The sequence below is a fragment of the Streptomyces sp. NPDC003943 genome, from assembly GCF_053605265.1.
On sequence record NZ_JBSGIW010000009.1, the window covers coordinates 1 to 112,232 of the forward strand.

Here is a 112,232-nt window from a genome sequence, read left to right on the forward strand (position 1 = left end):
GACCGCGCGGTCGACGTCCTTCGGCCGCGCCTGCGCGGCACGACCGACCACCGACCGGTCGTGCGGCGAGGCGATGTCCAGCAGCTCCGGGTCGCTCGGCTCCACCCAGGATCCCCCGATGAAAAGCCGGTCGTAGGTGATCACGCGCGCTTTCTCCCTTCTGGTGGCATCGGTCCCGTCCGTTCGGACGCTCCCTTCTAACTGCTACATCAATGTAGCACTTCTGATTGTTAACAAAACATAAGTGTCTTGAAAGTCAATTGATCATAGGCGCTGGCGGCGCAATGAGGCGTCAAGAGCCGACGCCGCACGTCAGCCGCCCAAGCCGTGAACCTGATGTCCGCCGTCCCCGATCGGCGATCCGGCAGATCTGCACGCATGAATGGAACCAGTGGTACGGTCCGTCACGGATCACTGATCCTGGGGGATGGATCGTCATGTCGTCACAGGGACTTGTGCACGAGGTCGTCATCGCCGATGGGGGCACGGCCGATCGCCTGCCGTTGCCGCAGCCCGGCCGGGAGCCGACCGTCCGACGCATGCCGGCTCGCGGTGCCCCGGGCACAGTGGACACAGGAAGGATGTCCCTGAGCACAACGTTGCGTCTTGCCAATCATCTGCGGCTCACATGTAGTGCTTAACTGTCACCACTCCACACGCCCGTGGCTATAGACGCCACAGGCGCCACACTTCCTGGCTAGACTCGGGACGGTGAGAGCCGACGCAGCGCGCAACCTGGAAGCAGTCCTGACCACCGGAGCACGCATGCTCGCCGCCGATCCCAGCGTGAGCATCGCCAGCATCGCCGCCGAAGCGGGCGTGGACCGGAGCACCGTCTACCGGCGCTTCGACTCCCGCGAGGACCTCCTCGCCGCCATCTACGAAGCGCGCCTCACTGCCATCGAACGGGCCATCGAGGACGCACGGCTCCGCGAGGCACCCGTCGCGGTCGCCCTGCACCGCTACGTCGAGAACATCATCTCCGTCAACCGCACCTGGCCCGTCGACCTCGCCCGCATGCTCGCCGACGAGACCGTCCACGCACGCCGCGACGCCGCCGTACGCGAAGTCGACGCCTTCCTCCAACGCGCCACCGACGAAGGACTGCTCCGGCCCGGTCTTCCCGCGGGATGGGCCGGCGCACTGCTGCCGCAGCTCATGAACCTGGTGTCCCGACAGAGCGCCGAGCTGAGCCCTGGCCAGGCGGCCGACGTCGTCGTCGACACGTTTCTGCACGGCATCGGAGCGTCCTGACGCAGCGGCGGCCCCGCAAGCACATACCTCCACACATCCGCAGGTGTCTCTGGGACGAACGCCGTAGGGTGCTGTACGCGTGAACTGCAGGGGCGTTCGGACAAGGCTGCTTCAACGGGGAAGGAAGTAGGGGACGATGGAGTCGATCGAAAGAGCGATGGTCGGCCGCGAACGCGAGCAGGCGGTACTGTCCGAGCTGGTGGCGGCCGCCGGAGGCCGGGCCCTCGTCCTGCGCGGCGACGCGGGTGTGGGCAAGAGCGCCCTGCTCGACCACGTCGCCGGCGTCGCCGAGGGCGAGAAGCACCGAGTGATCAGGGCGGCCGGCGTCGAGGCCGAGTCGGAGCTGCCGTTCGCGGGCCTGCACCAGTTCCTGTACCCGCTGCTCTCCTCCATCGACCGGCTCGATGACAGCCACCGAAGGGTCTTCGACGTCGTCTTCGGCCGGAGCGAGAGCTCGCCTCCCTCGGTCATGACGCTTGGCATCGCCGTCCTCGACCTCCTGTCCCTGGCTGCTTCGCAGCAGCCCCTGCTGCTGGTGCTCGACGACGGCCAGTGGTTCGACACCTCCAGCACCGAGGTGTGCGGATTCGTGGGGCGCCGGCTCACCGCCGGCTCGGTGAAGCTCATCGTCGGCCTGCGTGCCGGCGTGCCGTCGGGCTTCGACACCGCCGCCCTTCCGGAACTGGCGGTGACCACGCTGTCGGGGACGGCGTCGGAGCAACTCCTCGACATGCGCCACCCGGAGCTCGACCCCCGGATCCGCCGGCTGATTCTGGACGAGGCCCAGGGCAACCCACTGGCCCTGCTGGAACTGCCCCCGTACGTGCGCGGCAACCAGGCCGGACATACACACGAGGCACTGTTCGGATACACCGCCATCACACTGCCCCAACGTCTCCAGAAGGTGTACGGCGCCCGGATCCAAGCCCTCGGCGACAGCGTCCGAGCGGCGCTGCTGCACGGCGCTCTGGACGGCGTCGGTGCCGGCACGGCGACCGGCCCCACGGGAGGCGCGCGCTACCGCATGCTGGATGCCCACGAGGCGGTGGCCGCCGGTCTGCTGGACATCGACGCGCTGAGCGGCGACTTCGTGTTCCGGCATCCGCTGGTGCGTTCGACCGTCGTCCAGATGGCGACGCCCAACGAGCGGCGGGCCGCTCACGCGGCTCTCGCCCGGGTGCACCGTGACGACATCGAGCGGCGGGCCACGCATCTGGCGGCCTCGACGGTCGATCCGGACGAGGAGGTGGCGGCCGTCCTGGAGGCGGCGGCGGACTCCGCGACGCGGCGTGGCGGCGCGCTGGCCGCCATCACGTGGCTGACCCGCGCCGCGGAGCTGAGCGAGAACCACGAGGAACGGTCCAGGCGGCTGGGCAGCGCGGCGTACATCGCCGGGCACTCCGGCCAGCTGGACCAGGCGCAGCAGTTGCTCCGCGCGGGCACCGGGTCGGAGACGGACGCTTCCCCGGACTCCGTGGTGGCGTCGGGCTATGTCGCGTTCTTCGAGGGCGGGGACATCCGGTCCGCGCAGCGGCAGGTCTTCGCGGCGATCGAGAGCATGCGCGACAGCGGGCCGCGGGAACCGGACGAGGTGCTCACCCGCCTGGTCGACCTGCTGCTGGCCATCAACCAGTACGCGAGTGACGAGGTCTGGTGGGAACGGACTCACGAGCTGCTCGACTCGCTGGGCGATCTGGTGCACTCGTACTCACGCATCTACCAGGACGCCTGGGGCGACGTGGTGCGACGCGGCGCCGGTGTGCGGGAGCGGGTGGAACGCGCCTACGCCGGCCTCCACCTGGAACCGTGGGACATCACGCGGCTCGGTGCCGCCTCCTACCACGTGGACACCCTGAGCCGGTACCGGCCGATTCTGCAGCGCGCCGTGGATCGCGAGGCGGAGGCAGGGGCCCTGGCCGACGCCATGACCATGCTGCACCTGATCATGCTCGACCAGATCGCGGTGGGCGAGTGGGACGAGGCCGAGCGGACCGGCCGACGTTGCCTGGAGCTGACGACGACGCACGGGCACGGTCTGTTCGTCTACCACACTCATGCGTACGTGGGCTTGCTGGCCGCTCTGCGCGGCCGGGTCGACGAGGCCCGGGAGCTGCAGGCCCTGGTCGATGCCTGGGCCCGCCCCCGCGGCGTCGGATTCCTCACCCAGATCGCCGACGCCGTCGGCACCGCCGCCGCTCTCGCCGAAGGCGACTACGAAGCCGCCTACCTCCATGCCATCGGCCTCACGTCGCCCGGCTCCTTCGCCCCGTACGCCCACCAGGCCTCCCGTACCCTTCTCGATCTCGTCGAAGCCGCCCTCCACACCGGCCGCGCCGAACAAGCCCGCAAGCACGCCCTCGCCGCCCAGGAAGCGGGCCTCCCCGACATCTCCCCCCGCCTCGCCCTCGTCACCTACGGCGTCCTCGCCATGACCAGCACCGATCCCACCGAGGCCGACGCACTCTACGACCGCGCCGAAGCCCACCCCGCCGGTGCCGACTTCCCCTTCGAACTCGCCCGCATCCGGCTCGCCCGCGGCATCCGCCATCGCCACGCCCAGGGACGCAAGGCGGCACGACGGCCGCTGGCCCTGGCGGCGGAGACTTTCGAACGGCTCGGAGCGACCACCTGGGCCGAACGTGCCCGGGCCGAACTCCGCGCGACCGGCACCCCCGCACTCGCTTCCTCGGCACATCTCACCCCGCTGACCTGGCAGGAGCGCCGGATCGCGGACCTCGCCGCCAGCGGCCTGACCAACAAGGAAATCGGCGAACGCATGCACCTGTCGCCACGCACCGTCAGCTCACACCTCTACCGCGTCTTCCCCAAACTCGGCATCACCGCACGCGCGGCCCTGCGCGACGCCCTGACCAAGCTGCCCGACGGCCAGAACGTGTGACCGTGCGTTCAGCCCGTTGAGGTGTGGCCGCGGAGACCCCGTTCCTCAAGCCAGCCGAGCACGTAGTCGGCGACGAATCTCCATCCGCCGTCGATGACCAGGGAGTGGGACCGGTCCGCGAACTGCTTCAGGTCGGTCACGGCCGTCGAGTCGCCGTACGCCTTGTACACCGCGCGCGTGACGGCGTCGGGCACCAGCCGGTCCTCCTGCCCGGAGATCAGCAGGAGCGGGCCGCGGTTCGCGTTGCCGACGTCCGCCACGGCGCGCGGGCTGCGCTCCCCGCCCGCGAGGCCGAGGTCGGCCACCAGGCGGCGGGGCGCCTGTACGACGTAGCGCTTGAAGAGGCGGTGGGACTCCTCTGCCTCGACCGCGTTCGCGAAGTCGCGGTGGAACCGGGCCGGAGACAGGGACACCAGGTGTCCGGCGGCATCGGCCTGGTCAGGGGTCCACAACCGGGCCGAGGAGTCGGGCAGCAGGATGCCATTGACGGGGGCGGGTGCGATGGCGACGGCGGCCCGGCCGATACCGGCTCCGATGAGATGCTGCGCGATGAGGCCGCCCACCGAGTGGCCGACGATCACCGGCGCGGTTTCGAATGAACGTATGACTTCCGCGTAGTGGTCGATCAGCGTGTCCAGGCGGATGCCCGCGAGCGTCTCGGACGGCGTTCCCATCTCCGTGATGGTGGCGGCCTCACCTGGCCAGCCTGGTGTGATGGCGAGAAACCCCCGGCCGGCGAAGCGCTCCGCCCATGGCTCCCAGGAAAGCGCGTGCAGCCAGGTGCCATGGATGAAGACGACTGGAGTGCGGTTCACGGGTGGCTCCTCCGAGCATGACGATCAGCCGGCCCTGACACGCCGACGACAGGTCCAGGATCGTCCAGGCGCAGATCAGGGGCGACAGTCGAATGACTCAATCTTCGATCGCCCTCGGTGCCCGAAGCGCCCCGAACGCCCAGGTGCCCCCTGGGGAGACCGCCGCGGGCGAAGCGTGCGGATACGGATGACGGTCCGGCCGGCAGGCGTCCCTCGCTGCCTGATCACCGTCGAAACCGGCGATCCTCGGCGGTCAAATGACTTACGCACGGCGCTCCCGCGCGGACGAGAGTTGGCCCGGCCAGCTTTCGTCGCAGAGGGAGATCCCCACATCATGAGCGGTAACCGATCCGGTGTACAGGCCCGCCGAGCGATGCCGAAGGGCCGCCTTGAGCTGATCCTGCACGTCGAGCGCGTGTTGGGTGTCTCCTCCCGACAAGCCGTCAGGGCGGAGTTCCGGTTCACCCCGGAGGCTCCCCTGGCCGTGTGCGTGGAGTTCCTCGTCCAGGGCGGCCCGCAGGTGCTGTGGCGGATCGGCCGCGACCTCCTGCAACAGGGACTTCACTCGGCGAGCGGCTCCGGTGACATACGAATGTGGCCGTCGCGGTACGAGGACCGGGCCACCGCCTGGCTTCAGCTGACGTCCAGGGACACGGCGGCCCTGTTCGAAGTGCCCGCGGCGCCGCTGGCGGAGTGGCTGGCCTCCACCTACGAACTGGTTCCCGCCGGTGATGAGCTCGCCACGATCGACTGGGCCGCCACCACCGCCGACCTGCTCCGGAATCCCAGGGCGCACGCCGACTGATCACGAAGGCCGTACGGGCCCGGGCGGTGACTTGTGTTTCCCGCGCCGTGTCGCGGGGCGGCCAGGGGCCGACGCCCTGCGCGATCCCGTCGGCTCCATGGCACGGCCCAAGCCTCCTGTGCGTACGGACCTCAATTGTCCTGTCCGCGTCGCACCGTCATCTGACTGATGCGTCGGCTTTGAGCGCGCGCCAGAGTTCGGGGTGCCGGCCGGGCCGGGGGACACTCCCGGACCTGACACCTGTTCACCACACCGGCCATGACGATCTCGTACCGCAGGTCTGAGCAAGCGGATCCGGGCGCAGGCCGGACACCGAAAACGCACGACGGAGGACTTCACATGATCAACAGGCGCACATTCGGCAAGGCCGTCGGCCTGGGCACCGGCGCGGCGGCCGTCTCGCTGGCCGGCCTGCAGACCGACGCGCTCGCCGCGACCGCCTCGCACGGGCCCGGCGGCAAGCCGGTTCCCACAGTGCCGAGCAGCATCCCGGGCAGCCACACCGAATTCCGCACATACAAACACGTCAAGGCCGGCGTGCTCGACATCGGCTACGCCGAGGCCGGGCCCGCGCACGGCCCGGTCGTCCTCTGCCTGCACGGCTGGCCGTACGACATCCACAGCTACGTCGACGTCGCCCCGCTCCTCGCCGACCTGGGTTACCGCGTCATCGTTCCCTATCTGCGCGGCCATGGCACCACCCGGTTCCTGTCGCGCCGTACCCCTCGCACCGCCGAACAGTCCGCCATCGCGCTCGACATCATCGCCCTGATGGACGCCCTGAAGATCGACAAGGCCGTCCTGGCCGGCTTCGACTGGGGCTCGCGGACCGCGGACATCATCGCCGCGCTGTGGCCCGAGCGCGTCAAGGCCCTGGTCTCCACCGGCGGATACGTCATCACCGACCGCAGGGCGCAGCTGGAGCCGGCCGCGGCGGCCGTCGAGCACAACTGGTGGTACCAGTGGTACTTCGCCACCGACCGCGGCAAGAAGACGATGGAGAACGAGGAGCAGCGCATCGCGCTGTGTCGGTTCGTGTGGACCCTCGTCTCCCCCAACTGGAACTTCGACGACGCCACCTACGCGCGCACCGCCGAGGCCTTCAAGAACCCCGACTACGCCGCGATCGTCCTGTTCAACTACCGCTGGCGCATCGGCATGATCGACGGGGAGGCCCGCTACGACCGCTACGAGAAACAGCTCGCCGCCCAGCCGCCCATCCACGTCCCCACCATCACCCTCGACCCCGCCCTCGACCCCTTCACCCCGCCCGGTGACGGCTCGGTCTACCGGGACCACTTCACCGGTCCCTACGCGCACCGCACCGTCGCGAACATCGGTCACAACCTGCCGCAGGAGGCGCCGACCACCTTCGCCCAGGCCGTGGTCGACGCCGATCACCTCTGAGCAGGGAGCCGAACCGAGCGAGTCCAGTGGAACCGCCTGACCGCCGCCGTGGGCCCGCTCGGGGTGGCGGTCTCCGGGCCGAACAGCATCACCGGGCCGCCTCTGGCGATGCGCAGCGGCGTGCCGGCGCACCGAATCTTCGTCACCTCCTTGACAGGTGACGGAATCAGCTGACCGATTCATAACCGGTCAAAGAGGTGACGGTGAACACCGAGGTCATTCCGTCCCGTTGTCGAAACACTTTGAAGGGGATATGCCGTGGTGAGCATCAAGACTGGACGCAAGCGACTGATGACCGGTGTGGCGGCGTCGCTCACGGCAGGGCTCGCGCTCGGCGCGTTCGCCCTCGGCGGCGGCACCGCCAACGGTGCGGAAGGGACCGTCGGGGCCGCCGGTCACACCAAGCCGACGATCGTCCTGGAACACGGCGCCTTCGCCGACGGCTCCAGCTGGAACGGCGTCATCGAGGATCTGCGCGCGGACGGCTACCCCGTCGTCGCCGCCGCCAACCCGCTGCGCGGCCCCGCCTCCGACGCCGCCGCCCTGCGCACGGTCCTCGACCATGTGAAGGGCCCCAAGATCCTCGTCGGCCACTCCTACGGCGGGAACGTCATCAGCCAGGCCGCCGCCGACGACCCCGACGTCAAGGCCCTCGTCTACGTCGCCGCCTTCCTCCCGGCGCCCGGCGAGAGCGCCCTCGAACTCACCAACAAGTTCCCGGGCTCCACCCTCCCCGGCACCCTCGACCCGGTGACCTACCAGCAGGCCGACGGCTCCGCCGCCACCGACCTGTACATCCAGCAGGACAAGTTCCACCAGCAGTTCGCCGCCGACGTCCCCGCGGAGCAGGCCGCGCTCATGGCCGCGGCGCAGCGCCCGATCGCCCAGGCCGCCCTCGGGGAGAAGGCCACCACGGCCGCCTGGAAGACGAAGCCCACCTGGGACATCGTCACCACCCGCGACCTCAACATCCCGGCCGCCGTACAGCGCTTCATGGCCAAGCGCGCCCGCGCCCACACCACCGAGATCGCCGCCTCGCACTCGGTCGCCGTCTCCCACCCCCACCTCGTCGCCGACGTCATCGAACGGGCCGCCCGCGCGACGGTCCGCTGACACCGTTCGGGGGCGGTGGGACCACCCCGAGTCCCCCCGGACGCCGATGCGGGAGGAAGCGGCGTGGGCCGCTGAACAGTGCGGCCCACGGCCTCGCCCTGAACGCCGAGATGACGTGGTGGCGGCGCAAGCCCGCACGGCCCGTGGACGCCGACCCAGGTCTCGCTCGCATTCGTCAGGATCCGAGCGTCACGCCGACGGCCGGGTGGGCTTGGCGGCCACGGCGTCAAGGACCCAGTCCAGGCCGGTCGCGAAGGATTCCTCGGCGTCCACGTCCGTACCGTCGTACACGGCCTCGGACAGCGCCGGGAAGCGGCCCGTGGCCAGCGCCCCCGTCACATGCGGGCCCCTCATGCGGTGACGGTCCTGTCCGTGTCCGTGCCAGCCAACGGGATGCCGAGCAGGGCCTCCAGGGCACTGATCGTCCGGGCGGGGTCCACGGCGTGCACGGTGGCGAATCCCAGGTCCGCCGCGGCCGGCAGGTACTGCTCGGTGTCGTCGACGAACACGCACTCCTCGGCCCGCAGGCCGAGTTCCTCCAGTACGAGCCGGTACATCTCCGGCTCGGGCTTGCGCGTCCCGTGGGCCTCCGACAGCACCACGGCGTCGTACAGTCGCTCAAGCTCGTATCCGTCGTACAGGTTCCACGGGGCGAGGCCGACGGAGTTGGAGAGGATGCCGACCTTCGTCCCGGCTCGGCGCGCGGCCGCGGCCGCGGCGATGACCGTGGTCTCGGGGCGCAGATCGGCGAAGATGCGGCCCATCAGGTTGTCCGGCGGGATGCCGAGGAGCCGGCCGGCCGCCTCGTTCCAACGTGTCTGCGTGAGTGTGCCGCGCTCCAGCTCCTCGGTGAGCCGTATCCCCTCGGGATCCAGATAGAGGCCGGTGAGCAACGTCCCCCGGGCCAGTCCCTCGCGCTCCTCGAAGGCGAGCACGGCGGGCAGCAGAGGGGTCGTCAGCACACCGCCGAAGTCGAGGACGAGGCCCTTGCGGTGCTGAGTCATGCCCACACCTTAGAGGTGGGTGACACGGGCCCCTGCACCTGGCTCCGCCCTGACCACTGGGGCGGAACCACCCCCGTTTGCCGCCGGCACAGGTCCGAGGGCAGAAGCTTCCCATCTGAGGAACGCTCAGGCACCCCCTTCGGGTTCACGGTGGCCGGACTCGGAGGAAAAGATCGCCCGTCCCCGAGAAGCTCACATGTATGAGTCTGACTCCGGGACGACGGTGACCGTCAAACGACTGTTCCCCAGCGCCCGTCGCATCCCAGCATGAGGCCTGACGACCAACCCGAAAGGGCCCACACCATGACCTTCATCCACAGCCCACTGCCGGAGAAGGACCGCGAGACGGCCGGAACCGCCCCGCAGGCGACCCTCGTCGACCTGCTCGACCTGTCCCTGGTGGCCAGGCAGGCGCACTGGAACCAGCGTTAGCAACCGCCTTGACAGGTGACTTGCGTGCGTGCGAGTGACCTCCCTCAGGTCACTTGACCCGTAAGGACGTTCATCGGCGGCCGCAGCCGTCTGGACACCGCCGCCCACCCACAAGACCACGATCGACGGCTGGAGTACTACTGCGCTTGAATGCGTGACGTCGGCCAGTCGTCCAGGATCAGGCCGGCTGCGGTCATCCTGCCTGGGATCGAGCCGGTGCGGCCCGTAGGCGGGTGACCTGGGCACGGTTGAAGGGGGCGCGGAATGCCCGCGCTCCCCGCCTTCGGCGGTCGCCGGCTCTGACGTGCCGTTCCCAGTCGTCCTGCCAGAACTCCACCGCACGATCGGGCTGCCGAGCTGCCCTGGCCGGCGTGGGGACCGGTCAAGCCGCTGACCCGGTCGGATAGCACTCGCGCAGCAGGGAGCAGCTCGCCGGCCAGCCGCCGTCGACGATCAATCAGACCGGCTACCCGGATCGCCCACCCAACGCCCCCCGTTTCCCCTCGGGCCCCACTCGTAGAGGACGCTGCGCGTCGGCCGACCGCTGGACGCTCAGCAGATTGGCCGACAACACGCCCCGTACTTCACGTACGGAGTGCACCGGTGCCGTCAACTGCCCAGCCCGACGCGGGACTTTGACCGTCAACCGACCCTGAGATGGCCGCAGTGATCAAGGTCGAGTTCCTGGCGGAACGTGGGCCCAGTCTCATCTGGCACATCGGTCGTGAACTCCTGTACCGCGTCCTTACGTCCATGAGCGGAACCGGTGACGTACGGGTGTGGCCGACGCTGGAACAGGAGCGCCCCTCGTCGTGGCTGCTCCTGGAGTCCGAGGAGGTGGAGGCCATGTTCGAGGGCCCGTCGAGCCGCTGAAGGAGTGGCTCGACGCCACCTACCGGATCGTCGCGGCCGAGGTGGAGATGGACGGACTGAACTGGGACGGCTTCCTCATGAATCTGCTCGACGGGCCGGGGACCTCTTCCGGATGACGGATCGCCAGTCCTGTCCGGGCGGGCGGGACTTCTCCTCCTTGGTCGCCCGTCACGGCTCCTCCCGGCCAAGGCGCCGCCCGAAAGGCAGGTTCGGCAGGCGCGTACCGGCGCGAGCCGCTGGGGGCCACGGTCAGTGGGCAGCCGACCGGCGACCGCCGGACCGACCTTTGCGCCTCCTCCCCCGTCGGCGGCGGTCCGCAAGCCGGCCTCGGACGTGAGACCCGCGACCACCACGACCACCTGGCCTTCGCCGCGGTCCTGCGCGAGGACCTCGACGGCCGGACCGGGCTGCGCCCCGAACACGAGAAGCCGATCGACGAGGAAGCCCGTACGGCCCACTGCGCAAGGATCGAGCAGGCCACCAGATCGGCCGCACCAGTCAAGGCCCGGAGGTTGTCTCACGTGACGTGATGTTCGTGCGGCACTATGCCGGCCGGGGGCGCTGTACACGACAGCCTCAAGCCGCTCGCATAGCGCGGCCCGGAAATGGTTCGACCCGCGCCCCTGAGGGCGCGGGTCGACGTGCGTTTCCTGGGAAGGTCAGGCGGTCCGGGTGCGCAGCTGGCGGGACTTCCAGCCCAGCAGCAGGGCCTGAAGGGTGAACCACACGCCGCCGCCAGTGGCGTACACCGACAGCACGTCGAGCGAGGAGTTCCCGCCGGCCGCCTGGATGTTGTAGAAGATGCCGACCACGAAGGACAGCCCGCCCGAGATCAGGGTCGGCCACTGTCTGCCCAGCTCGGGGCCCCGGCGGCGTACTCCGACGATCACCTGGGCGGCACCGGAGACGACGGCCCAGGCGCCGAACACATGGAGCACCGGTGTCTCGCCGCCGGCGCCGGCGATCCCGACCGCGACGGCGGCGAGCGTGCTCAGCACGCCGTTGAACGCGGTGACCCGGCGCTCGGAGCAGTCGGGGGCCGCGCGGTAGTCGATCAGCGAGGACACCGCGTCGATCAGCGGGTAGACGACCAGCAGCATGATCGCCACGGCGTCGACGTCCTCATGGGCGCGGGCGAAGGCCAGGGCCCACGCCACGGCGAGGACGCCTCGGCCGAGGGACAGCCTCAGCAGGGTGGAGCGCTCGTCCGCCGCCGAACGCTCCGGTGGCGTCGTTATCCGTGTGCTCATGATGTGTTCGGCCCCTTCTCGGGTCGGCGGATGGTCGCGGGGGTCAGGCTGCCGTCGTCGGGCCCGGTCAGCGCCAGGACGGGGCGACGCACCGGAAGCTGGAGGCGGCGGCCAGGTCGCCGTAGCCCTTGTAGCTGGACACCTTGGGGTAGCGGCACAGGTTGCGTGCGACCCGCTCGCCGTCGGCGTTGATCAGCGTGGCGGGCAGCGTCTTGGGCGCCTTGCCGTCCTCGACCCAGGCGGTCAGGGCGGCGAGGCCGTCGGCCGAACCGTCCTGGCCGTTCAGGCCGCAGTGGCTGGTGTTCGGGGCGATGAAGAGACGGTAGAAGTCGTCGACCGCCTTGGTGCCGCCCAGCTTCCGCTCGACCTGCTTGCGGTACTTCACGGTGCCCTGGGCGGGGATGTACTCGTCGGCGTCACCGTGCCAGGTCAACAGCTTGCCGCCGGAGTCGCGGAAGGCGGACAGGTCGGGGTCGTCCGTGCCGATGATCTCGTCGTACTCGGCCCGGGACTGCTCGAACAGCTCGGTGAACTGGCTGTAGGTGATCGTCGAGACGTCGAAGGACGGGTCCTTCTTCACCCAGCCGGCGGCCCAGTAGGCAGGCACCGGGAAGGGCGCGCCCTTGAGGCTTCCGTCTGTGCCGGGGATGGTGGCCGCCAGGCCCTTGAGGTCGGCGCCGACCGGGACACCGGGCCACAGCTTCCTGCCGGACGTGGTGCGCGGGCCGTCCCAGATCTTGCGGACCACGGCCGCGTCGGCCGCGGTGATGACCAGCTCCTTGCCTTCGCACACCACCTTGGTGCCGATCAGCCGGCGCGGGTCGAAGTCGCAGCGGGAGGCGTCGTTGACCAGGCCGTCCTTGGCGCCGTCGAGCGTGTCGCACGCCTTGACGGCGGCCTTGGTGAAGGCGTCCAGCTCGCAACCGGTCGGGTAGGTCTTCTCGTTGTTCATGACCACCTGCGGCCACAGGGTGGCGATCTCGAACTCGTCCCAGTTGATCGCGGGCGCGTCGGCGAGGATGCCGTCGTAGTCGTCGGGGTGGCGCTGGGCCTCCATGTAGCCCTGGCGTCCGCCGGTGGAGCAGCCGGTGAAGTAGGCGTACGAGGCGCGCTTGCCGTACAGCGCGGCGACGACGTCCTTGCCGACGACGGCCGCCTCGTGCTGGGAGCGGGAGGCGAAGTTCTCCAGCAGCGCCTTGTTGACCTGGCCTTCCCCGTTCAGCGCCCAGCTGACGTCGAGGGCGTCGCCGACGCCGGCGTTCGTGGTGGTCACGGCGTAGCCGTTCTTGACCGCGTTGCCGAGCCCGACGCCGTTGTCACCCGCGAGGTAGGCGGCGCCGCCGATCGCCTGGAAGCGGCCGTTCCAGCCCTGCTCGGGCAGCCAGGTCGTCACCTTGGCGTGGTCGCCGTCGCCCGGGTGGGTGAGGGTGACGGTCACCTCGCAGAAGGCCGGGACGCCGGTGACCTCGCCCCTCAGGATGCCGGTGCCCTTGATGGTGCCGCCCGTCTGCGAGACCGCCGTCACGGACTCCACCTCGGTGCCGTCCGGGGCCTTCACCGGCACGGTGCTGCAGTCGAGCGGCGTGGACGTGGCAGAGGTCTGGGTCTGCGCGGACGCGGTCGGCAGGTACAGGGCCGCGGCGAGCGGCACACCGGCGGCGAGGACGGTCAGAAGTCGTCGTCTCATGGGTTCCATCCAGGAAGTAGGTGGTGTACGTGGTCGCAGGCGACACGTGTGCACTGGGGAGAGGAGCAGGACCGGCGGCTGGAGCGAAGGCTCACGGCATGCCGAAGACTGATCGGGATCTTATCACCGGTTAAACCGGTGACGAATGGGAAGGTGTCACTTTCGTCGCGTCGACGGCTGGTTACCACTCTGAGCGCTTGCCGGCCGCCGGAGAAGCGTCAGTTGACGGTCCGTGTCCATGGCCGTCGAAGGCCGCGCGCACCGACGCGTTACGTCATTCGACGGCCTGGACCCACCGGGGATGTCCGTGTCCAGGCATACGGTCAACGCAACTCCCGCAGCCACTCGGAGTGATGCTCCTCGGCCCAGGACCGGCTGACGTACCCCGTGCGCATCCCGAGCCTCGACTCCGGATCCTCAAGGGCCCTGCGCATGTGCCCGATGACGACGAACGTGATCGCCCAGGCCACCAGGTCGTGGACGAAGATCGCGCTGGTGCGGGAGATGAGGGGCAGCAGCCCCATGAACCACATCAGCAGTCCGGTGAACATCATCACCAGCACGGCACCGGCGATCCAGCCCGCGTAGAGCTTCTGCCCGGCGTTGAACTTGCCGGCCGGTCGCGCCTCCAGCGAGGTCCGTCGCCTGCGGACGGCCCCCAGCCACTGGCGGTCGTACACCGCGGACCGGTTCAGCCTGCGCAGGTCCGCGCGGAAGTCGGCCGAGAACAACCCCAGCAGGAAGGGCAGCGGCAGCGAGATGCCCGACCATTCATGCAGGACGACCATCAGGTGCCGCCGTCCGACGAGCTGGGCGAGCGGGCCGAAGTAGAGGCAGGCGGCCGCGACCAGGCAGACCAGCATCAGGTAGCCGGTGGCGCGGTGGACCCAGCGTTCAGCGGTACTGAAGCGGCGGACGCGGCCGGAGGTCTCAGGCTGCGTCACTGTGCCGGTCCGCTCCGTCGAGCCAGCCGTCGATCGGGTAACCGCGTTCCTCCCAGAAGCCGGGAACGACCTTGTCGGTGACCGAGATGCCCGACAGCCACTTGGCCGACTTGTAGAAGTACATGGGTGCCACGAAGAGCCGGACCGGGCCGCCGTGTTCGTACGTGATGGGCTTGTCCTGCATGTTCAGCGCCACCAGGACGTCGGAACGGCGGGCCTGTTCCAGCGTGAGGCTCTCGGTGTAGGCGCCGTCGAAGCAGGTGAAGCGGACCGCCGCGCCCTCGGAGCGCACCCCGGAGGCGTCGAGGATGTCCGCGAGCTTCACCCCCTCGAAGGGCGTGCCGTCCACGCGCCATCCGTCGGTGCACAGCACGTCGGCGACGACCCGGGTCCGGGGCATCGCGCGCAGGTCGGCGAGGGTGTACGTCTTCGGCTTCTCCACCAGGCCGTTGACCGTGAGCGCGTAGTTGGTCTCGTCCTTGTGCGGTACCGATCCGACGATGCTGTAGTACCGGAAGCCGCCCGGATTGGGCAGCAGTCCGGTCAGTCCGGTCGAGTCGGCCTGGGAGGCGGCACCGAGGAACTTCTCCCAGCCGCGCTGGAGAGGGGGCGCGAGGGCGAGCGACGCGGCGCCCGCGCCGAGCATGCCCAGCATCGCCCGCCGTCCGATCGGCGCTCCGCCCTCGGCCCCTGACTCCGGCTTTCGTGCCATGGTCATGTGCTCCTTCACGTAGTGACGTTCCGGGAGAGGTGTGTCGCCGCACGACGGATTCGACACATATGAAGCCTCCGGATTTCGGATCCGTCACCGGTTCAACAGGTGACGATCGTGGCATGCACCCTATCTGCTGTCAACGACACCCGACACCCACATGTGTTTGCGGCCGCGCAAACGGCAGGGCGAGCTGTTAGGCTTGCGCGTGACGTAGACCGTTCAACGAGGAGTCGCAGACGTGGTGGGTGAAGACGACATCTCCGGGTGAGATCCGGATCTGACGGCCACCGGCCGGCGCCGAGGTGCGCTGCCGCCGTGGTCCGTTTCGTCGTACCCCTTTCCCCCGTCTGCCCAGGGCAGAGGACCCAGCTCTGCCCTCAGTACCTCCGAGGTCTTCTCATGTCCGACGCCGCCATCGTGTGCTCGAACCTCTCCTTCGCCTGGCCCGACGACACTCCGGTCTTCCACGACCTGTCCTTCAGCGTCGCCCCCGGGCGTACGGGCCTGGTCGCCCCCAACGGTTCCGGCAAGTCCACCCTGCTCAAGCTGATCGCCGGCGAACTCAAGCCCTCCACCGGCTCGTTGCACGTCAGCGGCACGCTCGGCTACCTCCCGCAGAGCCTGCCCCTGGCCGGAAACCTCACGGTCGCCGAGGTGCTCGGCATCGCCGAGGTGATCCGCGCCCTGGACGCCGTCGAGTCCGGCGACGTCGCCGAGGAGCACTTCACCACCATCGGCGACGACTGGGACATCGAGGAGCGCACCCGCGCCCAGCTCGCCCGCCTGGGCCTGGCCGACCTCACTCTGGACCGCAGTCTGAGCACGCTCAGCGGCGGGCAGGTCGTGTCCCTCGGCCTCGCCGCCCAGCTGCTCAGGCGTCCCGACGTGCTGCTGCTCGACGAGCCGACCAACAACCTCGATCTGGAGGCCCGGCACAGGCTGTACGACGTGCTGTCGGACTTCAACGGCTGCCTGCTCCTCGTCAGTCACGACCGTGCGCTCCTCGACCGCGTGGAACGCATCGCCGAACTCGGCAGCGACGAACTGCGCCTGTACGGAGGCGACTTCACCGAGTACGAGGAGGCCGTGCGCGCCGAGCAGGAGGCCGCCGAGAAGAACGTGCGCAACGCCGAGCAGGAGCTCAAGCGGGAGAAGCGGGAGATGCAGCAGGCCCGCGAACGCGCCGACCGCCGGGCGAGCAACGCCGCCCGGAACCTCAAGAGCGCCGGTCTGCCCCGCATCTTCGCCGGCAACATGAAGCGCGGCGCGCAGGAGTCGGCCGGCCGGGCCGGTCAGATGCACGCCTCCCGGGTGAGTGAGGCCAAGGCGCGCCTGGACGAGGCCGGGCGCGCGCTGCGCGAGGAACAGCGCCTCACCCTGGAGCTGCCCGACACCCAGGTGCCCGCCGGCCGCAACCTGTTCCTCGGCGAGGGCATGCAGGTGCGTCTCGGCGACGCGGATGTCTTCGCTCCGGGCGGTGTCGACCTCACCGTCAGGGGCCCGGAGCGCATCGCGCTCACCGGTCCCAACGGCGCCGGGAAGACCACCCTGATGCGCCTGATGACCGGCGACCTCGCCCCGGACAGCGGGACGATCAAGCGCAGCGACGGCCGGATCGCCTATCTGTCTCAGCGCCTGGACCTGCTGGACCTGGACCTCACGGTGGCGGAGAACTTCGCCGCGTTCGCCCCCGAGCGGCCGGAGGCGGAGCGGATGAACCTGCTCGCCCGCTTCCTCTTCCGCGGCCCGCGGGCCCACCTGCCGGTCGGGGTGCTCTCCGGCGGCGAGCGGCTGCGCGCCACTCTGGCCTGCGTGCTGTGCGCCGAACCGGCACCGCACCTGCTGCTGCTCGACGAGCCGACCAACAACCTCGACCTGGTCAGCGCGGGCCAGCTGGAGAGCGCGCTCGACTCCTACCAGGGCGCCTTCCTGGTGGTCAGCCACGACGAGCGGTTCCTCGCCCGGATCGGGATCAACCGCTGGCTGCGGCTGGCGGACGGAGTGCTCAAGGAGACGGGAGCCCCCGTGGTGTGAACCGCCGACGTGTGACATGGCCCGCGCCCGAGGCCGAACGCCCGGCGGGCCGCCCACCGATCACACCGGACGGACACCCATGCCCCAGCCCGCTCTGCTCGCCCATGACCTCGTCCGCAACGCGGGCGGCCGTCGACTCCTCGACGGCTTCTCCCTGACCGCCTCCCCCGGCCATCGCATCGGCCTGATCGGGGAGAACGGCGTCGGCAAGTCCACCCTGCTGCGGGTGCTCGCCGGCGTCGACGCACCCGACGCGGGAAGTGTCACCCGCCCCGGGAGCCTCGGCTTCCTCCACCAGGAGATGCCCTTCGACGCCGGCTCGAGCGTCGCCGCGGTGCTTGACGAGGCGCTCCGCGAGGCCCGTGAGGACCTCGCGGAGCTCGATCGCCTCGGCGAGGAGCTCGCCCGCCTCCCGGAGGACGACCCCGGCCACCGGGAACTCCTCGACGCCTACGGCAGGCGGCTCGAACAGGCCCAGGACCGGGAGTCCTGGGACGCCGACCGCCGCGCCGCCCTGGTCCTCGACGGTCTGGGCCTCGGCACGGTGACGCACGACCGGCCGCTCGGGTCGCTCTCCGGCGGGCAGCGCGGCCGGCTGGCGCTGGCCGCGCTGCTGGTACGGCGGCCGGCGGCGCTGCTCCTCGACGAGCCGACCAACCATCTCGACGACACCGCGGCCGCCTTCCTGGAGGAGCAGGTCCGCGCCCTGCCCGGAGCCGTGGTGATCGCCAGCCACGACCGGGCGTTCCTCGACGCCGTCTGCACCGACCTGATCGACCTCGACCCGGCAATGGACGGCCCGGTCCGCTACGGCGGCGACTACAGCGCCTACCTGTCGTACAAGTACGCCGAGCGGGAGCGCTGGGAGCGGCGGTACGCCGAGGAGCAGGAGGAGCTGGACGAGCTTCGCCGGGCGGTGGGCGTGACAGCGCACCGGGTCGCCCCGGACCGCGGCCGTACCGACAACGAGAAGATGGGCTACGGCCACCGCGCGGGACGGGTGCAGAACCAGATCGCGCGTCGGGTGCGCAACGCCTCCCGGCGCCTGGAGGAACTGGAGCGCACCCGGGTCGCCGAGCCGCCGTGTCCGTTGCGGTTCGCCGCCGGAGAGCTGGCGGCGCGGGCGGAGGAGGGCCCGCAGCCGCTGGTGGCGCTGCGCGACGTACGCGTGCCGGGGCGGCTCACGCTGGCCGGCCTGGAGGTGACGGCGACCGAGCGGTTGCTGGTCACGGGCGGCAACGGGGCGGGCAAGTCGACGCTGCTCGCCGTGCTCGCCGGAGGACTCGCGGCCGAGGGCGAGGTGCGCAGGCAGCGTGGCCTGACGGTGGGGCTGCTCACCCAGGACACCGTGTTCGAGCGGCCCGGGCGCACGGTCCGCGACACGTACGAGCTGTCGCTGGGCTCGGCGCGTGCGGAGAAGGTGCCGCTCGTCTCGCTCGGCCTGATGCACGAGGCAGACCTGGACAAGCCGGTCGGACAGCTGTCCGTGGGGCAGCGCCGCCGCCTGGCACTGGCGCTGCTCGTGGCCCGCCCGCCTCAGCTGCTGCTGCTCGACGAGCCGACCAACCACCTCTCCCCCCGCCTGTGCGACGAACTGGAGGAGGCCCTCGGCTCCGGTCCTGGCGCGATCGTGATCGCCAGCCACGACCGCTGGCTACGGCGCCGCTGGCAGGGCCGCGAGATCAGGTTGGAGCCGGGGCACGACCGGCGACGGGAGGCGGCGTCGTCGGCCCGGTCCTGATACGTACGTCCGCGTGGGGGAGGGTTCGGTCCTGGTCGCGCACTGACCAGGACCGGCACCGGCCGGACCGGTGATCCACCCTTGCGTCCGTTCGGAGTCACCTGTCAAGATGGTGACGTGAATCTTGGCCATGCCTTCGTCTGCGGACACCCGGCTCTCGACTTCGCGGCCACGCTCCGAGCCCGGCGCTCGACCCGGTTCGAGATGTTCGTGGCCCCGGACCGGCTGAACGCCTGGTATCTGGAGTCCGGGCTCGTGGATACGATCACGCCCGGCGACGAGAACGACGTCCGGGAGGCGATCAAGGTACGCGAGGCCCTCTACCAGCTCATCACCGACCGTCGCCTCGGCGAGGAGTTCGACCGCGAAGCGCTCGCCCTGCTCAACGCCGCTGCGCGCAAGGCCCCTGTGACGCCGCAGCTCACCGTGGCGGGCCGGCATACCGACGCGACCCCCGGGCGGGCCCTGGCCACCGTCGCCCGGCAGGCCGTCGAGCTGCTCAGCGGCCCGGACGTCCCGCTGCTGAAGGAGTGCGGCAACCCCGAGTGCACGCGCGTCTACATCGACCGGTCCCGCGGAATGCGGCGCCAGTGGTGCGGCATGGAGTCCTGCGGCAACAAGTCGAAGGCTGCCGCGTACCGCGCCCGCAAGAAGGCCCCGGCGGCGCACTGACCTTTGGAGGAGGCCCCGGGGCGATGCCGCCGGAAGCCGGTGGGCCGCCTCTACGGTCCGGCGGACGCGCGCTCCTGGAACTCCAGGAGTTCCCGGACCGTCCCGGCCGCCGTCTCCGCCGCACCGCGCCGACACACGGTGATCGACACACCGGCGTTCTTTCCCGGCCCTCGACCGCGACGCGTACAAGCAGCGCAACACCCTTGAACGCTGCATCAACAAGATCAAGCGGTGGCGCGGATCTTCCTTACCAGGCCAGGGGTTCACCCTTCCGGAAGAAGCCGCCGATGGGACCGGAGCCGGGCAGGGTGGCAGCCCGGACGATGCCGGCGGCGCCTTGGTCGGCGGGGTCGCCACCCGGGCCGCACATGTCGGTGGCGGTCCCGGGCCGCGGCCGTGGGCGTAGCCCTCACGGACCACCACTGCCGGACAACGGCGCAACACGGTCGAGCGCACCGGGCCGCCGGCCCGCCCGTTGAGCCGGCCGAGCCGAGGGGTTCAGGCCGCCTCGGGCTGCACGACTGTGCGCAGCTTGCGCAAGGCGTTGTGCTGACGGCTCTTGACCGTGCCTGTCGGCACTCCGAGGATGCCCGCGGTCTCCTTGATGCTGCGGTCGCACAGGTATACGTGGACCAGCACGGCACGGTGTTCGGGAGACAGCCGGCGCAGGAGCGGCCGGACCGCCAGGGCGTCGTGCACCGCCTCGGCGCTGTCGGTGCTCGAGGCGGGTTCGCCGTAGGTGACTCCGACGACCTCTCTCCGGGCGTGGGGCTTGCGCACCCAGTCGATGACCAGGTGCCGGGTGACGGTGAACAGCCAGCCTCGGACGGATCCCTCCATTCCGGCCAGGCGGTCGATGTTCCGCCAGGCCCGGATGATGGTCTCCTGCACGATGTCCTCGGCGAGCCCGTGGTCACCCAACATCTTCTCGGCGTACGAGACGAGGCCGTCCCGGTGTTCCCGCATGATCGTGCCGAGCAGATCCGACCCGGACACAGCCGTCAGGGGCGTAGCCATAGTGTTCTGAACCATCCTGGTTCTCTGTCGTACGGAGACCGGAGGTCGGATGTACCCCCGGGCGTGTACTGCACACCTCGCGAAAGATACGTGTTAAACATACCAGCGGCGTCCACGACACACATGTGTCAATCTCGCGCGCATGCGGGCCATATGAGGTGACGCCACCGGAGTCCCGGTGGAAGGGCCTTCGAGGTCCGAGCGCGGCAAGAGGATCAGCACAACCATGGACGGCGACAGCCGGCCGCCCGCGGCATCCTGGTCACGGCGCGCTCGTGGGCCGCGGCCCACGCCGGACCGGTCAGTGGAACATGTTCGTCGGAAGGCTCCACGACACACGTGCCGGGCAGTCCGTGCGCGAGGAACGTCGTGGGGGGCCGGCCGTCGCCGTGAATCGACCGGAGAGGAGCCGCCACCCCATGTGTACACCGGGACATAGACGTTTATCGTGAAAGATGAGCAGGCCGGCCTACTGTCTGGCGCCCACACCTATCCGCACAGGGCACCTGGGCGTAGGTACCATGCGCAGCAACATTCATGTCGAGGGAGTGAAACCGTTGTGACCAACCAGTCGACCGCCACCCGGTTGGTGGACCAAGCCGCGTCGGACCTTGAGGACAACCGCCGTCTGCAGCAGGAGCTGACCGAGCGGCTCACGATGCTGAAGCGGGAGGAGGCGCTCCTGACGGACATCCTGAACCTCGCTCAGCGGTACGAGGGATTCGCGGACCCGTCCCGACTGCCCGAGCAGTCGCAGGACGAGCCGGTCGCCACGAAGGTGAAGCGAGCGTCCAGCGGCGCCGGCGCGCGACGCGCGGCACCGGCCAGGACCGCTCCGGCTGGTGACAGGCCCAGGTCCGGCACGAAGGGGAAGTCGCGGCAGCCTCTGCTCGGTGACCTCCTGCTGGAACTGCTCGGCAAGTACGACGAGCCGCGCCTGGCGAAGGAGCTGCGGGACGAACTCCTGACGAAGCACCCGGACCGCAACCCCACCCCTCAGGTGGTTCGGAACACCCTCGAGGCTCTGGTCGCCAAGGGGCGCATCCGGCGTCACAAGCAGCAGCGTTCCGTCCTGTACACCGTCAGCGGTTAGGACTCGGCCGGCTGACACGGCTCCGCCTTCCCGGAGTCAGCGTCACCCAGGGCGACGTACGCGAGAACCGGATCGCCCAGGACCGGACGCTCCGGCGGCAGGCCCAGGACGACGAGGGCGAAACTGTGCGCGCTGATCATGAGTCCCTCCTCGTCTCCAGCAGGCGCAATTCTCGACGCACACCACACCCGCGCCGACGACTACCAGACGCCCTGGCGGCTTCCGGGCGCTCGTCGCCTCCCGGCTGGTCCAGGGCCTCAGGGTCTCGACGCCGGGCAAAGGTGGCAGCGCCGCGCTGCTGCCGGTGCACACGGCCACGGCGTGCCGGGCCCGCAGCCGGACCGTTTCACCGTCCCGGGTCTGCACGGACACCTCGCGCTCCCCGGCAAGGCGTCCGTGACCACGCAGCAGGTCGGTGCCGGCCGACTTGACCCACTCGACCTGGTCGTCGTCCTCCAGCCGGCGGACATCCGATCGCGGTGCGCCAGTACGGCGTTCACGTCCAGCGGGTTCTTGACGGCGGGGTCGATGCCCGGGACGTGCACGGCGTCGGCACGGAGCAGGGCCGGCCGCAGCAGGGCCTTGCTGGGTTCACAGGCCCAGTAGGAGCACTCCCCGCCGACCAGTTCGCTCTCCACGAGGACGGTGCTCAGGCCCGCGGCGCTCGTGCGGTCCGCGACGTTCTCGCCGACCGGCCCTGCGCCGATCACTATGACGTCGTAGGTGAGGATGTGATCGGTCGTCATGTGTGCTCCGGTCGTGGAAGGGGTCGGCGGAACGGGTGTGTTGACGGGTTCGCGGTCGACGGGTGTGACGGTCCCGGCGTGGCTGGAGGAGTGGAGTCAGCCGCGCCGGACCGGGTCTCAGCGGCCGGGGGCCCGCGCGGTGACCTCCTGGAGGAACCACTCGTTGCCGTCGGGGTCGGCGAACGCGGCGAAGTGCCGTAGCCGGCCCGCTGGGGGTGCAGGCCCGGAACCCGGTGGGAGTCACCGGCGTGGTGGAAGGCGCCGGTGCCGTCGCGGAACGGTCCGGAGACCGTCACTGCCCGGGATTCCAGCTCCTCGGTGTACGGGGGTTCGGCCTCTGAGCGGTGACCGACTTCGTCACGGCGACGGACAGCGACTCGGCACCAACGGTGTGCCGGGCCGGCGTACCTCATGGCCCATGTGGCTCGCCGTCAGAGGAAGTCGGTGACGGACGGGCCGCATCCGGCAGAGACCACGCTCTGCGCCCAGCTCCACACCTGCGTGTCGGTGGGCCATGCGCGCTCCTTCGAGCCTGCCGCGCCCGGAAACGGCCACGCACCGGTGACCGCGGGGGTACGGCCGGGGACAGGACGCCGGCGACTGCCTTCGGATACGTACGTGCTGGAGGCCACGCCCTGTCCTCGCTCTCCGGTGGGTGGGGTGGGTGTGAGAGAGAAGGTGCGGGTCCCACGCGGGGGAACGCGGGACCCGCGGTCTGGGTGGGGAGGGTCGGGTCAGGCGGCGCTGGCGTTGATGGTCACGGGGACGTTGTCGCGCGTGGCCCTGGAGTACGGGCAGATCTGGTGGGCGGCGTTCGCGAGCGTCTCGGCGGTGGCCTGGTCCACGCCGCCGAGGACGGGGCTGAGGACCGCGGAGAGGGAGAACGTGTCGTCGTCGCGGTGGGTGAGGGTGATCTCGGCCGTGATGGAAGTGCTGGTCAGCCGGATCTTGCGCAGCGTCGCTGCGCGGCGCAGGGCGCCCAGGAAACAGGCGGCCCAGCCGGCGGCAAGGAGCTGCTCGGGGTTGGTCGCGGTGCCGGCGCCGCCCAGTTCCTTGGGGAGACCGAGGCTGGTCTCCAACAGACCGTCGGAGGAGCGGACGCGACCGCCGTTCCGGCCCTCTCCGTCGACGTCGACAACGGCGGTGTAGGTGACTGCCATGGCTGATGCTCCCCATCTGGGTCAAAGGTCTTGGGACACCTTCCGGCCACGCTTTCAGCGTCACCAGTTGAGAAGGTGACGCAATCATGGCAGTCGTGCGCGTCACCGGTCAAGTAGGTGATTGCCATTGTCTGTGCCAGCCGCCGGCACATGTCGCAAACACAGCAGACCTGCGGAAGACGTCCAGGCATCGCCCCCCCCTGAAGCCGCCTGAGCCGCCTAAGTCCCAACGAGGCGTGATGCGTTCGCCGGCCCGTGCGGGCCGACGAACGTCACACACAGACGTACCGTGCGCCACATGGCACCGCGCTATGGAAGGACGGTCTCCAAGACACAGCCGCTGACCGTGTCGGCGAACAGTTCCGGTTCCTCCACGTGCCCCATGTGACCGCTGTTCTCCAGGACCAGCAGCCGCGCGTCGGGGATCAGCTCGTCCAGTTCCAATCCCCAGCGCACCCCGCAGATGACGTCGTGCCGACCCACGATCACGAGGGCCGGGACTGCGAGTTCCTTGAGCGCGGCACGGTCGTCGATGACGTCAGGAGTGAGGTGTTCGTCCAGGCCCGAGATGTACGTGGCCCGGATCGCGTCACGGAACGGGGCGTACCGTTCCTCGTTGCCCCAGAAGTCGGCGAAGTACGACGGCAGCACGCCCTTGGCCACCGCTTCGGTCTGCTCGTCGCTGGAGATGTCCGACATCGCACCGAACGCGGTGAGCACATCGGACAGCTCCGGGTGGCCGGCGTGTTTCGCCGCGAAGGCCTCCACCATGCGGCCTGCTTCCGCGCCGTGTTCCGGGCCGGTAGAGCGCCCTCGTACATTGAGGTATAACCTGCCTCACGCGGCGATGCCGCATGTGGGGGCGACCACGACGACGCGGTCGGCCCCCACTCGATTCCGGGGTCTGCGGACTTCGACTGGCCTCCGCCCGGCACTCCCCCGGAGGCCCTGGATCCCACCGTTCCGAAGCGGACAAGGGGCGGGACCCGGCAATCACGGCGGACGAGTGAATCGCGTGGATACGACGTGCGGTTACGCCGAAACCACCCGGTAGCTCAGCGCCGCCCAGGGAAGGTCGGTCTGGGCCATAGAGCCGGAGCGCCACGCGGATCCGGTGCAGCGGTTCCCGGAGCACAGCTCCAAGGCGCGGAGCTGTTGGCGATCTGAACCGAGAGGGCCGGCTGGGGCAGTGTGTGGCACGCTCCGCCGTCGCCGATATTGGTAACTGCGGATATCACAACCTGCGGAGTGCTGTCGGGTGAGCTGGCTCATCGGCCCCTGATGATGTCTTCGTCAACCGGCTGTTCGTCGTCGATGTAGTCGTAGGGGTCGTCATCCAGTAGGAGGTCCTCGTTCAGGTCACCCAAGTGGATGAGGAGCTTGCTGCCCACTTCGAGGTCGCATGCTGCGCAGTGGAAGCCATAGGGGACGAGGTAGACGCTCTCCAGGCCGGTGTGGTCTGCGTAACGGTTTACCTCGCCAGCCACCCACCCCTGGGATCCGCAGGCCGGGCACTGCTTCGGAGCTTCCCGGCTCATGGTGAGCAGGGGCTGACTGGTGATCGCGCCCAGCACCACATCGCGCTCCTTGCGCGACATGTGCCCGAAGCGTTGTTCGAACATTGCGCGGGCCTTGACCAGCAGAGCTTCCGCCGCAACTCGTTCCTTTCGGACCTGTTCATCGACCAGCTTGTGATGCAGGACCAGGTAGGGGCCCCAGTATCCGTTCGGATCGATCTTCAGTTCTTCGAGAACCGGGTCGACCAAGCGCAAGCAGATCGTGAAGACCGCTTCGGCTTGCGTCGCGTCGTGTATCGCGCTGTGTGCGACCCCGTTTCGGGCGTCCGCCAGAGGCTCCAGAGCCTTCTTGTCGATCGAGATCTTCTTGGGGAGGAGCTTGAGCACCCGTTCATGGGCCTCAGCGAGACCGATGGTCTTCACCTTGGCCAGAGGGCCCGCGTGGGAGCCCAGCCCCGTGGCATGCAGCAGCGAGTCGAAGTGCCGGCCGTCGACGATCAGCGCCGGGTGAATCCCAGCGAGGTAGGCCTTGAGCAGGTGCTCCGTAGCGATCCCAGCATGGTGAACGGCGAAGTCGTAGCCCTCCGGCCCCTCGACGAAGGCCGCCAGTGCGGCACTCATCCACCGTTGCGATGATCTTTTCAGCTGCTCTGAGTCCATGGCCGAGACGATAGGGCCGCGGAACCACTGAGTGCCTCGGGATTAGCCAGCAGGCTGGGAACGGCTCTGGAGTTCTGCCGCGTATCGGGCCCAGTTGCCCCCGGACTGGGTCCAGGCGGTCGCGGTTCCGGGTCTGATGCCCAGGAGTTCCGTGAGGACCGCCGCCGGCAGCTGGGTGGAGAGTCCCATCAGAGCGGAGGCTCTGCCAGGGCGGGAGTAGATGCCCAGCCGGTTGAGCCGCTTTCTGAGATGGGGGTGGCTGAGGTGCTGACCTGGGAAGGCGCCAGGGAAGAGCCAGGGAGAGTCGGACAACGTTCCGGTGGTGGTGTGCCCGCGTCGCCGGGCGAGGAGCCGTCGGGCGATCGTGTCCAGGGGTTCGGGCAGCAGCAGCGGAGTGTCGCCCAGCCTCAGCGCGGACGCAGCTGTGGCAGCGGCCGTAGCTGTGCAGATACTCGATCGTTCCGCAGAGCCGGCAGGGGTTGAAGGAGATCGGGTTCCTCTGCCAGCAGGTTTCGCAGAGGTGGCCGTCGGCGGTCAGGGCCGCGGCGTACTTCTTCTGGCCGCAGCCCACGCAGGTCCGACGGGTGCGTGAGCAGGTGTCGCAGCGGGGCATCCCGGTCGAGGCTCGGTGGCGGCGCCATGGTCCCTTGCCGCAGAACGAGCAGGTCCGCAGGGTCGGCCTGAAGCAGGCCCGGCAGAGCGGCCCGTCCTTGGTCCGCTGACCGACGGGTCGGACTCGGTCGCAAAGGACACAGGTGATCACCTGGTCGGGTTCATGGCGCATGCAGACCGAGCACAGAGGAGTCCCGTCCAGGCGACGGGTCGCGACCGCCCGTTCGCGTCCGCAGTGTCCGCAGGCCGCCATAGCGGCCTTGCGGTAGCACTCCATGCAGCAGCGCAGGCCGTCGAGCACGTGGGTGAGCGGCCGGACCTCGCCGCAGCTGTGGCAGGCCGGGGCCGTGATCGAGACGCCGGCGTCGGTCAGCGCGGTGATCAGCCGTGCTGCCCGTGCGGATGCCTTGGCGCCTTCTCCTGTCAGCAGGCCCGGAGTGTCCTCGATCTCCCAGAGAAGCCGGAACATCAGGTAGAGGTTGCCGACCGGCGCGACGGATTCGACGGCCCCGCGGACGGCCGCGGGCTCGGCATCGGGGGCAACGGCGGTGACAGCCGAGCTGATCAGGGCGACCGGATCTCCGGCGGGCTGCCGCCAGCAGTCCCGGCAGATTGCGTCACCGGTTCGGGTGCGGCGATAGACCCGAGCGGGCCGCGAGCACTCGACGCAGCTCAACGATGCGGCCCGGGATGCGTGATTGCAGGGCTGGCAGACACGCAGCGGCCGGAACACGTTCCCCACACACCACGCTGCTCCGAGCCTCCACCCGACATGTGCGGCACATACATGTTCCAGACCCACACAGCATCACCGTCTTGACAGGTGACTGGGGCTGATGCACGCTGACAGTACTCGTCACAGGCGACCAGCAGGACACGATCCACGAGCAACGAAGTGGAGCAGGGTCATGAACAACGAGATCGTCACGGACGCCGCCGCGGCGGCACGGCACGCGCGCTTCGGCAAGCTCCCCGAGCGAATCCGCTTCGAGGAGATGACCACCGAGGCGGACGTCGACCCTGGCTCGGGCGGCGCCGCTTACAACCCCGAGAACTCATGGAAGTACTACTCGTGCCTGGCCCTCGACCTGGGCCTTTAGCGCTCTTCCTCCGCCCAGGGTCGACCTGCCGTCACCGCCGGGCTCTGGGCGAGCCTGAGGACGTGGCCGTGATGTCGAACCCTCGATCACTCCAGCGATGCCGAGCGCCGCCGGCCCCCAAGGTCGGTGAGGACGTCAGATCACATACGTGCCGTGCGAGTCATCCGGCTACCTGCCTCACGCCCCGCGTACGTCTCGGGCCGTCTCGGGCCTCAGGATTCACGGGGTGGTTCGCACCGGGAAGCTGAAGGAATGGCCCTGCTGCTTGAGCCAGGGCAGCACCTGTTCGAGGGCCGGCGTACTGGTGCCTGGTCGGGTCAGCGGTTGGTGAACTCGCGCAGGCGATCGGCGAGGCGCTGGTCGGGCGGACCGGCTGTGTCGCCGGCATCGGCCAGCCTGCCGACCTCCATCTCCAGCTGTCCTGTCGGCGGCGTGCTGCTGACGGAACCGTTTTTGCGGACGTAGGAGGCGACGGCACGCAGCAGGTCGAGGACGACGTCGTCGATGCCGGCGCCTTCGGCACCGGTGACGGTGACTTCGTGGCGCCAATGAGCGGCTTCGCGGTGCTCGCCGAGGGCGAGGTGGTGCAAGTGGAGGCAGTAGGCGGCAATCCGGTTTCCGGCGCCGGTGGACAGCTGCCACCAGAACTGGGCGCTCTCCGGATGGCCGGTGCGGAACAGCAGGCAGGCGAAGACGGCGGCGCCGTCCTCGTCGAACTCGCCTTGGGTGCCACGGGTGGGAGCGTCGGCGAGGCGGCCGATGTCGGCGGGGGCGCTGGGGGCGTTGATCGCCCACCGGCACACGGTCGACAGCTGTACGCACTACCCCACTTCGCCGCGTTGACGCCTGCGGCTGCCGGCGTACGGGGCCGACGGGCGACGGGCGACGAGCCAGCTGCGGGAATGCCGCTCCCGGCAGGGCGACACATACCAGCGATGCTGCTCCGCCGCTCCCCCCAGTGGCGGGTTGGAATTCCAACCCGCCGGTTATGGCTCTTGGGCAACGTTCCATGGCGGGCCGACGCATGAGAAGTCGACGAACGGGGATCACAGCTGGGTGAAGAGCAGGGGGTACGGCAACGTTTGGTACCGCGGGCGGTTGCCCCACTGGTTACGGGGGCTGCTCGTCCTCGCGGCGGGGTGGGGCGTCCTGGTCTGCGGTCAGCAGGTCGCTGAAGGCTACGGAGCGACCATGGAGTACCGCGCCGCACCGGTCTGCCAGGGCGGGGGCGGGGATGAGGGGGAACCGTGCGTGCGGCGCGAGGCGGGCACGGTGCTCGACCGGCGGACGGGCGAGAGCTGCACGTCCAACGGCACGAGCGGCGGCACGACGGGAGGTATCACCACCGGAGGCATCACGGCCGGAGGCGGGATGAACACCGCCGGTGGCGGCATCGGCGGTGTGACGGCTGGCGGGGTGACCACCTCAGGCGGCGGAGGTGGCGGTACGACCTGTACGACGTATTACGACCTGAAGGTCCAACGGCCAGGCCATTCGACCTGGTTGGGCGTGGCGCCGGAGACGTACGACGACGCCAGGAAGGGTGACCACGCCGAAGTCCGGCTGTGGCAGGGAGACGTCGTGGAGCTGAGGGTTCGCGGCCACATCGACTCCTACGCGCCCTCCTCGCAGCAGGCGGTTCTCCCGTGGCTCGCGCTCGGCTGCCTGATCCTGGCGGGCGGTGCATGGGCATTGCTGAGCGGGCGGCTCTCCGGCCTCTTCGCCTTCCCCAACTTCGGCTACCTGTTCGTGGCCGTTGGGGTCGGCTGGCTCGGCTCCATGGCACTGTTCGGCGGCCACCCCGTGGTCTGGGTGTTCGCCATCCTGTGGACGGGCTTCGCGGTCTTCTGGACCGTGGGTGCCTGGCGGGACGGGTAGCCGAGGCCGCTGGCCGGGCGCAGGCCGAGGCTCTGACAGCCACCGTGCAAGCCACCCTCGACGAGCAGAGGCGGGCTCGGACAGCGCGGATCGCGAGCGAGTGGGAGACGCGCCTACGCGTCCGGGTTCTTGCCCGTGGCGGAGGTGGTGATGCGGTCGACCTGCATCTTCACGAAGGACGGCAGCTCGTGGTCCTTGGGCAGGTTCCGGCCGAACATCACGGCCACCACGGAGCCGACGCGCAGCTCCGCGATCTGGTACGTCTCTCCCTGGTCCTCCTCCGCGAAGGCGTCGGTCTCATCGGCGGCCGTGTCGATGGTCAGCGGCTTCGGCTTGGTCTTCTCGTCCTTGTGGTTCTCGGCGACCGCCGCCTTCATGGCCGCCTTGGCGTTGTCGACGGAGTCATAGGCGAGGAGGGTGAACTGCACGTTCACGTCCTTGTCGCCGTTCGTGTTCTCGTCGGAGTGCCGGGTCGTCGCCTGAGCTGTCAGCCCGGCACAGCTCCACTGGGCTTGCGTCTCGCACTGCTCCCGGGCGGCGCTTCCGTCGAGGACGCGCGGCTCCTGGGCGAGCCACCCCTTCGGGGCGGCAAGCTTGCTGGGGATGGCCTGGGCCACCTGGGACGGGTTGAACGGCGCGTCGGCCAAGCCGCCGCCTCCCTCCTTTCCGCCACCCCCCTCGCCGCCGCTTCCGCCCGAGCAGCCGGCCAGCGCCAGCACCAGCGTGAGTCCCGTAATCGCACCGCGCGTCTTGTGAAGCATTGCTCGCCCCGTTCGTGATCTTCCGTCAGTCGTCCTTGAATATCACGGGGTTGTGGTCGATGAGCTTTCGCAGTCACCCCCGCTCCCGCCGTCAGACCAGTACAGGAGGCCCCTGGTCACAGAAGCCGTTGAAGCGGGTAGCCGGGACATTTCTACCGGCTCAGCGCTCCCGCACCCGCGTACTGGGCACTCGCGCCCAACTCCTCCTCGATGCGGATGAGCTGGTTGTACTTGGCAGTGCGGTCGGAGCGTGACAGCGATCCGGTCTTGATCTGGCCGCAGCCCGTCGCCACCGCCAGGTCGGCGATCGTCGTGTCCTCCGTCTCTCCCGAGCGGTGCGACATCACGACGGTGTAGCCCGCCCGGTGAGCAGCGTTGACCGTGCCCAGAGCCTCCGTCAGGGTGCCGATCTGATTGACCTTCACCAGAACCGAGTTGGCGACGCCGGAATCGATCCCCTCGCGCAGGAGGGCCTCGTTCGTGCAGAACACGTCGTCACCAGTGAGCTGGCAGCGGCCTCCGACCCGTGCGGTCAGGTCCCTCCACCCCGTCAGGTCGTCCTCGGCCATCGGGTCCTCGATCGACACGACGGGGTAGGAGTCGATCAACCTGACCAGATAGTCGGCGTGTTCGGCCGGCGTGCGCCGCACTCCTTCCCCGGTGTAGTCGTAGACGCCGTCGCGGAAGAACTCGGACGAGGCCGGATCCATGACCAGGCCGATGTCCGTGCCCGGCCGGTAGCCCGTCCGCTCGACGGCGGCCACCACGAAGTCAAGGGCCTCCTCGGCGGTGCGCAGGGCGGGCGCGAAGCCGCCTTCGTCACCCACTCCCGTCGAGTGGCCGGCGGCGAGGAGATCGCGGCGCAGGGTGTGGAAGACCTCGGACCCCATCCGCACGGCCTCGGCGAAGGTCTCCGCGCCGATCGGGGCGATCATGAACTCCTGGAAGTCCAGTGGGTTGTCGGCGTGCGCGCCGCCGTTGACGATGTTCATCATCGGTACGGGCAGCAGCCGGGCGCCGGCGCCACCGACGTAGCGGTAAAGGGGAAGGCGGTGGGCGGCGGCAGCGGCCTTCGCGGCGGCCAGGGAGACCCCGAGGATCGCGTTGGCGCCGAGCCTGGACTTGGTCGGGGTGCCGTCCGCGGCGACGAGGGCGTCGTCGAGGCCGGTCTGGTCCTCGGCTTCCCGCCCGACGACGACGGCCGCGAGCTCCGTATTGACGTGCCTTACCGCCTGGTCGACACCCTTTCCGTGCCATCGCGCCGGGTCGCCGTCGCGGAGTTCTACGGCTTCGCGGGCGCCGGTCGAGGCACCGGAGGGAACCGCGGCCCGGCCGAGGGATCCGTCCGCCAGCTCCACGTCCACCTCGACGGTGGGGTTGCCCCTGCTGTCGAGGACACGGCGGCCGGTGACAGAGGTGATGACGGTCATGGGAGTCCTCCCCGTTGTCGCATACGGGCCGGGTTCGACTGCGGCGACGGTGGCGCGGGACCCGACACGCAGACTCTACAGCAATGCTGCACAGTTCTGCTGTTCAGTTTCGCTGTTCAGCTGTGCTGTACAGCCTCGCTTCCCGGTTCTGCTCCGCAGGTGCTGCGTTAAAGTTCGGTATGCCCCTTCCGGAATCCGCCACCATCGCCGCTGAGCTGCGCACCGTGATGGGAAAGCTCACCCGGCGCATGAAGCTCGAGGATCAGATGCCGCTCGGTCAGGCGTCCGTGCTCGGCGCGCTGGACCGCAGCGGTGCGATGACGACGAGCGAACTGGCTGCCGACCAGCGGGTGCGCCCGCAGTCCATGGCCCGGGCCGTCGGACTGCTCATGGACCAGGGGCTGATCACGCGCCGCGCGCATCCGACAGACGGCCGCAAGAGCCTCGTCGAGCTCTCCCCTGCCGGACAGGCTCTGCTGGAGGAGGAACGCGGGCGCAGGGCGGATTGGCTTGCGCGGGCGATCGAGGCGGAACTGACCGGCGAGGAGCGGGAGTTGCTGGCACGCGGGATCGAGCTCGTGGAGCGGCTCGCGGCGCACTAGCGCGGCTGCTACGGGTCGCGATCATCATCCGGTCCGAGTGTGGATGACCGCCTTGCCACGGCGTTTGCACAGGGGGTGCGGTTACCGCGGGACGAGTAGGCCTTGTCCCGTGCGATCGCGGCGGGTCGGGTGCGCGGACGTCCGACCGGCCTGCGGACCCGTACTTCCTTCAACACGATGATGACTGCGGGCTGTCGGCAGCCTGTCCCGCGCCACAGGTCATCCGGCATCAGCCGCTCGACGAAATCCGTCAGGCACCTTTCAACAAAACCTCTAATTGCCTGCTGGCTCCTCACAGACTGCCACCGGTTTCACCTCCGGGTCACGCGCCATGCCCCCGAGGCCGTACTGGTCGGCCTCCGGCACAGTCAACTCGTCGGTGGCCTGCCATGGTTCGAGGTTCCCTGAATCGCGCTGCCAGCTGACGCCCTCGCGGTCGGCGAAGGTCAGGTACGGCACCTCGATGATGTCCGGCACCGGCTGCTTCTTCCAGCCATCATCGGGACGGAGTCGCGCGCTGTGGCTTGGGGGAAATCCCTGCGGGCCGCTGCCCCTGGGAATGCGGTACATCCAGTCGTCAGGGTCGAACACCGAATCCGAGCACGGGGGCAGGCTCGGCAGGCTCACGCTGTATTGCACGGCAAGTCTCGTATGGTTCCAGTCACCGGTCCTCGCCGTGAAGTAGAGCTCGATGTGCGAGACCGGATCAGGTGACCGGTTCATAAGGTGCAGCTGGATGCCGCCATCTTTCCCGTAGTCGACCCAAGTGGACACTCGCGAAGCCTGTGCACGGGACTTCTTGTCAGCGTCCTCGCGGGACTGCGTCAACTGATCGCGCGACACCATGGCGCCGTAGTACGTGGCGACTCCCGTAAACAGCAAGGACCCGATGCCGGCACCGACACCCACCACGGTCGCAAGTCGCGTCCAGTCGGTTCGGTGCCACCAGGACCGCCGCTCATGGGGCGCACCAGCCAGTCCCCGAACCCGTACGGAGTCCGGTGCGGGCCGCTGCCTCGCGAGACGCTGCCGCGCCTGCCGCTGATTGTTCGTGTCCCTCACGACTCTCCCTTCAACCGATCATAGGGACGCACGAAGAGCCGCGATCGCTCCCATCAGTCATCACGTCGTGTCGGCTCCGGAACGGAAGCCGACAGGAACTCGCCGATCTTGCCGTCATTTGCCTTCAGGAGCACCTGGGTCAGGTTGAACCGGGCGACGATCGTCAGCCGGGGATGCTGTCCCAGCGATGATGTAGCCGATACCTTCCAAGAGTTGGCCGGCCAGCAGGGCGGTGAACCAGCGCCGGGTACGCGGCCGCTCGGACGGAGCCGTGGCGGCGCCTTTGCGTCCGCGCCGCGCGGGACCAGGTTCCAGGCGGCCACGGCGGGTCGGCCGGCGCCGCGGCGCCGGTGGGGGCGGACTTCACCACCGCCTGCTTCGTGATCACGCACCTTCGCGGTCTCCCCGAGGACTCTTCCGCAGTGACGCCAGGCCGCAGGCACGGTGGATGGAAATGCCGGTTACGCTGCACCCATGTCCATCAGGCATAGAGCAAGGCGACGGTGACCCGGGTGACCATGCCCGGCTCCGCGAGCGCGTCCGGCATCGAGCTGAGGCACCTGCGGGCGTTCGCCGCAGTGGCCCGGTGCCGCTCGTTCACCCGGGCCGCCGGCGAGCTGTTGATCACGCAGCCCGCCCTGAGCCGTACCGTCGCCCAGCTGGAGGCCGGGCTCGGGGTGCGGCTGCTCGACCGCTCGTCGCGCGGCGTCGCTCTCACCGGCACAGGCGCCGAGTTCCTCGTCCACGCGGAGCGGACGCTGGCCGCCTTCGACACCGCCCTGGCGGCGGCCCGGCACGAGTCCACGCTGAGGCTCGGTTTCAGCTGGCTGCTGCCCGACCCCTGGGCCCAGCGGGCCATCGCCCGCTTCGAGGACGAGACGGGGGCACAGGTCGAGCTGGTGCGCTGCGACAACCCGCTCGACGACCTCGACCGCCAGGGGGTCGACGTGGCACTGTGGCGCGGCGACAGGCCGGTCGGGCCCGCCGTCCGTACGGTGCATCTGTACGACGAGCGGCGCGTCGCCGTCCGTGCCCGCGCGCATGCCGTGCACGGCCAAGCCGCGGGCGAGCCAGCCGGCGGCGCCGTGCGCTGGCAGGACGCCCACGAGTGGACCCTGGTCGTCAACACCGCCAGCGGTACGACCGGCCCCTGGTGCTGGCCGGACGGAGGCGGCCCCCGGCGCTACGTGAAGACCGCGAACTTCGACGAGTGGCTCGAATCGGTGGCCGCGGGGCGTGGCCTCGGCATCGTCCCCGACGTCGCCGAACGCCGCATCCACCACCGCGCCCTGCGCTTTCTCCCGCTGACCGGCGCACCCCCCAGTCCGGTCCGCCTCGCCTACCGGCCGGAAGCGGGAACCGGCTCCGCACTGCTGCGCCAATTCCTCGATGCGGCCCTCGAAGCAGCCCACACCGGCGCCCATGCAGGTGAGGCATAGGTGCAACCGGAGCGGCATTTCCGCTGCTCCCGCTATCTCCTTACGGTCGACGGCGAGGGCGGGAGTGGCTCGGAACACCCGGCACCCAGCGCCCTCCTTCCCTGCCACGCCCAAGGAGCCACAACCATGACTTTGTCCTCCCCCCTTCCCCGCCACGAGGGCTCGGCGCTGGTCGTCGGCGGCCCCACGACCGTCCTCGACCTCGGCGGGCTCCGCATCGTCTCCGACCCGACCTTCGACGCCCCCGGCCCGCACGGCCACCTCACCAAGACCGAGGGCCCGGCCCTCGCCGAGGACGGGCTCGCCGACACCGATCTGGTCCTGGTCAGCCACGACAACCACGCCGACAACTTCGACGACCGCGGCCGCGCCTTCGCACTGGCCGCCCCGCTGCTGCTCACCACCACCGGCGGGGCCGGCCGGCTCGGCACCCCGGCGAAGGGCCTGGCCGCGTGGGACACCCACACGCTCACCCGCCCGGACGGCGGCGAGTTGACCGTCACCGCCGTTCCGGCCGTCCACGGCCCGGAGGACGGTGAACGCGACGCCGAGGGCGAGGTCAACTGCCAGGTCGTCGGCTTCGTCCTCGCCGGAGACGGACTGCCCACCGTGTACATCAGCGGTGACAACGCCTCCCTGCGTACCGTCACCGAGATCGCCCGCCGCATCCCGCGCATCGACGCGACCGTCCTGCACGCCGGCGCTGCCCGAGTCCCGGGCAAGTTCCGCGAGCGCCCGCTCAGCCTCGACAGCGCCCGCGCCGCCGCGGCCGCGGCCATCCTGGGAGCCCCCGTCAACATCCCCGCCCACTACACCGGTTGGTCCCACTTCACCGAAGGGCGCGATGCCATCGAGCACGCCTTCGACGACGCCGGGCTCACCCCGGTCCTCCGCATCGCCGACCATGGCACCTGGCTCCCCCTCAAGCCCTGAAACCGATCACCCCCCCAAGGAGTCCGGTGAATGAGCGCGAAAGCAGCAGCGCACGACAGCAAGCGCCGGCGGGAACGAACCGAAAGGACAGGCTGATGTCCCGTACCACTTCCGACACCCAGATCCGGCGTCCCGTACCCCCGTTCACCGAGGCCGACGCGCTCGCGAAGGTGCAGGCCGCCGAGGATGCGTGGAACACCCGAGACCCCGACCGGGTCGCCCTCGCCTACACGGAGGACTCGGTGTGGCGCAATCGCGACACCTTCGTGACCGGCCGAGCGGAGATCCGGCGGTTCCTCGCCGAAAAGTGGCGCAGGGAGCTCGACTACGCGCTGCGCAAGGAGCTGTGGTCCTTCGGCGACGACCGGATCGCCGTCCGCTTCCAGTACGAGTGGCGCGACGCCGACGGCGGACACTGGCGCTCCTACGGCAACGAGCTGTGGGAGTTCGACGCCGCGGGCCTGATGCGCCGGCGTGAGGCGAGCATCAACGACGTACCGATTCGGGCAGAGGAACGACGCATCCTGGGACCGAGGCCCCTGGGACAGCGTGGGGGCGCACTGCCCCTGGCATGACATGCCACCGCACGCCGGACGGTGGATCAGGATGTCACCTCTACGGCCGGTTCGAGTTCGTCGTGGGCAGTCGGCCATCGGATCGACCTCCACCCGGCTGTGACCGTCCCGGGCCTCCGGTGGACGAGCCGCGGCCGACGCTCGCCGGGGAGGTCGCGGAGCAGTGGGGGTGGTACAGGGGTCTGGGCCGAAGCCGTCTGCCGTGGCTCGACCCAGACCCCTTTGGTCACGGCCGGGCGGTGAGGAGGCTCAGGCCGCCTCCGCCATGACCGTGTTCCCGGCGGGATGGGTGGCTCGCTACCTGTCGACGGCGTCGGTCACGTGCTGCCAGCCCTCCAGGTCTGCGATGCGTGCCTCCAGGGCGGGGCGCATGGCCGTCGCGCCGGCGGTGCCGAGGGCAAGGCGCAGCGGAGGGTTGGGGCTGTCGACCGCGGTCCGGATGCCTTCGGCGATCCGCGCGGCGGCGGAGAACGCGGACGCCGGGAGCTCTCCGATGCCCTTCTGGACCTCTCGGACGGTCTGGTCGTAGTCGGAGAGTCCGGCTGCGACGTCGAGGTTGGCGAGGAAGGGAGTCGCCGTCATACCGGGCTGGATGAGGGTGACTTTGATGCCGAGCGGTGCGACCTCGGCCGCGAGCGCGTCCGACAGTCCCTCGACGGCGTACTTGGTGGCGGCCAGCAGGCCCACGCCCGGATGGGCGGACTGCCCGTAGACGGACGAGCCCTGGAGTACGTGGCCGGACCGCTGGGCCCGGAGCACCGGCAGCGTGGCGCGGAGCACGTTGAGCACTCCGAAGACGTTGGTGTCGAACACGGCACGCACCTGGGCGTCGGATGCCTCTTCGACGGCTCCGAACAGTCCGTATCCCGCGTTGTTGGCCACGACGTCGATGCGGCCGAATCGTGCCAGCGTGCCGTCCACCGCGTCCCGGACGGCCTGCTCGTCACGTACGTCCGCCGGGATCAGGAGCAGGCGATCACCGTGCGCTTGCGCCAGTTCGTCCAGGGAGGAGGTGTCGCGGGCGAGGGCCGAGACGGTGTCGCCGTTCTCCAGCGCCTGGAGCGTCAGTTCGCGGCCGATGCCGGACGTCGCGCCGGTGATCAGCCAGGTGCGGAGGCGGGTCTGCTGGTTGGATGCCTGATTCATGTTGCGACCATAAGGCGTTAGATCGCAACAGTTCAAGCCTCATCGGTGCCGAGGTTGCCCGCTAGAATGGTTAGCGCCGATCGCACTGATGTAGGGTGGGCCTATGAGCAGTGCGGCGTCCGAATCCCCCAAGCCCAGCCCGCGCACCGTGACACCGACGGTGGAGACCGTTCTCGCGTTCGTGAACACGCGCGCTGACGGATCGGGTCGCCGAGAGCTGTTCGAGGACGGGCACTCGTTCGCGGCGTGGCTGGCGGAGCGCGACGAGTTCGACGGCGAAACCGTGGTGACCGACGCGGACGCGGCGGTCGCGCGCGAGCTGCGTGACGCCCTGGTGACCGTGCTGCTCGCACACTCGGGCGACGAGGGAAGCCTGGGCGAGCCGCTGCTGCGCGCCGAGCGGCACCTGCGACGTGTCGGGTCGCTCTACCCCCTGGCGACAGTGGTGACGGCCGGCGGCGCAGAGCTTGCCTCACCGCAGACGGGCGTGCCGGGCGTGTTCGGAACCGTACTGGCCGCGGTGACGACGCTCGCTCAGAGCAGCGACTGGGGACGCATCAAAGCCTGCCGCAATCCCCCGTGCCATTTCGGTTTCTTCGACCGCACCCGCAATGGAGCGGGGCTGTACTGCAGCACCGGCTGCGGCTCCCAGGTGTCCATGCGCAAACACCGCCAGCGGCAGCGCCATGACAGTGGCGCACCGTCCAAGGCGTGAGACCCGTGTGCGTCGATGTGGAAGCCCCGAACCCGCCCTCGCCGCCCGGATCTGCACGTGGTGATGTGCTGTGCGATGTGCACTGTTACCTGTGCGCGGTGCTGAGCTGCACTGTTGTATGGGGAGTCGAACCCCCGCGTTGCTCTTCACGCGCCAGGAGTGGGCTGGAAAACCGCCGGCCCTCGGTGTGTGCACGCCTCCGAGGCAGCTACCTACTCCACATCGTCCCCGCCTGCTGGACCACTCAGTCCAGCAGATCGACCTCCCAGTTCGTGCGCTGGATCCGCACATCGACCTCGCGGATCTCTCGGGCGATCGCATCCGCCTGACCGCGCAGTTCCGCGACCGGAAGTGCGGAAAGCATCATCAGCTCGGACCGGAGCTGCCGGCCGTATCCCCGCTCGCCCTTGCCCGCCGCCGCGTCCGCCGCCGCGGTGACCACAGAGTGCCGCAACCGCAGGACATCGCGGCGTGCGAGGGCATCGGTGAGCGTCCCCACGCAGCCCGAGGTGAGGGGCCCTCACGCCCTCGATCGGACCGGCGGCGAACTGCTCGACGTCGACCCGCCTTCGACGCAGGTCACGTCGACGAGCCCGACGTGGGTCGTCAGGCGGCGGCAGGCTGGAGGAGGTCCCAGCGATTGCCGTAGAGGTCCTCGAAGACGGCGACGGAGCCGTAGGGCTCGTGGCGCGGCTCTTCCAGGAAGCGGACTCCGGCGGCGGTCATGCGGTCGTGGTCGCGGGCGAAGTCGTCGGTGTACAGGAAGAAGCCGACCCGGCCGCCCGTCTGGGCGCCGACGGCCGCGGCCTGCGCCTCGCCCTTCGCGCGGGCGAGCAGCAGCCCGGTGCCGCCGCCGCGCGGGCGCACGACGACCCAGCGGGTGCCGTCGCCGCGATCGGTGTCCTCGACGAGCTCGAACCCGAGGGCGCGGGTGTAGAAGTCGACGGCCTCGTCGTAGCCGTGGACGACGAGCGTGACCAGGGCGAGGGCGGGGAGCTGCGGTGTGTCGGACATGGGACCAAGGTAATACGTATGACGGACCCGGTGCCAACGCAGCGCGGAGGTGGGCAGTGGAATGCGGCGCCGGCGAACGGCGAGCGGAGGACTTCTGTGGTCGGGTGACCAGGGGCGACCACGGCGGGGCGGTCATGGCCGATGCGGCGAGGAGAGCCGGCGGCGCAGCTCGCTGGGGGTGTGTCCGGTCCAGCGGGTGACGGCGCGGCGGGGGGTCCGGGAGTCGGCGTAGCCGTTTCGGGCTGCTATCGCGTCGGCCGTCTGGTCCGTGGCCTCGACCAGGCGGGTGATGTGCTCGCGGCGGGCCGTCTCCAGCTCGGCCCGCCAGGCCATGCCGTGTTGTCCCTCGGGACGGCGCTGGAGGGTGCGAGTGCCGGCCGTCATCCGTCTCGCCGTCGCGGGAAGGGCCAGTTCGTGGTCGTCCCTCTCGCTGCTCGTCGCCTTCCTGGCAGCGCGGTCCTCTGTTCCCGATCTTCCCTGGCCTCGCGATCTTCATTACCGTGCTTGCGTTCAACCTCTTCGGTGACGGCGTGCGGGACGCGCCCGGCCCGAAGGGTTCCCGCTGACCGTACGTCGCTCCCCCGCAAGGCCAGCCCCTGTCAATGCCGGCAGGAGGCACATCGTCCAACGGCGGACCGCCGCAAGAGGACCGCCACTACTTCGGAGGTTGCTCGACATGACTCTGGACAGCTCCCAGAGACGCAGAATCGCCGCGAGTGCGCTGCTCGCGGCGGCCACGATGGTCGTCACCACCGCCTGTGGCGGCGGCAACGCCGGCGACAAGGGCAAAGGCAGCGCGCCCGGCTTCAACGCCGCGGTGAACAAGGTCGCCAGCGCCTCCGACAAGAAGGGCGGCGAGCTGAAGTTCATCGGTGCGCAGGAGGCCGACAGCTGGGACCCGCAGCGCGGCTACTACACCTTCATGTGGAACTTCTCCCGTTTCTACGCCCGCCAGTTGGTCACCTTCAAGCCCGTGCCCGGAGCCGGGTCCACCGAGCCGGTTCCGGACCTCGCCACCGACACCGGCAAGGTCTCGGCCGACGGCCTGACGTACACCTTCACGCTGAAGGACGGGGTCACCTGGGAGGACGGCAAGCCGATCACCTCCAAGGACGTCAAGTACGGCATCGAGCGCATCTGGGCGCAGGACGTCATCTCCGGCGGCCCGGTCTATCTGCGGCGGGCCCTCGACCCCAAGGGCGACTACAAGGGTCCGTACAAGGACACCACCCCGGACAAGCTCGGCCTGAGCGCCATCCAGACGCCGGACGACAAGACCATCGTCTTCAAACTGCCGGTCGCCAACGGCGACTTCCTGCAGATGCTGGCCATGCCGACCGCGTCCCCGGCCCGCCAGGACAAGGACACCAAGGCCCAGTACGGTCTGCACCCGTTCTCCTCGGGCCCGTACAAGTGGGACTCGTACACCCCCAACAAGTCCCTGAAGCTGGTCCGCAACGACAAGTGGGACCCGAAGACCGACTCCGTCCGCAAGGCCCTGCCGGACAAGATCAGCATCACGTTCACCACGAACGCCGACGACATGGACAACCGCCTCGTCGAGGGCGAGTACGACCTCGACCTCAACGCGACCGGTGTCGGCGCCGCGGCCCGCCAGAAGGTGCTCCAGCAGCACAAGGAGAACGTCGACAACCCGCAGACCGGCTTCATCCGGTACGCCGTGTTCCCGCAGACGGTCATCCCGAACATCGAGTGCCGCAAGGCCATCATCTACGCGGCCGACTCCAAGTCCCTGCAGACCGCCCGTGGCGGCCCGCAGGCCGGTGGCGACATCGCCCCCAACATGCTCCCGCCGGCCATCAAGGGCTCCGACCCGACGGCCGACCCGTACGGCAAGCTCTCCGGCGCCCCTGACCTGGCCAAGGCCAAGGAAGCGCTGAAGAAGTGCGGCAAGCCGAACGGCTTCAAGACCACGATCGCGGTCCGCAACAACAAGAAGATCGAGATCGCCACCGCCGAGTCGCTGCAGAACTCGCTGAAGGCCGTCGGCATCGACGCCCAGATCGACGCGTTCGACGGCGCCCAGACCGCCGGCATCATCGGTTCGCCGAAGGTGGTCAAGGACAAGGGCTACGGCATCATCATCCAGGGCTGGGGCGCCGACTTCCCCAGCGGCCAGGGCTTCCTGCAGCCGCTCGTGGACGGCCGCTTCATCCTGCAGTCCGGCAACTACAACTTCTCCGAGCTGAACGACCCCGCCGTCAACGGCCTGTTCGACCAGGCGCTGAAGGAGACGGACCCGGCCAAGGCCGGCGAGTTCTACAAGCAGATCAACACGAAGGTGTCCGAGGCAGCGCTCTACCTGCCCTTCACCTATGAGAAGAACATCATCTGGCGCAGCTCGCGACTGACCAACGTCTACACGGCGGGCGCCTACAGCGGCCAGTACGACTACGCGTCGCTCGGCGTCGTGAGGTAACCGAACCCTTCCGGTACCGGGTGTCCGACTCGCCCCGATGGCGCAGCGCGCCGCTGGGTACGAGGGGCAGACGAGGGCCGTGCGGCGGCCCGTGGGGTTCCGAGAGGTCCCCACGGGCCGCCGTCGTCCGCACCCCGGCGACGCCGCCTCGGCGACGTGGACGCTGGACTGCACCCCGGCGGCGACCGACGCGGGCGTCGACATCAAGGGGCGCTGCGGCCGACCCCTGTGCGCCCAGGTCCGGCCACCACTCGTCGAGTGGTCCGCCGCGTCAGTGGCCTGAACGGACCGCCGACACAGCGTGCCCGGCGCCGTCTGACGCCCGGCGGGCGGCCGTGCCACTGGACGAGCGGCCCAGGCCGGCGGCCTGGGCCCTCGTCGTTGTCCCGTCGTTCCGAAGGCGGCGGGCTTTATCGCTGCGGTGTCACTGGGAGGCCCACCAGGTCGAGGGTGCCGCGGCGGTGTAGCCCAGCGACTCGTACAGCGGCCTGCCCAGCTTCGAAGAGGTGAGCGTCAGCGGCAGGTCCGCCAGGTGGGCGAGGGAGCCGAGCATGACGGCGCGTCCCACGCCGCGCGACCGGAAAGCAGGCGAAGTGCCGACCCAGTAGTGGCTGCCGACGCCGTCGTCCACGACGCTGACAGCGGCTCCGGCGGGCTCGCCGTCGCACGTGGCGACGAACACGTCCACGCCCGGCTGCTCGATCAGCGCCGCCGGGAACAGCTCGCCGGGGCGGTAGGGCTGGAATCCGGCCAGCTCGAAGCCCTCGATCACGATCCGCTCGGCCGCCCGGAGGTCCTCGGGGCGCCGTACCCGGAACACGTCCAGCGCCGGTTCGCCGACGGGCCCGGGCGGGCGCAGCATGACCGGCATCTGCCAGTTGCGCATGCCCAGGTGGCTCAGGTCGGTCGAGCTGAACGGGTCCTCGGCGTTCACCGGACCCGCGGCCCGGCGTACCAGCTCGTCGATCTCGGTCAGTTCGTCCGGGTCGAGGACCGGCTCCTGGATCAGGATCCGCAGGCCGGCGCGCACGTCGCCGTCGACCGCGACGAATCCGCGGCGCCGGATGACCTCATGCCCCCGGGATCGGCCGGTCGCGGTCCAGAAGGCGGCGGAGTTACGGGCCTGGCGCGTCGGTGCCTCGGACAGGGCCACGGACATGGGCTGCTCGGCCGACGTAGATCGTGTTGTCATTGCGCCTACGGTAGTGCGCAGTTGACCGATGGCGCGGGCCAATTGCCCGCGGACCGACTGGGCCGCCTGCGGGGCCGGACCGGCCGGCGAGCACCAGGTCAGCGACCTGGTCCAGCGCCGCTGATAGGTTCCCGGTACAACCAGGTGAGTGCCGCGCGCGGTTTCCATGTGTCCGACAGGTCCGTGCGGCGGCTTCCGGCGGAGAGTGATGAGGGCAGCACATGGGTGAACGGACGAAGCCCGAGGTCGACGCTCCGCAGGGTGACGCCCCTACCGAGCTGACCGTCCGGGACCTGATCGTCGGGGACGGGGCCGAGGTCAAGGCGGGCATGGTGGTCAGGGTCCACTATGTCGGGGTGACCTTCGGGTCCGGTAAGGAGTTCGATGCCTCCTGGGACCGGGGCGAGCCGTTCAAGTTCGCCCTGGGCAGTGGCAGGGTGATCAAGGGCATGGACCGCGGGATGAGGGGAATGAGGGTCGGCGGCCGACGCGAGATCATCGTTCCCCCGCGCCTCGGCTACGGCAAGCAGTCACCCTCACCGTTGATCCCGGCGGGCTCGACGCTGGTCTTCGTGGTGGACCTGCTCGACTCGTACTCCGGCACAGCCGGGTGGAGCAACCCCTAGTACCCCCGGCCGCTCCTCCCCAGGCCGTTCCTCCCCGGGCCGGTCCTCCGCAGAGGGCTGCCCGCACCTTCCTCGGAGCGCGCGGCCCGGTGCTCTACCGTTTCCCTCATGCGACCTCCGCTGCTGCACCGGCGCTGTCCCGAACTGGCCGCCTCGCTTCCCTTCCTCCGGCTCGGCGAGGCACCCACGCCGGTTCGGCCGCTGCCGGAGCTGGGCACCCGGGCCGAGCTGTGGATCAAGGACGAGGGCGGATACGGCGACGGCGGCTGGGGCGGCAACAAGGTCCGCAAGCTGGAGTGGCTGCTGCCGGAGGCCCGGCGGCGCGGCGCGAGGACCATCCTCACGGTCGGCGGCCTCGGTACCAACTGGGGCCTCGCAACCGCCCGTTACGCGCGGGAGCAGGGGATGGCGGTGGCCCTGGGGCTCATCGACCACCCGGTCGACGAGCACGTGCGGGCCCAGCTGGAGCGGCTGCGCGCCTCCGGCGCGACGCTGCACTTCCTGCGCACCAAGAACAGGCTGCTCCTGGCGGCGCCCTGGCTCTTCGCCCGACACGCCCACGGCCGCACTCTGCCGTACTACCTCCCAGCGGGCGGCTCCTCGCCGCTCGGCACGCTCGGTGCCGCCGAGATCGCCCTGGAGCTGGGCGCACAGGTCGAGGCCGGGGAGCTGCCGGAGCCGGCGTGGCTGGTCACCGCCGTCGGGTCCGGCGGTACGGCGGCCGGGCTGGCGCTCGGACTGCGGCTCGCAGGGCTGCGCACCCGCGTCCTCGGCGTCGTGGTCAACGACACCCTGCGGCTGGATTCCGGCGCTCTCCTCGGGCTGGCCCGCCGCTCAGCGGCTCTGCTCCGGGCCCGGGGCGCCGAACTGGCCGGCGACGCCGTGCCGGTCCCCGACACGATCCGCATCGAGACGGCCTGGCTGGGGAGCGGCTATGCGCACCCCACCTCCGTCGGCGATCAGGCTCTCGCCCGCGCCTCGGCACAAGCCGGCCTGGCCCTGGAGCGCACGTACACCGCCAAGGCGCTCGCGGCCCTGCTCGACCTGGACGCAACCGGGCGGCTGGACGGTGGCCCGGTCCTGTTCCTGCAGACTCATGGACCGAGATGACACGGCGTCGGCGCGAGGGCCGGTACCGCCGAGCCCGCGTACGCGGGCGGGGTCCCGGCTTCGCGCGGCTGCGGCCACCACGGCCCAGCCGCACGGCACGCCGGGCTCTCAGGTCTTCTCGTACTCGTCGTGGCGGCGCAGCCAGTGGGTCTCCTCGCCCTCCTCGTGTCGGCCCAGCGGGGTGCGGTCGAGGAGACCGTAGTAGGCCATGGCGGGCTCCAGGCCGCGGGCGGTGGAGACGTACGTCCGGTAGACCGTGCCCTCCGACAGTGCGTAGCAGCTCAGTCCGGGGCCCTCGGTGACGTAGCCGAGCACGTCCGTGCCGCACGCCTCGGCCATCTGACTCACGGTCGCAGGAATCTCGCCCTGGAGGAACGGTCTCAGCTCCTCCTCCGTGTGCTGGAAGCCGAGGTCGCGGTGGAAGTCACCGCCGCCCGCGCAGACCCAGTCGAAGCTCCAGCCCATCCGCTCCCGGTAGGCGAGGAGCTTGTCGACCGGCGCCCGCGAGGAGCAGATCAGCGTCACGTCGCGAGCCTTGAGGTGAACCGCGTTGGGATCGAGGGTGTCCGCTATCGACGAGCACACCGGGCATCCGGCCTCGTACGGCGGCCCGAACATGAAGTGGTAGACGAGGAGCTGTGAGCGCCCCGCGAAGAGGTCCGCGAGCGACCTGCTCCCGCCCTGGGTCTCGAATCGGTAGTCCTTCTCGACCCGCACCCAGGGAAGGTCCCTCCGCTGCCGCGCGAGCTCGTCGCCGCGCCGCGTGAGTTCCTTCTCCTTCACGAGCAGCTCCGCTCGGGCTGCCTCGAACTCCTCCTGCGTGCCGACCTTGTGCTCGTGCATCGCCGTTCCCTCCTGTACGGGACGCTCGCGTGCTGGGGAGGCGTTCCGTTCCGTGCCTTGGCCCGGCTCCGCCGTCACCCGCACGGCCGAGAGCTGCTCCTCCTTCAAGGCTAGATGCAGCCCGTGCTTCCGCCCACGTGGCAGCGGGAGGAGCATGAGGGGCGACGCTCTGCCGAACTCGGATGCCGAGGCCGAGCGGGGTCTTGCCGGCCAGGGCGGTTCTTGCCCATGCTGACGGCGGAGCCGAGGACCCGGACCAGCGGGACGCATCGGTCCGTAGCGTGACACATCAGACGCATTCCGTAGCGGCTCGTTCGGCGGTCACGACCGATCGCCGCGACGGCGCACGCTGCCGGAATCGTGCCCGCCGCCAGGGCTGCGGGAGCCCTGCGCGGCCGAACAGGGTCCCCGCTCACCTGGAAGCCGGCCTGGTGACGCCTGCTGTTCACCTTCCCGCCACTCGACATCCGGAACATCGGTGATCGTCTATACGACATCCAGGTACACCCAAGGAGGATCACGGTGCGTTTCCGGCGTTCGGGACGGTCCGGCCGATGGAGAGGAGCCACCGCGGTGGCGCTGGGCGGCGCGCTGCTCGCCGGCTGCGCGGGCGGCTCCGACGGCGCGGACAGACCGCAGTCGACGGAGGCCGCGCCACACGTCGAGTGCGCCTCGTCCGGGCAGGTGCGCGGGTCGGGTTCGTCGGCCCAGCAGAACGCGATGGAGCGCTGGATCCGGCAGTACCAGCTCGCCTGCAAAAACGTTCAGGTCGCCTACAACCCGCTCGGATCGGGGGCGGGCGTCGCCCAGTTCCAGCGCGGCGCGACCACTTTCGGCGGCACGGACCAGGCACTGAGCCCGGAGGACGTCGATTCCACCAAGGACGTGTGCCCCGGGGGACGGGCCATCGATCTGCCCATGGCCGGCGGCCCCGTCGCCATCGGCTACAACGTGCCCGGCGTCGACGATCTCGTCCTGGACGCGCCGACCCTCGCCAAGATCTTCGACGCGCGGATCACCAGGTGGAACGACCCCGCGATCCAGCGCCTCAACCCCGGTACGACACTGCCGGACATCAACGTGATCCCGCTGCACCGCGCGGACGACTCCGGTACCACGCAGAACCTCAACGCCTACCTCAGGGGCGCGGCCCGGAAGCACTGGCCGTACCCGGCCGAGAAGAAGTGGCAGGCCCAGGGCGGTGAGTCGGCCAGTGGTTCGGACGCGGTCTCGCGTGCGGTGACCCAGACCGAGGGCACGATCGGCTACTTCGAGCTGTCCTTCGCCGTGGAACGGAAGATCGCGACGGTGCGCATCGCCACGGGTGCCGCCGAACCGGTCCCACCGACCCCCCGGAGCGCCTCGCTGGGCATCGCCCAGGCCGAGATCACCGGCGAGGACAAGGACCTCACGCTGAAACTCGACTACCGGACCAAGGCCGAGGGCGCGTACCCGATCGTGCTCGTGACGTACGAGATCGTCTGCGACACGGGCAATCAGCCGGACGGGCTGCCCGCGCTCAAGTCCTTCCTCACGTACACCGCGAGCGAGGAGGGCCAGGCCGAGCTGGACGCCTACCACTACGCACCGCTGCCCGCGTCCGTGGCGAGCGAGGTCCGCAAGGTCGTCAGCACTCTGTCCTGACCCGGCTCGTCCGGCGCGCGCCGGAGGGCTTCCGGCAATCCGTTCGCGTGGTGTCCGTCCGGCCGCGTACGGTCCGCGCATGAGCAGGACCACGCCGGCCAGACCCGTGCCCGTGGAAGCCGTCTTCCCGGACCTGGCCGCCCATCGGGGCCGGACCACGCGGCTGCACCCCAGGCCGGGGCGGCCCGGCATGCGTGACAGCCATGTCGGTGGGCCGATGCTGTGGCCGGACGACGAACCCTGGCCGGTCTGCCGGGAGCCGCACCCGCGCGAGTCCGAGGGGTACGCGCCGGACGACGTCCGCAGCGCCCGGGCTGCGGGCGAGTGGCCGTCGAGCAGGCCCTGGCCCGGTGCCGGCGCGCCCGGGGAGGACGGGCCCGTGCCGTTCGCGGGGCTTGCCCAGTTCTTCCGGCGGGACATCCCGGGTCTGGCCGCCGGGCCCGGCGGTGCGGATCTGGTGCAGCTCTTCCGCTGCCCGTTCGCGCACGGTCCGTACCGGGAGCGCCGGTACCACCTGCGGTGGCGACGGGTGGCGGAGACGGAGCGCGCGGAGGGTTTCCTCGCCACCCCGCCCGAAGTGCCGCTGCTGCGACGGGAGTACGACCTTCCCGAGCCGTGTGTCCTGCATCCCGAAGAGGTGGTCACCTATCCCTGGGCGGAGGACGACACGCTGCCCGCCCCGTTGATCGCCCGCATCGACGCCTGGGACGACGCCCAGGTGGCGGAACACGGCCCCGGCGCCCACAGCTACCAGGGCGACCTGTCGATTCCGCCCGGCTGGCGGGTCGGCGGCTTCCCCAGCTGGGCGTCGACGGGCCCGATGGTCGTCGACTGCGAGTCCTGCGCGACACCGGCGCGGCTGCTGTTGACCGCCGCCGGCGAGGAGATGGACGGCGGCTCGCACAGCTGGGTGCCGCTGGAGGACCGCGAGCCGTCACTGCGGGGGTTGGCGTCGGTCCGGGGTGGTCGGTCCGTCGCCCGGCCCACTCGGCTCCGCTTCGGCCGGGACCGGGACCTGCACGTGTTCATCTGTCCGGCGGACCCCGGGCATCCGCCCCGATGGGTGCTCTCCTAGCACGCGCTTCGGGCGGCGTCGAGAAGTGCCTGGGGGCGCGGAACGTTCCGCACCGGGCGCTGCCGTGGGGTCGTACGGGTCAGGCGGCGTCGAGCAGCGAGTCGAACGCGGCGGGCAGGTGCTTCCAGGCCGCGCGCCCCGCCCGGTACTCGGCGTCCGTCAGGAGGCAGGAGTCGAGGAGTCGTTCGAGCCCGTCGCGGTCGAGGCCGGGTGAGGTGAAGACGAGGTGCTGGCAGCGGTCGCCGTGCTCGGGGTGCCAGTCGAGCGCGGCCGCCGCGCGGCGCGTCGGCGGGACCAACTCCCAGGCGGCGTCGGGCAGCGACGCCAGCCATGGACCGGCGTTCTCCACGCTCAGCGCGCCGCCCGCCGCGTCCCAGGCCAGCAGGGTGTCCGGGCGGTCGGCGAGCCAGAACCGCCCACGGCTGCGGACGGCCGCACAACAGAGGTTTTCGAGCGCCTGGTAGAGGCGCTCGGGGTGGAACGGCCGGTGGCGGCGCCAGACGTAGGTGGTGACGCCGGCCTCGTCGGCGTCCTGGGGAAGCCGCGCGCAGGCGGGGTGCTGGGCGGCTGCCGCGGCCTCGGCGTCGAAGCCGGCGAACGCGGCTTCGACGAGTGCGCCGGAACCGGCCGGCACGCGCCGGGCGGTGGGATGGAGCTGCGCGAGGAGGGCGTGGTCCTCGTCGTCGGCAGCGGCGTTGTCGACGACGGCGAGGACGGGGGCGTACTCCAGCTGGCGCGCCCAGGTGTCGCCGACGGTCCGCTGGTCGGTGGGTGCGGCGGCGAGGCCGGCCTCGGCGAGATCGTCGCCGTTGGCCAGGCAGGGCAGGACGAGCGCGGGGTCCACGGCCGTGATCACGTTCGTCAGGACCAGGCGGTCACCGCCGTGTCGGACGATGACCTCCGCCATGGCCTTCGGTTCGACCGACTCCCACAGCTCGACCACGGCGAGCCGGGTCAGACCGCCGTCGGCCAGCCGCTCCAGTTCCGGGACCAGATCTTCGCGCAGCGCGCAGCACGCGCAGTCGTCGACCAGGGGCGTCTCGCCGGAGGAGAGGGTGCCGGAAACGTCGCGGACGAGGCGCAGCACCGTACCGCCGGGTGCTCCGGCGAGGTCGTGGTGCAGCGCCACGCTCCCCGGGACGGTGCGCAGGAGCCGCTCGACGACCTCCTTGCGCGCCTCGGCGTGCATTCCGGCGACGATCACGACGGGGAGGCGGTGTTCCTGGTTCATCAACGGGCTCCGTAGGGGCGCTGGAACTTCTCGACTCGGCCGGCCGAGTCGCGGGTGGGGAAAGCGGTGCCGGAGGCGGAGTCACGGAAGACGCCGGGCTCGTGGGCGGGGTGGATTCCGGGCTTCATGGCAGGACCTTTCGGTGGGCGGGCTCGGTCGAGGTGGTCAGCGCTCTTCGCGGAAGTCGACGTGGCGGCCGGCCACGGGGTCGTACTTGCGGAGCACGAGGCGGTCGGGGTCGTTGCGCCGGTTCTTGCGCGTCACATAGGTGAAGCCGGTGCCCGCCGTGGAGCGGAGCCTGATGACGGGGCGGATCTCGTTGCGTGCCATGACGGGCAGTATATGGGAATGGTTTTCATTTCCAATACCGTATCGTGAGCACCTCACCCAGTCAGCCAGGAAGGGCGGCAACAGTCATGTCCGCGCACTGCCAACTCACCGGCGCCAAGCCCGGATTCGGCAACACGGTCTCCCACTCCCACCGGCGCGCCTCGCGCCGCTTCGACCCGAACGTCCAGCGCAAGCGCTACTGGCTTCCGAGCGAGGGGCGTCACGTACGCCTGACGCTGAGCGCCAGGGCTATCAGGACGGTGGACGCGATCGGCGTCGAGGCGGCCGTGGCGCGGATCCGCGCGCGGGGAGGGAAGGTCTGATGGCGAGGCGGAGCAAGATCGCGAAGAACGAGAAGCGCGAGGAGACCGTCGAGCGGTACGCCGCCCGGCGGGCCGAGCTCAAGGAGATCATCCGTCGCCCGTCCGCCACACCGGCCGAACGGGACGCCGCCCTCGCCGAGTTGCGGCGCCAGCCGCGCGACGCCAGTGCCACCCGCGTACGCAACCGCGACGGCGTGGACGGCCGCCCGCGCGGCTACCTGCGCAAGTTCGGCCTCTCTCGCGTGCGGGTGCGACAGCAGGCACACGCCGGGTTCCTGCCGGGCGTGACCAAGTCGTCCTGGTAGACCTCGCGCTTCCGACCCGGGACGCCCGCCGGCAGCGGACGTGAGCAGGCGGGTCACCGCTGTCGCGCGGTGACCCGCCTTCGTTGTCGCCGCGGTCAGCCGATGGTGAGCGCCGTGTCGTCGATCACGAACGAGGTCTGGAGGCTGGGGTCCTCGGTGCCGGTGAACTTGACCGTGACGGCCTGTCCCGCGAAGGAGGACAGGTCGAAGGTCTTCTGTACGTAGCCGGTGTTCTTGTTGAGGTTGGAGTACGAGGCCAGGGTGGTCGAGTTGGCCTGGACGCCGAGCTTGTCGTAGGCGGTGCCGGTGGTCGTCTCGGCGGTGTCGATGTGCAGGTAGAAGGTGAGGGTGGCGTGGCAGCCCGCCGGGATCGTCACCGTCTGGGACAGCGAGTCGGTGTGGCTGGAGCCGTAGCCGTCGAGCCACGCCTTCCAGGACCCGGAGTGCGCCGGCTCACTGGTGCTGTTGTCGACCACTCCGGCGGTGGCGGTCCAGGGGGCGGTGCCGCTTTCGAAGCCCTGGTTGCCGAGCAGCTGGACCGGGGCGCAGCTGCCGCCGGTCGGGGTGACGGTCCAGGTGAACGAGGTGCTGCCGCTCGCGTTGGTGGTGTCCTTGGCGCTGGCCGTCACGTTGTAGGTGCCCGCGGTGGTGGGCGTGCCGCTGATCAGGCCGGTGGAGCTGTTGATGGACAGGCCGGGCGGGAGGCCGGTGGCGCTGTAGGTGAGGGTCTGCCCGCCCGCGGAGTCGGTGGCCTGGATCTGCAGGCTGGTGGCGGTGTTGACGGTGGTGGAGCGGTTGCCGGGGTTGGTCACGGTGACGGTGTTCCCGCCGGTGGTGCCGCCGGTGAAGGCGGCGGTGCCCTGCGGGGTGCCGAGTCCGGTCGGGCCGTCGTAGCCGGACTTGGCGGTGCACAGGTAGCTGCTGCCGCAGGAGCCGTTGGCGCCGCTGGTCACGTCGTTGAGCGAGGCGGTGTGGGCGTAGGGGTACGACGACGGGTACGAGCCCGTGGCCGGGGTGCCCGCGAGCGCGTACACGGCGGCGACGATCGGCGCCGAGGCGCTGGTGCCGCCGTAGACGTTCCAGCCGCTGGCCTGGTAGCTGTCGTAGACCGCGAGGCCGGTGGCCGGGTCGGCGACGGCGGAGACGTCGGCGACGGTGCGCTTGGCGCAGCCGGTGTCGGTCTGCCAGGAGGGCTTGGTGGTGTACGCCGAGCAGCCCGAGCCGGCGCCGTTGCCGCCCGAGCTGGTGCCCCAGACGCTCTCGGACCAGCCGCGCGGCGTACCGCCGGCGCGGCTGAGGGAGGTCCCGCCGACCGCGGTGACGTACTGGGAGGCCGCCGGGTACTCGACGCCGTAGCCGCTGTCGCCGGAGCTGACGGTGATGGCCACGCCGGGGTGGTTGAAGTACGAGGCGTCGGAGGCGGGGTCGGTGGAGTCCTCGCCGCCGCCGTAGCTGTTGGAGACGAACTTGGCGCCCATGGTCACGGCGCGGTTCACCGCGGCGCCCAGGTCCTCCATGGTCGGCTGGTTCGCCTCGACGAGGAGGATGTGGCACTGCGGGCAGACGGCGCTGACCATGTCCACGTCGAGGGAGATCTCGCCGGCCCAGCCGGAGTCGGCGGTCGGGTAGTTCGTACCGCCGTTCTGGTCGACCTTGCTGAAGCAGCCGTTGGCCGTGGTGCAGGGCGGCAGGCCGTACTGGGAGCGGTAGGCGGCGAGGTCGGACTCGGCCTTCGGGTCGTCGTAGGCGTCGATGATGGCGACCGTGGCCCCGGCGCCCGCGGCGGCCGGCAGCGCGTACGCGCTCTGCAGGTCCGCGGGTCCGTAGCCGGAGGGGACGAGGCCCGGCGCGAGGCTGATGTGCTGCTGGACGTCGGTGCGGGCGAGGGCGTGGCAGGCCATGGAGCCGGGCCCGGCGGGCTCGGAGCACAGCCGCCGGGTGTGCGCGGCCGCCGGGGCGGTGGCGCCCGTGGCGGCGGCGGGTCCGGCCGCGGCGGCGGACGGGGTCGCGAAGGCGAGCATGCCGCCGGATATCAGGGCCGCCGCGGAAAGTAACGCGGTCGCGCCGCGACGGCCGAGCCGTGCGGCTCTCTGGGACAGGGCGTTGCGCAAGGAACTGCCCTCCATGGGGGGTCGGCTGCCGGGTCGCCGGAAATCCGGGCATGGCAGGCGCTTGGAATGACAGGTACATGACATGTCTTGCACAGCCTGTCCGTCACGGCCTGCCTGACCGGAGAAGCGACACGGGGTTGCTGATGGCACGCGTTCGGCGGTGCGAGAGCTGTCACCACGCGCAGTGGTGGCCAACGTCGAAGGTAAGGAGAATCGCGCCGAGGGGACACCCGGCGAACGGCAAAGGCTTGGCCCTGGTTCGGTGTTGCCCGCGTATACCGTGTCTTTCCATGGAGTTGGACGACAGTGCGGTCAACGATCTGGTATCCCTGGGGCTTTCCCGCTACGAGGCGCTGGTCTACCTCACCCTGGTCCGGCGGGAGTCCTACACCGCCGCCGAGGCGGCGCGCGCCGCGCAGGTTCCCCGCCAGCGCGTCTACGACGTACTCGACGCCCTCGTACGACGGCAGCTCGCCGTACCGCGTCCCGGCAGGGTCACCTCATTCTCGGCGGTGGCCCCCGATCTGGCCCTGTCCCGGCTCATGGCGCACCAACGGCAGTCCCTGGAACGCCTGGACCAGGTTTCGGCCGCGCTCACCCAGGCCCTGTCCCCCGTCTGGGCCGCCGGCCGGACGCACACCGACCCACTCGACTACATCGAGGTCCTCCGCGACCCGCGGGCGATAGCCGCACGGTTCGCGAGCATCCAGGAACAGGCCACGCGAGAGCTCCTCAGCCTCTGCAAGCCGCCCTTCGTCGCTCCCCCGGCCAACAACGAGGGCATCGAGGCCGTCCGCAGACTGCGCCGGGCCGGCGGCACCGCCCGAGCCGTCTACACCCACGACGCCCTCGGCGACGCCGAAGTGCTCGGGAACGTACGGCGGTTCGCATCGGCGGGCGAGGAGTCCCGCTTCGCCCCGCAGCTCCCCCTCAAGCTCGTCGTCGCCGACGCCTCACTGGTCCTGTGCGACATGCCCGATCCGGTGGCCGACACCGACGCCACCACCGCTCTCTACATCGAGCACCCCGCACTGGCGAGCTGCCTGCGCATCGCCTTCCTCGCCGTCTGGGAGCAGGCCGAGGAGATGCCCGGCACGCGGGGCGATTGACACTCCGGCGCGGTTCCGGGACGGCGCGGCCGCAGCGGCGGGATCAGGTGCCGGTGCGGAGCACGAGAGCGCTCGCCCCGCCCCCTGGGACGCCGGCACACTGGCGCCTCACGCCTCCCCCTCCCCTTCCTCCGCGGCGACCTGCTTGAGCGTGCGTCCGGTCCGTGCCGAGCGGGCCCGCCGTGGGTCGGGCGTGCCGCCGTGTGCGGTGTGGCCGCGCCTGACCAGCAGCCACGCCTCCCGCTCCCCGCCCGAGCCCGCACGGAACCGGGTGAGCGCCCAGTCGCCGCGCAGCTTGTGGCCGGCCAGCCGGAAGGAGGCGTGGCCGGAGTCGAGCGCCTGGGCGAACGGGACCTCGTGGCCGCGTCTGTCGGTGCTGCGGTTCTCGTAGCTGCCCTCGTCCCAGATGATCACCGTGCCGGCGCCGTACTCGCCGTGGGCGATCGTCCCCTCGAAGTCGCGGTACTCCAGGGGGTGGTCCTCGGTGGGCATCGCCAGGCGCTTGTCGTGCGGGTCGCCGGACGGGCCCTTGGGGATCGACCAGGACTTGAGCACGCCGTCGACCTCCAGGCGGAAGTCGAAGTGCATGGTACTGGCGTCATGGATCTGGACCACGAAGCCGGGCTCGGCGCCGGCCCCGGCGCCGTCCCCGCCGCTGGGCTCGCGGGTCTTGCGAAAGTCCCGTTTCCGCCGGTACTCGGTCAGGGTCTCCGGTCCGGACATCGTCGTTCCTCCTCTTCAGCACCCACGTCTACCCCGCGGTTCCGTCCCGACACGTTCGGTGCGGCCGCTCCGGTGTGACGGCGACGCCGCCGGGCAGCCGCTACGGCAGAGGCATACGACGCGTAGGACGCGTACGAGGCGTACCAGGCGTACGAGGCGTACGAGGCGTACGAGGCGTACGAAGGCGAGGTGCCCAGGCGATGACACGCGACACGATCACCTCCAGGCTGCTGTCCGAGTACGGCCGGACGTACGCGGAGGAGGCCGGCATCACGCTGCACGACAAGCCCGCGCCGCTGTACCAGCTCCTGGTGCTCACGGTGCTGTGCTCGATCCGGATCAGCGCCGAGACGGCGACCAAGGCCGCGCGGGAGCTGTTCCGGGCCGGCCTGCGAACTCCCAGGGCGATGGCCGGCTCCGACTGGCAGGACCGGGTGGACGCCCTGGGCAGGGCCCACTACGTGCGGTACGACGAGAGCACCGCCACGGCTCTCGGCGACGGGGCGCAGCTGGTGCTCGAACGCTGGCACGGCGACCTCCGCGAGATGCGGGAGGAGGCCGGCGGCGACCCGGGCACGCTGCGTGAGCTGCTCCAGGAGGTCCCCCGGATCGGCCCGGTCGGCGCGGACATCTTCTGCCGGGAGGTCCAGGCGGTCTGGCCGCGGCTGCGCCCGTACTTCGACGACCGGGCGTGCGCGGTGGCGGAGGACCTCGGCCTCCCGCACACCCCCCGCGGGCTCGGGCAGCGCGTGGCTCCGAAGGACCAGGCAAGGCTGGCCGCCGCACTGGTCCGGGTCGGCCTGTCGAAGGACGCGGCGAAGAAGCTGCAGGCCGCGTGAGGGAGCACGTCCGGCGCCGGCTGCCGTGGCCGGCGACGCCGCGCCGTGGAGCCCTCGGCCTACGTCGAGCGCGTTCCGCAGACCGAGCCTGTAGCGCCGCAGTGGCGCAGCCGGGCGTGGCGCCTGAGCCCCTCCGGCTCCGGAGGCCGGAAGAGCGGCTGCACCGTGCAGCGGGCGGCGGCACGTGCGGCTCTCGTTCGTACGCGGCGCGATCCCGCCCCTGCGGTGAGGCGGCGTCGAGCGTCCCCGCGCTCGCTGATTCCCGGCCTGTCACCGGTGCAGCACGCGCAGTCGCAGCCGGTGCGGCCGCAGGACCGTGGTCAGGCGGGCGGGGCGGTCGTCCGCCGGCCCGGGCACGGACACCGGGTGCCAGCGGACCAGCACGGTGGCGAGTGCGATCACCGCCTCGGCGCGGGCGTAGTCGGCGCCGAGGCACTGGCGCGGCCCGTTGGCGAAGCCGGCGAAGCCCCAGCGCGGCAGCGCGGCGGCCCGCTCGGGCAGCCAGCGGTCCGGGTCGAACCGGCCGGGGTCGGCGAAGATCCGCGGGTTGTGGTGGGCGACGTAGGGGCTGAGCAGCACCTGGCTGCCGCGCGGCAGGGTGCGTCCGCCCAGCTCGACCTCGCGGGTACACATGCGCAGGAGCACCCAGCCGGGCGGATGGAGCCGCAGCGCCTCGGTCAGCACGCGGGCGGTGCGGGGCAGCAGCGGCAGGTCGGCCCACCGGGCGGCGCGGCCGTCCGTCAGCACCGCGTCGAGCTCCGCCTGCACGGCGGACAGGACCTGCGGATGCCTCGTCAGCAGGCGCAGCGTCCAGCAGATCTGGGAGGCGGTGGTCTCCGAGCCGGCCAGCAGCAGGGTGACCACCTGGTCGTGCACCTCGGCGTCGGAGAGCGCCGTGCCGTCCTCGTCCCGGGCGGCGAGGAGACCGGCCAGCAGGTCCGCCCCGCCGGGGTCCCGGGCCCGGCGGTCGCGCACCAGCTCGGCGACCGTCCGGCGCAGGGTGCGCACCGCCGAACGGTAGCCGGGGCCCGCCGGCAGCAGCATCACGCGCCGCAGGGCGCCGGCGAACGCCGTCTCGAAGGCCTCCTGGAGGCGGTCGGCCAGCGCGTCGGGCGCGTCGGTGCCCAACAGGCTGCGCGCCACCACCCGCAGTGTGAACCGGTAGCAGGCCGGGAAGACCCCGACCACCTCGCCGTGCCGCCAGGAGCCGGCCAGCTGCTCCGCCTCGCGGGTCATCACGGCGGCGTACCCGGCCAGCCGGTCGGGCCGGAACTCGGGCTGCAGCATCCGCCGCTGGCGCCGGTGGTCGGCGTGCGCGCAGGTGGCGAGACCGTTGCCGAGGACGCGCCGGAACCGCTGGTAGATCGGGCCGCCCTTGTCGAAGGTCCGGTCGTCCGCGTAGACCTGCCGCAGCAGTTCCGGATGGCAGGGCACCACCAGCCGGTTCGGTCCCAGCCGGACCTCCACCAGGTCACCGAACCCGGACAGCCGCCCGAGGAACGCCGCCGGATCCCGCACCAGAGCGGGCAGGTGCCCGAGCAGCGGCACCGCCCCGGGCACGCCGGCCCGCACGTACATCGTGGTCGCGGCATCCCGCCCGGACGAGGACACGGCCTCAGCATAGGGGCGGCGGCGGACGACCCGGCCGATCGCCACGGAGGGGCCGGTACCCGGTGCGGGCGCCGGGCGGGAAGGGATCAGCCGGGGGGCCGGGACAGCGGGCTCGCGTCGATCTGCCGGAGCAGCGTGAGGGCGTCCTCGCACACGAGGACGGCGCCGGCGTCCTCCAGCTCACCGCGCGGGACGCCGCCCGTCAGCAGCCCGATGCAGGGCACGCCGGCCCGCCGCGCGGCCTCGACGTCCCACACCGTGTCCCCGATGAACACGGCGTCCGACGGCTTCGCGTCCACGGCTTCCAGAGCGGCCTCCACGAGGTCCGGGGCGGGCTTCGTGACCTCCGCGTCGCTGCCCGTGGTGGCGGTCTCGATGACGTCGTCGGCATCGAGCCGCTTGCGGGCGGCGGCCACCTCCTCCGCCGCCGCGGAGCTCGCGAGCACGATCCGCCAGCCGCGGGCCGCCGTCGCCCGGAGCAGTGCCGCCGCGCCCTCGAACGGGCGAAGGGTCTCCCACCACCCGGCGTACAGCGCGCCGTGCGCGTCGGCGATGGCCTCGTCCTCCTCGCGTCGACGATTCGGGCCGAGCACCTCGTCGATCAGGCGGTCGGCGCCCATGCCGACGGCACGGTGGATCCGGACCATCGGAACGTCGTGGCCATGCTGGCGCAGCGCCTGCCACCACGTGAGGACGTGCAGGTAGTTGGTGTCGACGAGGGTGCCGTCGAGGTCGAACAGGGCGACGCCCTCGGGTGCTCTCGCGTCGTGCGGGGTCATTGCGCCTCCCGTGGATCCGCATCGCGCACTCGTCGGGCCACTGCCCGGCATCGCCCGCGGCATGCGCCGCGTTCGCGCGGCGGACCCGTTCCGTTCCGCTCCGTGAGCGCGGCGCATGAACGCTCCCGGCCGGGGCAGCGGCCGATGGGAGGGCTCGCGTACGACGAGAGGAGCGGGTCATGCCCCGTGGATCGAGTGCCAAGCGAGAGCGGCAGTACGAACACATCAAGGAGAGCGCCCTGGACCGCGGCGAGAGCAAGAAGCGCGCGAAGGAGATCGCCGCCCGCACCGTGAACAAGGAACGCGCCCGGTCCGGCGAATCCGAGAAGGCGAGCAAGAGCTCGACCCAGGACACGTCGTCCTCGCGCCGCGGCGGGCAGCGGTCGCACAGCGGGTCGGAGGGACCGACCTACGACCAGCTGTACGCGGAGGCCAAGCGGCGCAACGTCCACGGCCGCTCGAACATGAACAAGGCCGAGCTCAAGCGCTCCCTGGGTGGCAGTTGAGGCTCAGGGGCGGATCGCGGTGATCACGCAGTAGTCGAGGAGGCCCTGTTCCCAGGCGTGCAGGAAGTTCCTCGGCCAGGTGCCCGGCTTCCACTGGGCGGACAGCCAGTGGTCCCAGCCGGGCCAGACCGAGGACCCGATGGACTCGCAGCGCACCCCGGTCATCCCCGACCGGCCCAGGGCGTCGGTCAGTTCGGCGGGCGGACGGGCGATGTCCAGCCCCTCCGCGAAGGTGTCGAGCAGTTCGGCCAGCCGGGGGGCGGCCGCGGGATCCGAGGCGAAGAAGCTCGTCACGGCGGCCCGGCCGCCGGGGCGCAGCACCCGGGCGGTCTCGGCGGCGAACAGGGCCAGGTCGTCGAAGTGCTGGGCGGCCTCCACGCTGTAGACGCAGTCGAACTCACCGTCGTCGAACGGCATCCGCTCGGCGGCCCCGCGGACCAGCCGCAGCCGCTCGGGCCCCGCCCCGTCCAGCAGGGCCGCGTTGGCCCGGCGGGCCCGGTCCAGCTGCTCCGGGTGGATGTCCATGCCGGTGACCTGGGCCGGGTCGTACTCCGCGAGGGCCAGGGCGCAACCGACGCCGAGGCCGCAGCCGACCTCCAGGAGCCGGCCGCCGTCGAGCGGTCTCGCGGTGTCGAGTACGCGCCGGTAGAGGTCCTGCTGACTGCGGACCCTGTCGTCCACGGTGGGCGTGCCGTCGAGGTCCTCGGGCCGCCAGTACCCGAAGTTGATGAAGCCCCCCGCGAAGACGGGGGCCGAGCTGAGGTCGGCGGGGCCGTACGTCTCCCGTACGGTGGCCCGCATGTCGCCGGGCGGGTCGGCTTGGGTCATGGATGCACCTCCGGCACCCAGTGTGGCCGTGTGGTGACGGCCTGTCGACGGCGCGCCTCGGCGCGCCGGACGGGCACCGGTACGAAATCGGGACGTTGTCGTCACGTCTCGGGGCTGGACCTCGTGGCCGAAAAGTAGCTAAGTATGAGCTGCCTCGCCGTCACGGACCGCCTCCGCGGCGGCGATATCCGTTCCGACTGCCCGTCATGTGACCACAGGGGGATTCACGCCATGAGCGATGGTAGAGGGGGGCCTGACGTGCCCCGTCCGGAGAACTACACGCCCCACGAGATCAGCCCGGACACCGGCGGCGGCTTCACCGACCCGACGCCGGCCCAGGACGGCATCATCGTCCAGGGAGGTCGCACGGCCCACGGCTCCGACGACTCGGCGCAAGCGATCGGCCCCAAGCAGGACGACCCTCGGGCGATCGGGCCGAAGCAGGACGACCCCCGCGCCATCGGACCCAAGCAAGACGACCCCCGCGCCATCGGACCCAAGCAAGACGACCCCCGGGCGATCGGGCCGAAGCAGGACGACCCCCGGGCGCTGGGGCACGGCATCATCGTGCAGGGCGGGCGCACCGAACACCCGGACAAGAAGGCGCGTCAGAAGCGCGCCAAGAAGAAGATGAAGACCATGATGCTGGTCATCGGTGGCGTCATGGTGGTCGCCGTGGGTGGGGCCGTCGCGGGCCGGCAGTTGGGGCAGGATCCGGCCACCACGCTGCCGCATGCGGCGACGCCTGCCGCTTCCGCCTCGGCCGGCGCGTCCGGCACCGCCGCCCCGTCGGCCTCCTCCGACAGCACCAGCCAGGCGCCCGCGGCCGGCGAAAGCGCTCCGGCGACGGAGACGGCCTCGCCCACGCCCGTCGCCTCCGACCCGCCCGCCCGCACCGGCACCGGCACCGGCACCGGCACCGGCAGCGGAAGCAGCGCCTCGCCGGTGCGTCCGACGCGGTCGGCGCAGCCGACGCAGTCGAGCACGGCCGCTCCGGTCGCCGCGCCGGAGCTGTCGCTGAGTCCGACCAGCGTCCAGGAGTACTGCGCGAACGGCGAGTGGCCGAACACCCTGGTGATCCGCAACAGCGGGGGCGGCACCCTGAACTGGACGGTCGGCCAGCTGCCGCCCGGCGTCACGGCCAGTGTGGGCGCCGGGGCCCTCGGCGCCGATGCCACCGAGGTGCTCAGGCTGGGCGGCCGGACCGAGCAGCAGCCCGCGGACGGCCGGTTCACGGTCTCCTTCTCCAGCAACGGCGGCAGCGGACAGGTCACCGTCGCCTGCGCCTGAGCCGTGACGAGCCGTGGCCCGCGGTCAGGCCACCGCCTCCGTTCGCGCCCGGCCCTGGGTCTCCTGGCGTACGACGACACGGCGCCGCCGAGTGGGCATGCCCGCGGTCGGGTTGGCGACGCCCCAGGCCGCGCTCTTGCAGATCAGTTCCTTGTAGAGGGCGGCCGTGCGGCCCGTCAGGGCGCGGTCGACGGCGCGGTCGTCGGCGGTGACGAACTGGATCAGGGCCTCCTTGCGGCCCAGCGAGACGCACTGCTGGAAGTAACGGATCGCGACGCGCGGGACCTTGGTGCCGGCGAGGCGGGCGGCGATGGCGTCGGCGGCCTGCCAGGCCATGGGGACGCCCGAGGCACAGGACATGCGCAGGGGCTTGCCGCCCGGGCCGGTCGCCATCGCCGCGTCGCCCACGGCGTACACGTCCGGGTGGGAGACGGAGCGCATGGTGGCGTCGACGACGATCCGGCCGCCGTCGAGGTCGAGGGTGGTCGCCTGTGCGATCGGGTGGACGGCGAAGCCGGTGGTCCAGACCGTGACCTCGGCGGGGACGGTGCGGCCGTCGGCCGTCGTCACGGCGTCGGGCGACACGGCGGTGACCTCGGTGTCCTCGTGGACCGTGATGCCGAGCCGGGCCACGGCCTTCCGCAGGTGGGCCCGGCCCTTGTCCGAGAGCCAGTCGCCGAGGACGCCGTGGGCGACCAGGGCGACGTCGAGGTCCGGGCGGGCCTCGGCGATCTCGGTGGCGGCCTCCACGCCGGTCAGCCCACCGCCGACCACGACGACGGGCCGGCCGGCGTCCAGGGCGGCCAGGCGGTCGCGGAGCCGGAGGGCGCCGGGGCGGCTGGAGAGCTCGTGGGCGTGTTCGGCGGTGCCGGGGACGCCGCCGTCGTGCCAGCCGCTGCCGAGGGCGTAGACCAGGGTGTCGTACGCGAGTTCCTCCCGCCCGTCGACGCCGGCGCCGGTCTCGACGCCGGCGACCGTGACGGTCTTGCGGTCCGCGTCGACGGCGGTGGCCTTCGCGAGCTTCAGCTCCACGCCCGTGCCCGCGAACATCTCGTCGAACGGCCGGGGCCTGAGGTCCTGGCCGGTCGCGAGCTGGTGCAGCCGGACACGCTCGACGAAGTCGGGCTCGGGGTTGACCAGGGTGATGGAGACGTCCTCGCGGTGCAGCCGCTTGGCGAGACGGCCGGCGGTGACGGCTCCGGCGTAGCCGGCGCCGAGGACGACGATGCGGTGCTGCATGTCCGTGCTCCTGTCAGGGGCGGGGTGCGCCGTGGTCCGGCGCGTTGTCGCCCCTTGAACAGGGCAGCCCCGCGTTTCCTGACAGGATCCGGATGTGACCTGAGTCACACGGCTTCAGAGGGTGTGGAGCGGGCCCTCCGCGTGGTCCGTGGCGGCCCACTGTGCGGTCGCACGGACGAGCTTGTCGGGGTTGAACTGGTTGCGGACCGCGACGATTCCCTCCGCCGCGACCTCCAGGCAGGTGATCGCGACGACCCGGCCGTCCACGACCGCCACGACGGCGGGGTCGCCGTTGGCGGTCGTGGCGTAGATGTCGGGCGCCCCGCCGACGTAGGCCCGCTTGGCCGGGGCGGGCTTGAACAGGCCGCGCAGGAACGTGGCGACCGCGATCGCACCCTCGAACGCCTTCGCGCGGGCCGGGACCTTCCCGCCGCCGTCGCCGACCGAGACGGCGTCCTGGGTGAGCAGGCGTACGAGGGGTTCGGTACGGCCGCTGGTCGCGGCGGCCAGGAACTCCTCGACGATGCGGCGGGCGGCGGCCTCGTCGATCTCGGTTCGCGCCCTGCCGTCCGCGACGTGCTTCCTGGCCCGGTGGAGGATCTGCTGGCTGGCGGCCTCGGTGACGTCGAGGATCTCGGCGATCTCCCGGTGCGAGTAGCCGAACGCCTCGCGCAGCACGTACACCGCGCGCTCGCCCGGCGACAGGCGCTCCAGCAGGACGAGGACGGCGTACGACACCGACTCGCGCTGCTCGGCGGTGTCGGCCGGGCCGAGCATGGGGTCTCCGGCGAGCAGCGGCTCGGGCAGCCACTGCCCCACGTAGGTCTCGCGCCGGGCGCGGGCCGAAGTCAGCTGGTTGAGGCAGAGGTTGGTGAGGACCTTCGTCAGCCACGCCTCGGGCACCTCGATGCGCTCGGCATCGGCCGCCTGCCAGCGCAGGAACGTCTCCTGTACGGCGTCCTCCGCATCGCTCACCGAGCCCAGCATCCGGTAGGCGATGGCCTCCAGCCGGGGCCTGGCGGCCTCGAACCGCTGCACGTCATTCCCGATCATGGCCATGACCGCATCCTAGGCGCCCCGGCTCCGGCGCCGGCGGACCTCGCCTGCCTGCGGGGTCACACGTCCCAGGTCACCGGCAGGCTCTTCACCCCATAGATGTCCGCGGTCTCCGGGCGCAGCACGACCTCTTCCGCCGGTACGGCCAGGCGCAGCGTGGGGAAGCGGTCGAGCAGTGCGGCGAACGCCACGCGCATCTCGATGCGGGCGAGCTGCTGCCCCAGGCACAGATGGACGCCGTGGCCGAAGGCCAGGTGGCCGGCGGGCTTGCGCCGGAGGTCGAGGACGTCGGGGTCGGCGAAGCGGTCGGGGTCGCGGTTGGCGGTGTTGTACGAGAGGACGACCGTCGTGCCGGCCGTGATGGTCCGGCCGCCGATTTCGACGTCCTCGAGGGCCGTCCGCATGAACGTCTTGGCGACGCTCAGATAGCGGAGCAGCTCCTCCACGGCCTGGTCCATGAGCGCGGGGTCGGCGCGCAGCGCGGCCAGTTGCTCCGGGTGCTGGAGCAGGGCGAAGGTGCCGAGCGACAGCATGTTCGCGGTGGTGTCGAAGCCGGCCGCCAGCAGGATCAGGCTGATCCCCTTCAGCTCCTCGTCGGTGAGGTCGCTGTCGGTGAGTTCGCTGAGGACGTCGTCGGTGGGGTTCGCGCGCTTGGCGGCGACCAGTTGCGCGAGGTACTCCTGGGTCGCGGTGTAGGCCGCGATCAGGTCCTCGTCGCTGGTCTCCCCGCCCATGAACGTGTCGATCTGCTCCTGGAAGGAGGCGCGGTCCTCGTACGGCACGCCCAGCAGCTCGCAGATGATGATGGTCGGGATGGGCTTGGCGAAGGCGGTCACCAGGTCCGCCGTCGGCCCGTTCGCCTCCATCGCGTCGAGGCAGTCGGTGGTGATCTGCTCGATGCGCTCGGTGAGCAGGCGCATCCGCCGTGCGGTGAACCTGCTCACGAGCGGCTTCCGGTAGCGGCTGTGCTGCGGGTCGTCCATGAGCAGGAACTCGCCGGGCGGCGCCGGGGGGACCTCGAAGTCGACGACGTTCAGGAGGTCCTTGCGCGAGCTGAAGCGCGGGTCGGCCAGGACCGACCTGACCAGGTCGTATCCGGTGATCAGCCAGCCGGGCTTGCCGCCGACGTGGGTGAAGGGGCTGACGGGGCCGCGCCGGTGGGCCTCGGTCAGCTCGGCCGGCGGGTCGAAGGGGCAGCCGGGCTGACGCGTCGTCGGGGTCGTGACGGTGTGCGGGGATTCACTCATGGCTCTTCCTCAGCTCTTCAACTCGCGACATGACGTGTTTACTTCACGTCGAACGCTACGTTGCGTTCAGCAACCCGTCAATCAACTCAAGGCTGTTCTCCCATGTAGATAGCGGTAAATTGATGCAATGACAGTGGAGCCAAACGCAACATCTCGTTGCAATGAATGAAGGCGAAGGCAATACCGCCCGCGCTGACTCAGCCCGACACCTCTCTCCCCCCGAAGACCGCGAGGGAGCCGGTCACCCGCCTCGCCGCCGCGTGGGCGGCGAGGCGGCAGCGGGTCGCCGGCCGGCCGGACGGATCGCGGGCGGTCAGGAGACGAGCGGGGCGTCCACCTCGGTCAGCTTCACCGTGCACAGGCCGCCGCGCTCCGTCGTCACGTCCGTCACCTCCAGCTGGGTGCCGGGGGCGAGGATGTACTCCTCCTCTCCGGTGAACGCGGAGAAGCTGCGGATGCCCACCGCGCGTGCCGGGGTCACCTCGAACAGGGTCCGCTTGCCGCGGCTGCCGAGGAAGGAGCGGGCGACGCCCAGCTCGGAGGTGCAGGAGGAGACGCCCCACCAGGTGACCGTCCGTCCGACGGGGTACTGCCGGCGCAGGTCGAGGCCGACGCCGCGCCACAGCGGCCGCTGCTGGGCGGGGAGTCCGGAGACGGCGTCGAACAGCAGCCGCAGATACGGCAGGTAGGGCACCACGCGGCTGCGGTCGGCGGAGCGCAGCACGGCGTTGATGTTGCGGTAGAAGCCGGACTCGCAGGTGTAGAGGAAGAGCGCGGCGATGGCGTCGGCCGACAGTGCGCCGCCCGGCTGCTCGTCCGCGCGCCGCTTGCCGAACTCGCGCGAGCGGTCGATGTGCCGGCCGAGTCCGGCGAGCACCTGGGCGACCGGGGCGACGGCTTCCTCGAAGGGCATGAGGGGGGTGTCGAACACGCCGGTGACCGGCGGCAGTTCGTGTCCCTCGTCCCGGACGCTGGTGAGCCGCTCCAGATACAGCTGGTGCAGCTCCATCGTCGAGGCGATGAAGGCGCCCATGCGCGCGGCGACGTCGGCGTCCGCGCCTGCGGCACCCGCGCCGGCGCCGGCACCGCCGCCGGCCGCGGGCTGGTTCCAGCCCCTGCTCGGGAGCCAGTCGATCTCGTCGGCGCCGAGCGACAGCAGCGCCTGGTTCACCGTGCCCAGGTGGTCGCCCTCGCAGAAGAGGTCGCCCTGCGCCGCCGGGTTGGCGTGGTCGATGTGCCGGACCTCCACGCCGGGGTACTTCTTCTCAAGACGTCGGACGATCGTCTTCAGGCCGCGGGCGTGCGCGCCCCACCAGGCGAAGACGACACCGCGGTCCGCCTCGTCCTCGGCGTCCTGCTTGGCCCGGAGGATCTCCTCGACGATCCGCTCGGCGACCGGGCGCCAGAACGCGGTGTGCTGGTCGGTCCCCATCGCACCGTCGGCGCTGGCGGTCAGGGAGGCGTTGAGGAGCAGCACGCCCTGGGTGAGCATCGCCTGGAACCACTCCGGCGGCTGGACCGTGTCCCGCTCCTTGAGCAGGGCGCGGACCTCGCCGACCGGGGTCTTCTTGGCTATGCCGTACTTCCACATCGCCGCCGCCTTGATCAGGCAGCGGATGCTGACCACCCGGCCGAACTGGCTGTCCTTCCAGTCGCTGAAGGTGTTGTCGAACATGGCGATGCCGGTGGCGCTCTCCGGCCGCGGATAGGGGTTCTGGCCGAAGGCGACGACCTTCCACTTGTGCGGCGGGTTGGGCTTGAGTGCCTGGAAGGTCAGCTCCCGCACGGGCACGACCTGGGGGCTGCGGCCGGGGCCGATGAACTCGGCGGCGTCCGGCCTGGCTTCGAGGACGGGCTTGAGGAGCGGCAGCCAGGGCTCACCGCCACCGGTGAACAGTTCGGCGAGGGCCAGCGGGTCGTGCGCGTCGGGCTGCTGCGGAGGCGTGGCGGTGGCGTCGCTCATCGAGGAGGGGCTCCCGGTCGTCGTAGCTGAGGGGTGAGGCGAGGGGTGGGGCGAGGCGCCGGTCGGCGCGGCCGCGGACTGGCCGGGATCAGCGGCGAAAGGAATGCCCTTTCGGCGGCATGATCCGGACCCGCTGCTCGGGCGGCGCCTGGTCGACGCCGGCGAGCTGGGTGGTGATGGTGGCGCGCAGCTCGTCGTCGTCCTCGAACCAGTGGTCGTGGAAGAGCGTGTAGCCGGTCCACATCAGGTTGGCGCAGACGCGGGCCGGCACCCGGCCGGTACGGGCGCCCATCCCGACGAGTGCCACCGAGCGGATGCTGCCCGGCGCCCGCCGGTTCTGCCGGTGCACGGCCTGGAAGGCCGCCGCGCAGGCCAGGGCCACGTTCAGCGTCTCGCTCACGTTCTGCGAGGAGGCCACCATCGTCGGCGTCGAGATGAGGAAGCGCGGGACGGTCGCTCCCGACGGCACGCACACCGCGCTGCCCACCGGCATGCTCCCGGCGAACCGGTCCCGGATCGCCCGCTGCACCCGCAGCTGGATGCCCGCCCCCAGATGCCGCTTGATGACGGCGTCCACCCCGCCGTCCATCCGCCCCGCCGCGTTCGTCGGCGAGACCCACGCGTCCACGTCCTCGTCGAGGATGGAACCGCGCCGGATCTCGATGCCCGGAGTGTCGGCGAACGCCGCCCGCCACGCCTCCACCACGCCCGCGCTGACGTCCGTCAGAACCACCCTCAGCGTGCTGTCCACACAGCCCTCGGCCATCACATTCCCCCTTGTCAGGAACCACTTCTCCAACACCTCCGACGCTATCGGGCAGCACTGACAACGGCCCGGTCCCAGCGCCCCGGACGGCGTCCGTTAAAGTGCGGTCTGCTCCGAGGGACGGAGCATGTGAATGGGGTGGACATGGCCGGCCATCGGTTGTCGAAGAAGCGTCGCTACATCGCCGCGGCGACCGGAGGTGCCGTCGCCGTCGTGGGCGCCGTGGCCCTGGCGCAGACCTCGATGGCGGCCACGACGTGGCCCGCGCAGAGGACGTTCACCGGCCGGGCCTTCGACACGTGCGCCGCGCCTTCCCTGGCGGCGATGAAGGCGTGGAAGAGCAACGGCTTCTACGGCGGCGCCGCGGTCTACGTCGGCGGGAAGAACCGGGGCTGCTCCCAGCCGAACCTCACCGCGTCCTGGGTGAAGTCGGTCAACGCGATGGGCTGGAAGCTCATCCCCCTCTACGTCGGCGCCCAGCCGCCCTGCCAGACCAGCGCCAACCCCGAGAAGCTCACGGCCTCGACGGCGGCGTCGCTCGGCGCGACGGACGCCAACGACGCGGTGGCGAAGGCGTCGGCGCTCGGCATGAAGCCCGGCAGCCCGATCTTCCTGGACATGGAGCCGTACGACATAACCAACAAGGCGTGCAACGACGCCGTGCTGACGTACGTGCGCTCCTTCACCAAGACGCTGCGCGCCAAGACGTACCGCGGCGGCTTCTACGGCTTCACCAGCTCCAGCGCGAAGGCCGTCGCCACCGCGACCGACCGCACCGACCTGCCGGGCAACCTCTGGTACGCGCTGTGGGACAAGCAGAACACCACCACGGCCGACTGGCCGTGGGGCGCCACCCAGTACACCGACCACAGCCGCGGCCACCAGTACCTGGTCAACAGCAAGGAGACGCGCGGCGGTTACACGATCACGGTCGACCAGGACGCGTGGGACGGGCCGGTCGCGATCGTCGGCTGAACCGCGTCGAGGGCCGCGCCGATCGCGCGCTCCTCGTAGCGGAAGTGGGATTCCATGATGGCCGCCAGTCCGTCGAGCTCGCGGCCGATCGCCCCCAGGTCCGGGGCGGGCGAGGCGGCCGCAGTGCCGGCCAGCTCCGTCACACGGGTCAGGATCGAGGAGATCAGGTCGTGGTCCTCGACGAGCTTGGCGATCGTCGGGGCGAGGTCGGGGCGCTCGCGCAGGAGCTGCGGGAAGATGCCGTCGTCCTCGCCGCGGTGGTGCGAGGTCAGTGCGGCGCAGAAGGCCAGGCAGTGGTCGAGGAGGGTGCGGTCGGCCGGACCGGGCCGGCCGAGCCGTGCCCTGGTCTCGCCGATCCGGCGGCGGAGGTCTTCGTGTGCCTGGTGGAGCTGCCTGCTGAGGGCGGCGACGCGGTCGTCACCGCGGGGAGAACGGGGAGTTTCGGGAGAACGGGGAGCCACGAGTGGGCGGTCCCTTCGGTTCCGCACCTCCATGCCTGACGCTGTCCGTCACCGGCACGCGATGCTGGGGCTCATCCGACCACGTGTGACGGCGCAAGGCAAGGGGAGGTCCCGCCCGCCCCCGGCCGGTGCGTCCCGGACGTGGGAGAGTGGGAGAAGGAAGAGCTTGGGCAGCTGACGGACGAATCCCCCTGGTGGGGAGGTCGCCATGGACCTGATCGAGGAACGTCCCTTCCGCTACCGCATCGATCCGCACGAGGGCATGCGGGTGCCCGGGGTGGTGTTCGCCTCCCGGGAGCTGCTCGCGGACGCCGAACGGTCGCTTGACCAGGTGGTGCGGGTGGCCACGCTGCCGGGGATCGTGACCGCCTCGTACGCGATGCCGGACATCCACTGGGGGTACGGCTTCCCGATCGGCGGGGTCGCCGCCACCGATGTGGCGGAGGGCGGGGTGGTGTCGCCGGGCGGAGTCGGCTTCGACATCTCGTGCGGGGTGCGGCTGCTCGCCGCCGACTGCGACGAGGCGGCGCTCCGGCCCGTACTTCCCGATGTGATGGACGGCCTGGACCGGGCGATCCCGCGCGGCGCCGGGCCCGGCGGGGTGTGGCGGCTGGACGGGGACCGGGAGCTGGAGCGGCTGCTGCGGGGCGGGTCGCGGTTCGCCGTGGAGCGGGGGCACGGGGAGGAGCGGGACCTGCTGCGCTGCGAGGACGGCGGGGCGGTCGCCGACGCGGATGTCACGCAGGTCGGGGAGCGGGCACGGCAGCGCGGACTCGGGCAGGTCGGGAGCCTCGGCTCCGCGAACCACTTCCTGGAGGTGCAGCGGGTCGAGACGGTGTACGACGAGCCGGCGGCGGCCGCCTTCGGGATCCGCGCGGGCCAGGTGTGCGTGATGATCCACTGCGGGTCGCGCGGGCTCGGGCACCAGATCTGCACGGATCACGTCAAGCTGATGGACCGGGCGATGGCGCGGTACGGGATCACGGTGCCGGACCGGCAGCTGGCCTGCACGCCGGTGGAGTCGCCGGAGGGGCGGGCGTACCTCGGCGCCATGGCGGCGGCCGCCAACTACGGCCGGGCGAACCGTCAGTTGCTGTCCGACGCGACGCGTGGCGTGTTCCGGCGGGCGGCCGGTGTGCGGCTCTCGCTGGTGTACGACGTGTCCCACAACCTGGCGAAGATCGAACCCCACACGGTGGACGGCGCCCGGCGGCAGCTGTGCGTGCACCGCAAGGGCGCAACCCGCGCCTTCCCGCCCGGGCATCCCGAACTGCCCGGGGACATCCGGGAGTTCGGGCAGCCCGTGCTGATCCCCGGAACGCTCGGCACGGCCTCGTACGTCCTGGCCGGAGTGGCGGACGGGGGCGCGTTCCACTCCACCTGCCACGGCGCCGGCCGCACCATGAGCCGGCATCAGGCCGCGCGCACGATCACCGGCGCCGAACTGCGGGCGCGGCTGCGCCGGGCCGGGATCGCCGCCCGTCCGAAGTCCTGGCGGGGCCTGACGGAGGAGACCCCGGAGGCGTACAAGGACGTGGACGCGGTGGTGGCGGCGAGCGAGGGCGCGGGGCTCTGCCGCAGGGTGGCGCGGATGGTGCCGCTCGGGGTGGTCAAGGGGTGACGCACCGCGCACCCGGCCAAGGCTCCGTCCGGCCGGGGCTCAACCGTCCAGGGCTCCGTCCGGCCAGGGCTCCGTCCGGCCAGGGCTCAACCGTCCAGGGCTCCGTCCGGCCAGGGCTCACGGCCGGCCGTCCCCGGTCCGGCGGGCGGGCGCCCCGATACGGGCGGACGGGCGCGAGCGGTCACACGTCCACGATCGCCGTGCAGGACCAGCCGTACGGATCCGGCCCGATGTGCAGACCCTGCCAGGAGATGCCCTTCGGTACGGCCCCGATGATCTCGACCTGGTCCAGCTCCGCGACCGCCGAGCGCACGTCAAGGCCGCCGTCGTCCTCCTCGGCGGTCTCGACCTCCACGTCCACCGGGATCCGGCCGGTCACCTCCAGCCGGAAGACGAACTCGTCGAGCAGTCCGACCAGCAGGTCCTCGTCGCTGCCCGGCGCGAGCCGCACCCGCTCCACGGCGGTGGGCCGCACGCCCGACACCTCGGCGAAGCACTCGATCATGCCGAGCACGGCCTCCGCGAGGCACGCCTCGCGGGTGGGGCCCCAGGCCCGCACCTGGGCGTCGGCGGTGTGCGGCACCGAACGGTGACCGCTGCCGCCGTGCCGTCGGGCCCGCAGTTCGTCGTCGAGGTCGCCGACCATGCTCCCAGTCTCCCACCGGCGGCCGGAGCCGGCACCGGGCCGGACCCCGGCCCCTGGCGCGTGCCCCCCGGTGACCCCGGAGCGGGGACGCCGGGCAACCGGCCGTACCTTGACCCCCATGATCCAGGTGAGTTTTCTGTGAGGGCGCTGCTGCCGCCGGGAGTGGTGGTCGTCGAGTCGCACGGGGACGTCCCCGGCGCGCGGCCTTTCCCGGGCGAGGAAGAGGCACTGGCGCGGGCGGTCGAGCAGCGGCGGCGGGAGTACGTGACCGTGCGGCACTGCGCCCGGCAGGCGCTCGCCGAGCTCGGGCTGCCGCCGGTGGCGATACTCAGCGGTGAGCACCGGGAGCCGCTGTGGCCTGCCGGGGTGCTCGGCAGCATCACGCACTGCGACGGCTACCGGGCCGCCGCGCTCGCGCGCGAGGGTGCGGTCGCCTCGGTGGGCATCGACGCGGAGCCCCACGCGCCGCTGCCGGAGGGCGTGTTCGGCGCGATAGCCCGGCCCGAGGAGCTCGGCGAGCGGGCGCGGTGGGCGGCCGAGCGGCCCGAAGTCTGCTGGGACCGGGTGCTGTTCAGCGCGAAGGAATCGGTCTACAAGGCGTGGTTCCCGCTCGCCCGGCGCTGGTTGGGATTCGAGGACGCCACCGTAAGGTTCGCGCCGGAGGACGGGACGTTCGCCGTCGAGCTGCACCGGACGGGGCCGGAGGTCGGCGGGGTGCCGCTCACGGCGATGAGGGGCCGGTGGGCCGTACGGAACGGGCTGATCCTCACCTCCGTGGTGGTCCCGGCGGCGGGCTGATCCGGCTCCGCGACGGCACACCCAACGGCGATTTCCAGCCAGTCGATCACAGCGTCCCGCCCGCACCCCAGGGCTCGCCAGGTCAACCCTTGTGGCCCGACTGCGGGTTGCATAGGATCCACGCGTTGATCACGGAACGGAAACGGGGGGTGCCGTGATTGCGGTGGACAGGCGTATCGCCGTCATAGGTCTGACCTGCAGGTTTCCCGACGCGGACGGCCCAGAGGCGTTCTGGCGGAATCTGCTCGAAGGCAAGGATTCGATCACTCGGGTCAGCGCTCCCGACGGCGTCGCCGCGCGCGGACTGCTCGACGATCCGGAGTGGTTCGACGCGGGATACTTCGGCATTTCGCCACGCGAGGCCCGGATCGTCAATCCGCAGGCCCGGCTGTTCCTGGAGTGCGCACTCGCCGCGCTCGAGGACGCCGGGCAGGATCCGCAGCGGTTGACCGGACCGGTCGGCGTGTACGGCGGCGGCGGCGAGAACGCGTACGCGCAGCTGCTCAGGGCGAACCGCGCCGAGCTGCCGTCGGTCTCCGACTGGGAGATACGGGTCGCCAACGGGCCCGACTTCCTGTGCAACCGGGTCGCCCACCGGCTCGGTCTGACCGGCCCGACGGTGGCCGTGCAGGCCGCCTGCGCCACGTCCCTGGTCGCCGTGCACCTCGCGGTCCAGGGGCTGTTGAACGGCGACTGCGACCTGGCCCTGGCCGGCGGCGTCACCGTGCGGCTGCCGTCCGGGGTGGGCGGGCCCGACGAGGTGGGGATCCAGGCGCCGGACGGCGTGCTGCGCGCCTTCGACGCCGCCGCGAGCGGCCTGGTCGGCGGCGACGGGGTCGGCGTCGTGGTCCTGAAGCGGCTCGCGGACGCGCTGGCCGACGGCGACCGCGTCGACGCGGTGATCCTCGGCTCGGCGGTCAACAACGACGGCGCCGACCGCATGGGCTTCACCGCCCCGGGGATCGCCGGACAGGCCGCGGTCGTCGAACGGGCCCAGCGGGTGGCGGGCGTGACGCCGGAGTCCTGCACCTATGTGGAGACCCACGGCACCGGCACCCGGCTCGGCGACCCCGTCGAGATCGCCGCGCTCACCAAGGCGTTCCGCCGGGAGCGGCCCGATGACACGGAGCGCCGCGGCTACTGCGGGATCGGCTCGGTGAAGACCAACATCGGGCACACGGACGCGGCCGCGGGCGTGGCCGGTCTGATCAAGACCGTCCTGGCGCTCAGGCACGGGGTCATCCCGCCCAGCCTGCACTTCAGCGAGCCCAATCCGGAGATCGACTTCGCCACGAGCCCGTTCCGGGTGGTCGCCCGAGCGGAGGAGTGGCGGCCGGAGGGCATGCCCCGCCGTGCCGGTGTGAGCTCCTTCAGCGTGGGCGGCACGAACGCCCACGTCGTCCTCGAACAGCCCCCGGCGGAAGCCGAGTCGGGTGGGACGCCGTGCACGGGCGGCCCGTACGTGCTGCCGCTGTCGGCGAAGACCCCGACGGCCCTGGAGGCCGTCACCGAACGGCTGGCGGAGCGGCTGCGCGCCGAGCCGGGCACGCCGCTCGCCGATGTGGCGTGGACGCTGCAGACCGGCCGGCGGGAGCTCCCGTACCGGCGGATCGCGATCGTGAGCGACACCGCGGACGCCGTGCGCGTGCTGGCCGGCGAGGAGCCTGAGCGGCTCGTCACCGCGCCCGGGGCGGTCTGGCCGACGGCCGGGCAGCCCGAGGAGCCGGCGGACGATCCGGCCGCCGTGGGCCGGCTCTGGCTGACCGGTGCCGCCGTGGACTGGGCGGCGCTGCACCGCGGCCGACGGCCGCGCAAGGTCGCCCTGCCCACGTACCCCTTCGAGCGCCGGCTGTTCACCGTGGGGCGGAACGAGCAGCCCGCCCCGCCCCCGGCACCCGTGCCGGCCGCCACCGCGCCGGTGGAAGCCCCGTCGGTCGACGCCCCGGCGGACGGGATGGCCACGTACGAGCTGATCGCGGGGCTCTTCGCCGAGATCCTCGACCTGCCCGAGGTCGAGCCCGACGAGAGCTTCTTCGACCTCGGTGGCGACTCGCTCATCGCGACCCGCCTCGTGGCGCGGGTCCGCGAGACGTACCCGGTGGAGCTCGCGCCCAAGGAGCTGATCACGGCGCCCACGGCCGAGGAGTTCGCCGCGCTGATCGAGTCGCGGCTCGACCGGGACCGCACGCCGTGACGCGGTGGACCGTCCGCCGGCACCGCCGGCCGGACGCCGGCACCGTCCTCTACTGCTTCCCGCACGCCGGCGGCCTGCCGGGCGAGTACGTCCGCTGGTCCGACGAGCTGCCCGGGACCGAGGTCCGGGGCGTGCACCTGCCCGGCCGGACCACGCGCCGGACGGAGCCGCCGTACACCCGGATGGACGCCCTGGTGGACGCCCTGGTGTCGGCCGTCGACTTCGAGGATCCCGACGGCGCCGGAGACGGCGGCCGGCCGTTCGTGTTCTTCGGCCACAGCCTGGGCGCCCTGGTCGCCTTCGAGGTCGCGCGTGAACTGCGGTCCCGGGGGCGGGCGTTGCCGCGACGGCTGATCGTCTCCTCCTGCCCCGCTCCCCCGCTGCCGCCGGTCGCGCGGCCGGTGCACGGACTGTCGGACGACGAGCTGCTCGACGCGATCGAGCGGGGCACGGGCGAGCCCATGGCCCATCTTCGGGAGGACGCCGGCCTGCGGGAGCACGCGCTCGCGAGCTTCCGGGCCGACTACGCCCTCCTGGAGGCGTACGCCCCGGGGCCGGCCGAGCCGCTGGACCTCCCGGTCACCGTCCTCGCCGGCAGCGAGGAACCGTGGTCGCCCTGGTACGAGGGCTGGACGGCACGCACGAGCGCCGCGACCGGGCTGCGGGTCGCGGCCGGGGGGCACTTCTACTTCCGCGGAGGAGAGGGGCGGGACGATCTCCTGCGCGCCCTCCGCGAGTCCCTGCAGATTTCGACACCGACGACGAGGGGAGACCGCGGATGGACCGCATAGGCGTGGTGGGCGCCGGAACCATGGGGCGCGGGGTGGCCGAGCTGTTCGCGGAGCACGGGCACGAAGTGGTGCTCGTGGACGTGACGGAGGCCGCCCTGGTGTCCGCGCGCGAGGAGATCGCGCGGAACGTACGGTTCGCCCCGCTGGTCCGTCCGGGGACTCCCGTACGGGATCCGCAGGAGGTGACCGGACGGATCGACTTCACCCTGGACCTCAAGCGGCTCGGGGAGGTGGACTTCCTGGTCGAGAACGTCACCGAGGACTGGGACGTCAAGCGCCCCCTCTACGCGGAGCTCGACGCCGTCTGCCGTCCCGGGGTGCCCTTCGGCGTCAACACCTCCGCGATTCCGATCACCCGGGTCGCCGGGCTGACCGGCCGGCCGGAGCACGTGATCGGGATGCACTTCATGAACCCGGCGCACCTCAAGCCCACCGTCGAGCTGATCCGCGGCCACCACACCTCGGAGGAGACGATCGCCCGTACCCGGGCGCTGCTCGACGGGGTCGGCAAGGGGCACGTGCTCGTGCAGGACTCCTCCGGCTTCGTGACGAACCGCGTCGCGATGCTCACCGTGAACGAGGCGGCCTTCCTCCTCCACGAGGGGGTCTCCACGGCGGCGGACGTCGACCGTCTGTTCAAGGAGTGCTTCGGGCACGCGATGGGTCCGCTGGAGACCGCGGACCTCATCGGTCTCGACACCGTCCTGCTGTCCCTGAAGGTGCTGTACGACAACTTCGGCGACCCCAAGTACCGGCCCTGCCCGCTGCTCACCCGACTGGTGGACGCGGGTCTCCTCGGGCGCAAGACCGGACAGGGCTTCCATTCCTACGAGTCGGGAGAGTGACCCCCATGGCTGACGTGACGACGACCGGCGTGACCGCCGAGGACGACAAGGTCCTGATCCGCGAGTTCCTGGCCGGGCACGTGCACGGCGTGGAGGTGGAGGACGACGAGGACCTGTTCGCCACCGGTCTGGTGAACTCGCTCTTCGCCGTGCAGCTGGTGATGTGGGTCGAGCGGACCTACGGTCTGGCGGTCGCGGGCGAGGACCTCGCCGTCGCCAACTTCCGCTCGGTCTCGGCCATCGCGGAGTTCGTGGAACGCAAGAAGGCCCTTGCCGGAGGCGGCGCGTGATCGTCGAACCGACGCCGGAGCAGCTGCGGCTGCGCCGGGAGATCATCGCGTTCGCCCGGGCGGAGCTCGGCCGTGACGCGGCCGAGGCGGACCGCGGTGCGCGCTTCCCGCGCGAGGACTGGCAGCGCTGCGCGGACTTCGGCGTGCTCGGCTGGCCGGTGCCCGAGGAGTACGGCGGCCGCGGCTTCGACCCGCTGACCACCATGATCGCCCTGGACGCGCTGGGCTACGCCTGCCCCGACAACGGCCTGGTGTTCGCGGTGAACAACCACCTCTGGGGCTGTGTGATCTATCTGCTGCTGCACGGCACCGAGGAGCAGAAGCGGCGCTTCCTGCCCGGTCTGTGCGACGGCTCGCTGGTCGGCGCGCACGCGCTGTCGGAGCCGGAAGCGGGCTCCGACATCCTCTCCATGACCACCACGGCGGAGCGCGACGGCGACGGCTACCGGCTGAACGGCACCAAGTGCTTCATCAGCAACGGCCCGGTGGCGGACGTCTACGTCACGATCGCCCGCACGGGTACGGGTCCGGGCCGGCAGGACCAGCTGTCGGCGTTCCTGGTCGCCGCCGACACGCCCGGTGTGGTGAAGAAGCGCGAGCTGCCCAAGATGGGGCTGCGGACCACCCCGATGGGCGTCGTCGAGTTCGACGGCGCCGTGGTGCCCGCGGCGAACCTGATCGGCCGCGAGGGCGCCGGCTACCCGGTCTTCACCTCGACCATCGAGTGGGAGCGGTCCTTCATGTTCGCCCCGCACGTGGGCGCCATGGAGCGGCTCCTGGAGACCTCCGTACGGCAGGCCAACACGCGTCGCCAGTTCGGCCGGACGCTCGGCTCCTTCCAGGCGGTGTCGCACCCCATCGCGGACATGAAGATCCGCCTCGACCTGGCCCGGATGCTGCTCTACCGGGTCGGCTGGCTGAAGCGGGAGGGCCGGCTCGCCCTCCAGGAGGCCACCATGGCCAAGATCTTCATCAGCGAGGGCCTGGTCGAGACCGCGAAGGCCGCCGTCGAGCTGCACGGCGCCCGGGGCTACCTGGAGGAGTACGGCATCGAGCGCGAGCTGCGCGACGCGCTCGGCGGGCCGATCTACGCCGGGTCCAACTCGGTGCAGCGCGGCATCCTCGCCGAACTCCTCGGCGTTCACGGGGCTTTGTCGGGCGGAGCGGTGTCGGGGGGCGAGCCCCGGTGACCGGGAGGACCATCACGACCCGGCTGCCCCTGGAGCCGGCGCTGCCCGCCGAGCTCGCCCAGGAGCTGGCCCAGCGCGTCTACTTCGTCTCGGACACGATCACCGGCTTCTCGCTGGTCCGCTCGGACGCGGGCGACGAGATCACCGCGGTGGACGTGGAGCACGACGGGCCGGCCGACGCGGCCGAACTCACCCGCAAGCTCAACCTGGTGACCGCGAACGACCTGCTCGGGCAGCGGTTCCTGGAGCCCAAGGTGGTCTGGCGGGCCGCCGACACCGGGCCGGTGAAGGACGTGTTCGACGAGCTGGTGGCGCGCGGCGCGGCCGTGGAGGCGGGCGAGGGGCAGATCGCGGTCGGCGAGCCCGTCCTGTCGCTCATGGACCACCTCGACTCGTTGCTGCGCGACCTGGTCGTGGCGGAGTTCTGCGCCCGGGAGTTCCGCTACCCGACGCTGATCACCGCCGACGCGCTGCGCCGCACCGGCTACTTCGAGTCCTTCCCGCAGATGGTGATGTCCGTCTCGCGGCTGCACGGCGACGTCGACAGCTACCGCGGCTTCCTCGACGACCTCGCGGGCGGCGGCGATCTGCAGGCGGCGCTCACCGCGCACAGCGGCGGCTTCGACCACTGTCTGCCGCCCACCATGTGCTTCCACACCTACCACCAGTTCGCGGACGGCCCGCTGCCGGAGAGCTCGCTGGTGGTGACGGCGCGGGGCAAGTCGTTCCGCAACGAGTCCCGGTACCGGCGCTCCCTGGAGCGCCTGTGGGACTTCACGATCCGCGAGATCGTCTTCCTCGGGACGCCGGAGTTCGTGCTCGACGCGCGCCGGCGGCTGATGGAGCGGGCGTACGAGCTGGTGGACGCGCTCGGTCTGGGCGGCCGGTGCGAGGTGGCGGGCGATCCGTTCTTCCTCAACGACACGACCGCGGCGCGCGCCTGGTCGCAGCGGCTGCTGGAGCTGAAGTACGAGCTCCGGCTGCCGCTGGACGACGGACGCGACGTCTCGGTGGGCTCGTTCAACTACCACGAGCAGTTCTTCGGGCGGTCCTTCGGGATCGGCGGCGAGGCGGGCGAGCCGGTCTTCACCGGCTGCGCCGGCTTCGGGCTGGAACGTTTCGCCTATGCGTTCCTGTGCCGGCACGGGCTGGACCCGGAGCACTGGCCGGACGCGGTACGGGCGGCGGTGGCGCCGTGACCGTACGCGAACCCTCACCCGTACCCGCATCCGGACCCGTAGCCGCACCGGAGCCGGCACCCGCGGCGCCGCGCCTGCTGACGCTGTCCGCGCCGTCCATGGACCTGCTGGAGCGGGCCACGGACGAGCTCTCCGACCGCCTCGACGCGATGGGCGCCGCGGGCTTCGCGCGGCTGCCGGCCGTGCCCGCTCCCCCGGCGGAGCCGGGCGCGGTGCGGCGCGCCGTGCTCGCCGACTCGGCCGGGAACGCGGCGCGTTGGCTGCGCAAGCGCGACGTGCGGCGGGTCTTCACCGGCGGCCCCGGCGACCGGGCCTCCCGGGTGTTCCTGTTCTCCGGGGTCGGCGACCAGTATCCGGGGCTCGGTGCCGGTCTGTACCGGTGTCTGCCCGCGTTCCGGGAGGAGCTCGACCGCTGCTTCCGGGTGCTCGCGGACGAGCACGGCCTGGACCTGCACGCCGTCCTCTTCCCGGCCGGGCACCGCGAGGAGCCGGCCGAGGTCTTCGACCGGCACACGGCGCCGCAGGAGATCCACCGCACGGTCGTCGCCCAGCCGCTGCTGTTCGCGCTCCAGTACTCCCTGGCGCGCGCCCTGACGGCGCTCGGCGCCGGCCCGGCCGCGCTCGCGGGCTACAGCGTCGGCGAGTACACGGCCGCGTGCATCGCCGGGGTGTTCCCGGTCGAGCACGCCCTGCGGCTGGTCACCGGCCGGGCCCGGCTCGTGGACGAGCTGCCGCCCGGCGCGATGCTCGCGGTGGCGGCCGGACCGGAGGCGCTCGACGGCCCGCTGGCCGGACTGCTCCCCGGGCCGCTGTCGCTCGCCGCGCTCAACGGACCGCAGCAGACGGTGCTCTCCGGCCCGGTCGAGGCCGTCGAGGAGGGCGCCCGGCGGCTGACCGGGGCGGGGCTGCCCTGCCAGCGGCTCGCCACCGCGCACGCCTACCACTCGACCATGACCGAGGCGCTGGCCGGACCGCTGGAGGAGCTGCTCGGCACCGTGCCGCTCGCCCCGCCCGCGATCCCGCTGCTCTCCAACGTGACCGGGAGCTGGCTGCGCGACGAGGAGGCGACGAGCCCGGCCTTCTGGGCCCGTCAGCTGTCCCGGACGCTGCGCTTCTCGGACGAGCTGGCCGAGATCTGGCGCCTGCCCGACCCGATGCTCGTCGAGCTCGGCCCCGGTCAGGCGCTCACCCGGCTCGCGCTCGGGCACCCGGACCGCCCGGCGAACGCCCTGGCCTCGGTCGTCCAGACCCTGCCGGGCCGCCTGGAGAGCCGCACCGAGTGGGAGCTGCTGCTCACCGCGGCCGGACGGCTGTGGGCGGCGGGCGCGGCGGTCGACTGGGCCGCACTGGCCGAGGAGCCGGCGGCAGCGACACCGGCGGCCACGGAAGGACGCGGATGAACGACATCGCCCTGATCCGTCCGGTGCCGCGCGACGGTACCGTGCCGCTGCCGCTGTCGAGCGCGCAGGAACGGCTCTGGTTCATGCAGCAGCTGCAGCCCGGCATGCTCGCCTACCAGTTCCAGGCCAAGATCGAGTTCACCGGGACGCTCGACCCCGAGGTCCTGGCCGCCGCGCTCACCGAGGTGGTGCGGCGCCACGAGGTCTACCGCACGACCTTCGCCGACGGTCCCGACGGCCCGCTGCAGGTGGTGCACCCGCCGTACCGGGTCGAGCTGCCGGTGGAGGACCTGCGCGGGGCGGGGGCGGCCGCGGAGGCCGAGGTCATCCGTGCGGCGGTGGTGGCGGAGATCCGGGTGGACCGGCTGCCGCTGGTGCACTGGCGGCTGCTGCGGACCTCCGACGACCGGCATGTGCTGCTGCACCTGGAGCACCATCTCGTCCACGACGGCTGGGGGTTCAACCTCTTCGTCGACGAACTGTGCATGCTGTACCGGGCGTTCGCGGCGGGTGAGCCGTCGCCGCTGCCCGAACCGGACGTCCAGTTCGCCGACTTCGCGGTCTGGCAGCGTGCCTGGCTGGACGGTCCGGAAGCCGCCGCGCAGCTCGCGTACTGGCGCGAGCAGCTCGACGGCGTGCCGTACTTCCTCGACCTGGCCACCGACCGGCCCCGCACCCCGAAGCGCCGGTTCACCGGTGACGCACCGCGCTTCACGGTGCCGGCCGAGCTGGCCGACGCGGTGCGCGCGCTCGCCGCGCGCGAGCGGGTGCCGCTGTTCTCGGTGATGCTCGCCGCGTTCCAGGTGCTGCTCGCCGGCTGGTCGGGACAGGACGACTTCTGTGTCGCCACGGGGATGGCGGCCCGCACCCGTCCCGAGGTCGACGGCATGTTCGGCATGCTGGTCAACACGGTGGCGCTGCGGGCCGATCTGCGCGCCGACCCGTCGTTCCGTGAGCTGCTCGGCCGGGTGCGGAAGACCACCTTCGGCGCGCTGCAGCACCAGGACCTGCCCTTCGACCGGGTGGTGGCGGCGCTGCGCCCGCCCCGGGTCCGGGGCCGCCAGCCGATGTGCGAGGTGCTGTTCGCGTTCCACGACTCGCCGTCGCGCGCCGTGCGGATCCCCGGCCTGGAGGTCGAGGTCACGCCCGGCGTCAGCAACGGCAGCGCCAAGTTCGACCTCAACGTCATCGCGATCCCGCGCGCCGAGCAGACGATCGGGCAGCGGGACCGGGCGACGACGCACGCGGTCGAGTTCATCTGGGAGTACGACCGGGACCTCTTCGACGCCGAGACCGTCGCCCGGGCCGCCGCGCGGTACGAGAGGCTGCTCGCCGCGGTGACCGCGGCTCCCGAGACCAGGATTTCAGCGCTGATCGGCGACGGTCGGCGACAGGAGGACGAGAAGTGAGCGACGCGGACGAGCTGATCGGCCCGGTGCGGGCGGCCTGGGCCGAGACCCTTGGCTACGACGAGGCCGAGATACCCCTGGACGTCGGCTTCTTCGACGCCGGTGGCAACTCGCTGCTGCTGTTGCTGCTGTGGGAGCAGCTGAACGAGCTGACGCCGGGCGAGCTGCGCGCCACCGACCTGTTCCAGCATCCGACCGTGCGGGGGCAGGCGGCGTTCCTGCGGAGCGGCGCATGACCCGGAGTCTGTACGAGGTGTTCGCGGCCTCGGCGGCGCGGCACCCGGACGCCCCCGCCGTCGAGTTCCCGGACGGCGCCGCGGGTGGCCCCGTGACCTACCGCGAGCTGCTGCGGGCCGCCGAGGCGGTCGCGGAGCGGATCGCGGAGCTGCACGGCCCGGTCGAGCGGGTGGGCCTGCTCGCAGCCCGCAGCCTCGTCGCGTACGCGGGTTATCTCGCGGCGCTGCGGCTCGGCGCCGCGGTCGTGCCGCTGGGCCCCGACTACCCGGCGGCGCGGAACCAGGCGATCTGCGCGGCGGCCGGCGTCGACGTGGTGGTGGCCGAGGCGGCCGCCGCCCGGCGCGCCGGGGACGGGTGGGCCGGCGGCCGTCCCGTACTGCCGCTCGCTGACGACGAGGTCCGGGCGGCGACTCCGGGCGGGCGGCTCGCGCCGCACGTGGCGGATCGGGACGGACTCGCCTATCTGCTCTTCACCTCGGGCACGACCGGCCGGCCCAAGGGCATCCCGATCCGGCACCGGCAGGTGCTGCCGTTCCTGGCGCACAACATCGCGCGCTTCGGGGTCGGCCCGGGCTGCCGCATGTCGCACACCTTCGAGCTCACCTTCGACCTGTCGGTGTACGACCTGTTCGTCACCTGGGGCGGCGGGGCGACGCTCGTGGTGCCGTCCCGGGCCGAGCTGTTCGCGCCGGTCGACTACCTGAACGGCCGGGAGCTGACCCACTGGTTCTCGGTGCCCTCGGCCGTCTCGGTGAGCGCGGGCCTCGGACAGCTCACCGCCGGCGCACCGGCCGCGGGCCGGGCGCCGGCCCTGCGTCACAGCGTCTTCTGCGGCGAGCAGCTCACCCTGGAGCAGGCGCGGGCGTGGCACGCCGTGGCGCCGGGAGCACCCGTCGACAACCTGTACGGCCCGACCGAACTCACCATCGCCTGCGCCGAGTTCCGGCTTCCCGAGGATCCCTCGCGGTGGCCGGTGACCTCCAACGGCACCGTCCCCGTCGGGCGGGTCTACGAGGGTCTGGAGCACCGGGTGGACCCGGAGACGGGCGAGCTGTGGGTGCGCGGCCCCCAGCGGTTCGACGGCTATCTGGACCCGGATGACGACGAGGGCCGGTTCACGGACGACGGCTACTTCCGCACCGGGGACCGGGTCCGGGTCGAGGACGGGCAGCTGGTCCACCGGGGCCGGCTCGACGACCAGGTGAAGATCCGCGGCTACCGGGTGGAGCCGAGCGAGGTGGAGGCCGCGCTGCGCCGCCTCGACGCGGTGGCGGAGGCCGTGGTGCTGGGCGTCGCCCAGGACGGCGTCACCGACCTGGTGGCCTGCTACACCGGGCGCGAAACCGGCCGGATGGAGCTGATCCGCGCGCTGCGCGGGACGCTGCCGATCCATCTGGTGCCCCGCCGCTTCGAGCACCTCGACTCCCTGCCCCGGAACGCCAACGGCAAGGTGGACCGGGGCGCGCTCCGCCGAATCGTCAGTGAGGTCAACGATGGCGCACTCGCCTGAACCCCCGGCCGGGTCCCCGGCCGGCCCCGCCGCACCGCGACGCGGCATGGACTTCAGCCTCTTCTACTTCGCCAGCGACAGCGAGGAGTTCGCCGGACCCCGGTACCGGCTCCTGCTGGACGGAGCCCGGTTCGCCGACACCCACGGACTCGCCGCCGTGTGGACGCCGGAGCGGCACTTCCACCCCTTCGGCGGCCTGTACCCGAACCCGGCCGTCACCGGGGCGGCGGTCGCCGCCGTCACCGAGCGCGTGGCGATCCGGGCGGGCAGCGTCGTGGCGCCCCTGCACCACCCGCTGCGCATCGCCGAGGAGTGGTCCGTCGTGGACAACCTCTCCGGCGGACGCGTCGGCGTCTCCTTCGCGTCCGGCTGGCACGCGGCCGACTTCGCGCTGCGCCCGGAGGCGTACGCCGACCGCCGGCGGCTGATGGCGGACCAGGTGCGGCAGGTGCGGGAGCTGTGGCGGGGCGAGTCGCTCGCCTTCCCGGACGGGACCGGCGCCGAGGTGAAGGTGTCCGTCCATCCCCGGCCGGTGCAGCCGGAGCTGCCGACCTGGATCACCAGCGCGGGCGGCGTGGAGACCTTCCGGGCCGCCGGGGCCATGGGGGCGGGCATCCTGACCCATCTCCTCGGCCAGGACCTGGACGACCTCGCGTACAAGATCGGCGAGTACCGCGCGGCCGGCGGCCGGCACGTGGTCCTCATGGTGCACACCTATCTGGACGACGACGCGGACCGGGTCAGGGAGCTGGTGCGGGAGCCGCTCCTTCGCTATCTGCGCGGCTCGCTCGGGCTGCTGCTCGGCTCGGGCCTGGACGGCAGGCGCCGGATCGACCCGGCGAAGCTGCACCCGGACGACCTGGACTTCCTCGTGCGGCGCTCCTTCGACCGCTATGTCGACGACTGCGGGCTGCTCGGCTCGCCGGAGACGGCGGCGCGCGCGGTGGAGCGGCTGCGCGGGATCGGCGTGGACGAGATCGCCTGCCTGATCGACTTCGGGCTGCCCGCCGGGACCGTCATGAAGGGTCTGGAACGGATCGCCGACCTCAACGCCCGGGAGAACGCCGATGGCTGACCACGTCGAGAAGAACGCCCTGACGACGGACAGCCCCGCCTTCGCGAAGGCGGTCGCCCGGCTGCGGGTGCCCGGCATGGGCACGGAGGCGGTCGCCCCCTTCCTGGCCGGGCTGATCCGGATGACCAGGCCCCGCCGGGTCCTGGAGGTCGGGATGGGCTACACCACCCCGTTCCTGGCGGCCGCCCTGGCCGAGGCGCGGCAGCAGGCCGACGAGGAGTCGCGGCTGCTCGCGGCGAAGACCCGGCCGTATCTGAGCTCCGGGGCCCCGCTGGACGACGACTGGCTGCGCGCCGAGCCGGCGCTCGCGGCCCCGGGCTCGTATCTGGAGCCGTACCGGCCGGAGTTCGTGGCCCTCGACGACCTCTCGATCCCCGAGTCCTCGGCCGGGCAGGTCGGGGAGGTCCTCGCCGAGCTGGGGCTCGCCGGTCAGGTCACCGTCGTGGACGCGCCGCTGCGCGAGTCCGGCGGCGCGCTGCCGGACGGCTTCGAGCCGATCGACTTCGCCTGGGTCGACGCGTGGGACTGCCTGTACTTCCTGGACCACTTCCTCGACCGGATCAACCCGGCCGGCGGCGTGGTGGTCCTGCACTATCTGATGTCCTATCCGGAGGGCGAGGCGATCCTGCGCTATCTGGCCGGACTGCAGCGGGCGCGGCCGGGCGAGCTGGAGGTCCTCAACCTCCTGGAGTCGCACAAGCTCCGGCAGAACAGCGTGACGATGATCCGCCGGACCGCCGTCCCCTCGCCCCGCCTCGCCGGTCCGGGCGGCCGCATCCGGTACGACGGCGAGCTGCGCGAACGCGCCACGGCGCACGCCGAGTCCTTCGACAGCGAACGGGAGAACGACAAGTGAGCATCCTGCGCGGGGCCGTGACCCCCTACCCCGCCGACGCGTCCATACCCGCGGTCTTCGCCGCGCAGGTGCGGGTGCGGCCGGACGCGCCCGCCGTCGTGGACGGCGAGCACACCCTCACGTACGCGGAGCTCGACGCCCGGTCCGACCGCCTCGCCCGGCTGCTGCGCGGCCGGGGCGTGACCGACGGCTCCCGGGTGGGCGTGCTCCTGGAGCGCGGCCACCAGCAGGTGACGGCGCTGCTCGCGATCCTCAAGGCCGGCGGCGCCTATGTGCCGGTCAACCCGGCCTACCCGCGGGAGCGCCAGGAGCACATGCTGGCCGCCGCCGAGGCGGCCGTGACCGTCACCGCCGAGGAGCTGCGCCAGGCCGAGCGGGCCGAGGACACGACCGGCCTGCCGTGGCCGGCCACCGGCTCCCGCGTCCCCGCGTACATCCTGTTCACCTCGGGGTCCACCGGCCTGCCGAAGGGCGTCGTCGTCGAGCACCGCTCGGTGCTGCGGCTCGTCCGCGACACCGACTACGTGGACCTCGGCGCCGACGAGCGCATCGCCCAGGTGGCCGACTCCTCCTTCGACGCCTTCACCTTCGAGGTCTGGGGCGCGCTCCTGAACGGCGGCACGGTCGTCGTGATCCCCACCCGGACGGTGCTGGCCCCGGGGGCGCTGGCCTCGGCGCTCGCGGAGCACCGGATCACCACCATGTTCCTGACCTCCGCGCTCTTCACCACGGTGATGGCCGACCGGCCGGACAGCTTCGCCGGGCTGCGCAACCTGCTGGTCGGCGGCGACGTGCTGAACGTCGCGGCCGTGCGCCGGCTGCTCGACCTGGATCCCTCCGCCCGCCCGGCCCGGCTGGTGAACGGCTACGGCCCCACGGAGACCACCACCTTCGCCGTCTGCGGCGAGGTGACCGCGCTCCCGGCGGACGCCCGCTCGGTGCCGATCGGCCGGCCCATCGCGAACACCGACTGCTATGTGCTCGGTGAGGACCTGGAGCCGGTCGCGGCCGGGGAGACGGGCGAGCTGTTCATCGGCGGTCCCGGCGTGGCCCGGGGCTACGCGGGGCAGCCGGAGCTGACCGGCGAGCGCTTCCTGCCGGATCCGTACGCGACGGAGCCCGGCGCCCGGATGTACCGCACCGGGGACCTGGTGAAGCTCCTGCCGGACGGGCGGCTCGACTTCCTCGGGCGGGCCGACGACCAGGTGAAGATCCGCGGTTACCGGGTCGAGCCGGGCGAGGTGGAGGCGGCCCTGAGCCTGCACCCGGAGGTCCGCGAGGTGGCGGTGGTCGCCGACGACTCGGCGGGCGAGCGGCGGCTCGTGGCCCATCTGTCCCCGGCCGTGCCCGGGGAGACACCGACCGGTCTGCGGGAGTTCCTGGCCGGGCGGCTGCCGGAGTGGCTGGTCCCGTCCGCCTTCGTGGTGGTGCCGGCGCTGCCGCTCACGACCAGCGGCAAGCTGGACCGGGCGGCGCTGCCGCCGGTGCCCGCGGACGGCGAGGACGCGGCCGCGGTGTCGCCGCGTACCGATCTGGAGCGGGAGCTGGCGGCGATCGCCGCCGAACTGCTCGGCCTGGCCTCGGTCGGCGTCACCGACGACTTCTTCGCGCTCGGCGGCCACTCGCTGCTCGCGATGCGGCTGCTCTCCCGGGTCAACGCGGCCTTCGGGGTGCGGGTGGACCTGGGCGAGTACCTCTACGACCCGACGATCGAGCGGCTCGCGGCGGAGGTGTCCGCCGGGCTGTCCGCCGGGGTGCCGGGTGAGGTGTCCCCGTGACCGGTGACCACCCGGTCTCCTTCGCGCAGAAGCGGCTGTGGATCCTCGACCGGCTCTATCCGGACACCCCGGCCTACACCGTCCCGGTCGTCTACCGGATCGACGGCGATCCGGACGTCGCGGCCCTCGAAGGGGCGCTGACCGAGCTGGTCCGGCGGCACGAGGTGCTGCGGACCGGCTACCGGATGGCCAAGGGCGCGCTGCGCCAGGTCGTCCGGCCCGCCGGGCCGGTGCCGGTCCCCCGCGTCGACCTGACCGCGCACCCGGACCCGGCGGCGGAGGCGGAGCGGCTGGCCGCCGCCGAGGCGCGGCGGCCGTTCGACCTGGGCGGCGGGACGGTGCTGCGGCCGCTGCTCCTCACGACGGCGCCCGACCGGCACCTGCTCTGCCTGACGCTCCATCACATCGTGTGCGACGGCTGGTCGCTCGCCGTCCTGGAGCACGAGCTCTCGTCCGGGTACGAGGCGCTCGCGGCCGGCCGTACGCCCGAACTTCCCCCGCTCGCCGAGCAGTACGCCGACTTCGCCCGGTGGCAGGCGGACCGGGTCGCGGGCACCGCCCTGGACCGGGCGCGCGACCACTGGACCAAGCACCTCGCCGGCGTACCGGCGCTGGCGAGCATCCCGTCCGACCGGCCCCGCCCGGCGGTGTGGAGCTTCGCCGGCGCCCATGTGCCGTTCACCGTCGGTCCCGAGGTCGTCGGACGGGTCGACCTGCTGGCCCGGGCCTGCGGCACCACTCCGTACGCCGTGCTGCTGGCCGCGTTCGCCGCGCTGGTTCGGGAGGAGGGCGGCGGCCCGGAGGTCGTGGTCGGCGCGCCCGTGGCCCTGCGGGAGAGCGAGAGCCACTTCGCGATGGTCGGCATGTTCGGCAACACGGTCGTGCAGCGGCTCGACGTGCCGGACGGGACGAGCTTCCGCGAGCTGGTGCTGCGGGCTCGCGACGAGAGCCGGGCCGCCCTGGTCCATCAGGCGCTGCCGTTCGAGCTCCTGGTGGAGGAGCTGAACCCGGCGCGGGACCCGGGCGCCAATCCGCTGTTCCAGCTGATGTTCAGCTACCAGCCGGCGGCCGCGCCCGGCCTGCGGCTCGAAGGCTGCCGGGTGGTCCGGGAGTTCGGCGACACCCGGACCGCGAAGGTCGACCTGTCGCTGTCGCTCACCCGCGACGGCGCGGGCTGCACCGGGCGCCTGGAGTACAGCGAAGACCTCTTCGAGGAGACCACCGCGCGGCGGCTCGCCGCGCGGTACGTGACCCTGCTCGCCGGAGCCGCCGCCGAGCCCCTACGACCCATCGGACCGATGACGTGACCGAGACCGAGACCGAGACCGAATCCGCCGCCGGCGCCGGACGCCCGTCCCTGCTGCGCCACCGCGACTTCATGCTGCTGTGGAGCGGCCAGACGATCAGCGAAGCCGGCTCGATGATCACCCCGTTCGCGCTGCCGTTCCTCGCCGTCACCGCGCTGGACGCGTCCAACTTCCAGGTCGGCCTGCTCACGGCGCTGGGCTCGCTGGCCTTCCTGCTGGTCGCGCTGCCGGCGGGCGTGGTGGTGGACCGGGTCGCCCGGCACCGGCTGATGATGTGGTGCGACGTGCTGCGCGCGGCGGTCGTCGCGACGGTGCCGGCGGCCTGGTACCTGGGCTCGCTGACGCTGACCCAGCTGTGCGTGGTGGCGCTCGTCACGGGCTCGTTGACGGTGTTCTTCGACGTGGCGTACCAGAGCTACGTGCCGGTCCTCGTCGACAAGGACGCGCTGATCGACGCCAACGGCAAGCTGGGCACGACGGGGGCGGCCGCCGCCACGCTCGGTCCGACGGTGGCCGGCGTGCTGGTGGCGGCGATCGGCGGGGCCCGGGCGCTGATCGCCGACGCGGCGTCGTTCCTCGTCAGCGCGGCGTCGCTGTTCCTGATCCGGACGCCGGAGCCGAAGCCGGCCCGCCCGGACGGGCCTCGGCCGCCCTTCCGCAAGCAGATGGGCGAGGGCCTCGGCTTCGTGGTCCGGCATCCGGTGCTGCGCCGGATCGTGGCCTGCACCGGCACGGTGAACCTGTTCTCGCACATGGCCTCGGCGATGGAGATGCCGTTCCTCGTCCGCGAGCTGGGGCTCTCCGCCGGCCAGGCCGGTCTGCTGCTCGCCCTCGGCCCCGTCGGCGGCGTCCTGGGCGGACTGCTCGCGAGCCGGCTCGCCCGGACGGTCGGGTCCGCCCGGATCATCTGGCTGGCGCCGCTGCTCCTCGGCCTGCCCTCGTACCTCGCCCCGCTCGCCTATCCGGGCTGGCGGGTGGTGCTCTACGGAATCGGCTGGTTCGCCTTCACCTTCGGCGCGATCGTCTACAACACCGCGCAGGTCACCTACCGGCAGCAGATCTGCCCGCCGGAGCTGCTCGGCCGGATGAACGCGGCGGTGCGCTGGATCGTCTGGGGCACCATCCCGCTGGGCGCGGTCCTGGGCGGCGCGCTCGCGACCTGGCTCGGCCTTCGCCCCACCCTGTGGATCGGCCTCGTCGGGGCGAGCCTCGGCGGGCTCTGGGTCCTCTTCTCGCCGCTGCGCGGGCTGCGCGACGTGCCGTCGGATCCGGCCGCGGCCACCGCGGGCTGAGCCGCCGTGCCGGACACCTGCATCGGTGGAGCCGATGCGGGTGTTCAGCAGGTTCCATCGCGGGGCTCTTGCCGGGGACGGCGGGCGGCGCGGAGGCTGAGATCGTTGCACCGACGAGTCAGCCGACGAGTCGGCCGATGGTCAGTCGTGGAGGAGAACGGCGTGCAGGACGCGGGTGTGGACGAGCGGTTCGTGGTCGTGGTGAACGACGAGGAGCAGTACTCGCTGTGGGCCGAGCAGCGCGAGCTGCCGGCCGGATGGCGGGCGGCCGGCTTCGCCGGCACCAAGGCCGAGTGCCTCGCGCACGTCGAGGAGGTCTGGACGGACCAGCGGCCGCTGAGCGTCCGTCAGACCGCCGCCGCCTGACGCCGCCTCACCCCGGCGGGCCGCCCGCCGGCCGCCCGCCGCCACGTCACAGATCGCTCGGGAGCCAGCCGCGCTGGACCGCCCTTACGCCCGCCTCGAAGCGACTGCGGGCGCCGAGGCGCTCCATGAGGACGGTCGCGATGCGTCGGGCGGTCCGGTGTGAGAGGCCCATGCGCTTGGCGATGCCCTCGTCCGTGTGGCCTTCCGCGAGGAGCCGCAGCGCGGCCGCCTCCTGGCGGTCCAGTTCGTCGCCGTCGTCGGCGCGGCGGGCGGTGTCGCCGAGCGGCCGGGCGGTCTCCCAGACCGTCTCGAAGAGGCTGCACAGGGCGGTCAGCGGTCCCTGGCCGGTCAGGACGACCGCGCCCGCGCTGGAGTCCTCGCTGTCCACCGGGATCACGGCGGCCTCGCGGTCGACCAGGGTCATCCGGATCGGCAGCGTGGCGACCGTGCGGACCTGGCCGCCGAGTCCGGTGAGTTCGCGGGCGTGGGCGACGGTCGCCGGGTCGTTGCGGACGCTGTCCAGATAGACCGTTCGCATGACCACACCGCGGCCGAGGAGGCGTTCGTTGAGCGGCCGGGCGGCCTGCCGGTTGGCCTCGGTCTGCGCGCCGCCCGGCGCGAAGACCATCACCTCGCCGCGCACGCTGTCGGTGAGCGCCGCCAGCCGGGCCCGTATCTGCGCCACGTCGGGCAGGTGCTCCACGGTCACGGGGGTGGTACGGGCGCTCAGCTCGGCGTACTCGGACGCCAGCCGGGAGGCGGTGACCCGGGCGGCGGCGACCCGTCTGCGGTGCTCCTCCAGCTCCGTCTGGGCCCGGGCGACCAGATGGTCGAGGCCCAGCGCCGGGCTCACCGGCTCGGGCCGGCCGGTCGGATGGCCGTCGTCGCCGTCGGCCGTGGCGGCGTACTGGACCAGGGAGAGGCCGGCCAGCCGCTCCCAGGCCCGGCGCACGGCCTCCTCCGTGGTGCCGAGCCGCCGGGCGATGTCCGCGGCCCCGTCCCGGGGCTCCGCGAGCATGGCCCGGTAGACGGCTTCGGTGGCTGTGTCGAGTCCCAGCGCTTCCAGCATGAGGCCCCCGTTCCTCGTGGTTCACCGCGTCGTCACCGGCCCGCAGGCCGGGGACGAGCGGTCCGTGCTCCTTGCTCTGTGGCCGTTTTCGGCCAAGGCCCAAAGGGTCCAGCTGATCTTCCTTCCCCCTCGGCGCCCCGTCCGGTGATGCTAATGCGCGGTGGACACCCCACCAAGGCACCGATGCATCCCGCCAACCACGCGAACCAGAACCGGAAGGATGTTCTCCATGCTCCGCGCCCGTGTCGTCAAGGCCGCAGCCGTCACCGCCCTGGCCGCCGCGACCGTCCTCGGACCCGCCCTGACCGCCTCGGCCACGACCCCGCTCACCGGGTCGTCCGCCGCCGGCACCGCGCAGCCGCCCGCCGTCGCTCCGGACACCGTCACGGGTGTCCAGGAGGACATGGGCTGGCAGTGACGCAGGAATCCGGCAGAGCCCGAGGGGGAGGCCCGTTGGATCTCAGACAGCTCACCACGTTTCACCGTGTCGCCACGCTGCTCAGCTTCACCAAGGCGGCGGCCGACCTGAACTACGCACAGTCGAGCGTGACCGCTCAGGTCAAGAGCCTGGAAGTGGCCCTCGGCGTGGAACTCTTCGAACGCCTGCGGGGCAGGATCCGGCTCACCCCGGCGGGCGAGCGGCTGCTGCCGTACGCGGAACGCATCCTGTCCCTCGTCGACGAGGCCCGGGACAAGACGACCGGCTGGGCGGAGCCCACGGGGCTGCTCACCATCGGTACGAGCGAGAGCCTCACCTCGTACCGGATGCCGCCGGTCCTGGAGTTCTTCCACCACCGCTATCCGCGGCTGCGCATCTCGCTGCGGACCGGCTCCGCCGACCGCACCTGCGAGGCGCTGCGGCAGGGCGCCCTGGACATGGGCTTCTTCATGGACGCGCGCACCGAGCACGCGGGCCTGCGCACCGAACGCCTGTGGTCCGAGCCGCTCGTCGCGGTCGCGGCGCCCGGCCACCGGCTCGCCGGGCTGTCCGGCCTCGGCTCCGGGGACGTGGCCGCGGTGCCGCTCCTGGTACCCGAGGCCGGTGACTGCTACCGGGAGCTCCTGGAGGCCGAACTGGCCGGCGCGGCCGCCGGGCCCGGGCCGGCGCTGCTGGAGTTCGGCACCGTCGAGTCCGTGAAGCGCGGGGTCGCCGCCGGACTCGGGGTGAGCGTGCTGCCGGAGGTCGCGGTGGCCGACGCGGTGGCGGCGGGCGCCCTGGTGGTGCTCGACTGGCGGCCGCCGTTCGAGGTGCACACCCAGATCGCCTGGCGGCGCGGCCAGCAGGTCACCCGCGAGATGCGCACGTTCATCGACCAGACCGTGCGGTTCGCCGCACAGGACGCGCCGGACGTACCGCACGTACCGGCCGCCCAGGTCGAGCCGGGCGGCTTCCCGGTACGGGAGGAACGCCCCGAGCTCCAGCTCGTGGGCTGACCCGCAGCGGGAGGAGGTCCTGGACGGGCTCAGAGCGTGCCGCGCGCCGTGAGCTCGCCCAGGACCTGGACCGCGTTCAGCGCCGCCGCGCCCCTGAGGTTGTCGGCCACCAGCCACAGCCAGAAGCCCGTCGGGTCGGTCGGCGAGACCCGGATCCGGCCCACGTGCACCGAGTCGGGATCGCCGAGCGTGGCGGGGGTCGGCGCGGCTGCCGCGGCGCCGTCGTGGACGGTCACGCCGGGCGCGGAGCGCAGCAGCGCGACCAGTTCCGTACGGTCCACGGCGGCGGCGCAGTCCACCCACACGGCCGCGCACTGGCCGTTCACCACGGGCACCCGGACGCAGGTGGCGGTCAGGTCGAGCTCCGGCAGGCCGAGGACCCGCCGCGTCTCGTCGCGCAGCCCGCGCTCCTGTTCGGTGAAACCACCGTCCATGTCGCCGTCGCCGTCGCCCGTCAGCACGTCGAAGGCGAGCGGTGGCGAGAACGCCTCCGCGGGCAGCACGGTCTGCGGGTCCTGGAGGCGGGCCCGGGTGCCCTCCTGGAGCTCCTCGATGCCCGAGTGCCCGGCCTCGGAGGCGGGTTGGTAGGTGCTCACCACGAGCCTGCGCACGGCCCAGCGGCGGGCGATCGGCGCGAGGACCCGGACCAGGGCCACGGTGGCCGCTCCCGGGCCGGCGACGAGCCCGCGGGCCGGACGGCGGTCGAGCAGGGCGGCGTTGACCCCCGGGACGACCAGGGGCACGTCCTCGGCGAGCCGGAAGGCGCTGCTGCCGTCGACGACCAGGGCTCCCGCGGCGGCCGCGAGCGGCGCCCAGCGGCGGCTGATCTCGGCGCCCGCGAAGAAGAACGCCACGTCGGCGCGCGCGAAGTCGAAGCCGGCGAGGTCGTGCACCGGATGGTCGCGCCCGTCGACGCGGATCTCGCGGCCCGCCGAGCGCGCGGAGGCGATCAGATGGAGTGCGCGGTAGCGCAGCCCCTGGTCCTCCACGAGTTCCAGGAGGGTGCCGCCGACCGCACCGGTCGCGCCCACGACGGCGATCCGCGGGGCGGTGGGCTCGTCGACCGCCGTCATCGCGTCGCCGATCTGCTGGATCCGGTTCGTCCGGGCCGGAGGTGCATCGTCCGATGATCGGTCCGGGCGCCCGGAGCGATCAAGGAGCGGCGGCACCGTCCTTTCGATGTCGCTCATCGGCGGGGCCGATACCGCCGGGCCACCCCGGCGCGCCCCTTCGCACCCCTCTTCCAGACGCATCGAATTCCTCGATATCTGCCATCGGAATCGCCGTCGGCGAACATTTGACCAGCAAGTTTCCGTGGTCAACGCTGAGTTCCGGTCACCGGGGCGACGCACACGACGCGGACGACGAGGGACCGCACAGGCAGGGATTTCGACCGCACACGGCTTCGGGGGCTCCTCATGCGGCAGACAGTGAGAGTGGTGGGCATCGGCGGTTCCCGCCGGCCCGGTTCGCGGGCGGAACGGGCGCTGCGCCTGGTGCTCGACGAGGCCGAGCGGCTGGGCGCGGAGACCCGGCTCGTGCCGGGCGCGGAGCTGGTCCTTCCGCTCCTCGATCCGCGCGCGGACGTGCGACCGGCCGCCGCGGAGCGGCTGCTCGCCGAGGTGGCGGCGGCCGACGGGATCGTGCTCGCCAGCCCGGTCTACCACGGCGCGGTGTCGGGCCTTCTGAAGAACGCCCTGGACCACCTGGAGGGGCTGCGCGACGACGAGCGGCCCTATCTGAGCGGGCGGGCGGTCGGCTCCCTCGCGGTCGGCGAGGGCTGGCAGGGCGCGATGACGACGCTGTCGGCGCTGCGCGACACCGTGCACGCGCTGCGCGGCTGGAACACCCCGCTGGGCGTCGCCGTCAACACCACGGTCACCGACATCACCCCCGACGGCGGCTGTACCGATCCGCACGTCCAGGCCCAGCTGGCCACCATGGCCCGGCAGGTGGTCGAGTTCGCGACGGCCCAGCGGGCGCTGGGACGGGACCTGCGGCCGGCCGAGCCGGTGCTCCAGGCGGGCTGACGGGCCGGCCCGGAAGCCGCGGTACGAGACGGCCGCGCGCCCCTTCCCGTACCCGAACCACCCCTCGACGTCCCGGCGTCCTCGCACGCCACGCACGCACGCGCTCCGACAGGGATTCACGTTGACACACGACACCGACAGGGCCACGGACCGCTGGATCCGCGGCTTCCATCCCAAGCCGGCGGCCGAGCACACCCTGGTCTGTTTCCCGCACGCGGGCGGCGCCGCCAGCTACTACCACGCGCTCTCGGCGGCGCTCGACCCCGACGTCGAGCTGCTCGTGATCCAGTACCCGGGGCGCGAGAACCGGCTCTTCGACGAGCCGGCGCGGTCGGTGGAGGCGCTCGCGGACGCGGTGGCGCGGGCGCTGACCGCACGTGAGCTCGACCGTCCGGTGTTCTTCGGGCACAGCATGGGCGCGATCGTCGCCTTCGAGACGGCCCGCCGCCTGGCCCGGACGGCTTCCCGGCCGGCCGCGCTCGTCGCCTCGGCCTGCGCCGCGCCCTCGCACCACGAGGCCCGCGCCGAGCGGCTCGACGGGGCCGGCGAGGAGACGGACACCGAGGTGCTGGCCCGGATCATGGGCCTGGGCGGCACGGACCTGGACGTCGCGGAGCACGCGGAGCTGATCCGGCTCTGTCTGCCCGCGCTGCGCGCCGACTTCGGGGCCCTGGAGCGGTACCGGGTGGCGCCCGACGTGACGGTGCCCTGCCCGATCACCGTGTTCGCCGCCGACGGCGACCCGAACGTGCCGGCGGCGGACGCCGGTCTGTGGGGCCGCCATTCGGCCGCGGGCCCCGCCGACGTGCACCTCTTCGAGGGAGACCACTTCTACTTCCGGGCGCGGCCCGAGCCGTTCCTGGACCTGCTGCACCGCACGGTGCGTTCGGCGCGCAAGGGGGTGGCGTTCGCATGACCGCGAGCGGATTCGTGACGGAGGAGCTGGCCCGGCTCTGGTCGGAGCTGCTCGGTGTGGACGAGCCGGCGCCCGGCGCGGAGTTCGCCGCGCTCGGCGGCGGCCAGGAGACGGCGGAGCGGCTCGCCGGGCTGATCGACGAGGAGCTGGGGCTGACGGTGTCGGCCGCGGAGCTGCTCGGCGCGGGCACGCTCGCGGAGATGGCCGAGGTGGTGGACGCCGCCATGAAGGCCCCGCCGGCCGGGCCCACCACCTCCGGCACCGGTACGTCGGCCGCGCTTCCCGGCCCGGCCCCGGCACCGTTCCCGGCGTCGGACGCGCTGCGGGCACTGCCGCGCGACGCGGACGCGCGGCCCGCGCTGTCCTTCGCGCAGCAGCGGCTGTGGTTCATGCAGCAGATCGACCCGGAGACCACTCTCTACAACGTGCCGACGGTGCTGCGGCTGCGCGGCGCGCTCGACCGGGCGGCGCTCGGCCGCGCGCTCGACGCGGTGGTGGCCCGCCACGAGGTGCTGCGCACGACGTACGCGGCGCCGGCCGGCGTACCGCACCAGGTGATCGCCGCGGCCGGGCCCGTACCGCTGCCGTACACCGACGTGTCCGCGGCCGGCGATCCGGAGGCGGAGGCGCGGCGGATCGCCGACGAGGAGGCCCGGCGGGTCTTCGACCTGGCCGCCGCTCCCCCGCTGGCGGCCCGGCTCGTGCGGGTCGCGGCGGACGACCACCGGCTGGTGGTGACGTTCCATCATGTCGCCATCGACGGAGGGTCGGTGGAGGTCTTCTACCGCGAGCTGGGGCTGCTCTACGGCTCCGCGGAGGGGCTGCCGGAGGCCGCGCTGCAGTACGCGGACCTGGCCGAGTGGCAGCGGGCGCGGCTCACCGGCGGCACGCTCGACGCCCTGGTCGGGCACTGGCGTACGGTTCTCGGTGAGGATCCGCGGGCCCTTGAGCTGCCGACGGACCGGCCGCGGCCCCGCTCCAAGAGCTTCCGGGGAGCGGTCGCCACCCGTCTGCTTCCCGCCGAACTGGTCGGGGCGGTACGGGCGTTCGGGCGCGCCGAGCGGGCGACGGCCAACATGACGCACCTGGCGGCGCTGTACGCGCTGCTCGCGGGCTGGGCCGGGGCCGAGGACGTGACGGTGGGCATTCCGGCCGCCGGGCGCACCCGGCCCGAGCTCCAGGAGCTGGTCGGCTGCCTGATCAACATGGTGCCGGTGCGGACCGGGCTCGGCGGGGACCCCGGCTTCCGGGCCCTGGTCGGCCGGGTGCGCACGGCGGTCCTGGACGCCGCCGCGCACCAGGAGTTGCCCTTCGACAAGCTGGTCGAGGCGCTGGTCGCCCGGCGCGGCCGGGACTTCATGCCGGTGTTCCGGGTGATGTTCAGCTACCTGGGCGAGCGGCGCGCGCCGGTCTTCGCCGGACTCGACGGCTTCGCCCTTGATCTGACGGGACCTCAGGACACCGCGAAGTACGACCTCAGTCTGTACGTGGAGGAGCGCGGCGGCGACGCCGTGGAACTGACCCTCGAGTACGACACCGATCTGTACGGGCCGGACACTCCGGCCGCGCTGCTCGCCGCGTACGAGCGGACCCTCGCGGAGGCCGTCGCCTCCCCGGACACCCCGGTCGGCCGGCTGCCGGCCGTCCTGTCCTTCACCGCCGCGCACCGAGGCGCCACGCACCGAGAGGAAGCACGACCTTGACCGTTGACGGACGGGACTCCGCTCCGGGGACCCTGCACACCTGGTTCGAGCGGCAGGCGCGGCTGCGCGGCGACGCCGTCGCCGTGTCGGGCCCGGACGGCCGGCTGACCTACCGGGAGCTGGAGCGGGACGCCAACCGGCTCGCCCACCACCTGCGGTCCCTGGGCGTCGGCCCGGAGGTGCCGGTGGCGGTGCGGCTGGAGCGGACCCCGACGCTGATCACGGCGCTGCTCGCGGTGCTGAAGGCGGGCGGGGCGTACGTGCCGGTGGACCCGGCGAGCCCGGCCGAGCGGCAGGAGTTCATGCTCGCCGACGCCGGTGCGACGGTCCTCGTCACCGACCGGGCGGACGGTGTCCGCGGCACCGCGCACACGGTGCTCACCGGCCCCGGCGGCACCGATCTGTCCGGCTGCCCGGACGAGGCGCCGGAGCACGGCGGCGGCGCGGTCGCCGCGAACCTCGCGTACGTGATCTACACCAGCGGTTCGACCGGCACCCCGAAGGGCGTCATGGTCGAGCACCGCCAGGTGACGGCGCTGCTCACCGGCACCCGGGAGCACTTCGGCTTCGGCCCGGACGACGTGTGGTCGATGTTCTCGTCGGCCGCGTTCGACGTGTCGGTGTGGGAGATGTGGGGCGCGCTGCTGCACGGCGGGCGTCTGGTGGTCGTCCCCGACGACGTGCGCCGGTCGCCACAGGACTTCCACGGGCTGCTGCACCGCGAGGGCGTCACGGTCCTCAACCAGACGCCGGCCGCCTTCCGGCAGCTCGTCCGGTACGAGGAGGAGCTGGCCGAGCGCGGCGGCACGCCCGCCGGACTGGCGCTGCGGGTCGTCGTGTTCGCCGGTGAGGCGCTGCCGCCGGAGATGCTGCGGCCGTGGCTCGCGCGGCACGGCGCGGACCGCCCGGAGCTGGTGAACATGTACGGGATCACCGAGACGACGGTGCACTCCACGTACCGCCGGATGAGCGCCGCCGACCTGGCCGGTTCGGCCAGTGTGATCGGCGAGGCGTTCGACGGCTGGTCGATGCGGGTGGTCGGGGCCGACGGGCTGCCGGCCGCGGCCGGCACGGCCGGTGAGCTGTACGTGGGCGGCGCGGGCGTGGCCCGCGGCTATCTGGGCCGTCCGGCGCTGACCGCCGAGCGGTTCCTGCCGGACCCGGACGCGACCGTGCCGGGCGCCCGCCGCTACCGCTCGGGCGACAGCGCGCGGGAGCTGCCGGGCGGCGACCACGAGTACCTGGGGCGGCTCGACCACCAGGTGAAGATCCGCGGCTACCGGATCGAGCTGGGCGAGATCGAGAACGCGCTCACCGCGCACCCGGAGGTCCGCGACACCGTGGTGGTCGTGGACGAGGACGCGGCCGGCGACCCGCGTCTGGTGGCGTACTGGGTCCCGGCGGGCCCCGCGGACGCGGCCGGTCCTTCGGAGCTGCGCGAGCACCTCGGGCGGACGCTGCCCGAGTACATGGTGCCGAACGTGTTCGTGGCCCTGGACCGGCTGCCGCTGACCATCAACGGCAAGGTGGACCGGCGGGCGCTGCCGGCTCCGGAGGCCGTACGGCCGGAGCTCGACGCGGACTTCGCGGCGCCGGCCACACCCGTCGAGAAGACCCTGGCCGACATCTGGGCCGGGCTGCTCTCCGTCGACCGGGTGGGTCTCGACGACGACTTCTTCGAACTGGGCGGGCACTCGATGCTCGCCACCCAGGCCGTGGCCGTGGCCAAGGAGCGGCTCGGGGTGCCCGTGACGCTGCGGATGCTCTTCGACCTGCCGACCGTACGCGAACTCGCGGGTGAGCTGGAGGACTTGCTCGCCGCCCGCAACGACGACACCAACGAGGGGAACGCATGACCGCGCAGACGCACGGGACGGAGCTGCCGGAGCAGTCCGTCGCCATCATCGGGATGAGCGGGCGCTTCCCCGGGGCCCCCGACGTCGAGGCGCTGTGGCGGCTGGTCGTGGCCGGCGCCGAGGGCGCCACCCACTACACCGACGAGGAGCTGACCGCGGCCGGCGTGCCCGAGGCGCTGCTCGCGGACCCGGCGCTCGTCAAGTCGGGTTTCCCGCTGGAGGGTTACGACCGGTTCGACGCGGCCTTCTTCGGGATCACGCGCTCCGAGGCGGAGCTGATGGACCCGCAGCACCGGCTGCTCCTGGAGACCGCGTGGCAGGCCCTTGAGCGGGCCGGCTATCCGGCGGGCTCCTGCGACGCGCGTACCGGTGTGTTCGCGGGCGTCTCGGGCAGCGGCTATCTGCGCGAGCGGATCCCGCAGGACGGCCCCGACGGCCGGGTCTCGGACGAGATCCAGGTCGCCGTCGGCAACGACCCGGGCATGCTGGCGCTGCGCGTCTCGTACAAGCTGGGTCTGACCGGGCCGAGCTTCACCGTGCAGAGCGCCTGCTCGTCGTCGCTGGTCGGCGTGCACCTGGCGGTGCAGTCGCTGCTGTCGCAGGAGTGCGACATGGCGCTCGCGGGCGGCGTGGCGGTGCGGGAGTTCGAGCCGCGCGGCTACCGCTACGAGGAGGGCGCGATCCTCGCCGAGGACGGGCACTGCCGCCCGTTCGACGCCGAGGCGACCGGCACGGTGTCCGGCGACGGCGTGGCCGTGGTCGTGCTGAAGCGCCTGGAGGACGCGCTCGCGGACGGCGACCACGTGCACGCGGTGATCCGCGGTTCGGCGGTCAACAACGACGGCGCCGCCAAGATCGGCTTCACCGCCCCGTCGGCGCGCGGGCAGGCCGAGGTCGTCTCCGAGGCCCTGGCGGTCGCCGGCGTCGAGCCGGGCTCCATCCAGTACGTCGAGGCGCACGGCACGGCCACGCCGCTCGGCGACCCGATCGAGGTGCAGGCGCTCACCGAGGTGTTCGGTGACGGACTGCCCTCCGGCTCCGTGCACCTGGGCTCGGTGAAGTCGAACATCGGCCACCTGGACGCGGCGGCCGGGGTGACCGGTCTGATCAAGGCGGCGCTCGCCCTGGAGCACCGGCACATCCCGCCGACCGCCCACTTCTCCGCGCCGAACCCGCGGCTCGCCCTCGACAAGGGACCGTTCCGGGTGGACGCCGAGGGCCTGCCCTGGCCCGAGACCGACGAGCCGCCGCGCGCCGGTGTGAGCGCCTTCGGCATCGGCGGCACCAACGCGCACGTCGTCCTGGAGGCCGCGCCCGCCGTCGAGGCCGGGGACACCGACGACAGCCGGCAGGTGCTGCCGCTGTCGGCGCGCACCCCGGAGGACCTCCAGGCCGCGGCCGAGCGGCTCGCCGACGCCCTGGAGGCCGAGCCCGAGGCGGGCCTCGCGGACGTCGCGTACACCCTCCAGCTCGGCCGCGCCGCGCTCCCCCACCGCCGCGCGGTCGTCGCCGCCGACCGCGCCGAGGCCGCCGCCGCGCTGCGCCGGACGGTGCCCGCGACCGAGCCGGTCGCCGAGGACGCGGAGGCGCCCGCCACGGTCTTCCTGTTCCCCGGGCAGGGTGCCCAGTACGCGGGCATGGGCGCGGAGCTCTACCGCACAGAGCCGGTGTTCCGCGAGGCGTTCGACGCCTGCGCCGACATCCTCGCGCCGCTGACGGGCGCGGACCTGCGCGAGCTGGTGTTCGCCGCCGACGCCGACGGCACGGCCGCGGGCGAGCGGCTGCGGCAGACCCGCTGGACCCAGCCGGCGGTCTTCTGCGTGGACTACGCGGTGGCGCGGCTGCTGATGTCGTGGGGCGTGCGCCCGGACGCGATGACCGGGCACAGCCTGGGCGAGCTGGTCGCGGCCTGCCTGGCGGGCGTGTTCAGCCTGGCGGACGCGCTGAAGGTGGTGGCGCGGCGCGCCGAGCTGATGCAGGACCTCGCGCCCGGCCGGATGCTGTCCGTGCTGCTCGACGAGCAGGCCGTCGCCGAGGCCGTCGAGGGCACCGGCGCCGTGGTCGCCGCCGTCAACGCGCCCGGCTCGTGCGTCGTCGCCGGCACCCCCGAGGAGGTCGGCGCGGCCCGCAGCGTCCTGGAGGGCCGCGGGGTCTCCGTGAAGGAGCTGGAGACCTCCCACGCCTTCCACACCCGCCTGGTCGAGCCGGCGCTGCCCGGGCTCGCCGAGGTGCTGCGCTCGGTGACCCTGAACAAGCCGTCGATCCCGTTCCTGTCCAATGTGACCGGCGGCTGGATCACCGACGAGCAGGCCACCGACCCGGAGTACTGGGTGGCGCACACCCGGCAGCCGGTGCGCTTCGCCGACGGCATCGCCACGCTGGCCCGGCGCGGCCCGGCCGTCCTCGTCGAGGCCGGCCCCGGCAGCCAGCTCAGCGGCCTGGTCCGCACCCACGACACGCCGCAGCCGGTGGTGACGCTGCTGCGCCGCCCGCGCGGCGAGGCCGCCGCCCCGGCCGAGGACCGCGCGCTGCGCGAGGGCCTCGGCGAGCTGTGGCGGCACGGCGTGGCCGTCGACTGGACGGCGCTGCACTCCGGCCGCACCCGGCGCCGGGTGCCGCTGCCCGCCTACCCGTTCCAGGGGCCGAGCCATCTGCTGCCCAAGCCGGAGGCGGGCGGCACGGTCGGCGTCCGCAAGGACGCGGCACGCTGGACGTACGCCCCGGTGTGGCACCCCGCGCCGCTCCCCCAGGGGGATGACGAGACTCCTCTGACGTGGCTGGTGCTCGCCGACGGGCGCGGGCTCGCCGACGAGGTCGCGGCCGGGCTGCGCGGCGCCGGCCACACGGTCGTCACCGTGCGCAAGGGCGCCGGCTACGCCCGTACCGCCGAGCACGAGTTCACCGCCGCCCCGGCGGCCGCGGGCGATCTGCCGCAGGTCGTACGGGAGCTGCGCGGCGAGGGCGTCACGCCCGACCGGGTGCTGCACGCCTGGTCGGTCACCGGCGACGCCGACCCCACGGACGCGGCCGGACGCTACACCGAGGCGCTCGACAGCGGCTTCCACGCCCTGGTGGGGCTCGCGCAGGCGCTCGGCGAGTCCGGCGAGGACCGTCCGGTGCGGTTCGACGTCGTCACCGACGACCTCCAGGACGCGTACGGCACGGCCGTGCTGCGGCCGGAGCGGGCCACCGTGTACGGCGCGGTGACCGTACTGCCTCAGGAGTACACCTGGCTGACCTGCCGGGCCGTGGACGTGAGCCTCGGCGCCGGAGCCGCGACCGGCGCGGTCGCCGGCCGGCTCGTCGCCGAACTGGCGGGCCCGGGCGGCGAGTCGCTCGTGGCGTACCGGGGCGGGCGACGGCTGCTGCGCGCGTTCGCGCCGGTCGAGCTCGCGCCCGTACCGGCGGAGCGGGCCTGGCCCGAGGGCGCGGGATTCGTGGTGACCGGACTGCCCGGCGAGGCGGGTCTGAGCTTCGCCGAGCACCTGGCGGAGTCGGGCGCCCGGCTGCTGCTGGTCGGCGAGGCCGACGAGCCGTCCGGTGAGCGTCTCGCGGCGCTGCTCACGGGCGACGGCGTGACGTACCGCGCCGCGGACCTGAGCGACGCCGAGCAGACGCGCGAAGTCCTGCGTCAGGCCCGCGAGCTGTTCGGCGCGGGCGGGCTGCGCGGCGTGCTGCACTTCCCGGAGGCGCGGGGCTCCGGCCTGGTCGCGCTGAAGAGCCGGGAGGACTTCGACGCGGTCCTCGCGGCGCGGGTGCGTTCCACGCTGCTGCTCGACGAGCTGCTCGCGGACGAGCCGGAGGTGTTCCTGCTCGCGGGCTCGTCGACGACGGGTGTCATCGGCGGCTTCGGCCAGTCGGAGAACACCGCCGCCGCCGCGTTCACCGACGCCTGCGCGCAGGCCGCGGCGGGCGCCGGGCGCACGGTCGTGGCGTTCGACGTGGCCCAGTGGGCGTGGGACGACTGGTTCGAGCAGCAGATGGCGGGCCTGCCGGAGGTGCGGGCCGTGTACGAGCGGCTGCGTCACGAGCAGGGCGTGCCGGTGGCCGAGGGCCTGGGCCTGGCCCGGGCGGCGCTGGCCGGCGGACTGCCGCAGGTCGTGGTGTCGCGGGCGGACTTCCAGGACGTCCTGGCCGACCAGGCCGGTCTGACGGCGTCCTCGTTCACCGACTCGCTGGGCGGTGGCCGGCAGGCCGCGGACGACGGCTGGGACCCGGCGACGGTGTGGCCGGACGACGAACTCGCCCAGTCGGTGGCGCGGGTGTGGCGGGACATGCTCGGCGCCTCGCCGATCGGCCCGGACGACGACTTCTACGAGCTGGGCGGCAACTCGTTGTTCGCCATCCAGATCGTGAGCCGGCTGCGCGCGCTGCACGGCGACTTCCCGATGAGCGCCGTCTTCGAGGCGCCGACCGTGGACGGTCTCGCGGCGGCGATCCGGTCGCACCAGGCGGAGGCGATCGGCCTGGACGAGTTCGAGGCGCTGCTGCGCGAGATCGAGGGCCTGTCGGCGGACGAGGCCGAGGCGAAGCTGAAGGGTGACGCGTGACCATGGCGGATCGGACGAACGAGTCGGAGACCGCGCGGCGGCTCCAGGAGCGCCTTGCCTCGCTCTCGCCGAGCCAGCGCGCCGTACTGGAGAAGCAGCTGCGGGAGCGCAGGCAGAAGGCGCCCGAGGAGCTGGGCGGCGGGGAGACGGAGCGGGCGGCGAAGGCCGCCGCGCCGCGCCGCGCGCGCCGGGCGGACAGCCGGATGGACTTCAGCCTGTTCTTCTTCTCCGGTGACGGCACGGCGGCCGGCCCGGGCAAGTACCAGCTGCTGCTGGACAGCGCCCGGTTCGCGGACCGCAACGGCTTCAGCGGCATCTCCGTACCGGAGCGGCACTTCGTCGACTTCGGCGGCCTGTACCCGAACCCGTCGGTGCTCGCGGCGGCCCTCGCCATGGTGACCGAGCGGATCCAGCTCCGCGCGGGCAGCACGGTGCTGCCGCTGCACCACCCGGTGCGGTCGGCCGAGGAGTGGGCGGTCGTGGACAACCTGTCCGGCGGGCGGGCCGCGATCTCGGCGGCCTCCGGCTGGCACCCTGACGACTTCGTCCTGGCGCCCGGCGACGGGCAGGCGCGTTATCCGCACCGCAAGGAGGAGATGTTCGAGGCGATCGCCACGATCCGCCGGCTGTGGGCGGGCGAGAGCGTCGAGGTGGCGCGCGCCGACGGCTCGCTGCAGAGCGTGCGTTCGCTGCCCCGGCCGATCCAGCCGGAGCTGCCGGTGTGGGTGTCGGCGCAGGGCAGCCCGGACACGTTCGTCAGGGCCGGCGAGATCGGCGCGAACCTGCTGACCGGGCTCGTGGCGCAGCGTCCCGCGGACCTGAAGGAGAAGACGGCCGCGTACCGCGAGGCCCGCGCGAGGGCCGGGCACGACCCGGACACCGGCATCGTCACCGCCATGGTGCACACCTTCCTGTGGCAGGACGAGGAGGAGGCGCGCGAACTGGTCCGCGGCCCGCTGACGGGCTATCTGAAGACCTTCCTGGCGCAGCAGGACAGCTTCGGCAGCGAGTTCTCCAAGCTGGGCGAGGAGGGGCAGGAGGCCATGCTGAACGCCACCTTCGAGCGCTACTTCGACTCCCTGGCGCTGCTCGGCACGCCGGACAAGTGCGAGTCGCTGATCGAGGACCTGGTGGACATCGGGGTGAATGAGGTGGCCTGCCTCGTCGACTTCGGCCTGGAGCCGGACGTGGTGCTCAAGGGCCTGGAACACCTCACCGAACTGAAGGACCGCTACCGGTCCGCGGAAGGGCAGCAGTCGTGACCGACTTCGCAGACCGGCTCGCCGGACTCACCCCGGCCCAGCGCGCCCTGCTGGACCGCAAGATGCGCGAGCGGGCCTCGCAGGCCGCGGCGGCGCCGGCCCTCGGCCCCGTCACCCGGCGCACCACCACGGACCCGGTGCCCCTCACGGTGGACCAGGAGCGCATCTGGCTCATCCACCAGTTCGACCCCGAGGACCCCGTCTACACGGTGCACTTCACGTCCCGGCTGCTCGGCGACCTCGACGTGGCCGCGCTGCAGCGGGCGGTGGACTCCTTCGTCGAGCGGCACGAGGCCATGCGCACCACCTTCGCGCAGGACGGCGACAAGCCGGTGCAGGTGGTGCACCCCACGATGGACGTGCCGATCCGGCACGTGGACCTGCGGGACGTGGCGGCGGAGAAGCGCGAGTCGGAGATGGAGCGGCTCGCCACGGCCGAGCTGCGCGCGCCCTTCGACATCGTCGCCGGCCCGCTGCTGCGGGTGACGCTGATCAAGCTGGCCGAGGAGGAGCACGTGCTCGTCGGCGCGGTGGACCACCTGGTCTGGGACCGCGGCTCGATGGGCATCTTCAACGCCGAGATCGCCGAGTTCTACTCCGCGTACGCCACCGGCCGCGAGCCGAAGCTGCCGGAGATCGAGGTGCACTACCCGGACTACGCGCTGTGGCAGCCGGAGTGGCTGCGCGAGGAGGTCGCGCGCCGGCATGTGCCGTACTGGAAGAAGCAGCTCGCCGGCGCCGACGCGGTCCTCGAACTGCCCACGGACCGGCCCCGTCCGCCGGTGATGACGTCGAACGGCGCCCGCCACCAGTTCCCGTTCACCCCCGAGCTGACCAGCGCGGTGAAGGAGCTGGCGAAGCGGGAGGGCGTGTCGGTCTTCGTCCTCCTCCTGGCCGCCTGGGAGGTGCTGCTTCACCGGCTGTCCGGGCAGGACGACATCCTGGTCGGCACCACCTCGTCGACCCGCGGCCGGCCCGAGATCGAGCCGATGGTGGGCTACTTCCTCACGGTCCTGCCGCTGCGTTCCACGCTGCGGCCCGGGATGACGGTGCGGGAGCTGCTCGCGGCGACCCGCACCACCATGATGGGCGCCTTCGACCACAACGACATCCCGTTCGGCACGCTCCTCGACGAGCTGGACCTGGACCGCGACCCGAGCCGGACGCCGCTGTACCAGTCGTCGTTCATCCTCGTGGACTTCCACTACGAGGAGCAGGCGCCGATGGCGGGCCTGCGGGTGGAGGAGCTGACGCTCGACAACGAGACGGCGAAGGACGACGTGATGCTGGGCGTCTTCGACGACCCGGGCATCGCCGAGGACCACTTCCACTGCCTCTTCGAGTACAACACCGACCTGTTCGACGACAGCACGATGGCGCGCTTCGCCCGCCAGTACATCCGGCTCGTCGAGCAGATCGTCGCCGACCCGGGCACGGCCGTGGCGGACCTCTCGCTCGTCGGCCCGGAGGACGCCCACCGGATGCTCGTGGAGTGGAACCGCACCGAGGCCGAGCGGGAGCCCGGCGCGGCCCTCGACGTCCTGGTACGGCGTCAGGCCGCGGCCACCCCGGACGCGGTGGCCGTGTCCTCGGGCGACGAGTCGCTCACGTACGCGGAGCTGGTGGAGCGGGCCGGACGGCTCGCCTCCTACCTGCGCGGCCGCGGTGTCGGCGAGGAGACCGTGGTCGGCGTGTGCCTCGACCGGTCGGTCGACCTGCTCACCGGCCTGCTCGGCGTGCTGATGGCCGGCGGCGCCTATCTGCCGCTGGACGCCGGCTACCCGGCCGCCCGTCTCGCCGACATGACCGGCGACGCCGGCGCCCGGCTGGTGCTCACCCGCGCCGCGCACCTGGACGTCCTCGCGGACTGCCCGGGCGAGCGGGTCTGCCTGGACACCGACGCGACGGACATCGCCGCCGCCTCGCCCGAGCCGGTGCGGCTCGCGACGGCGTCGGCCGAGGACCGGCTGGCGTACGTCATCTACACCTCCGGCTCCACGGGCCGCCCCAAGGGCGTCGAGGTCACCCACCGCAACCTGGTCAACCTGCTGCTCTCGATGGCCGGCGAGGTGGGCCTGCGGCCCGGCGACACCCTCGCCGCCGTCACGCCGGTGACCTTCGACATCGCGGGCCTGGAGCTGTACGCGCCGCTGGTCAGCGGCGCCCGCACGCACATCGTGCGCAAGGAGGAGGCCGTCGACGGGCGCAGGCTCGCCGAGGTGCTCGCCGAGACCGGCGCGACCGTCCTCCAGGCGACCCCGGCGACCTGGCACCTGCTGGTCGAGGCCGGCTGGGAGAACGACGGCTCGCTGCGCGCCCTGGTGGGCGGCGAGGCGCTGCCGCCGTCGCTCGCCGAGAAGCTGGTCCGCGAGCCGGGCCGCACCTGGAACGTGTACGGACCGACCGAGACCACCATCTGGTCCACCGCGCACCGCCTCGACAGCGGCACCGAGCAGATCTCCATCGGCCGCCCGCTCGCCAACACCCAGGTGTACGTGCTCGACGAGCGGCTCGCCCCGGTGCCGGTCGGCATGCCGGGCGACCTGTACCTCGGCGGCACCGGCGTGGCCCGCGGCTACCGCGGCCGGCCGGCGCTCACGGCCGAGCGGTTCGTGCCCGACCCGTTCTCCGGCCGCCCCGGCGCGCGGATGTACGCCACCGGCGACAAGGCCCGGCTGCGCGAGGACGGCACGCTGGTCTTCCTGGGCCGCGACGACGGCCAGGTGAAGCTGCGCGGCTTCCGCATCGAGCTGGGCGAGATCGAGGCCCGCCTCGAACAGCACCCGGGCGTGCGGCGCGCGGTGGCCCTGGTCCGCGAGGACCGGCCCGGCGACAAGCGGCTCGTCGGCTACGTGGAGGGCGAGGGCGACGCGGCACCGTCCCAGGAGGAGCTGCGCGAGCTGCTGCGCGGCTTCCTGCCGGACTACATGGTCCCTTCGGTCATCGTCCGCCTGGACTCGTTCCCGCTCAACACCAGCGGCAAGATCGATCGCCGGGCGCTGCCCGCGCCGGTGATCGAGCGCACGGCCGGCAGCTACGTCCCGCCGCGCGACGCCCTGGAGCTGGAGGTCGCGCACATCTGGGAGGAGGTCCTCGGCGTCTCGCCGGTCGGGCTGCACGACGGCTTCTTCGAGCTCGGCGGGCACTCGCTGCTGGTGCTGCGGCTCATGGCGGAGATCGAGCGCCGCTACGACCGGCGGCTGCCGATGGCGGCTATCTTCCGCGGCGCGACCGTGGAGCGCTTCGCGCGGATGCTGCGCGAGGGGTACGCGGACGAGGACAGCGTCCATCTCATCGAACTCGGCGCCGGGGAAGGCGGCTCGGCCGCTCCGGTCTTCTTCGCGCACCCCGCGGGCAGCGAGGTCGTCTGCTACATGCCGTTCACCGGCCTCATCGAGGGCGGCCGGCCGGTGTACGCGCTCGCCTCGCCGCCGCCGGTGGACGGCCGGCTGCCCTTCGACGGCTTCGGCGAGCGGGCCGCGGCCTACGCCGAGCTGATCCGCGAGACGCAGCCCGAGGGCCCGTACACCGTGGCCGGCTGGTGCTACGGCGGCTCCAACGCCTACGCGGTCGCCGCCGAGCTGGAGAAGACCGGCGCGGAGGTCTCCGTGATCATGATGGACGCGCACGCGCCGGCGGTCGTCCCGGAGGGCGACGAGCCGGACCGGGCCGACATCGTGGAGGCCGTCGCCGCCAACCTCCAGTGGGACTACGGCGACCGGCTGAAGCCGGTCGACGAGCTGCGCGGGATGACTCCGGACGAGCACCTCGACTATCTGCTCGGCCTGGCCCGGGCCTCGGACTACCTGCCGCCGGACGCCGGCCGTGAGCAGATCGCGGACGTGCTCGACCTGTGGGTGGCCAACCTGCGCCTGCTCTGGAACTTCCGCCCCGACGCCGTCAAGGGCCGGGTCACGCTGATCCGCGCGGCCGAGGAGGAGCACGACCCGTCCGACTCCTGGCGGGAGCTGACGGGCCGGGACATCGACGTCCGCACGGTGGCCGGCAACCACTACACGATGATGCGCCACCCGTACGTGGAGGGGCTCGCGGCCGTCCTCAACGAGGTGCTGCGCACGGAAGACGAGGGTCCGCATGCTTGAGCTGCTCAAGGACCGCACGTACATCCGCTACTGGCTGGCGGTCGTCGCGTCCTTCCTCGGTGACGCCATCACCAAGATCACCCTGATCTACGTGGTGGCCACCGGGACGTCGAACCCGGTCCTGTACGTGTCCCTCGTCGTCATCGCCCAGCTGCTGCCGTCCGGTGTGCTCGGCGCCTTCGTCGGCCCGCTGGCCGACCGGGTGCCGGCCCGGGTCCTGATGGTCGGCTCGGACCTGGTCCGGGCCGTCCTGGCCCTGCTGATGATCGTCGTACGGGACTCGCCGCTGCCGCTGCTCGCGCTGATCCTGCTGAGCGGCATCGGCAAGGCGTTCTTCGAGACCGCGCGGATCAGCGCCGTCCCGCTGATCGTGCGCGGCCACAGCATCCCCACGGCGGTGGCGCTGTTCCAGTCCACCAACCACACCCTGAACCTGGTCGGCCCCGCCATGGGCGGTCTGCTGCTCGCCCTCGGCAGCGTCCCGGCGGTCTTCGTCATCGACGCGGCGACCTTCGTGGTCTCGGCGCTGCTGCTCGGCAGCATGGCCGTCCTGAAGGAGGTGCCGGTGCCGGCCGCGGCGGGCGTGAAGCGCGAGTCGTACTGGCAGTCGCTGCGCGTCGGGCTCGGCGGGGTGATGGCCGTGCCGTCGCTGCGCTTCCTCGCCGTCGTGCTCGTACCGGTGATGCTGGCGCTCGGCCTGTTCACCACCAACCTCAACACCCAGCTGCTCTCCGGGTTCCACCTCGGGGCGTTCGACTACGGCCTCGCGCAGGCGGCGTTCGGCGCCGGCTCGGTCGTCGGAGCGCTCATCGGCCCGCCGCTGGTGCGCCGGGCCGGCGACCGCAGGCTGCTGGTCTGGTCGATCGGGCTGTTCGCCGTGTCGCTGCTGCTGCTCGCCCCCACGGGGCGGCTGCGCGACGCGCTGGGCGTGTCGGTCGTGCTCGTGTGGTGTCTGATCGCCGGGCTCGGCTCGGGCCTCTTCCAGGTGCCCGTGGCCAACACCCTGCTCAGCGACCTGCCCGATGAGCTGCGCGGCCGGGGCGTCGGCCTGCTCAACGCGCTCATGGTCAACTTCATGATCATCGGTGTGGTGCTCGGCGGCGTCGTCGCCGACCTGGCCGGCATCTCCCGGTCGATCGTCCTCACCGGCGCCGTGCTGCTGCCCGTCGCCGTGCTCCTCGCCCTCTCCCCGCTCGGCCGGGCCCGCGCCGCCGCCGAATCGGAGGTCGTCTCGTGACCGCCCCCACGGAGGAGCTGCGCCTCCCCCTCACCCGTGCCCAGAGCCGGCTCTGGACCCTGGCGCACCTGCGCCCCCGCGACCCCTTCTTCAGCGTGCCCTTCGCCGTCGACGTCGAAGGCCCGCTGGACGAGGACGCGCTGGGCCGCGCCCTCGCCGAACTGGTGCGCCGCCACCCGGCGCTGCGCGTCCGGATCGTGCGGGACGCGGACGGCGAGCCCGTGCAGTCGGTCCTCGACGTCGCGTCCGGCGCCCCGGCCGTGCCCGTCGCCGAGCCGGTCGGCGAGGCCGAAGCCGCCCGGCTCGCCGAGGAGTTCGCGGCCGAGCCCTTCGACGTCGACGGCGGTCCGCTGCTCCGGCTGCGGCTGCTCCGGCTCACCGACTCCGCGGCCACCGCACACCGGCTGCTCGTGGGCGTCCACCACATCGTCTTCGACGGCGCCTCGCTCACCCTCTTCGTCACCGAACTGACGGAGCTGTACGGAGCGTTCGCCGAGGGCCGGCCGGTGTCGCTGCCGGAGCCGGCCGTGGCGTACGGGGACTTCCTCGCCGCCCGCACCGAGCGCGACGAGCAGGACCGCGCCGAGAACCTCCGCTACTGGACCGCCCGCCTCGCCGGCGCGCCCCAGGTCACGGAGCTGCCGGTACGGGCCCCGCGCGGCCCGGCCGCCGGGCACGCCGGGGACCGGCGCACCGCGCACATACCGGCCGATGTCGTGGAGCCGCTGCGGACGCTCGCGCGGCAGAAGCGGTGCACGCTGTACATGGTGCTCAAGGCCGCCGTCGACGTCGTGCTCTGCGCGTACGGCACCACCGACGTCCTCACCGGCATGGCCGTGTCGGGCCGCGACACCGTCGAGTCCGCCGGCGTCGTCGGCTACCTGACCCGCCCGGTCGTCCTGCGGGCGGACCTCTCCGACGACCCCGAGTTCACCGCACTCCTCGGCCGGGTCCGCGGCGACCTCCTCGACGCCCTCGACCACCCCGACCTCCCGGTCGACGAGGTCATCGACGCGCTGGACGTCCCCCGCGACCCCAGCCACCACCCGCTCTACCAGGTCATGTACACCCACCAGCCGGCCGCGCCCGCGCACCGGGCGGGCGGCGCGGTCTTCCGCGCGGGCGAGCTGCGGCTCCCCACGACCAAGGCCGACCTGGCGATCGACACCCTGGAGACGTCCGACGGCGGCCTGCACGCGCTGGCCGACTACCGCGCCGACCTCTTCGACGCCGCCACCGCCGAGCTGCTCCTCGCCCGGCTGCGGACCGTCCTCGAACGCGTCGGCGCCGACCCGGCCCAGCGGGTCTCGTCCCTGCTCCGCCCCGACGAGACCCAGCGCCGCCAGCTCCTGACGGAGTGGAACCCGGCGGCCGGGGTCCCGCAGCCGGAGGAGTGCGTCCACACCCTCGTCGCCGCCCAGGCGGCGCGCACGCCGAACGCGGTCGCCGTGGCCGCCGGACCGCGCACCTGGACATACGGCGAACTGGACGCCGTGGCCGAGGAGCTGGCCGCGCGCCTGCGCGACCTGGGCGTCGGCCCGGAGACCCGCGTCGGCGTCTGCGCCCCGCCCTCCTTCACCCTGGTCGCCGCGGAACTGGCCGTCTGGAAGGCAGGCGGCGCCTGCGTCCCCCTGGCCTCGGACCTCCCGGCCTTCCTGATGCGCCTGGCCGTGGCCGACGCGGAACCGGAGGTGGTCCTGGCGGACCCGGTGGCGACGCCGTTCTTCGACCACACGCAGGTGCGGGTGGTCGAGGTGGACGCGGATGGCGGCGGAGCCGCCGGGGCGGCAGCGGGTTCCGCCGACGGCGGCGCCGGGCCCGCCCGGCCCCGCAACGCCGCTGTCGTGCTGCGCACCTCAGGCGCCACCGGGGAGCCGCTGCCCGTGGTGCTCGAACACCGGCAGCTGGCCTCGCGGCTGCGGTGGGCCGCGCGGGAGTTGCCCGCCGAGGCGCTCGACGCCGTCGTGCCCGTGGGCGCGCCGGACGCGGCCGGCGCGGTCTTCGAGCTGTTCGCGCCGCTGGTGCGGGGCGGCCGGGTGGTCGTACCCGTCGGGAACGCGGCCGGCACGGTCTATGCGGCGCCGTCGGTGCCGGCCTCGCCCACCGGGGCCGGCGTCGCCACCACGTACGTCCTCGCGGCGGGCGAGCCGTTGCTCCCCGGGCGGATCCAGGCCGCCGGCGCGCACCAGCTGTACGCGACGGCCGAGACCGGCGGACCCGCGCTGGGCGGGCCCGTGGTGACGGGCGCGGACGCGCTGTTGACACCGGCGGACCCCGCGGCACCCGACGCGAACCGGCCGTTGGCACCGGCAGTCGCTGCGGCGTCCCACGCGGACGGACCGGAGGCGCCGGCAGGCCCTGCGGCACCCGACGCGAACCGGCCGCCCACGCCCGCAAGCCCTGTGGCGGTCGGCGCTGACGGTTCCGCGGCCCTCGCCGCGGGCGCCCCGGTCGCGCTCGGCCTTCCCGCCGACGCCACCGTGTACGTCCTCGACCGGACCGGCGGCCTCGTGCCGCCCGGTGTCGTCGGCGAGCTGCACATCGGTGGCGCCGCCGTCGCGCGCGGGTATCTGGGACAGCCCGGGCTGACCGCCGAGCGGTTCCGGCCCGACCCGTACGGTACGGAGCCGGGCGGCCGGCTGTTCGCGACCGGCGACCTGGCGCGCTGGACGCCGGACGGGCGGCTGGAGTTCGCCGGGCGGGCCGTCGACCGGACCGACGTCTCCGGCGTCCGGGTGGCGGCGGTGGACGTCCAGGCGGCGCTGCTCGGGCACCCGGGCGTGGCCCGGGCCGAGGTGGTCGTGGGCGACGCGCCCGCGACCGCCGGCGCCGGCGCCGGCCGTACGGTCCTCATCGCCGCCGTCGCCGCGCGGCCCGGCGCCGAGCTCACCGCCGAAGCCCTGCGCGCGCACCTCGGCGGGATCCTGCCGGGCTATCTCCTCCCGCACCGCCTTGAGGTGCTCGACCGGCTGCCGCTGCTGCCCAGCGGCCGCGCCGACCGGACCGCGCTGCTCAAGGCGGTCGCCGAGGCAGCCGAGCGGCGGGCGGCGCGGGCCGCGGCCGAGGCGGCGGAGCGGCCGGTGAGCGAGGTGGAGCGGCTGGTGGCGGACGCCTGGGAGCAGGTGCTCGGGCGGGCCGTCGGCGCGGAGAGCGGGTTCTTCGACGTGGGCGGGAACTCGCTGCTCCTGGTCCGGCTGCGGGACCGGCTGCGGACGGCGCTCGGCCGCGAGGTCGATGTGATCGACCTGTTCCGGCACTCCACGATCCGGGCGATGGCCGCCTACTTCGGCAACGGCGAGGACGCCGCGGCGGGCGCCGCCGCCTCGGACCGCGGCCAGGCCCGGCAGCAGGCGCTGAAGGCCCGCGCCGGACGCGCCCGGGCCCGCACGACACGCACGACACGTACTCAAGGGGGATCATGATGACGGCGACGCCGGAACCCGGGCTCACCGGTGACTTCGAGGCCGACTCCACGACGCTGACCCGCTTCCTGGCCGATCTGGCGGAGCGGTCGGCCGGCGAGCCGGTGCACGGGCCGCTG

96 protein-coding genes and 8 pseudogenes (1 of these 104 running past the window's edge) are annotated in these 112,232 nt (G+C 72.2%); 62 read left to right on the forward strand and 42 right to left on the reverse strand.

The window, feature by feature from the left end; all coding sequences use genetic code 11:
* A pseudogene (locus ACWEV0_RS05795) lies at positions 1-144 on the reverse strand (aldehyde dehydrogenase); the annotation flags it as partial.
* Between the two features lie 621 nt (positions 145-765).
* Between ACWEV0_RS05795 and ACWEV0_RS05800 the strand changes: the two are divergent.
* Both ACWEV0_RS05800 and ACWEV0_RS05805 read left to right on the forward strand, forming a co-directional pair.
* A complete protein-coding gene (locus ACWEV0_RS05800) occupies positions 766-1,254 on the forward strand; it encodes a TetR/AcrR family transcriptional regulator (RefSeq protein WP_453146980.1) in 489 nt (162 codons plus the stop codon).
* Between the two features lie 136 nt (positions 1,255-1,390).
* Positions 1,391-4,153 (forward strand): helix-turn-helix transcriptional regulator, encoded by a 2,763-nt coding sequence (locus tag ACWEV0_RS05805; protein WP_453146808.1) that lies wholly within the window; start codon positions 1,391-1,393, stop codon positions 4,151-4,153.
* 8 nt (positions 4,154-4,161) lie between these two features.
* Here the strand turns inward: ACWEV0_RS05805 and ACWEV0_RS05810 are convergent, their stop codons facing one another.
* A complete protein-coding gene (locus tag ACWEV0_RS05810) occupies positions 4,162-4,968 on the reverse strand; it encodes an alpha/beta hydrolase (protein ID WP_453146810.1) in 807 nt (268 codons plus the stop codon).
* 334 nt (positions 4,969-5,302) lie between these two features.
* On the opposite strand from ACWEV0_RS05810, the gene ACWEV0_RS05815 reads away from it, so the two are divergent.
* From ACWEV0_RS05815 to ACWEV0_RS05825, 3 genes are all read left to right on the forward strand, one after another.
* Positions 5,303-5,773, forward strand: a complete 471-nt coding sequence (locus ACWEV0_RS05815; protein WP_453146812.1) for an SsgA family sporulation/cell division regulator — start codon at positions 5,303-5,305, stop codon at positions 5,771-5,773.
* A gap of 339 nt (positions 5,774-6,112) precedes the next feature.
* Entirely contained in the window at positions 6,113-7,180 is a 1,068-nt protein-coding gene (locus ACWEV0_RS05820; protein WP_453146814.1) for an alpha/beta fold hydrolase, read from the forward strand.
* A 258-nt stretch (positions 7,181-7,438) separates the two neighbouring features.
* Positions 7,439-8,293, forward strand: coding sequence for an alpha/beta fold hydrolase (locus ACWEV0_RS05825; protein WP_453146816.1), 855 nt, complete (start codon positions 7,439-7,441; stop codon positions 8,291-8,293).
* 189 nt (positions 8,294-8,482) lie between these two features.
* On the opposite strand, the pseudogene ACWEV0_RS05830 reads toward ACWEV0_RS05825, so the two are convergent.
* Positions 8,483-8,650 (reverse strand): annotated as a pseudogene (locus ACWEV0_RS05830) (TetR/AcrR family transcriptional regulator); the annotation flags it as partial.
* Positions 8,644-9,297: an HAD-IA family hydrolase gene (locus tag ACWEV0_RS05835; protein WP_453146818.1), complete on the reverse strand. Its 654-nt coding sequence runs from the start codon at positions 9,295-9,297 to the stop codon at positions 8,644-8,646. The gene ACWEV0_RS05835 and the pseudogene ACWEV0_RS05830, both read right to left, overlap by 7 nt.
* Positions 9,298-9,600: 303 nt before the next feature.
* On the opposite strand from ACWEV0_RS05835, the pseudogene ACWEV0_RS05840 reads away from it, so the two are divergent.
* From ACWEV0_RS05840 to ACWEV0_RS05850, 3 genes and pseudogenes are all read left to right on the forward strand, one after another.
* Positions 9,601-9,720: pseudogene (locus tag ACWEV0_RS05840) on the forward strand (DNA starvation/stationary phase protection protein); the annotation flags it as partial.
* 666 nt (positions 9,721-10,386) lie between these two features.
* Positions 10,387-10,602 (forward strand): SsgA family sporulation/cell division regulator, encoded by a 216-nt coding sequence (locus ACWEV0_RS05845; protein WP_453146820.1) that lies wholly within the window; start codon positions 10,387-10,389, stop codon positions 10,600-10,602.
* A 368-nt stretch (positions 10,603-10,970) separates the two neighbouring features.
* Positions 10,971-11,132: pseudogene (locus ACWEV0_RS05850) on the forward strand (type I restriction endonuclease subunit M); the annotation flags it as partial.
* 129 nt (positions 11,133-11,261) lie between these two features.
* On the opposite strand, the gene ACWEV0_RS05855 reads toward ACWEV0_RS05850, so the two are convergent.
* From ACWEV0_RS05855 to ACWEV0_RS05870, 4 genes are all read right to left on the reverse strand, one after another.
* Positions 11,262-11,852, reverse strand: coding sequence for a DUF308 domain-containing protein (locus ACWEV0_RS05855; protein ID WP_453146821.1), 591 nt, complete (start codon positions 11,850-11,852; stop codon positions 11,262-11,264).
* A 67-nt stretch (positions 11,853-11,919) separates the two neighbouring features.
* On the reverse strand, positions 11,920-13,539 hold the full coding sequence (locus tag ACWEV0_RS05860; RefSeq protein ID WP_453146823.1) for a tannase/feruloyl esterase family alpha/beta hydrolase: 1,620 nt from the start codon (positions 13,537-13,539) through the stop codon (positions 11,920-11,922).
* A gap of 323 nt (positions 13,540-13,862) precedes the next feature.
* Positions 13,863-14,483 carry a cytochrome b/b6 domain-containing protein gene (locus ACWEV0_RS05865; protein ID WP_453146825.1) on the reverse strand — a complete coding sequence of 207 codons (621 nt, stop codon included), beginning with the start codon at positions 14,481-14,483 and terminating at the stop codon, positions 13,863-13,865.
* Entirely contained in the window at positions 14,470-15,195 is a 726-nt protein-coding gene (locus ACWEV0_RS05870; RefSeq protein ID WP_453146982.1) for a molybdopterin-dependent oxidoreductase, read from the reverse strand. Before ACWEV0_RS05870 ends, ACWEV0_RS05865 begins: the two co-directional genes overlap by 14 nt.
* A 402-nt stretch (positions 15,196-15,597) precedes the next feature.
* Between ACWEV0_RS05870 and abc-f the strand changes: the two genes are divergently transcribed.
* From abc-f to ACWEV0_RS05885, 3 genes are all read left to right on the forward strand, one after another.
* Positions 15,598-17,232 carry a ribosomal protection-like ABC-F family protein gene (gene abc-f, locus ACWEV0_RS05875; protein ID WP_453146826.1) on the forward strand — a complete coding sequence of 545 codons (1,635 nt, stop codon included), beginning with the start codon at positions 15,598-15,600 and terminating at the stop codon, positions 17,230-17,232.
* Between the two features lie 79 nt (positions 17,233-17,311).
* A complete protein-coding gene (locus ACWEV0_RS05880) occupies positions 17,312-18,973 on the forward strand; it encodes an ABC-F family ATP-binding cassette domain-containing protein (protein ID WP_453146828.1) in 1,662 nt (553 codons plus the stop codon).
* 117 nt (positions 18,974-19,090) lie between these two features.
* Positions 19,091-19,645: a CGNR zinc finger domain-containing protein gene (locus ACWEV0_RS05885; protein WP_453146829.1), complete on the forward strand. Its 555-nt coding sequence runs from the start codon at positions 19,091-19,093 to the stop codon at positions 19,643-19,645.
* Positions 19,646-20,143: 498 nt separating this feature from the next.
* On the opposite strand, the gene ACWEV0_RS05890 is transcribed toward ACWEV0_RS05885, so the two are convergent.
* Positions 20,144-20,662 carry a sigma-70 family RNA polymerase sigma factor gene (locus ACWEV0_RS05890; RefSeq protein ID WP_453146831.1) on the reverse strand — a complete coding sequence of 173 codons (519 nt, stop codon included), beginning with the start codon at positions 20,660-20,662 and terminating at the stop codon, positions 20,144-20,146.
* Positions 20,663-21,221: 559 nt separating this feature from the next.
* Here ACWEV0_RS05890 and ACWEV0_RS05895 point away from each other — a divergent pair.
* On the forward strand, positions 21,222-21,755 hold the full coding sequence (locus ACWEV0_RS05895; RefSeq protein ID WP_453146832.1) for a hypothetical protein: 534 nt from the start codon (positions 21,222-21,224) through the stop codon (positions 21,753-21,755).
* On the opposite strand, the gene ACWEV0_RS05900 is transcribed toward ACWEV0_RS05895, so the two are convergent.
* The 5 genes and pseudogenes from ACWEV0_RS05900 to ACWEV0_RS05920 form a co-directional block, all read right to left on the reverse strand.
* Positions 21,752-21,895 carry a hypothetical protein gene (locus tag ACWEV0_RS05900; protein WP_453146987.1) on the reverse strand — a complete coding sequence of 48 codons (144 nt, stop codon included), beginning with the start codon at positions 21,893-21,895 and terminating at the stop codon, positions 21,752-21,754. The genes ACWEV0_RS05895 and ACWEV0_RS05900 overlap by 4 nt on opposite strands.
* Position 21,896: 1 nt before the next feature.
* Positions 21,897-22,501: pseudogene (locus ACWEV0_RS05905) on the reverse strand (FAD-dependent oxidoreductase); the annotation flags it as partial.
* Between the two features lie 734 nt (positions 22,502-23,235).
* The gene (locus ACWEV0_RS05910) at positions 23,236-23,661 is read right to left on the reverse strand and encodes an Ohr family peroxiredoxin (protein WP_453146834.1); all 426 of its coding nucleotides are present in this window, start codon (positions 23,659-23,661) and stop codon (positions 23,236-23,238) included.
* Positions 23,662-23,970: 309 nt separating this feature from the next.
* Entirely contained in the window at positions 23,971-24,432 is a 462-nt protein-coding gene (locus tag ACWEV0_RS05915; RefSeq protein ID WP_453146835.1) for an alpha/beta fold hydrolase, read from the reverse strand.
* A gap of 497 nt (positions 24,433-24,929) precedes the next feature.
* Entirely contained in the window at positions 24,930-25,838 is a 909-nt protein-coding gene (locus ACWEV0_RS05920) for a hypothetical protein (protein ID WP_453146837.1), read from the reverse strand.
* A gap of 1,520 nt (positions 25,839-27,358) precedes the next feature.
* Here ACWEV0_RS05920 and ACWEV0_RS05925 point away from each other — a divergent pair.
* Positions 27,359-27,550 carry a hypothetical protein gene (locus tag ACWEV0_RS05925; protein ID WP_453146839.1) on the forward strand — a complete coding sequence of 64 codons (192 nt, stop codon included), beginning with the start codon at positions 27,359-27,361 and terminating at the stop codon, positions 27,548-27,550.
* A gap of 317 nt (positions 27,551-27,867) precedes the next feature.
* On the opposite strand, the gene ACWEV0_RS05930 is transcribed toward ACWEV0_RS05925, so the two are convergent.
* Positions 27,868-28,353 (reverse strand): hypothetical protein, encoded by a 486-nt coding sequence (locus ACWEV0_RS05930; RefSeq protein WP_453146841.1) that lies wholly within the window; start codon positions 28,351-28,353, stop codon positions 27,868-27,870.
* A 295-nt stretch (positions 28,354-28,648) separates the two neighbouring features.
* Here ACWEV0_RS05930 and ACWEV0_RS05935 point away from each other — a divergent pair, with 295 nt between their 5' ends.
* On the forward strand, positions 28,649-29,428 hold the full coding sequence (locus tag ACWEV0_RS05935) for a hypothetical protein (protein WP_453146842.1): 780 nt from the start codon (positions 28,649-28,651) through the stop codon (positions 29,426-29,428).
* 113 nt (positions 29,429-29,541) lie between these two features.
* Here the strand turns inward: ACWEV0_RS05935 and ACWEV0_RS05940 are convergent, their stop codons facing one another.
* Positions 29,542-30,075 carry a hypothetical protein gene (locus tag ACWEV0_RS05940; protein WP_453146844.1) on the reverse strand — a complete coding sequence of 178 codons (534 nt, stop codon included), beginning with the start codon at positions 30,073-30,075 and terminating at the stop codon, positions 29,542-29,544.
* Between the two features lie 266 nt (positions 30,076-30,341).
* Positions 30,342-31,619 carry a phosphopyruvate hydratase gene (gene eno, locus ACWEV0_RS05945; RefSeq protein ID WP_453146846.1) on the reverse strand — a complete coding sequence of 426 codons (1,278 nt, stop codon included), beginning with the start codon at positions 31,617-31,619 and terminating at the stop codon, positions 30,342-30,344.
* Positions 31,620-31,798: 179 nt separating this feature from the next.
* On the opposite strand from eno, the gene ACWEV0_RS05950 reads away from it, so the two are divergent.
* On the forward strand, positions 31,799-32,221 hold the full coding sequence (locus ACWEV0_RS05950; RefSeq protein WP_453146984.1) for a MarR family winged helix-turn-helix transcriptional regulator: 423 nt from the start codon (positions 31,799-31,801) through the stop codon (positions 32,219-32,221).
* A 74-nt stretch (positions 32,222-32,295) separates the two neighbouring features.
* On the opposite strand, the pseudogene ACWEV0_RS05955 reads toward ACWEV0_RS05950, so the two are convergent.
* Positions 32,296-32,432: pseudogene (locus tag ACWEV0_RS05955) on the reverse strand (IS5/IS1182 family transposase); the annotation flags it as partial.
* Between the two features lie 62 nt (positions 32,433-32,494).
* A complete protein-coding gene (locus ACWEV0_RS05960) occupies positions 32,495-33,133 on the reverse strand; it encodes a hypothetical protein (RefSeq protein WP_453146848.1) in 639 nt (212 codons plus the stop codon).
* A gap of 668 nt (positions 33,134-33,801) precedes the next feature.
* Here ACWEV0_RS05960 and ACWEV0_RS05965 point away from each other — a divergent pair.
* The 3 genes from ACWEV0_RS05965 (at position 33,802) to ACWEV0_RS05975 (ending at position 36,230) form a co-directional block, all read left to right on the forward strand.
* Positions 33,802-34,722 (forward strand): LysR family transcriptional regulator, encoded by a 921-nt coding sequence (locus ACWEV0_RS05965; RefSeq protein ID WP_453146985.1) that lies wholly within the window; start codon positions 33,802-33,804, stop codon positions 34,720-34,722.
* A gap of 126 nt (positions 34,723-34,848) precedes the next feature.
* Positions 34,849-35,655 (forward strand): MBL fold metallo-hydrolase, encoded by an 807-nt coding sequence (locus ACWEV0_RS05970; protein WP_453146850.1) that lies wholly within the window; start codon positions 34,849-34,851, stop codon positions 35,653-35,655.
* A gap of 95 nt (positions 35,656-35,750) precedes the next feature.
* Positions 35,751-36,230 (forward strand): nuclear transport factor 2 family protein, encoded by a 480-nt coding sequence (locus ACWEV0_RS05975; protein WP_453146851.1) that lies wholly within the window; start codon positions 35,751-35,753, stop codon positions 36,228-36,230.
* A 297-nt stretch (positions 36,231-36,527) separates the two neighbouring features.
* Here the strand turns inward: ACWEV0_RS05975 and ACWEV0_RS05980 are convergent, their stop codons facing one another.
* A complete protein-coding gene (locus tag ACWEV0_RS05980; protein ID WP_453146853.1) occupies positions 36,528-37,376 on the reverse strand; it encodes an SDR family NAD(P)-dependent oxidoreductase in 849 nt (282 codons plus the stop codon).
* A gap of 103 nt (positions 37,377-37,479) precedes the next feature.
* Here ACWEV0_RS05980 and ACWEV0_RS05985 point away from each other — a divergent pair, with 103 nt between their 5' ends.
* Entirely contained in the window at positions 37,480-38,091 is a 612-nt protein-coding gene (locus ACWEV0_RS05985; protein ID WP_453146855.1) for a CGNR zinc finger domain-containing protein, read from the forward strand.
* 244 nt (positions 38,092-38,335) lie between these two features.
* Here ACWEV0_RS05985 and ACWEV0_RS05990 read toward each other — a convergent pair.
* The 3 genes and pseudogenes from ACWEV0_RS05990 to ACWEV0_RS06000 form a co-directional block, all read right to left on the reverse strand.
* A pseudogene (locus ACWEV0_RS05990) lies at positions 38,336-38,587 on the reverse strand (DIP1984 family protein); the annotation flags it as partial.
* Positions 38,588-38,697: 110 nt separating this feature from the next.
* Complete coding sequence (locus ACWEV0_RS05995; protein ID WP_453146857.1) at positions 38,698-39,105, reverse strand: VOC family protein; 408 nt, start codon at positions 39,103-39,105, stop codon at positions 38,698-38,700.
* Between the two features lie 132 nt (positions 39,106-39,237).
* Complete coding sequence (locus ACWEV0_RS06000) at positions 39,238-39,489, reverse strand: helix-turn-helix domain-containing protein (RefSeq protein WP_453146859.1); 252 nt, start codon at positions 39,487-39,489, stop codon at positions 39,238-39,240.
* 74 nt (positions 39,490-39,563) lie between these two features.
* Between ACWEV0_RS06000 and ACWEV0_RS06005 the strand changes: the two are divergent.
* Together ACWEV0_RS06005 and ACWEV0_RS06010 are read left to right on the forward strand one after the other, a co-directional pair.
* A pseudogene (locus ACWEV0_RS06005) lies at positions 39,564-39,671 on the forward strand (ABC transporter permease); the annotation flags it as partial.
* 110 nt (positions 39,672-39,781) lie between these two features.
* On the forward strand, positions 39,782-41,545 hold the full coding sequence (locus ACWEV0_RS06010) for an ABC transporter substrate-binding protein (RefSeq protein WP_453146861.1): 1,764 nt from the start codon (positions 39,782-39,784) through the stop codon (positions 41,543-41,545).
* Positions 41,546-41,969: 424 nt separating this feature from the next.
* On the opposite strand, the gene ACWEV0_RS06015 is transcribed toward ACWEV0_RS06010, so the two are convergent.
* Positions 41,970-42,737: a GNAT family N-acetyltransferase gene (locus tag ACWEV0_RS06015; RefSeq protein WP_453146863.1), complete on the reverse strand. Its 768-nt coding sequence runs from the start codon at positions 42,735-42,737 to the stop codon at positions 41,970-41,972.
* 221 nt (positions 42,738-42,958) lie between these two features.
* Here ACWEV0_RS06015 and ACWEV0_RS06020 point away from each other — a divergent pair, with 221 nt between their 5' ends.
* Entirely contained in the window at positions 42,959-43,363 is a 405-nt protein-coding gene (locus tag ACWEV0_RS06020) for an FKBP-type peptidyl-prolyl cis-trans isomerase (RefSeq protein WP_453146865.1), read from the forward strand.
* 108 nt (positions 43,364-43,471) lie between these two features.
* Positions 43,472-44,473, forward strand: a complete 1,002-nt coding sequence (locus tag ACWEV0_RS06025) for a 1-aminocyclopropane-1-carboxylate deaminase/D-cysteine desulfhydrase (RefSeq protein ID WP_453146867.1) — start codon at positions 43,472-43,474, stop codon at positions 44,471-44,473.
* 108 nt (positions 44,474-44,581) lie between these two features.
* Here the strand turns inward: ACWEV0_RS06025 and ACWEV0_RS06030 are convergent, their stop codons facing one another.
* Positions 44,582-45,316 carry a DUF899 domain-containing protein gene (locus ACWEV0_RS06030; protein WP_453146868.1) on the reverse strand — a complete coding sequence of 245 codons (735 nt, stop codon included), beginning with the start codon at positions 45,314-45,316 and terminating at the stop codon, positions 44,582-44,584.
* A 573-nt stretch (positions 45,317-45,889) separates the two neighbouring features.
* Here ACWEV0_RS06030 and pstS point away from each other — a divergent pair.
* Together pstS and ACWEV0_RS06040 are read left to right on the forward strand one after the other, a co-directional pair.
* Positions 45,890-46,960 carry a phosphate ABC transporter substrate-binding protein PstS gene (gene pstS, locus ACWEV0_RS06035; protein ID WP_453146869.1) on the forward strand — a complete coding sequence of 357 codons (1,071 nt, stop codon included), beginning with the start codon at positions 45,890-45,892 and terminating at the stop codon, positions 46,958-46,960.
* 79 nt (positions 46,961-47,039) lie between these two features.
* Complete coding sequence (locus tag ACWEV0_RS06040; RefSeq protein WP_453146870.1) at positions 47,040-48,035, forward strand: hypothetical protein; 996 nt, start codon at positions 47,040-47,042, stop codon at positions 48,033-48,035.
* Between the two features lie 79 nt (positions 48,036-48,114).
* On the opposite strand, the gene ACWEV0_RS06045 is transcribed toward ACWEV0_RS06040, so the two are convergent.
* From ACWEV0_RS06045 to rpmG, 3 genes are read right to left on the reverse strand one after another with little or no spacing between them, the layout of a single operon-like run.
* Positions 48,115-49,266, reverse strand: a complete 1,152-nt coding sequence (locus ACWEV0_RS06045; RefSeq protein WP_453146871.1) for a CobW family GTP-binding protein — start codon at positions 49,264-49,266, stop codon at positions 48,115-48,117.
* The gene (locus ACWEV0_RS06050; protein ID WP_453146872.1) at positions 49,266-49,394 is read right to left on the reverse strand and encodes a hypothetical protein; all 129 of its coding nucleotides are present in this window, start codon (positions 49,392-49,394) and stop codon (positions 49,266-49,268) included. The genes ACWEV0_RS06045 and ACWEV0_RS06050 overlap by 1 nt, the downstream gene beginning before the upstream one ends.
* Before the next feature lie 37 nt (positions 49,395-49,431).
* Positions 49,432-49,596: a 50S ribosomal protein L33 gene (gene rpmG, locus ACWEV0_RS06055; protein ID WP_362529086.1), complete on the reverse strand. Its 165-nt coding sequence runs from the start codon at positions 49,594-49,596 to the stop codon at positions 49,432-49,434.
* A gap of 86 nt (positions 49,597-49,682) precedes the next feature.
* On the opposite strand from rpmG, the gene rpmB reads away from it, so the two are divergent.
* Together rpmB and rpsN are read left to right on the forward strand one after the other, a co-directional pair.
* Positions 49,683-49,919 (forward strand): 50S ribosomal protein L28, encoded by a 237-nt coding sequence (gene rpmB, locus ACWEV0_RS06060; RefSeq protein ID WP_453146874.1) that lies wholly within the window; start codon positions 49,683-49,685, stop codon positions 49,917-49,919.
* On the forward strand, positions 49,919-50,224 hold the full coding sequence (gene rpsN / locus ACWEV0_RS06065; protein ID WP_453146876.1) for a 30S ribosomal protein S14: 306 nt from the start codon (positions 49,919-49,921) through the stop codon (positions 50,222-50,224). The genes rpmB and rpsN overlap by 1 nt, the downstream gene beginning before the upstream one ends.
* A 95-nt stretch (positions 50,225-50,319) precedes the next feature.
* Here the strand turns inward: rpsN and ACWEV0_RS06070 are convergent, their stop codons facing one another.
* Positions 50,320-52,350 carry a putative Ig domain-containing protein gene (locus ACWEV0_RS06070; protein ID WP_453146878.1) on the reverse strand — a complete coding sequence of 677 codons (2,031 nt, stop codon included), beginning with the start codon at positions 52,348-52,350 and terminating at the stop codon, positions 50,320-50,322.
* A 275-nt stretch (positions 52,351-52,625) separates the two neighbouring features.
* Here ACWEV0_RS06070 and ACWEV0_RS06075 point away from each other — a divergent pair, with 275 nt between their 5' ends.
* A complete protein-coding gene (locus ACWEV0_RS06075; protein ID WP_453146880.1) occupies positions 52,626-53,444 on the forward strand; it encodes a TrmB family transcriptional regulator in 819 nt (272 codons plus the stop codon).
* Between the two features lie 108 nt (positions 53,445-53,552).
* Here ACWEV0_RS06075 and ACWEV0_RS06080 read toward each other — a convergent pair whose 3' ends face one another.
* Positions 53,553-54,167 carry a DNA polymerase ligase N-terminal domain-containing protein gene (locus ACWEV0_RS06080; RefSeq protein WP_453146882.1) on the reverse strand — a complete coding sequence of 205 codons (615 nt, stop codon included), beginning with the start codon at positions 54,165-54,167 and terminating at the stop codon, positions 53,553-53,555.
* Positions 54,168-54,367: 200 nt separating this feature from the next.
* Here ACWEV0_RS06080 and ACWEV0_RS06085 point away from each other — a divergent pair, with 200 nt between their 5' ends.
* Positions 54,368-55,006, forward strand: coding sequence for an endonuclease (locus tag ACWEV0_RS06085; protein ID WP_453146884.1), 639 nt, complete (start codon positions 54,368-54,370; stop codon positions 55,004-55,006).
* A 270-nt stretch (positions 55,007-55,276) separates the two neighbouring features.
* Here ACWEV0_RS06085 and ACWEV0_RS06090 read toward each other — a convergent pair whose 3' ends face one another.
* Together ACWEV0_RS06090 and ACWEV0_RS06095 are read right to left on the reverse strand one after the other, a co-directional pair.
* On the reverse strand, positions 55,277-56,617 hold the full coding sequence (locus ACWEV0_RS06090; protein WP_453146885.1) for a cytochrome P450: 1,341 nt from the start codon (positions 56,615-56,617) through the stop codon (positions 55,277-55,279).
* Positions 56,618-56,703: 86 nt separating this feature from the next.
* Complete coding sequence (locus ACWEV0_RS06095; RefSeq protein ID WP_453146887.1) at positions 56,704-57,396, reverse strand: HAD family hydrolase; 693 nt, start codon at positions 57,394-57,396, stop codon at positions 56,704-56,706.
* Positions 57,397-57,575: 179 nt separating this feature from the next.
* Between ACWEV0_RS06095 and ACWEV0_RS06100 the strand changes: the two genes are divergently transcribed.
* A complete protein-coding gene (locus tag ACWEV0_RS06100; protein WP_453146888.1) occupies positions 57,576-57,902 on the forward strand; it encodes a plasmid stabilization protein in 327 nt (108 codons plus the stop codon).
* Between the two features lie 3 nt (positions 57,903-57,905).
* Here ACWEV0_RS06100 and ACWEV0_RS06105 read toward each other — a convergent pair whose 3' ends face one another.
* Complete coding sequence (locus tag ACWEV0_RS06105; RefSeq protein ID WP_453146889.1) at positions 57,906-58,730, reverse strand: class I SAM-dependent methyltransferase; 825 nt, start codon at positions 58,728-58,730, stop codon at positions 57,906-57,908.
* Between the two features lie 258 nt (positions 58,731-58,988).
* Between ACWEV0_RS06105 and ACWEV0_RS06110 the strand changes: the two genes are divergently transcribed.
* Positions 58,989-60,020, forward strand: a complete 1,032-nt coding sequence (locus tag ACWEV0_RS06110) for a hypothetical protein (protein ID WP_453146890.1) — start codon at positions 58,989-58,991, stop codon at positions 60,018-60,020.
* A 24-nt stretch (positions 60,021-60,044) separates the two neighbouring features.
* On the opposite strand, the gene ACWEV0_RS06115 is transcribed toward ACWEV0_RS06110, so the two are convergent.
* From ACWEV0_RS06115 to ACWEV0_RS06135, 5 genes are all read right to left on the reverse strand, one after another.
* Positions 60,045-61,259: an NAD(P)/FAD-dependent oxidoreductase gene (locus tag ACWEV0_RS06115; RefSeq protein ID WP_453146892.1), complete on the reverse strand. Its 1,215-nt coding sequence runs from the start codon at positions 61,257-61,259 to the stop codon at positions 60,045-60,047.
* 114 nt (positions 61,260-61,373) lie between these two features.
* The gene (locus ACWEV0_RS06120) at positions 61,374-62,318 is read right to left on the reverse strand and encodes an RNA polymerase sigma-70 factor (RefSeq protein WP_453146894.1); all 945 of its coding nucleotides are present in this window, start codon (positions 62,316-62,318) and stop codon (positions 61,374-61,376) included.
* 56 nt (positions 62,319-62,374) lie between these two features.
* Positions 62,375-63,562: a cytochrome P450 gene (locus ACWEV0_RS06125; RefSeq protein WP_453146896.1), complete on the reverse strand. Its 1,188-nt coding sequence runs from the start codon at positions 63,560-63,562 to the stop codon at positions 62,375-62,377.
* Positions 63,563-63,875: 313 nt separating this feature from the next.
* Positions 63,876-65,525 (reverse strand): ADP-ribosyltransferase domain-containing protein, encoded by a 1,650-nt coding sequence (locus ACWEV0_RS06130; protein ID WP_453146898.1) that lies wholly within the window; start codon positions 65,523-65,525, stop codon positions 63,876-63,878.
* An 88-nt stretch (positions 65,526-65,613) separates the two neighbouring features.
* On the reverse strand, positions 65,614-66,291 hold the full coding sequence (locus ACWEV0_RS06135; RefSeq protein ID WP_453146899.1) for a macro domain-containing protein: 678 nt from the start codon (positions 66,289-66,291) through the stop codon (positions 65,614-65,616).
* A gap of 144 nt (positions 66,292-66,435) precedes the next feature.
* Here ACWEV0_RS06135 and ACWEV0_RS06140 point away from each other — a divergent pair, with 144 nt between their 5' ends.
* On the forward strand, positions 66,436-67,266 hold the full coding sequence (locus ACWEV0_RS06140; protein ID WP_453146900.1) for a glycoside hydrolase domain-containing protein: 831 nt from the start codon (positions 66,436-66,438) through the stop codon (positions 67,264-67,266).
* Here the strand turns inward: ACWEV0_RS06140 and ACWEV0_RS06145 are convergent.
* Positions 67,209-67,727, reverse strand: a complete 519-nt coding sequence (locus tag ACWEV0_RS06145) for a hemerythrin domain-containing protein (RefSeq protein ID WP_453146902.1) — start codon at positions 67,725-67,727, stop codon at positions 67,209-67,211. The genes ACWEV0_RS06140 and ACWEV0_RS06145 overlap by 58 nt on opposite strands.
* Before the next feature lie 208 nt (positions 67,728-67,935).
* On the opposite strand from ACWEV0_RS06145, the gene ACWEV0_RS06150 reads away from it, so the two are divergent.
* Complete coding sequence (locus ACWEV0_RS06150) at positions 67,936-69,348, forward strand: RtcB family protein (RefSeq protein WP_453146904.1); 1,413 nt, start codon at positions 67,936-67,938, stop codon at positions 69,346-69,348.
* Positions 69,349-69,529: 181 nt separating this feature from the next.
* Here the strand turns inward: ACWEV0_RS06150 and ACWEV0_RS06155 are convergent, their stop codons facing one another.
* Positions 69,530-69,994 (reverse strand): archease, encoded by a 465-nt coding sequence (locus tag ACWEV0_RS06155; protein ID WP_453146906.1) that lies wholly within the window; start codon positions 69,992-69,994, stop codon positions 69,530-69,532.
* A gap of 138 nt (positions 69,995-70,132) precedes the next feature.
* Between ACWEV0_RS06155 and ACWEV0_RS06160 the strand changes: the two genes are divergently transcribed.
* From ACWEV0_RS06160 to ACWEV0_RS06240, 17 genes are all read left to right on the forward strand, one after another.
* Entirely contained in the window at positions 70,133-70,792 is a 660-nt protein-coding gene (locus ACWEV0_RS06160; RefSeq protein WP_453146907.1) for a 4'-phosphopantetheinyl transferase family protein, read from the forward strand.
* A gap of 163 nt (positions 70,793-70,955) precedes the next feature.
* Positions 70,956-72,986 carry a beta-ketoacyl synthase N-terminal-like domain-containing protein gene (locus ACWEV0_RS06165; protein WP_453146909.1) on the forward strand — a complete coding sequence of 677 codons (2,031 nt, stop codon included), beginning with the start codon at positions 70,956-70,958 and terminating at the stop codon, positions 72,984-72,986.
* Positions 72,983-73,777 carry a thioesterase II family protein gene (locus tag ACWEV0_RS06170; protein WP_453146911.1) on the forward strand — a complete coding sequence of 265 codons (795 nt, stop codon included), beginning with the start codon at positions 72,983-72,985 and terminating at the stop codon, positions 73,775-73,777. Before ACWEV0_RS06165 ends, ACWEV0_RS06170 begins: the two co-directional genes overlap by 4 nt.
* Positions 73,765-74,622 carry a 3-hydroxyacyl-CoA dehydrogenase family protein gene (locus ACWEV0_RS06175; protein WP_453146912.1) on the forward strand — a complete coding sequence of 286 codons (858 nt, stop codon included), beginning with the start codon at positions 73,765-73,767 and terminating at the stop codon, positions 74,620-74,622. The genes ACWEV0_RS06170 and ACWEV0_RS06175 overlap by 13 nt, the downstream gene beginning before the upstream one ends.
* A 5-nt stretch (positions 74,623-74,627) precedes the next feature.
* Entirely contained in the window at positions 74,628-74,912 is a 285-nt protein-coding gene (locus tag ACWEV0_RS06180; RefSeq protein WP_453146913.1) for a phosphopantetheine-binding protein, read from the forward strand.
* The gene (locus tag ACWEV0_RS06185) at positions 74,909-76,102 is read left to right on the forward strand and encodes an acyl-CoA dehydrogenase family protein (RefSeq protein ID WP_453146915.1); all 1,194 of its coding nucleotides are present in this window, start codon (positions 74,909-74,911) and stop codon (positions 76,100-76,102) included. The genes ACWEV0_RS06180 and ACWEV0_RS06185 overlap by 4 nt, the downstream gene beginning before the upstream one ends.
* Positions 76,099-77,301 carry a hypothetical protein gene (locus ACWEV0_RS06190; protein WP_453146917.1) on the forward strand — a complete coding sequence of 401 codons (1,203 nt, stop codon included), beginning with the start codon at positions 76,099-76,101 and terminating at the stop codon, positions 77,299-77,301. Before ACWEV0_RS06185 ends, ACWEV0_RS06190 begins: the two co-directional genes overlap by 4 nt.
* On the forward strand, positions 77,298-78,701 hold the full coding sequence (locus ACWEV0_RS06195) for an acyltransferase domain-containing protein (RefSeq protein ID WP_453146919.1): 1,404 nt from the start codon (positions 77,298-77,300) through the stop codon (positions 78,699-78,701). The genes ACWEV0_RS06190 and ACWEV0_RS06195 overlap by 4 nt, the downstream gene beginning before the upstream one ends.
* Positions 78,698-80,110, forward strand: coding sequence for a condensation domain-containing protein (locus ACWEV0_RS06200; protein ID WP_453146921.1), 1,413 nt, complete (start codon positions 78,698-78,700; stop codon positions 80,108-80,110). Before ACWEV0_RS06195 ends, ACWEV0_RS06200 begins: the two co-directional genes overlap by 4 nt.
* The gene (locus tag ACWEV0_RS06205; RefSeq protein ID WP_403788632.1) at positions 80,107-80,346 is read left to right on the forward strand and encodes an acyl carrier protein; all 240 of its coding nucleotides are present in this window, start codon (positions 80,107-80,109) and stop codon (positions 80,344-80,346) included. Before ACWEV0_RS06200 ends, ACWEV0_RS06205 begins: the two co-directional genes overlap by 4 nt.
* Positions 80,343-81,857, forward strand: coding sequence for an AMP-binding protein (locus tag ACWEV0_RS06210; protein WP_453146923.1), 1,515 nt, complete (start codon positions 80,343-80,345; stop codon positions 81,855-81,857). The genes ACWEV0_RS06205 and ACWEV0_RS06210 overlap by 4 nt, the downstream gene beginning before the upstream one ends.
* Before the next feature lie 46 nt (positions 81,858-81,903).
* Positions 81,904-82,932: a MupA/Atu3671 family FMN-dependent luciferase-like monooxygenase gene (locus ACWEV0_RS06215; RefSeq protein ID WP_453146924.1), complete on the forward strand. Its 1,029-nt coding sequence runs from the start codon at positions 81,904-81,906 to the stop codon at positions 82,930-82,932.
* Positions 82,925-83,788: a class I SAM-dependent methyltransferase gene (locus tag ACWEV0_RS06220; RefSeq protein WP_453146926.1), complete on the forward strand. Its 864-nt coding sequence runs from the start codon at positions 82,925-82,927 to the stop codon at positions 83,786-83,788. The genes ACWEV0_RS06215 and ACWEV0_RS06220 overlap by 8 nt, the downstream gene beginning before the upstream one ends.
* Positions 83,785-85,566 (forward strand): amino acid adenylation domain-containing protein, encoded by a 1,782-nt coding sequence (locus ACWEV0_RS06225; RefSeq protein WP_453146927.1) that lies wholly within the window; start codon positions 83,785-83,787, stop codon positions 85,564-85,566. The genes ACWEV0_RS06220 and ACWEV0_RS06225 overlap by 4 nt, the downstream gene beginning before the upstream one ends.
* Complete coding sequence (locus ACWEV0_RS06230) at positions 85,563-86,873, forward strand: condensation domain-containing protein (RefSeq protein ID WP_453146929.1); 1,311 nt, start codon at positions 85,563-85,565, stop codon at positions 86,871-86,873. The genes ACWEV0_RS06225 and ACWEV0_RS06230 overlap by 4 nt, the downstream gene beginning before the upstream one ends.
* Positions 86,870-88,165, forward strand: coding sequence for an MFS transporter (locus ACWEV0_RS06235; protein ID WP_453146930.1), 1,296 nt, complete (start codon positions 86,870-86,872; stop codon positions 88,163-88,165). The genes ACWEV0_RS06230 and ACWEV0_RS06235 overlap by 4 nt, the downstream gene beginning before the upstream one ends.
* 162 nt (positions 88,166-88,327) lie before the next feature.
* Complete coding sequence (locus ACWEV0_RS06240) at positions 88,328-88,531, forward strand: MbtH family protein (RefSeq protein ID WP_453146932.1); 204 nt, start codon at positions 88,328-88,330, stop codon at positions 88,529-88,531.
* Between the two features lie 46 nt (positions 88,532-88,577).
* Here the strand turns inward: ACWEV0_RS06240 and ACWEV0_RS06245 are convergent, their stop codons facing one another.
* A complete protein-coding gene (locus tag ACWEV0_RS06245) occupies positions 88,578-89,600 on the reverse strand; it encodes a helix-turn-helix domain-containing protein (RefSeq protein ID WP_453146934.1) in 1,023 nt (340 codons plus the stop codon).
* 229 nt (positions 89,601-89,829) lie between these two features.
* Between ACWEV0_RS06245 and ACWEV0_RS06250 the strand changes: the two genes are divergently transcribed.
* Positions 89,830-90,018: a hypothetical protein gene (locus ACWEV0_RS06250; RefSeq protein WP_453146936.1), complete on the forward strand. Its 189-nt coding sequence runs from the start codon at positions 89,830-89,832 to the stop codon at positions 90,016-90,018.
* A 35-nt stretch (positions 90,019-90,053) separates the two neighbouring features.
* The gene (locus ACWEV0_RS06255) at positions 90,054-91,034 is read left to right on the forward strand and encodes a LysR family transcriptional regulator (RefSeq protein WP_453146938.1); all 981 of its coding nucleotides are present in this window, start codon (positions 90,054-90,056) and stop codon (positions 91,032-91,034) included.
* A gap of 29 nt (positions 91,035-91,063) precedes the next feature.
* On the opposite strand, the gene ACWEV0_RS06260 is transcribed toward ACWEV0_RS06255, so the two are convergent.
* A complete protein-coding gene (locus ACWEV0_RS06260) occupies positions 91,064-92,224 on the reverse strand; it encodes an aspartate-semialdehyde dehydrogenase (protein ID WP_453146940.1) in 1,161 nt (386 codons plus the stop codon).
* Positions 92,225-92,452: 228 nt separating this feature from the next.
* Here ACWEV0_RS06260 and ACWEV0_RS06265 point away from each other — a divergent pair, with 228 nt between their 5' ends.
* From ACWEV0_RS06265 to ACWEV0_RS06310, 10 genes are all read left to right on the forward strand, one after another.
* A complete protein-coding gene (locus ACWEV0_RS06265) occupies positions 92,453-93,064 on the forward strand; it encodes an NADPH-dependent FMN reductase (protein ID WP_453146941.1) in 612 nt (203 codons plus the stop codon).
* A 121-nt stretch (positions 93,065-93,185) separates the two neighbouring features.
* Positions 93,186-93,980 carry a thioesterase II family protein gene (locus ACWEV0_RS06270; RefSeq protein ID WP_453146943.1) on the forward strand — a complete coding sequence of 265 codons (795 nt, stop codon included), beginning with the start codon at positions 93,186-93,188 and terminating at the stop codon, positions 93,978-93,980.
* Positions 93,977-95,683, forward strand: a complete 1,707-nt coding sequence (locus ACWEV0_RS06275) for a condensation domain-containing protein (protein WP_453146945.1) — start codon at positions 93,977-93,979, stop codon at positions 95,681-95,683. Before ACWEV0_RS06270 ends, ACWEV0_RS06275 begins: the two co-directional genes overlap by 4 nt.
* The gene (locus tag ACWEV0_RS06280; protein WP_453146947.1) at positions 95,680-97,539 is read left to right on the forward strand and encodes an amino acid adenylation domain-containing protein; all 1,860 of its coding nucleotides are present in this window, start codon (positions 95,680-95,682) and stop codon (positions 97,537-97,539) included. The genes ACWEV0_RS06275 and ACWEV0_RS06280 overlap by 4 nt, the downstream gene beginning before the upstream one ends.
* Positions 97,536-102,089 (forward strand): beta-ketoacyl synthase N-terminal-like domain-containing protein, encoded by a 4,554-nt coding sequence (locus tag ACWEV0_RS06285; protein ID WP_453146949.1) that lies wholly within the window; start codon positions 97,536-97,538, stop codon positions 102,087-102,089. Before ACWEV0_RS06280 ends, ACWEV0_RS06285 begins: the two co-directional genes overlap by 4 nt.
* A gap of 2 nt (positions 102,090-102,091) precedes the next feature.
* On the forward strand, positions 102,092-103,351 hold the full coding sequence (locus tag ACWEV0_RS06290) for a MupA/Atu3671 family FMN-dependent luciferase-like monooxygenase (protein ID WP_453146950.1): 1,260 nt from the start codon (positions 102,092-102,094) through the stop codon (positions 103,349-103,351).
* On the forward strand, positions 103,348-107,454 hold the full coding sequence (locus ACWEV0_RS06295) for a non-ribosomal peptide synthetase (RefSeq protein ID WP_453146952.1): 4,107 nt from the start codon (positions 103,348-103,350) through the stop codon (positions 107,452-107,454). Before ACWEV0_RS06290 ends, ACWEV0_RS06295 begins: the two co-directional genes overlap by 4 nt.
* A complete protein-coding gene (locus tag ACWEV0_RS06300) occupies positions 107,447-108,691 on the forward strand; it encodes an MFS transporter (protein WP_453146954.1) in 1,245 nt (414 codons plus the stop codon). The genes ACWEV0_RS06295 and ACWEV0_RS06300 overlap by 8 nt, the downstream gene beginning before the upstream one ends.
* Positions 108,688-112,113 (forward strand): condensation domain-containing protein, encoded by a 3,426-nt coding sequence (locus ACWEV0_RS06305; RefSeq protein WP_453146956.1) that lies wholly within the window; start codon positions 108,688-108,690, stop codon positions 112,111-112,113. Before ACWEV0_RS06300 ends, ACWEV0_RS06305 begins: the two co-directional genes overlap by 4 nt.
* On the forward strand, positions 112,113-112,232 hold the beginning of the coding sequence (locus ACWEV0_RS06310) for an enoyl-CoA hydratase/isomerase family protein (RefSeq protein ID WP_453146957.1). The gene runs 1,167 nt beyond the window's last position; only the first 120 of its 1,287 coding nucleotides appear in the window; the start codon lies at positions 112,113-112,115; its stop codon lies off the right edge, out of view. Before ACWEV0_RS06305 ends, ACWEV0_RS06310 begins: the two co-directional genes overlap by 1 nt.

Excerpts from the sequence above, each read along its gene's own strand:
- ACWEV0_RS05800 (WP_453146980.1), top strand. The coding sequence starts at position 766 with ATGCTCGCCGCCGATCCCAGCGTGAGCATCGCCAGCATCGCCGCCGAA.
- ACWEV0_RS05805 (WP_453146808.1), top strand. The coding sequence starts at position 1,391 with ATGGAGTCGATCGAAAGAGCGATGGTCGGCCGCGAACGCGAGCAGGCG.
- ACWEV0_RS05815 (WP_453146812.1), top strand. The coding sequence starts at position 5,303 with ATGAGCGGTAACCGATCCGGTGTACAGGCCCGCCGAGCGATGCCGAAG.
- ACWEV0_RS05820 (WP_453146814.1), top strand. The coding sequence starts at position 6,113 with ATGATCAACAGGCGCACATTCGGCAAGGCCGTCGGCCTGGGCACCGGC.
- ACWEV0_RS05835 (WP_453146818.1), bottom strand. The coding sequence starts at position 9,297 with ATGACTCAGCACCGCAAGGGCCTCGTCCTCGACTTCGGCGGTGTGCTG.
- ACWEV0_RS05845 (WP_453146820.1), top strand. The coding sequence starts at position 10,387 with ATGGCCGCAGTGATCAAGGTCGAGTTCCTGGCGGAACGTGGGCCCAGT.
- ACWEV0_RS05855 (WP_453146821.1), bottom strand. The coding sequence starts at position 11,852 with ATGAGCACACGGATAACGACGCCACCGGAGCGTTCGGCGGCGGACGAG.
- ACWEV0_RS05860 (WP_453146823.1), bottom strand. The coding sequence starts at position 13,539 with ATGAGACGACGACTTCTGACCGTCCTCGCCGCCGGTGTGCCGCTCGCC.
- ACWEV0_RS05870 (WP_453146982.1), bottom strand. The coding sequence starts at position 15,195 with ATGGCACGAAAGCCGGAGTCAGGGGCCGAGGGCGGAGCGCCGATCGGA.
- abc-f (WP_453146826.1), top strand. The coding sequence starts at position 15,598 with ATGTCCGACGCCGCCATCGTGTGCTCGAACCTCTCCTTCGCCTGGCCC.
- ACWEV0_RS05880 (WP_453146828.1), top strand. The coding sequence starts at position 17,312 with ATGCCCCAGCCCGCTCTGCTCGCCCATGACCTCGTCCGCAACGCGGGC.
- ACWEV0_RS05890 (WP_453146831.1), bottom strand. The coding sequence starts at position 20,662 with ATGGCTACGCCCCTGACGGCTGTGTCCGGGTCGGATCTGCTCGGCACG.
- ACWEV0_RS05900 (WP_453146987.1), bottom strand. The coding sequence starts at position 21,895 with ATGATCAGCGCGCACAGTTTCGCCCTCGTCGTCCTGGGCCTGCCGCCG.
- ACWEV0_RS05910 (WP_453146834.1), bottom strand. The coding sequence starts at position 23,661 with ATGGCAGTCACCTACACCGCCGTTGTCGACGTCGACGGAGAGGGCCGG.
- ACWEV0_RS05915 (WP_453146835.1), bottom strand. The coding sequence starts at position 24,432 with ATGGTGGAGGCCTTCGCGGCGAAACACGCCGGCCACCCGGAGCTGTCC.
- ACWEV0_RS05920 (WP_453146837.1), bottom strand. The coding sequence starts at position 25,838 with ATGGACTCAGAGCAGCTGAAAAGATCATCGCAACGGTGGATGAGTGCC.
- ACWEV0_RS05925 (WP_453146839.1), top strand. The coding sequence starts at position 27,359 with ATGAACAACGAGATCGTCACGGACGCCGCCGCGGCGGCACGGCACGCG.
- eno (WP_453146846.1), bottom strand. The coding sequence starts at position 31,619 with ATGACCGTCATCACCTCTGTCACCGGCCGCCGTGTCCTCGACAGCAGG.
- ACWEV0_RS05950 (WP_453146984.1), top strand. The coding sequence starts at position 31,799 with ATGCCCCTTCCGGAATCCGCCACCATCGCCGCTGAGCTGCGCACCGTG.
- ACWEV0_RS05965 (WP_453146985.1), top strand. The coding sequence starts at position 33,802 with ATGCCCGGCTCCGCGAGCGCGTCCGGCATCGAGCTGAGGCACCTGCGG.
- ACWEV0_RS05970 (WP_453146850.1), top strand. The coding sequence starts at position 34,849 with ATGACTTTGTCCTCCCCCCTTCCCCGCCACGAGGGCTCGGCGCTGGTC.
- ACWEV0_RS05975 (WP_453146851.1), top strand. The coding sequence starts at position 35,751 with ATGTCCCGTACCACTTCCGACACCCAGATCCGGCGTCCCGTACCCCCG.
- ACWEV0_RS05980 (WP_453146853.1), bottom strand. The coding sequence starts at position 37,376 with ATGAATCAGGCATCCAACCAGCAGACCCGCCTCCGCACCTGGCTGATC.
- ACWEV0_RS05985 (WP_453146855.1), top strand. The coding sequence starts at position 37,480 with ATGAGCAGTGCGGCGTCCGAATCCCCCAAGCCCAGCCCGCGCACCGTG.
- ACWEV0_RS05995 (WP_453146857.1), bottom strand. The coding sequence starts at position 39,105 with ATGTCCGACACACCGCAGCTCCCCGCCCTCGCCCTGGTCACGCTCGTC.
- ACWEV0_RS06000 (WP_453146859.1), bottom strand. The coding sequence starts at position 39,489 with ATGACGGCCGGCACTCGCACCCTCCAGCGCCGTCCCGAGGGACAACAC.
- ACWEV0_RS06010 (WP_453146861.1), top strand. The coding sequence starts at position 39,782 with ATGACTCTGGACAGCTCCCAGAGACGCAGAATCGCCGCGAGTGCGCTG.
- ACWEV0_RS06015 (WP_453146863.1), bottom strand. The coding sequence starts at position 42,737 with ATGACAACACGATCTACGTCGGCCGAGCAGCCCATGTCCGTGGCCCTG.
- ACWEV0_RS06020 (WP_453146865.1), top strand. The coding sequence starts at position 42,959 with ATGGGTGAACGGACGAAGCCCGAGGTCGACGCTCCGCAGGGTGACGCC.
- ACWEV0_RS06025 (WP_453146867.1), top strand. The coding sequence starts at position 43,472 with ATGCGACCTCCGCTGCTGCACCGGCGCTGTCCCGAACTGGCCGCCTCG.
- ACWEV0_RS06030 (WP_453146868.1), bottom strand. The coding sequence starts at position 45,316 with ATGCACGAGCACAAGGTCGGCACGCAGGAGGAGTTCGAGGCAGCCCGA.
- ACWEV0_RS06040 (WP_453146870.1), top strand. The coding sequence starts at position 47,040 with ATGAGCAGGACCACGCCGGCCAGACCCGTGCCCGTGGAAGCCGTCTTC.
- ACWEV0_RS06045 (WP_453146871.1), bottom strand. The coding sequence starts at position 49,266 with ATGAACCAGGAACACCGCCTCCCCGTCGTGATCGTCGCCGGAATGCAC.
- ACWEV0_RS06050 (WP_453146872.1), bottom strand. The coding sequence starts at position 49,394 with ATGAAGCCCGGAATCCACCCCGCCCACGAGCCCGGCGTCTTCCGTGAC.
- rpmG (WP_362529086.1), bottom strand. The coding sequence starts at position 49,596 with ATGGCACGCAACGAGATCCGCCCCGTCATCAGGCTCCGCTCCACGGCG.
- rpmB (WP_453146874.1), top strand. The coding sequence starts at position 49,683 with ATGTCCGCGCACTGCCAACTCACCGGCGCCAAGCCCGGATTCGGCAAC.
- rpsN (WP_453146876.1), top strand. The coding sequence starts at position 49,919 with ATGGCGAGGCGGAGCAAGATCGCGAAGAACGAGAAGCGCGAGGAGACC.
- ACWEV0_RS06070 (WP_453146878.1), bottom strand. The coding sequence starts at position 52,350 with ATGGAGGGCAGTTCCTTGCGCAACGCCCTGTCCCAGAGAGCCGCACGG.
- ACWEV0_RS06075 (WP_453146880.1), top strand. The coding sequence starts at position 52,626 with ATGGAGTTGGACGACAGTGCGGTCAACGATCTGGTATCCCTGGGGCTT.
- ACWEV0_RS06080 (WP_453146882.1), bottom strand. The coding sequence starts at position 54,167 with ATGTCCGGACCGGAGACCCTGACCGAGTACCGGCGGAAACGGGACTTT.
- ACWEV0_RS06085 (WP_453146884.1), top strand. The coding sequence starts at position 54,368 with ATGACACGCGACACGATCACCTCCAGGCTGCTGTCCGAGTACGGCCGG.
- ACWEV0_RS06095 (WP_453146887.1), bottom strand. The coding sequence starts at position 57,396 with ATGACCCCGCACGACGCGAGAGCACCCGAGGGCGTCGCCCTGTTCGAC.
- ACWEV0_RS06100 (WP_453146888.1), top strand. The coding sequence starts at position 57,576 with ATGCCCCGTGGATCGAGTGCCAAGCGAGAGCGGCAGTACGAACACATC.
- ACWEV0_RS06105 (WP_453146889.1), bottom strand. The coding sequence starts at position 58,730 with ATGACCCAAGCCGACCCGCCCGGCGACATGCGGGCCACCGTACGGGAG.
- ACWEV0_RS06115 (WP_453146892.1), bottom strand. The coding sequence starts at position 61,259 with ATGCAGCACCGCATCGTCGTCCTCGGCGCCGGCTACGCCGGAGCCGTC.
- ACWEV0_RS06120 (WP_453146894.1), bottom strand. The coding sequence starts at position 62,318 with ATGGCCATGATCGGGAATGACGTGCAGCGGTTCGAGGCCGCCAGGCCC.
- ACWEV0_RS06125 (WP_453146896.1), bottom strand. The coding sequence starts at position 63,562 with ATGAGTGAATCCCCGCACACCGTCACGACCCCGACGACGCGTCAGCCC.
- ACWEV0_RS06130 (WP_453146898.1), bottom strand. The coding sequence starts at position 65,525 with ATGAGCGACGCCACCGCCACGCCTCCGCAGCAGCCCGACGCGCACGAC.
- ACWEV0_RS06135 (WP_453146899.1), bottom strand. The coding sequence starts at position 66,291 with ATGGCCGAGGGCTGTGTGGACAGCACGCTGAGGGTGGTTCTGACGGAC.
- ACWEV0_RS06140 (WP_453146900.1), top strand. The coding sequence starts at position 66,436 with ATGGCCGGCCATCGGTTGTCGAAGAAGCGTCGCTACATCGCCGCGGCG.
- ACWEV0_RS06150 (WP_453146904.1), top strand. The coding sequence starts at position 67,936 with ATGGACCTGATCGAGGAACGTCCCTTCCGCTACCGCATCGATCCGCAC.
- ACWEV0_RS06155 (WP_453146906.1), bottom strand. The coding sequence starts at position 69,994 with ATGGTCGGCGACCTCGACGACGAACTGCGGGCCCGACGGCACGGCGGC.
- ACWEV0_RS06175 (WP_453146912.1), top strand. The coding sequence starts at position 73,765 with ATGGACCGCATAGGCGTGGTGGGCGCCGGAACCATGGGGCGCGGGGTG.
- ACWEV0_RS06180 (WP_453146913.1), top strand. The coding sequence starts at position 74,628 with ATGGCTGACGTGACGACGACCGGCGTGACCGCCGAGGACGACAAGGTC.
- ACWEV0_RS06200 (WP_453146921.1), top strand. The coding sequence starts at position 78,698 with ATGAACGACATCGCCCTGATCCGTCCGGTGCCGCGCGACGGTACCGTG.
- ACWEV0_RS06210 (WP_453146923.1), top strand. The coding sequence starts at position 80,343 with ATGACCCGGAGTCTGTACGAGGTGTTCGCGGCCTCGGCGGCGCGGCAC.
- ACWEV0_RS06215 (WP_453146924.1), top strand. The coding sequence starts at position 81,904 with ATGGACTTCAGCCTCTTCTACTTCGCCAGCGACAGCGAGGAGTTCGCC.
- ACWEV0_RS06220 (WP_453146926.1), top strand. The coding sequence starts at position 82,925 with ATGGCTGACCACGTCGAGAAGAACGCCCTGACGACGGACAGCCCCGCC.
- ACWEV0_RS06245 (WP_453146934.1), bottom strand. The coding sequence starts at position 89,600 with ATGCTGGAAGCGCTGGGACTCGACACAGCCACCGAAGCCGTCTACCGG.
- ACWEV0_RS06250 (WP_453146936.1), top strand. The coding sequence starts at position 89,830 with ATGCTCCGCGCCCGTGTCGTCAAGGCCGCAGCCGTCACCGCCCTGGCC.
- ACWEV0_RS06260 (WP_453146940.1), bottom strand. The coding sequence starts at position 92,224 with ATGAGCGACATCGAAAGGACGGTGCCGCCGCTCCTTGATCGCTCCGGG.
- ACWEV0_RS06265 (WP_453146941.1), top strand. The coding sequence starts at position 92,453 with ATGCGGCAGACAGTGAGAGTGGTGGGCATCGGCGGTTCCCGCCGGCCC.
- ACWEV0_RS06275 (WP_453146945.1), top strand. The coding sequence starts at position 93,977 with ATGACCGCGAGCGGATTCGTGACGGAGGAGCTGGCCCGGCTCTGGTCG.
- ACWEV0_RS06285 (WP_453146949.1), top strand. The coding sequence starts at position 97,536 with ATGACCGCGCAGACGCACGGGACGGAGCTGCCGGAGCAGTCCGTCGCC.
- ACWEV0_RS06290 (WP_453146950.1), top strand. The coding sequence starts at position 102,092 with ATGGCGGATCGGACGAACGAGTCGGAGACCGCGCGGCGGCTCCAGGAG.
- ACWEV0_RS06300 (WP_453146954.1), top strand. The coding sequence starts at position 107,447 with ATGCTTGAGCTGCTCAAGGACCGCACGTACATCCGCTACTGGCTGGCG.